Source organism: Streptomyces sp. NBC_00076 (assembly GCF_045041235.1).
In the GTDB taxonomy this organism is placed as follows: Bacteria; Actinomycetota; Actinomycetes; order Streptomycetales; family Streptomycetaceae; genus Streptomyces.
Window position 1 is genome coordinate 7,645,960 of record NZ_CP108242.1, and the last position, 115,343, is coordinate 7,761,302.

General features: G+C 70.1%; 77 protein-coding genes and 1 riboswitch (2 of these 78 only partly in view). Of the genes, 52 read left to right on the top strand and 25 right to left on the bottom strand.

Annotated features, from left to right (window positions below):
* Positions 1 to 2,350, top strand: the 3' portion of a protein-coding gene (locus OHA64_RS34805) for a vitamin B12-dependent ribonucleotide reductase (RefSeq protein ID WP_405619980.1). The gene continues 551 nt to the left of window position 1, outside the view; the window shows 2,350 of its 2,901 coding nt (coding positions 552-2,901); the start codon falls outside the window, past its left edge; the stop codon is at positions 2,348 to 2,350.
* Between the two features lie 507 nt (positions 2,351 to 2,857).
* Here OHA64_RS34805 and OHA64_RS34810 read toward each other — a convergent pair.
* Positions 2,858 to 3,391: a TerD family protein gene (locus OHA64_RS34810; RefSeq protein WP_405619982.1), complete on the bottom strand. Its 534-nt coding sequence runs from the start codon at positions 3,389 to 3,391 to the stop codon at positions 2,858 to 2,860.
* 149 nt (positions 3,392 to 3,540) lie between these two features.
* Here OHA64_RS34810 and OHA64_RS34815 point away from each other — a divergent pair, with 149 nt between their 5' ends.
* The 3 genes from OHA64_RS34815 (at position 3,541) to OHA64_RS34825 (ending at position 5,841) form a co-directional block, all read left to right on the top strand.
* The gene (locus OHA64_RS34815; protein ID WP_405619984.1) at positions 3,541 to 4,146 is read left to right on the top strand and encodes a YdbC family protein; all 606 of its coding nucleotides are present in this window, start codon (positions 3,541 to 3,543) and stop codon (positions 4,144 to 4,146) included.
* 118 nt (positions 4,147 to 4,264) lie between these two features.
* Positions 4,265 to 4,924 (top strand): histidine phosphatase family protein, encoded by a 660-nt coding sequence (locus OHA64_RS34820; protein WP_405619986.1) that lies wholly within the window; start codon positions 4,265 to 4,267, stop codon positions 4,922 to 4,924.
* Between the two features lie 11 nt (positions 4,925 to 4,935).
* Positions 4,936 to 5,841 carry an ADP-ribosylglycohydrolase family protein gene (locus OHA64_RS34825; protein ID WP_405619988.1) on the top strand — a complete coding sequence of 302 codons (906 nt, stop codon included), beginning with the start codon at positions 4,936 to 4,938 and terminating at the stop codon, positions 5,839 to 5,841.
* A 352-nt stretch (positions 5,842 to 6,193) separates the two neighbouring features.
* Here OHA64_RS34825 and OHA64_RS34830 read toward each other — a convergent pair whose 3' ends face one another.
* Positions 6,194 to 7,741: an MFS transporter gene (locus tag OHA64_RS34830; protein ID WP_405619990.1), complete on the bottom strand. Its 1,548-nt coding sequence runs from the start codon at positions 7,739 to 7,741 to the stop codon at positions 6,194 to 6,196.
* A gap of 183 nt (positions 7,742 to 7,924) precedes the next feature.
* Between OHA64_RS34830 and OHA64_RS34835 the strand changes: the two genes are divergently transcribed.
* The 3 genes from OHA64_RS34835 (at position 7,925) to OHA64_RS34845 (ending at position 10,039) form a co-directional block, all read left to right on the top strand.
* Positions 7,925 to 8,545, top strand: a complete 621-nt coding sequence (locus OHA64_RS34835; RefSeq protein ID WP_405619992.1) for a TetR/AcrR family transcriptional regulator — start codon at positions 7,925 to 7,927, stop codon at positions 8,543 to 8,545.
* Between the two features lie 82 nt (positions 8,546 to 8,627).
* Entirely contained in the window at positions 8,628 to 9,329 is a 702-nt protein-coding gene (locus OHA64_RS34840; RefSeq protein WP_405619994.1) for a ribonuclease HII, read from the top strand.
* Between the two features lie 68 nt (positions 9,330 to 9,397).
* Complete coding sequence (locus OHA64_RS34845; protein WP_405619996.1) at positions 9,398 to 10,039, top strand: hypothetical protein; 642 nt, start codon at positions 9,398 to 9,400, stop codon at positions 10,037 to 10,039.
* 420 nt (positions 10,040 to 10,459) lie between these two features.
* Here OHA64_RS34845 and OHA64_RS34850 read toward each other — a convergent pair whose 3' ends face one another.
* Together OHA64_RS34850 and OHA64_RS34855 are read right to left on the bottom strand one after the other, a co-directional pair.
* Positions 10,460 to 11,095, bottom strand: coding sequence for a hypothetical protein (locus tag OHA64_RS34850; RefSeq protein ID WP_405619998.1), 636 nt, complete (start codon positions 11,093 to 11,095; stop codon positions 10,460 to 10,462).
* A 311-nt stretch (positions 11,096 to 11,406) separates the two neighbouring features.
* The gene (locus tag OHA64_RS34855) at positions 11,407 to 13,578 is read right to left on the bottom strand and encodes a RecQ family ATP-dependent DNA helicase (RefSeq protein ID WP_405620000.1); all 2,172 of its coding nucleotides are present in this window, start codon (positions 13,576 to 13,578) and stop codon (positions 11,407 to 11,409) included.
* Positions 13,579 to 13,718: 140 nt separating this feature from the next.
* Here OHA64_RS34855 and OHA64_RS34860 point away from each other — a divergent pair, with 140 nt between their 5' ends.
* From OHA64_RS34860 to OHA64_RS34890, 7 genes are all read left to right on the top strand, one after another.
* Positions 13,719 to 15,425, top strand: coding sequence for a DUF4192 family protein (locus tag OHA64_RS34860; RefSeq protein WP_405620002.1), 1,707 nt, complete (start codon positions 13,719 to 13,721; stop codon positions 15,423 to 15,425).
* A 734-nt stretch (positions 15,426 to 16,159) separates the two neighbouring features.
* Positions 16,160 to 18,076, top strand: a complete 1,917-nt coding sequence (locus OHA64_RS34865) for a glycogen debranching N-terminal domain-containing protein (RefSeq protein ID WP_405624241.1) — start codon at positions 16,160 to 16,162, stop codon at positions 18,074 to 18,076.
* Positions 18,077 to 18,205: 129 nt separating this feature from the next.
* Positions 18,206 to 18,964, top strand: a complete 759-nt coding sequence (locus OHA64_RS34870; protein WP_405620004.1) for an NUDIX domain-containing protein — start codon at positions 18,206 to 18,208, stop codon at positions 18,962 to 18,964.
* A gap of 160 nt (positions 18,965 to 19,124) precedes the next feature.
* The gene (locus OHA64_RS34875) at positions 19,125 to 20,990 is read left to right on the top strand and encodes an ATP-binding cassette domain-containing protein (protein ID WP_405620006.1); all 1,866 of its coding nucleotides are present in this window, start codon (positions 19,125 to 19,127) and stop codon (positions 20,988 to 20,990) included.
* Between the two features lie 161 nt (positions 20,991 to 21,151).
* Positions 21,152 to 22,039, top strand: coding sequence for a FadR/GntR family transcriptional regulator (locus OHA64_RS34880; RefSeq protein WP_405620008.1), 888 nt, complete (start codon positions 21,152 to 21,154; stop codon positions 22,037 to 22,039).
* 428 nt (positions 22,040 to 22,467) lie between these two features.
* Positions 22,468 to 24,006, top strand: a complete 1,539-nt coding sequence (locus tag OHA64_RS34885) for an RNA polymerase sigma factor (protein ID WP_405620010.1) — start codon at positions 22,468 to 22,470, stop codon at positions 24,004 to 24,006.
* A 143-nt stretch (positions 24,007 to 24,149) separates the two neighbouring features.
* A complete protein-coding gene (locus OHA64_RS34890; RefSeq protein ID WP_405620012.1) occupies positions 24,150 to 25,016 on the top strand; it encodes a serine protease in 867 nt (288 codons plus the stop codon).
* Between the two features lie 104 nt (positions 25,017 to 25,120).
* Here OHA64_RS34890 and OHA64_RS34895 read toward each other — a convergent pair whose 3' ends face one another.
* Entirely contained in the window at positions 25,121 to 25,351 is a 231-nt protein-coding gene (locus OHA64_RS34895; RefSeq protein ID WP_405620014.1) for a hypothetical protein, read from the bottom strand.
* A gap of 440 nt (positions 25,352 to 25,791) precedes the next feature.
* Between OHA64_RS34895 and OHA64_RS34900 the strand changes: the two genes are divergently transcribed.
* From OHA64_RS34900 to OHA64_RS34925, 6 genes are all read left to right on the top strand, one after another.
* Positions 25,792 to 27,915, top strand: a complete 2,124-nt coding sequence (locus OHA64_RS34900; protein ID WP_405620016.1) for a type IIA DNA topoisomerase subunit B — start codon at positions 25,792 to 25,794, stop codon at positions 27,913 to 27,915.
* A 968-nt stretch (positions 27,916 to 28,883) separates the two neighbouring features.
* Positions 28,884 to 29,408 carry a DUF1453 domain-containing protein gene (locus OHA64_RS34905; RefSeq protein WP_405620018.1) on the top strand — a complete coding sequence of 175 codons (525 nt, stop codon included), beginning with the start codon at positions 28,884 to 28,886 and terminating at the stop codon, positions 29,406 to 29,408.
* Positions 29,405 to 30,556, top strand: a complete 1,152-nt coding sequence (locus OHA64_RS34910) for a sensor histidine kinase (protein WP_405620020.1) — start codon at positions 29,405 to 29,407, stop codon at positions 30,554 to 30,556. Before OHA64_RS34905 ends, OHA64_RS34910 begins: the two co-directional genes overlap by 4 nt.
* On the top strand, positions 30,553 to 31,233 hold the full coding sequence (locus OHA64_RS34915) for a response regulator (RefSeq protein WP_405620022.1): 681 nt from the start codon (positions 30,553 to 30,555) through the stop codon (positions 31,231 to 31,233). Before OHA64_RS34910 ends, OHA64_RS34915 begins: the two co-directional genes overlap by 4 nt.
* A 69-nt stretch (positions 31,234 to 31,302) precedes the next feature.
* Positions 31,303 to 31,863 (top strand): DUF485 domain-containing protein, encoded by a 561-nt coding sequence (locus OHA64_RS34920; RefSeq protein WP_405620024.1) that lies wholly within the window; start codon positions 31,303 to 31,305, stop codon positions 31,861 to 31,863.
* Positions 31,860 to 33,452 carry a cation acetate symporter gene (locus tag OHA64_RS34925; protein WP_405620026.1) on the top strand — a complete coding sequence of 531 codons (1,593 nt, stop codon included), beginning with the start codon at positions 31,860 to 31,862 and terminating at the stop codon, positions 33,450 to 33,452. The genes OHA64_RS34920 and OHA64_RS34925 overlap by 4 nt, the downstream gene beginning before the upstream one ends.
* A 68-nt stretch (positions 33,453 to 33,520) precedes the next feature.
* Here the strand turns inward: OHA64_RS34925 and OHA64_RS34930 are convergent, their stop codons facing one another.
* The 4 genes from OHA64_RS34930 to OHA64_RS34945 form a co-directional block, all read right to left on the bottom strand.
* Entirely contained in the window at positions 33,521 to 34,201 is a 681-nt protein-coding gene (locus OHA64_RS34930; protein WP_405624242.1) for a response regulator, read from the bottom strand.
* Positions 34,201 to 35,886, bottom strand: coding sequence for an ATP-binding protein (locus OHA64_RS34935; protein ID WP_405620028.1), 1,686 nt, complete (start codon positions 35,884 to 35,886; stop codon positions 34,201 to 34,203). The genes OHA64_RS34930 and OHA64_RS34935 overlap by 1 nt, the downstream gene beginning before the upstream one ends.
* A gap of 139 nt (positions 35,887 to 36,025) precedes the next feature.
* Positions 36,026 to 36,970, bottom strand: coding sequence for a sucrase ferredoxin (locus OHA64_RS34940; RefSeq protein ID WP_405620030.1), 945 nt, complete (start codon positions 36,968 to 36,970; stop codon positions 36,026 to 36,028).
* Between the two features lie 53 nt (positions 36,971 to 37,023).
* Positions 37,024 to 38,280 carry a citrate synthase gene (locus OHA64_RS34945; protein WP_405620032.1) on the bottom strand — a complete coding sequence of 419 codons (1,257 nt, stop codon included), beginning with the start codon at positions 38,278 to 38,280 and terminating at the stop codon, positions 37,024 to 37,026.
* A 112-nt stretch (positions 38,281 to 38,392) separates the two neighbouring features.
* On the opposite strand from OHA64_RS34945, the gene OHA64_RS34950 reads away from it, so the two are divergent.
* Positions 38,393 to 39,559, top strand: a complete 1,167-nt coding sequence (locus tag OHA64_RS34950; RefSeq protein WP_405620034.1) for a citrate synthase/methylcitrate synthase — start codon at positions 38,393 to 38,395, stop codon at positions 39,557 to 39,559.
* Between the two features lie 167 nt (positions 39,560 to 39,726).
* Here OHA64_RS34950 and OHA64_RS34955 read toward each other — a convergent pair whose 3' ends face one another.
* Together OHA64_RS34955 and OHA64_RS34960 are read right to left on the bottom strand one after the other, a co-directional pair.
* On the bottom strand, positions 39,727 to 39,963 hold the full coding sequence (locus OHA64_RS34955; RefSeq protein WP_356762644.1) for a hypothetical protein: 237 nt from the start codon (positions 39,961 to 39,963) through the stop codon (positions 39,727 to 39,729).
* Positions 39,964 to 40,164: 201 nt separating this feature from the next.
* A complete protein-coding gene (locus OHA64_RS34960; protein WP_405620036.1) occupies positions 40,165 to 40,716 on the bottom strand; it encodes a DUF6082 family protein in 552 nt (183 codons plus the stop codon).
* A gap of 320 nt (positions 40,717 to 41,036) precedes the next feature.
* Between OHA64_RS34960 and OHA64_RS34965 the strand changes: the two genes are divergently transcribed.
* On the top strand, positions 41,037 to 42,080 hold the full coding sequence (locus OHA64_RS34965; protein ID WP_405620038.1) for a CobW family GTP-binding protein: 1,044 nt from the start codon (positions 41,037 to 41,039) through the stop codon (positions 42,078 to 42,080).
* 56 nt (positions 42,081 to 42,136) lie between these two features.
* Here OHA64_RS34965 and OHA64_RS34970 read toward each other — a convergent pair whose 3' ends face one another.
* A complete protein-coding gene (locus tag OHA64_RS34970) occupies positions 42,137 to 44,593 on the bottom strand; it encodes a DNA topoisomerase (ATP-hydrolyzing) subunit A (protein ID WP_405620040.1) in 2,457 nt (818 codons plus the stop codon).
* A 311-nt stretch (positions 44,594 to 44,904) separates the two neighbouring features.
* Here OHA64_RS34970 and OHA64_RS34975 point away from each other — a divergent pair, with 311 nt between their 5' ends.
* The 4 genes from OHA64_RS34975 (at position 44,905) to OHA64_RS34990 (ending at position 49,742) form a co-directional block, all read left to right on the top strand.
* Positions 44,905 to 46,257, top strand: coding sequence for a M16 family metallopeptidase (locus tag OHA64_RS34975; protein ID WP_405624243.1), 1,353 nt, complete (start codon positions 44,905 to 44,907; stop codon positions 46,255 to 46,257).
* Positions 46,254 to 47,642, top strand: a complete 1,389-nt coding sequence (locus OHA64_RS34980) for a M16 family metallopeptidase (RefSeq protein ID WP_405620041.1) — start codon at positions 46,254 to 46,256, stop codon at positions 47,640 to 47,642. The genes OHA64_RS34975 and OHA64_RS34980 overlap by 4 nt, the downstream gene beginning before the upstream one ends.
* Before the next feature lie 262 nt (positions 47,643 to 47,904).
* Positions 47,905 to 48,071, top strand: a riboswitch (cyclic di-AMP (ydaO/yuaA leader).
* Between the two features lie 13 nt (positions 48,072 to 48,084).
* A complete protein-coding gene (locus tag OHA64_RS34985; protein ID WP_405620043.1) occupies positions 48,085 to 48,858 on the top strand; it encodes a M23 family metallopeptidase in 774 nt (257 codons plus the stop codon).
* Between the two features lie 188 nt (positions 48,859 to 49,046).
* Complete coding sequence (locus OHA64_RS34990; RefSeq protein WP_405620045.1) at positions 49,047 to 49,742, top strand: GntR family transcriptional regulator; 696 nt, start codon at positions 49,047 to 49,049, stop codon at positions 49,740 to 49,742.
* Between the two features lie 148 nt (positions 49,743 to 49,890).
* Here OHA64_RS34990 and OHA64_RS34995 read toward each other — a convergent pair whose 3' ends face one another.
* Positions 49,891 to 50,172: an HPr family phosphocarrier protein gene (locus tag OHA64_RS34995; RefSeq protein WP_405620047.1), complete on the bottom strand. Its 282-nt coding sequence runs from the start codon at positions 50,170 to 50,172 to the stop codon at positions 49,891 to 49,893.
* A gap of 175 nt (positions 50,173 to 50,347) precedes the next feature.
* On the opposite strand from OHA64_RS34995, the gene OHA64_RS35000 reads away from it, so the two are divergent.
* The 4 genes from OHA64_RS35000 to OHA64_RS35015 are packed head-to-tail and all read left to right on the top strand — an operon-like array spanning position 50,348 to position 55,724.
* Positions 50,348 to 53,185 (top strand): GNAT family N-acetyltransferase, encoded by a 2,838-nt coding sequence (locus OHA64_RS35000; protein WP_405620049.1) that lies wholly within the window; start codon positions 50,348 to 50,350, stop codon positions 53,183 to 53,185.
* A gap of 42 nt (positions 53,186 to 53,227) precedes the next feature.
* A complete protein-coding gene (locus tag OHA64_RS35005) occupies positions 53,228 to 53,824 on the top strand; it encodes a DUF5998 family protein (protein ID WP_405620051.1) in 597 nt (198 codons plus the stop codon).
* A complete protein-coding gene (locus OHA64_RS35010) occupies positions 53,824 to 55,026 on the top strand; it encodes an alkaline phosphatase family protein (protein WP_405620053.1) in 1,203 nt (400 codons plus the stop codon). Before OHA64_RS35005 ends, OHA64_RS35010 begins: the two co-directional genes overlap by 1 nt.
* Before the next feature lie 47 nt (positions 55,027 to 55,073).
* Positions 55,074 to 55,724 (top strand): thymidine kinase, encoded by a 651-nt coding sequence (locus OHA64_RS35015; RefSeq protein WP_405620055.1) that lies wholly within the window; start codon positions 55,074 to 55,076, stop codon positions 55,722 to 55,724.
* Here OHA64_RS35015 and OHA64_RS35020 read toward each other — a convergent pair.
* On the bottom strand, positions 55,716 to 56,552 hold the full coding sequence (locus OHA64_RS35020; RefSeq protein WP_405620057.1) for a VOC family protein: 837 nt from the start codon (positions 56,550 to 56,552) through the stop codon (positions 55,716 to 55,718). The two genes, OHA64_RS35015 and OHA64_RS35020, sit on opposite strands and share 9 nt — an antisense overlap.
* Positions 56,553 to 56,945: 393 nt before the next feature.
* Here OHA64_RS35020 and OHA64_RS35025 point away from each other — a divergent pair, with 393 nt between their 5' ends.
* Entirely contained in the window at positions 56,946 to 57,797 is an 852-nt protein-coding gene (locus OHA64_RS35025; protein WP_405620059.1) for a sulfurtransferase, read from the top strand.
* An 87-nt stretch (positions 57,798 to 57,884) separates the two neighbouring features.
* Here the strand turns inward: OHA64_RS35025 and sepH are convergent, their stop codons facing one another.
* The 3 genes from sepH to OHA64_RS35040 all read right to left on the bottom strand — a co-directional run bounded on the left by sepH (position 57,885) and on the right by OHA64_RS35040 (position 61,883).
* A complete protein-coding gene (sepH, locus tag OHA64_RS35030; RefSeq protein WP_405620061.1) occupies positions 57,885 to 58,931 on the bottom strand; it encodes a septation protein SepH in 1,047 nt (348 codons plus the stop codon).
* Between the two features lie 434 nt (positions 58,932 to 59,365).
* Positions 59,366 to 60,685, bottom strand: coding sequence for a D-arabinono-1,4-lactone oxidase (locus OHA64_RS35035; RefSeq protein ID WP_405620063.1), 1,320 nt, complete (start codon positions 60,683 to 60,685; stop codon positions 59,366 to 59,368).
* Complete coding sequence (locus OHA64_RS35040) at positions 60,645 to 61,883, bottom strand: MFS transporter (protein WP_405620065.1); 1,239 nt, start codon at positions 61,881 to 61,883, stop codon at positions 60,645 to 60,647. The genes OHA64_RS35035 and OHA64_RS35040 overlap by 41 nt, the downstream gene beginning before the upstream one ends.
* A 202-nt stretch (positions 61,884 to 62,085) precedes the next feature.
* Between OHA64_RS35040 and OHA64_RS35045 the strand changes: the two genes are divergently transcribed.
* Both OHA64_RS35045 and OHA64_RS35050 read left to right on the top strand, forming a co-directional pair.
* Complete coding sequence (locus tag OHA64_RS35045; protein ID WP_405620067.1) at positions 62,086 to 63,213, top strand: ferrochelatase; 1,128 nt, start codon at positions 62,086 to 62,088, stop codon at positions 63,211 to 63,213.
* An 8-nt stretch (positions 63,214 to 63,221) separates the two neighbouring features.
* A complete protein-coding gene (locus tag OHA64_RS35050) occupies positions 63,222 to 64,037 on the top strand; it encodes an inositol monophosphatase family protein (protein ID WP_405620069.1) in 816 nt (271 codons plus the stop codon).
* Positions 64,038 to 64,187: 150 nt separating this feature from the next.
* Here OHA64_RS35050 and OHA64_RS35055 read toward each other — a convergent pair whose 3' ends face one another.
* On the bottom strand, positions 64,188 to 64,361 hold the full coding sequence (locus OHA64_RS35055; RefSeq protein WP_166662679.1) for a hypothetical protein: 174 nt from the start codon (positions 64,359 to 64,361) through the stop codon (positions 64,188 to 64,190).
* A 416-nt stretch (positions 64,362 to 64,777) separates the two neighbouring features.
* Between OHA64_RS35055 and OHA64_RS35060 the strand changes: the two genes are divergently transcribed.
* The 4 genes from OHA64_RS35060 to OHA64_RS35075 all read left to right on the top strand — a co-directional run bounded on the left by OHA64_RS35060 (position 64,778) and on the right by OHA64_RS35075 (position 68,312).
* Positions 64,778 to 65,431, top strand: coding sequence for a response regulator transcription factor (locus OHA64_RS35060; protein ID WP_007385219.1), 654 nt, complete (start codon positions 64,778 to 64,780; stop codon positions 65,429 to 65,431).
* Positions 65,432 to 65,437: 6 nt separating this feature from the next.
* Positions 65,438 to 66,688, top strand: a complete 1,251-nt coding sequence (locus OHA64_RS35065; RefSeq protein ID WP_405620072.1) for a sensor histidine kinase — start codon at positions 65,438 to 65,440, stop codon at positions 66,686 to 66,688.
* A gap of 405 nt (positions 66,689 to 67,093) precedes the next feature.
* Positions 67,094 to 67,390 carry a DUF4193 domain-containing protein gene (locus OHA64_RS35070; RefSeq protein WP_005481602.1) on the top strand — a complete coding sequence of 99 codons (297 nt, stop codon included), beginning with the start codon at positions 67,094 to 67,096 and terminating at the stop codon, positions 67,388 to 67,390.
* A 13-nt stretch (positions 67,391 to 67,403) separates the two neighbouring features.
* The gene (locus OHA64_RS35075; protein WP_405620074.1) at positions 67,404 to 68,312 is read left to right on the top strand and encodes a hypothetical protein; all 909 of its coding nucleotides are present in this window, start codon (positions 67,404 to 67,406) and stop codon (positions 68,310 to 68,312) included.
* 17 nt (positions 68,313 to 68,329) lie between these two features.
* Here OHA64_RS35075 and OHA64_RS35080 read toward each other — a convergent pair whose 3' ends face one another.
* Entirely contained in the window at positions 68,330 to 68,791 is a 462-nt protein-coding gene (locus OHA64_RS35080) for a DUF3093 domain-containing protein (protein WP_405620076.1), read from the bottom strand.
* 58 nt (positions 68,792 to 68,849) lie between these two features.
* Between OHA64_RS35080 and OHA64_RS35085 the strand changes: the two genes are divergently transcribed.
* The 7 genes from OHA64_RS35085 to OHA64_RS35115 all read left to right on the top strand — a co-directional run bounded on the left by OHA64_RS35085 (position 68,850) and on the right by OHA64_RS35115 (position 75,916).
* Positions 68,850 to 69,434, top strand: coding sequence for a PaaI family thioesterase (locus tag OHA64_RS35085; RefSeq protein ID WP_405620078.1), 585 nt, complete (start codon positions 68,850 to 68,852; stop codon positions 69,432 to 69,434).
* Positions 69,431 to 69,991 (top strand): dUTP diphosphatase, encoded by a 561-nt coding sequence (gene dut, locus OHA64_RS35090; RefSeq protein ID WP_405620080.1) that lies wholly within the window; start codon positions 69,431 to 69,433, stop codon positions 69,989 to 69,991. The genes OHA64_RS35085 and dut overlap by 4 nt, the downstream gene beginning before the upstream one ends.
* A gap of 1 nt (position 69,992) precedes the next feature.
* Complete coding sequence (locus tag OHA64_RS35095) at positions 69,993 to 70,754, top strand: DUF3710 domain-containing protein (protein ID WP_405620082.1); 762 nt, start codon at positions 69,993 to 69,995, stop codon at positions 70,752 to 70,754.
* A gap of 609 nt (positions 70,755 to 71,363) precedes the next feature.
* Complete coding sequence (locus OHA64_RS35100) at positions 71,364 to 73,910, top strand: ATP-binding protein (protein ID WP_405620084.1); 2,547 nt, start codon at positions 71,364 to 71,366, stop codon at positions 73,908 to 73,910.
* The gene (locus OHA64_RS35105) at positions 73,904 to 74,620 is read left to right on the top strand and encodes a response regulator (protein ID WP_405620086.1); all 717 of its coding nucleotides are present in this window, start codon (positions 73,904 to 73,906) and stop codon (positions 74,618 to 74,620) included. Before OHA64_RS35100 ends, OHA64_RS35105 begins: the two co-directional genes overlap by 7 nt.
* Before the next feature lie 132 nt (positions 74,621 to 74,752).
* Positions 74,753 to 75,151: an OB-fold nucleic acid binding domain-containing protein gene (locus OHA64_RS35110; protein WP_405620088.1), complete on the top strand. Its 399-nt coding sequence runs from the start codon at positions 74,753 to 74,755 to the stop codon at positions 75,149 to 75,151.
* 3 nt (positions 75,152 to 75,154) lie between these two features.
* The gene (locus OHA64_RS35115; RefSeq protein ID WP_405620090.1) at positions 75,155 to 75,916 is read left to right on the top strand and encodes a DUF3159 domain-containing protein; all 762 of its coding nucleotides are present in this window, start codon (positions 75,155 to 75,157) and stop codon (positions 75,914 to 75,916) included.
* Between the two features lie 107 nt (positions 75,917 to 76,023).
* Here the strand turns inward: OHA64_RS35115 and OHA64_RS35120 are convergent, their stop codons facing one another.
* Together OHA64_RS35120 and OHA64_RS35125 are read right to left on the bottom strand one after the other, a co-directional pair.
* Entirely contained in the window at positions 76,024 to 76,701 is a 678-nt protein-coding gene (locus OHA64_RS35120; RefSeq protein ID WP_356762714.1) for a TrkA family potassium uptake protein, read from the bottom strand.
* Positions 76,701 to 77,372, bottom strand: coding sequence for a potassium channel family protein (locus tag OHA64_RS35125; RefSeq protein WP_405620092.1), 672 nt, complete (start codon positions 77,370 to 77,372; stop codon positions 76,701 to 76,703). The genes OHA64_RS35120 and OHA64_RS35125 overlap by 1 nt, the downstream gene beginning before the upstream one ends.
* A gap of 397 nt (positions 77,373 to 77,769) precedes the next feature.
* Here OHA64_RS35125 and OHA64_RS35130 point away from each other — a divergent pair, with 397 nt between their 5' ends.
* The 4 genes from OHA64_RS35130 (at position 77,770) to OHA64_RS35145 (ending at position 83,138) form a co-directional block, all read left to right on the top strand.
* On the top strand, positions 77,770 to 79,818 hold the full coding sequence (locus OHA64_RS35130) for an APC family permease (RefSeq protein ID WP_405620094.1): 2,049 nt from the start codon (positions 77,770 to 77,772) through the stop codon (positions 79,816 to 79,818).
* 75 nt (positions 79,819 to 79,893) lie between these two features.
* On the top strand, positions 79,894 to 81,246 hold the full coding sequence (locus OHA64_RS35135; RefSeq protein ID WP_405620096.1) for a class I SAM-dependent RNA methyltransferase: 1,353 nt from the start codon (positions 79,894 to 79,896) through the stop codon (positions 81,244 to 81,246).
* A 461-nt stretch (positions 81,247 to 81,707) separates the two neighbouring features.
* Complete coding sequence (locus OHA64_RS35140) at positions 81,708 to 82,127, top strand: cold-shock protein (RefSeq protein ID WP_405620098.1); 420 nt, start codon at positions 81,708 to 81,710, stop codon at positions 82,125 to 82,127.
* Between the two features lie 231 nt (positions 82,128 to 82,358).
* Complete coding sequence (locus tag OHA64_RS35145) at positions 82,359 to 83,138, top strand: hypothetical protein (protein WP_405620100.1); 780 nt, start codon at positions 82,359 to 82,361, stop codon at positions 83,136 to 83,138.
* A gap of 161 nt (positions 83,139 to 83,299) precedes the next feature.
* On the opposite strand, the gene OHA64_RS35150 is transcribed toward OHA64_RS35145, so the two are convergent.
* Complete coding sequence (locus tag OHA64_RS35150) at positions 83,300 to 84,520, bottom strand: glycosyltransferase (protein ID WP_405620102.1); 1,221 nt, start codon at positions 84,518 to 84,520, stop codon at positions 83,300 to 83,302.
* Positions 84,521 to 85,638: 1,118 nt separating this feature from the next.
* Here OHA64_RS35150 and OHA64_RS35155 point away from each other — a divergent pair.
* The gene (locus OHA64_RS35155) at positions 85,639 to 88,431 is read left to right on the top strand and encodes an AAA family ATPase (protein ID WP_405620104.1); all 2,793 of its coding nucleotides are present in this window, start codon (positions 85,639 to 85,641) and stop codon (positions 88,429 to 88,431) included.
* Between the two features lie 51 nt (positions 88,432 to 88,482).
* Here the strand turns inward: OHA64_RS35155 and OHA64_RS35160 are convergent, their stop codons facing one another.
* Entirely contained in the window at positions 88,483 to 89,214 is a 732-nt protein-coding gene (locus tag OHA64_RS35160) for a hypothetical protein (RefSeq protein ID WP_405620106.1), read from the bottom strand.
* Between the two features lie 479 nt (positions 89,215 to 89,693).
* Here OHA64_RS35160 and OHA64_RS35165 point away from each other — a divergent pair, with 479 nt between their 5' ends.
* On the top strand, positions 89,694 to 91,322 hold the full coding sequence (locus OHA64_RS35165) for a flavin monoamine oxidase family protein (RefSeq protein WP_405620108.1): 1,629 nt from the start codon (positions 89,694 to 89,696) through the stop codon (positions 91,320 to 91,322).
* 77 nt (positions 91,323 to 91,399) lie between these two features.
* On the opposite strand, the gene OHA64_RS35170 is transcribed toward OHA64_RS35165, so the two are convergent.
* Together OHA64_RS35170 and OHA64_RS35175 are read right to left on the bottom strand one after the other, a co-directional pair.
* Entirely contained in the window at positions 91,400 to 92,182 is a 783-nt protein-coding gene (locus OHA64_RS35170; RefSeq protein ID WP_405620110.1) for an ABC transporter permease, read from the bottom strand.
* Positions 92,179 to 93,099: an ABC transporter ATP-binding protein gene (locus OHA64_RS35175; protein ID WP_405620112.1), complete on the bottom strand. Its 921-nt coding sequence runs from the start codon at positions 93,097 to 93,099 to the stop codon at positions 92,179 to 92,181. The genes OHA64_RS35170 and OHA64_RS35175 overlap by 4 nt, the downstream gene beginning before the upstream one ends.
* Before the next feature lie 397 nt (positions 93,100 to 93,496).
* On the opposite strand from OHA64_RS35175, the gene OHA64_RS35180 reads away from it, so the two are divergent.
* Positions 93,497 to 108,610 (top strand): type I polyketide synthase, encoded by a 15,114-nt coding sequence (locus OHA64_RS35180; protein WP_405624244.1) that lies wholly within the window; start codon positions 93,497 to 93,499, stop codon positions 108,608 to 108,610.
* A 111-nt stretch (positions 108,611 to 108,721) separates the two neighbouring features.
* Positions 108,722 to 115,343 carry the 5' portion of a type I polyketide synthase gene (locus OHA64_RS35185; protein WP_405620114.1) on the top strand. The gene runs 2,933 nt beyond the window's last position, so the window shows 6,622 of its 9,555 coding nt (coding positions 1-6,622); it begins with the start codon at positions 108,722 to 108,724; its stop codon lies off the right edge, out of view.

A 115,343-nucleotide genomic window follows, 5' to 3' on the forward strand; every position in this document is an offset into this window, starting at 1 on the left:
GGGCGGCTCCGGTGCCGGCCTGAACCTCTCCCGCATCCGCTCCTCCAAGGAACTGCTGTCCTCCGGCGGCAACGCCTCCGGCCCGGTCTCCTTCATGCGCGGCGCCGACGCCTCGGCAGGCACCATCAAGTCGGGTGGCGCCACCCGCCGCGCCGCCAAGATGGTCATCCTCGACGTCGACCACCCCGACATCGAGGACTTCATCCAGACCAAGGTGAAGGAAGAGGAGAAGATCCGCGCCCTTCGTGACGCGGGCTTCGACATGGACCTGGGCGGCGACGACATCACGTCCGTCCAGTACCAGAACGCCAACAACTCGGTCCGCGTGAACGACACGTTCATGAAGGCCGTCGAGGCGGGCGGGAAGTTCGGCCTGACGTCCCGGATGACCGGCGAGGTCATCGAGGAGGTCGAAGCCAAGAGCCTCTTCCGCAAGATGGCCGAGGCCGCCTGGGCCTGCGCGGACCCCGGCATCCAGTACGACGACACCATCAACCACTGGCACACCTGCCCGGAGTCCGGCCGCATCAACGGCTCGAACCCCTGCAGCGAGTACATGCACCTGGACAACACGTCCTGCAACCTCGCCTCGCTGAACCTGATGAAGTTCCTGAAGGACGACGGCAAGGGCCACCAGTCCTTCGAGGTCGAGCGCTTCTCGAAGGTCGTCGAGCTCGTCATCACCGCGATGGACATCTCCATCTGCTTCGCGGACTTCCCGACTCAGAAGATCGGCGAGAACACGCGCGCGTTCCGCCAGCTCGGCATCGGCTACGCCAACCTCGGCGCCCTGCTGATGGCGACCGGCCACGCGTACGACTCCGACGGCGGCCGCGCCCTGGCCGGCGCCATCACCTCCCTGATGACCGGCACGTCGTACAAGCGTTCCGCCGAACTCGCCGCGGTCGTCGGTCCCTACGACGGCTACGCCCGCAACGCGCAGCCGCATCTGCGCGTCATGAAGCAGCACTCCGACGAGAACGCCAAGGCCGTCCGCGTGGACGACCTGGACACGCCGGTATGGGCCGCCGCCACGGAGGCCTGGCAGGACGTCCTGCGCGTCGGTGAGAAGAACGGTTTCCGTAACTCCCAGGCGTCCGTCATCGCACCGACCGGCACCATCGGTCTCGCGATGTCCTGCGACACCACCGGCCTTGAGCCCGACCTCGCGCTGGTCAAGTTCAAGAAGCTGGTCGGCGGCGGCTCGATGCAGATCGTCAACGGCACCGTCCCGCAGGCCCTGCGCCGCCTGGGCTACCAGGAGGAGCAGATCGAGGCGATCGTCGCCCACATCGCCGACCACGGCAACGTGATCGACGCCCCCGGCCTCCGGCACGAGCACTACGAGGTGTTCGACTGCGCGATGGGCGAGCGCTCCATCTCCGCGATGGGCCACGTCCGCATGATGGCCGCGATCCAGCCGTGGATCTCCGGCGCTCTCTCCAAGACGGTCAACCTGCCGGAATCGGCGACCATCGAGGACGTCGAAGAGGTCTACTTCGAGGCCTGGAAGATGGGCGTCAAGGCGCTCGCCATCTACCGCGACAACTGCAAGGTCGGCCAGCCCCTCTCCGCGAAGACCAAGGAGAAGGAGAAGGCCGAGGTCACGGAGAAGGCCGAGGAGACGATCCGCGCGGCGGTCGAGAAGGTCGTCGAGTACCGTCCCGTCCGCAGGCGCCTTCCCAAGGGACGTCCCGGCATCACGACATCCTTCACCGTCGGCGGCGCCGAGGGTTACATGACCGCCAACTCCTACCCGGACGACGGTCTCGGCGAGGTTTTCCTGAAGATGTCGAAGCAGGGCTCGACCCTTGCGGGCATGATGGACGCCTTTTCCATCGCGGTCTCCGTCGGTCTTCAGTACGGCGTGCCGCTGGAGACGTACGTCTCGAAGTTCACGAACATGCGCTTCGAGCCGGCCGGCATGACGGACGACCCTGACGTGCGGATGGCGCAGTCGATCGTCGACTACATCTTCCGCCGCCTGGCGCTGGACTTCCTGCCCTTCGAGACGCGTTCCGCGCTCGGCATCCACTCCGCCGAGGAGCGTCAGCGCCACCTGGAGACCGGTTCGTACGAGCCGTCCATCGACGAGGTCGAGGTCGACGTCGAAGGCCTGGCCCAGTCGGCGCCGCGCGCCCAGGAACTGAAGGCAGTCGCCACCCCGAAGGCCGAGGCCGAAGCGGCCAAGCCCGCCCCGCAGCAGGCCCACACCAGCGCCGAGCTCGTGGAGATGCAGCTGGGCATCCAGGCGGACGCCCCACTGTGCTTCTCCTGCGGCACGAAGATGCAGCGGGCCGGTTCCTGCTACATCTGCGAGGGCTGCGGCTCGACCAGCGGCTGCAGCTGATTCCGGGCACCTCCGGGTGCGACCTAAGGGTCAGGGCGGTGGCGCCGGTTTCTCGGCGCCACCGCCCTCGGCGTTTCGTGACGCCTGGCCGTCATGCCCGCTGCAACGTGGCCCCACACAAGCGGTCTGTCGCGGCGGGCGTGTGAGGGCACCCCCGTCAGCGCGGGGGCCGCACGAAGCCGGACGGGCAGACGAAGATGACCGCCAGCGAACCGAAGGTGATCAGCAGCACCATCGTGGCGATGCCAACGCCGATAAACCTCGCCCACTTTGGCCGCGGACTCGGTCTCCAGTACGGTCCCGCCAACCTCGGCTATCAGGCCCGCGTAACCCCGCCCGTCCGAGGTGATCACCACGTCGGCCACCTGGGGCCCGCCGGCCACTTCGCTCACCAAGTCCTCGATGGCCAAGCGGTCACGGCCGAGGTGACCTACTGCCCGTCTGCGGCTACGAGGACGATCCGGGCGCTCTCGCCAGCCGGCTAGGACTCGGGGAACCGCTCGTTGGTCAGGAGTTGTGCGCCCGGCCCATGGTCGTGGTGAAGGTCGCCGGGTCGTCCTCGAAGCCGTTGAGGCCGGGGTGGAAGTCCCACGTGCCGGATTCCTGGCGTACGAACTCGGCGACCGTCGACGCGGTCGCCCCGAGCACAGTGCCGAAGTCGTCCTCGGCCAGGACGGTGTACCCCTCGCGGATACGGAGAGCCGGATTGACGACGCTGACGAAGGTGCGGCGGTCCGGGCGCTGCTGTATGACGACGCCGACCACCACGCGCGCGTAGCGGGCGTCGAGCCGCTCGAGTTCGACTGTCATGACCTCGTCCCAGCCGAAGCCCTTGCCGTCCTTGCTGTCACGGTTGAGGTAGATGGTGCCGTCGGGGGAGCGGCTGTCGAAGTGCACCACGTTGGCGGGATCTTCGTAGGGATCACTCGCGAGATAGGTCGCGGCCACGATGTCCAGATCGGTCGGCGGTTGTCCCGCCGCACTCGGGTCCCATTTCAGGGCGATCTCGACCTTGCGGATCCCCTTGCTGAGGCCGTTCACCAGATTTCCCCTTCCCCCAGTGGCGCCGACCCGAAGTGCCGGGCAGGCAAGGCAGGTTGTCCATCCTGCCACGTGCGCGGGTGCGCTCGCGGGCCACCTCTCCTTACGAGAGTGACCAACGCCACGCTCCGTGGCCTTACCATGGCGCGGTGCTGGTCAAGTGGATTCGCTGCACCGTGGTGGACCGCCGCGGTTTCGAGCGGGGGCAGCGAAAGTGGGCGGGGCTTCTGGGGGAGCCGGGGTTTCGGGGACAGGGCGGTGGCTGGAGCCGGGGGCGGCAAGGTGTGGCGCACGTCTTCGCCTTCTGGGAGAGCCGCGCGTTCTACGACTCCTTCATGGCCCGGTCCCATGATCGGCTGGCGGCGGCCCAGTCAGGCACGTTCAAGGACATCCAGGTCAAACTCTTCGACTACCGCTTCGACGTGAAGACCGGCTTCGAACCCCGGTTCACGGACGCCGACCTGGTCCGGGTCGCCCACTGCCGCGTCCACGAGGAACGCGCCGAGCACTTCACCCTGATGCAGGAGAAGGTCTGGAACCCGGCGATGGCCGGTTCCCCCGGCATGATCCGCGGCCTTTTCGGCGAGGCGCCGGGCCATGAGTTCCTGGTGCTGTCGATGTGGCGGTCGGCCGCCGAACACGGCAAGTACCGGACTGAACGCGTGGAGCGACTCGCCCTGCGGGCCCAGACGGAGGCCGACATCGCCGCACTGGCGGGCGACATCGTGGAGCTCGAACCGACCTGGATCGTTTGAATCGCGTCCTGTCAGTCGTGTGCCCTGCCGCGGCCCGGGGGCCGGGAACTGTGTGACCTACGCCGTATGGGGCCCGTAGTGGTGCTCGACAGGGCCTCACCCGATCTAGGGTTTTGGCATGGCACGACCACGGCGCATCGTCCTTGTCCGGCACGGCGAGTCAACGGGCAATGTTGATGACACCGTTTACGAGCGTGAACCCGACCACGCCCTCGCCCTCACCGAGAGGGGATGGCAGCAGGCAGAGGAGACCGGTAAACGGCTGCGCGAGGTCTTCGGGCGGGAACGAGTCAGCGTGTACGTCTCCCCGTACCGTCGCACGCACGAGACGCTGCGGGCCTTCCACCTCGACCCCGGGGTCATACGGGTGCGTGAGGAGCCCCGGCTGCGGGAACAGGACTGGGGCAACTGGCAGGACCGCGACGAAGTCCGTCTCCAGAAGGCATACCGGGACGCGTACGGACACTTCTTCTACCGATTCGCCCAGGGCGAGTCCGGTGCCGATGTGTACGACCGGGTGGGCGGCTTCCTGGAGAGTCTGTATCGCAGCTTCGAGGCTCCTGACCACCCGTCGAACGTGTTGCTGGTCACTCATGGTCTGGCCATGCGTCTGTTCTGCATGCGTTGGTTCCACTGGACGGTCGCGGAGTTCGAGTCGCTGGCGAACCCGGGGAACGCGGAGATGCGGATGCTCGTTCTGGGGGGCGACGGCAAATACGCGCTGGACAGGCCCTTCGAGCGCTGGCGGGACCCGGAACCGTACGGAATCACCGGATAGAGTGACAGGCGATGACCGCTGACTTCTCTCCCGAAGGGCGCCCGGAGCGCGCTCTGGCCAGTCTGCGCGGACTGGCCGTGGGGGACGCGCTGGGCTCGCAGTTCTTTATGCCGGTCAACTACCCGCTGCTGAAGGACCGCGAGCTGCCGCCCGGACCTTGGCAGTGGACCGACGACACGGAAATGGCGTGTTCCGTGGTCGCGGTACTCGCCGGCCACCAGCGCATCGACCAGGACGCCCTGGCCCGCTCCTTCGCCGAGCACCACGACTTCGACCGCGGGTACGGCCCCGCTGTCAACCGATTGCTGCGGCTGGTCCGTGAGGGCGGTGACTGGCGCGAGCTCGCCGCCAGGCTCTTCAACGGACAGGGGTCGTGGGGCAACGGCGCCGCGATGCGCGTCGCGCCTTTGGGCGCCTGGTATGCGGCGGACCCCGAGCAGGCGGTCCACCAGGCGGAGATCTCGGCCTATCCGACGCATCAGCACCGTGAGGCCGTGGTCGGTGCGATGGCCGTCGCCGCGGCTGCCGCACTGGTCGCCGCCCCGGGCGGACCGCCGACTCCCGAGACGCTCCTCGACGGCGTCCTCGCGCTGGTTCCGAAGAGTGCCGTCGGCGCGGGTCTGCGACGGGCCCGAGACATGCTCGACTACGCGGACCCCGCCACCGTCGCGGCCGTCCTGGGCTGCGGGCGGCGCACCACGGCCCACGACACCGTGCCCTTCGCCCTCTGGTCGGCGGCACGTTCTGTCGGGGACTACGAGCAGGCGTTCTGGACGACCGCGCAAGTCGGCGGCGACGTGGACACGACCTGCGCCATCGTGGGCGGAGTGATCGCGTCCGGGAGCGCGGGGGCGCCGCCTGCCCATTGGGTGGCGCGAACGGAAGCCTTTCCGGATTGGGTTCAGCTCTCTGCCTGACGAGTCCTTCCGCCTCTCGCACCTGCCTGCGGTCGCTCGCCGGGTCGAAGATGGCGAACTTCATCGAAACACTCTGTGCGCGATGGGAACTCTGCGTGACCGTCTCGGCGTTCTCGTGACAAGCGCTGCGTGATGCGTTCTCACGCAGAGTGACTGAACGTGTGAGTAACGGGGGGGGGCGGTCATGCAGTTCGTAAAGGATCTTGTCGTGCTGGTGCTGGTGCTGGTGCTGGTGGCGATGAGGTGGGTGCCGACGGCAGTCCCCGGTGCGCGGATGACCGGACCGGAGTCCTGGCCGTCGGTCCTCTGGAGGCGATCCGGCCATCCGTGGCTGTTCGTGGGGCGAGCCAGGTCAGCCGAGGCCCGGTCCGGCCGTACCCGCGAGAGCCTCAAGGTCGCTCCTGCGGACCCTGATCACCAACCAGGCGGTCACGAGGGCGAGTACCGCCATCGCCGCGGCCGCGATGAAGCCCGTCGAAATGCCCTGGGCGAGCACCTCGTGACCCCAGGGGGCCGGCAGCTGCTGCGTCTTGGCGAACTCTGCCTTCTGCTCCGTGGTCCCGTCGGTGAGGAACTGTGGCAGTTGCTTTTCCGCCTCGTCCTTGCTGGCGGAGCCGAACACCGTGGTCAGGATGGACAGGCCCAGCGAACCTCCCACCTGCTGCATGGTGTTGAGCAGTCCGGATGCCGCTCCCGCCTCATGTTGGGCCACGCCGGAGACAGCGGTGAGTGTCAGAGTGACGAAGTTCAGGCCCATACCGAAACCGAACACCAACATCGGCCCAAGGACTCCGCCGACGTAGGAGCTGTCGGAACTGATGAGGGTCTGCCAGGCCAGTCCGATGGCCGCGAGCGTCGAGCCCACGAGCATGAACGGTTTGGGTCCGAGGACCGGCAGGAACCGCTGAGACAGGCCGGCGCCCAGCGCGATCACGACCGTCACCGGCAGGAAGGCGAGCCCGGCCTTGATCGGGCTGTACCCCAGCACGTTCTGTACGAAGAGAACGATGTAGAAGAACATGCCGAACATCGCCGCGGCGAGGCTCAGCATGATCACGTATGTGCCCGAGCGGTTGCGGTCGGCGAACATCCTGAGCGGCGTGATCGGTTCTTTGGCGCGGGATTCGATGAAGGCGAAGGCCAGCAGCAGAACCACGGCAGCCCCGAAGGAACCGATGGTCAGGCTGTCCCGCCACCCGCTGTCGGCCGCCCGGATGAACCCGTAGACGAGCAGGGCCATTCCCGCGGTCGAGGTGAATGCCCCAAAGATGTCGAAGCGGCCGGTGTGCCGCTCGGATTCGCTGATGTACAGCGGTGTGAGCACGGCGATCAGTACACCGATGGGCACGTTGACGAAGAGTACCCACCGCCAGTCGAGCCACTCCGTGAGCATGCCTCCGGCGAGCAGTCCGATCGCGCCACCGCCTGCGGAGACCGCGGCGAATACGCCGAAGGCCCGGTTCCGTTCGGGCCCTTCGGGGAACGTGGTGGTGATGAGGGCCAGGGAAGTGGGCGACGCGATCGCGCCGCCCACGCCCTGCAGGACTCGGGCTGCCAGCAACTGCCAGGGTTCCTGGGCCAGTCCGCCGAGCAGCGATGCGAAGGTGAACAGCAGGATTCCGGTCATGAAGACCCGGCGCCTGCCGAGGATGTCGCCGGCTCGACCGCCCAGGAGCAGCAGTCCGCCGAAGGTGAGCGTGTAGGAGCTGACGACCCAGGTGAGGTCGGTGGTACTGAACTTGAGCGCGTCTTGAATGTGCGGGAGTGCGATGTTCACAATCGTCGCGTCGAGTACCACCATGAGTTGGCAGGCCGCGATGACGGTGAGTGCGAGGCCGGGATGTCCCTCTCGGCGGGGCCCACCCGGTTTCTGATTTTGAATCAATTGAGAGGTTGTCACTATGGTTCCCCCACAAATGCCTTAGTGAACGGTCGCGTTCACTGTTGCAGCTACGGTAGTGAGTCCCCGCTAGTGAACGCAAGCGTTCACTCTCCTTGGCTCTGCGCGTCTCGTCCCCCTCTGTCGCCGCGCAGTGCTCCCCCGCCTCGGAATCCCCGCTTCCCGTTTACTGGAGACGCTCAGATGGTTACCTCGCGCTGGACGGCCGCCCCCGCTCAGGCTTCTCCACGTCGGCGTGGTGCCGTCCTTGAGCGGGCGATCCTCGATGCCGCCCTCGAGCAACTCAGCGCGGTCGGCTGGAAAGGGCTGACGATGGAGGGCGTCGCGGCGGGTGCTCAGACGGGCAAGGCTGCCGTCTATCGACGCTGGCCGTCCAAGGAGGATCTGGTCGCGGACGCGTTGCGAGCCGGACTGCCGCGGCTCGAGGAGGTCCCCGATCTGGGCGGCGTGCGTGAGGATCTTCTCGCGCTGTGCCGGCGAACTCGCGACGCGATGTTCTCCAGGCCGGGGTTCGCACTCCGCGCGGTGATTCACGAATGCGACTCAGTGCAGGCGGAGCGTCTCCACGACGTGATCATCAAGGGGGTCGTCGAGCCCACAGTCAAACTACTCCGCGAGGCCATCACCCGTGGAATTGAGCGGGGTGACGTGCGCTCCGACGCCGCGAACGGCTACGTCTTCGACGTCATCCCGGCGATGATGATGTATCGCTCCAAAGTGTGCGCAAGCGAATGGACTGACCAGGATCTTGAGGAGATGATCGACCAGTTGATGCTTCCGCTGCTGCGGCCGACGCGTGGATGAGTGAGGCGGGCGCTGGCGGTGAAGTCGTTCGGGGAAACCGGGGTGTCGGGTGGTGATCCGAGCGGCGTACGCTAAGGGCGCCATGCCGTACGAACCTCCTACTCACACCGTCGAGCGCTCCCTCCGCGCCACGACCGGAGCGAAGATCATTGTCGGTGTCGACGAGGTGGGACGCGGCGCCTGGGCCGGCCCCGTCACCGTCTGCGCGGCGGTCACCGGTCTGCGTCGACCTCCCGAAGGCCTCACCGACTCCAAGCTGCTCACGGTCAAGCGGCGCACCGTTCTCGCCGAGACGCTGCGGGGATGGGTGACGTCATACGCCCTGGGGCATGCCTCTCCGGAGGAGATCGACCAGATGGGTATGACGGCCGCCTTGCGCATAGCGGCCGTGCGCGCTCTGGTGACGCTGCCGGTCCGTCCCGACGCGGTGATCCTCGACGGCAAGCACAACTACCTCGGATCCCCGTGGAACGTCCGTACGGTGATCAAGGGTGACCGTTCGTGCGTGGCGGTCGCGGCGGCGTCCGTGATCGCCAAGGTTCAGCGCGACAAAATGATGGCCGAACTGGGTATCGACCATGCAGACTTCGACTTTGCGGCCAACGCCGGGTATCCGTCGCCCGTGCACAAGGCCGCACTGGAGGAGCGGGGCCCCACCCCGTACCACCGGTTGTCGTGGGCGTATCTTGATGCGCTGCCCCAGTGGCAGCACCTCAAGAAGGTCCGCAGTTGGGCGGACGGAAGCGTTCCGGAGATCGAGGGTCAGCTCGGCTTCGATTTCTGACGATTCCGCTCGCACTCATGTGCCACCCGCCGACGCGAGCCGTACCAACGTTTGATAAATATCAGCTCATGCCTCTCATTCCCGAGGAGCCTCAGATTCACGAGAGTGCCCAGGGTCCCCGCGTGACTCCGGCCAGTGGCCGTACCGCGCCGACCCCCCGTCCTGTACCTGGTCCCCGCCCCGCAGCGCATCCGCGCCCCGGCCGGCCCGGCCCGCCGCGGCCGGCGCCCCCGGTGCAACATGCGCCGCGTGACGTGGCCGCGGCCAAGCCCGGACCGTCGGGCCCCGCCGCCCCTGTCGCGGCCGCTCCTGTTGCGGCTGCCCCGCAGATCCAGCTGATCCCGGCCTCCGCCGATGGCGCGCTCGATGCTGCCGAAGAAGCCGTCGACCTGCTCCTGGACTCGGGACGAGCCCCCGGTGATGTGTTGGTGATCACCACCGGCGCACTGCACCCGTGGGCCGCCCATGAACTGTCCTTCGGTGAAGCCTCCTACTGGGCACAGCACGACGCGGGCGACGACGTCTTCTACACGGACGCCGCCGTCGCCTCCCGCGCCGTAACCCGCCCCGTGGTCGTGGTCGCCGTCAACGGTGGCCCCGAACCCGCTGCGGCCGATGCCCTGCCGCTGGCGCATGCCCGGGCCGGTGCCCTGCTGATCGTCTGCGGTGACCCGCAGCAGATCAACTCGGTCCTGGCCGCGGGCGTCTGATCCGCATCCGGCATGTCCGGGGGCGTCGGGGGAGACGCAGGTGCCGTCACGGCGGCACCTGCACGGCGGGTGTCTCGGCCTGCACGCAATCGCCCCTTCGGTGCCCTTGTGCGGGCTGGGGGGCGGAGGGCGGGTCCGGGTGCGCGTCGCCGGGCCCGGGGCCGAGTCCGTGAAGCCGCCGGCTGTTACGAGATTGACGTGGTCTGTGAGAGCGACGCTCTGCGCATAGTCGACTCCGTAGTCCGTGGCGGTGGGTGCCTGGAACTCGTTCGTCGTGCGGGTGAGCTCCTCGCGGTACCGCCGGCGTCGGCTCGATCTTTGCCGCTCAGCGTCCTGAGTCCGCGCAGGGCCCCGCCCAGGGCGTGCTCAGAACACGGCGGGGCCTGTGTGCGATACGGGCACGCACCCAGGAATCCGGCGTCAGCGGGCCGCCGCGCGACGCAGAACCTCCGAGGCGGCGCCACCCGTACGTGGTAGTGGAGGCGGCGCCTCGGACAGGCCGAAGGGCTCCGGCACGGAGTCCGTGTTCGGTCGCCGCCCGCCTCGGCCCTCGCCCAGCACCTGCCAACCGTCCCGGGTCAGCGTGATGTACGCGCCGCAGCGCAAGCCGTGCAAGGTGCAGGCGTCGCGCAGTCCCCACATCCACGCACCGTCCTCCTCCGTCCAACGCGCGTCGCCCTCACGGCAGTAGAGCAGCACGGCGGTGCGCACTGGTGTACGCCTCCGCAGATCGTGCGGGATCACCCGGCGCAGTTGGGCGAGCAGCACGTTGCGGAACATCCAGCCGTCCGCCGGCGCCGAGCGGCGGGTGAAGGATGCGCTCGCCGTCAGCCGCTCGTCGGGATCAAGGACCGCCACGATCGCGGTCGCCGGTTTGGGGCGGTGCCGTGTGTGCAGCCCGCTGACGACCTCGCGAGGATTGCGCAGCAGGGGAATTCCTGCGGCGGCCCACTCCGCGGGTTCGAGCATGCGGGCCAGAGGGTTGGCGGGTGCGGCGGACAGATCGGCAGATGACGACGTCGACGCCGCGGAGGACGGAGCGAATCCGAAGGTCACGGTCCTCCCTTCGGCTACGCGCCCACACTGCGGGCGGGGTCGGATTCGGGGGAGCGCGCACCGCAGCAAAGCCCTACCGGACCACGGTGAGGAGTGCGGGGAGCGGACCTCAATTCTTCCTGTCGAACTTGGTTGCGGCAACGAGCAATTGGGCCTACCGAACCTTATTTACCGGTTTGCGATGTATATCCCTACCCAATGCGTCTGAGGGCGACCCCTGGGAGGTTTTGAGTACGACACGGTCGTGCGGCGAAACGAGCTCCCGACGTGGGGCACGGTCTGTCGAGGATGGCGCGGGGGTTGGCGCCGGCTCAGCCCCGTACGGCCAGGACCAGTGGCAACACCCCCTGCGCGCCGGACCGCAGGAGCTGGCGGGCGGCCACGGCGACCGTCCAGCCGGTCTCGGTCATGTCGTCGACGAGCAGCACCGGGCCGTCCGCGGCTTGGAGCGCAGCGCGTAGCGACGGGGGGACGGTGAGCGCTCCACTCAGGGCTCGGAGGCGTTGCGCACTGTTGGAGCGGTGCAGCGGCAGATCCGCCGCGTCGTCCGTGTAGGCGAGTGACCCCAGCAGCGGCAGGCGCCCGATCGCGGAGATTCTGGCGCCGAGCGACTCGATCAACTGTGGCCGGGTGCGCGAGGGCATGGTCACCACCCCGGCAGGGCGCGGCTGGGCGTCCGACGATCCCGACGCCCAGCCGTCCGGCGCCTTCGCCCAGTCGGCCAGCACGCTCACGACGGCGGTCACCACGTCGTCGGGGGCGGGGGCATCCGGGGTCTGGGGGGCGAGCAGCGGACGGAGTCGATTGCCCCAGCCGATGTCGGAGAGCCGCCCGAGTGCCCGGCCCGGTGTGGCCTGCTCGCTCGGCGGGATCCGGCCCTTGAGATCGACGCCGATGGCGGGGAGGCCGGTGGGCCACATCCGGCGAGGCTCCACCATGATGCCGGCCCGGGCCAGCGAGCCGCCGGCCGTATCCAGGGCGGTGGGCGAGACCTCGGCCGTGAAACGGGGGCCGGCGCAGTTGTCGCAACGGCCGCAGGGGGTCGCTTCCTCGTCGTCCAGCTGCTGCCGCAGGAACTCCATCCGGCAGCCGGACGTCGTGGCGTAGTCGCGCATGGCCTGTTGCTCGGTGGCGCGCTGCTTGGCGACCCAGGCGTAGCGCTCCGTGTCGTACGACCAGGGGGTGCCTGTGGAGACCCAGCCACCCTTGACGCGGTGGACGGCGCCGTCCACGTCGAGGACCTTGAGCATGGTCTCCAGGCGGGTGCGGTTCAGCTCGACCAGCGGTTCCAGCGCGGGCAGCGAAAGCGGCCGGTCCGCGCGCGCGAGGACATCGAGGGTACGGCGGACGGTCTCCTCGGGCGGAAACGCCACTGAGGCGAAGTAGGCCCAGATCGCCTCGTCCTCGCGGCCGGGCAGAAGCAGAACTTCGGCATGCTCGACACCGCGTCCGGCCCGGCCGACCTGCTGGTAGTAGGCGATCGGCGAGGAGGGCGAGCCGAGGTGGACGACGAAGCCAAGGTCCGGCTTGTCGAACCCCATACCGAGTGCGGAGGTGGCCACCAGGGCCTTGACCTGGTTCGCGAGAAGGGCCTCCTCGGCCTGCTGCCGCTCGGCGTTCTCCGTCTTGCCCGTGTACGAGGACACTGTGTGGCCGCACTGGCGCAGGAAGGCAGTGATCTCCTCGGCGGCGGCCACGGTGAGGGTGTAGATGATCCCGGACCCCGGTAGATCGCTGAGGTGATCGGCAAGCCATGCCAACCGGTGGGTCGCGTCCGGCAGTTGGAGCACGCTGAGGCTCAGGCTCTCGCGGTCCAACGGGCCACGCAGCACCAGGGCGTCCGAACCGGTTCCTGTGCCGAGCTGCTCGGCCACGTCCGCGGTGACCCGGGCGTTGGCGGTGGCGGTGGTGGCGAGCACCGGAACTCCCTGCGGGAGATCGGTGAGCATCGTGCGCAGCCGACGGTAGTCGGGCCGGAAGTCGTGGCCCCAGTCGGAGATGCAGTGGGCCTCGTCCACGACGAGGAGCCCGGTGGCAGCAGAGAGTTCGGGCAGTACGTTGTCCCTGAAATCCGGGTTGTTCAGTCGCTCGGGGCTGACCAGAAGGACGTCGACCGTGCCCGCGGCGACTTCGGCCCGGACGGTCTCCCACTCTTCGGTGTTCGAGGAGTTGATGGTCCGGGCACGGATGCCGGCACGGGCAGCCGCCCCCACCTGGTTGCGCATGAGGGCGAGCAGCGGAGACACGATCACGGTCGGCCCAGCCCCGCGCTCCCGCAGCAGGGCGGTCGCCACGAAGTACACCGCGGACTTGCCCCAGCCCGTGCGCTGCACGACGAGAGCTCGGCGTTTGTCGGCGACCAGTGCCTCGATCGCCCGCCACTGGTCCTCGCGCAGTCGGGCCGAGCCGGTGCTGTCCCCAACGAGTCGGACGAGGACCGCATCGGCTGCTGCGCGCAATTCCGCGTTGCTCGTGTGCGTCATGAGTCCATACAACAGGACGGTTCTGACTAGCGGGCTTACGCATGTGGAAAGCCAGGGCCGTGAGCATCCATTGATGTGTCCCTGATCGAACTTATCCACAGGCTCAAGCGGAAGTTCGTGATCCGCGAGAAAGTCTGCGCATGACGAATCACAGCGAAACGACTGGATCCGCCGGTAACGGCGACATCGGCGGAGGAGACGGATACAAGGCGCACGGGGGCCGGGGCGCGGGCGGCGAAGACACCGGGCCCGACGAGCAGCACGTCGAGTGCGTCACGTACGACGCCCACGGAAGCGATCACCAGGTCACCCTGCGTACACCGGGCGAACTGGCCGACGCCCTGCCCTATCTCCTCGGGTACCGCCCCGAGGACAGCATCGTCCTGGTCGCCCTGCACGACCGAGAAGGACGCGGCCGGTTCGGAGGGCGGGCCCGGCTCGGCATTCCCACGAACGAGGACGACTGGGACTCCGCGGCGCGACAGCTGGCCCACGGCTTGATCACGGGCAGCGAGAGGAGGGGTGCCAAGCCGGAGCAAATGGTCGCCTACCTCTGTCAGGAACCGGCAAAGGGCGAGTCCGGGCAGCGAGTGATGCAGCGGCTGTCCCGACTCGCCGGCCTGCTGCGCACGGAGTGCGGCCGGCTCGACGTGCCCGTTATCGAGGCCCTGTGCATCTCCGACGGGCGCTTCTGGTCGTACTGCTGCCCGAGTGAAGGGTGCTGCCCGGTCGAGGGACTCCCGATGGGACTGCCCGGCACGTCCGTGCTGGCCGCCGCCGCGACCTACGCCGGCCTACAGGTGCGCGGCACACTGCGGGAACTGCGGGGCAGGCTGTTGCCGTGGGAGACCTCAGCGGCATTGGAACAGGAGATCATCCTGGACACCACGAGCATGGCGCAGGTCCCCAGGATGTTCGACGAAGCCGACCGCTTGACCGTGGCCGAGGAGACGGTGGAGCTCGCCGAGCGGATCATGACCCGGTTCACCGAGGCGCCACGCGTCTCCGGCACTCTCGACGCGGACTTGCGCGACGACGCACTGCTCGGACATGAGGAGGCGGCCACGCTGATCCTCGGCCTCCAGGACCGCTCGACCCGTGATCGGGTCGCCGAGTGGATGGAGGGCGACGAGGCCGAGTCGGCGCTACGCCTCTGGCGCGCCTTGGCCCGCCGCTGCGTCGGCCCGTACGGTGAACACGCGGCGGCGCCGCTCACCCTCGTCGGCTGGGTCGCATGGTCGACCGGCGACGAGATCGAGGCCAGGGAAGCCTTGGCCATGGCCCTGGGTGCCGATCCTGACTACCTCTTCGCCCGGCTTCTGCACCAAGCCTGCAATGAGGGCCTGGACCCGGAGTCCATCCGGCGCTGCCTCCGCGCGGAACGCGAGACACGCAGCGTGAGCGCGCGGTCCGGATCTGGAGGAACTTGGGCGGCGCAGGAGGCCGAGGCGCTCCCACAGTCGTCTGCCGAAGCACCGCCTCATCAGGAAGCCGACGAGACGGCGTCACAGGGCGTGCCCAACGGCTTCGGCGCGGAGCCCTCGTCTCCTTCACCCGAGGCGTCTCCCCGACGCCGACGACGGACACGTCGCGGAGCCCGCCCTGACAGTCACCCTCGTCCCTCGGAAACGGGAGGACGGCCATCCGAAACGGACGGGCCTCGCGACCGGACACGGCCTGCGGCAGGTACGCGTCCCGGTGCCTCCCGAAAGGGAGGAGTGGGCCCTCGAGCCCTGCGGAAGGAGAGCGCGCAGCCACGCCCCTCGGGGAGGGAGAACGCGCGAGGACACGGCGCACGCTCCGAAGGCGTGCGGCCGGGAGGTGACGCCACCGAGGGGACGCCATGAGGCACCGGCGGCCTCGGAACGGCGTCCTCCCACGGTTGTGCCACCGACTGCGGCGGAAGGCGGACGCACTCCGGTGGACAGGGGGCAGCTGCGGGATGCCTTCCCCCACCTGCCCGCCTCGCCGCCCTTCGGACGGCTTCCGCGACCGCGGGCGTGACTCCGAAGAGGCTCGTCCCGTTCACCTGAGTGGCGGCACGCCTGGACCGGCGGCACCGTCCTTGTCCCTCAGGACCCCGCACCAGGCGCCGAACACGCCAGAGGCACACAGAGTGCAGAGGAAGCACCCCTTGCATCAGCCGACTCCGCCCTCCGCCCCAGACGACGGTCGCCAGTCCCCCAGTACGCCCGCGCCGACGGGGAAAGGAGGCATCACACGGCCATCGGATGAGCTCTCCTGCGTAACCTCATCAGGGCAGGTGAGGCGACTGCAGGCCGAACAGCCCGTTGACGAGGAGCACTCCCCCTCGGGACAGGACCAGCACCCCTCCCCGTGGGATCGGCCTGGACGGCGCCCGACGGGACCCACGGGACAGGAGCTGCTCTCGCGCTCGAATCAGCCTCTCCGTCCCACCTCGCCGCCGTCTCAGGGCTGGTCGTCGGCGGCCCCGGGACGGGCTCCGACCCCCACCAGGGGCCGTCGCCCGCTTCCCTCGGCTTCACAAGGCCAACCGGCACCGGCGTCGGTCCCGGTTCCCCGGCGCCCGCCCGACCTGCCCCCGGCCCACACGGCCCTCATCTGCGTCGCGCTCCCCGGCCTCGCCATCTCCACGGAGCAGGGCCAGCTGACCGGTCAAGGACTGGAGGGGTTCTACCGCGCGGGCCGACGCACGCTCTCGCGCTGCCAGGTCCGCGTCGCCGGACGCGAACCGATCGCGGTCCAGGGTCGGACCATCGCGGCGGACCGTGCACGCTTTGTAGGCGCCCTTCGCGCGTCCCCCGGTAGCGGCCCGGACCCGGACGTCGTGGTCGAACGCATCCGCCATGCGGACGGCATGGAACGCATCACCCTCCACAGCGCGGCCTCGCGCCCACTGCGGCTGCCGGTGGAGGTCGCCCTGGGCACGGACCTGGCGGACCTGGGAACGATCGCCTCCGGCCGCGCAGGACCCGAACTGCCTGCCAGCGTCCACGACTCGGGCCTGCGATGGTCCGGCACCGGGGCCAGCGCCTCGGTCACGGCCGACCCGCCGCCCACCGACGCCCTGGCCTCCGCAGGGCTGCTGCGCTGGGAGTTCGAAGTATTACCAGGCAACACGGTGACCGTGGAACTGCGCGTACAGATGGGTGGCGCAGGGCCCGTTCGGGCTGTGGGACGCGCGGCGACGAGCCCCTTGGCACCAGCACGGGCGATCGGCGACCACCCCGGCGTCCAGGCGCTGCTGCACACGAGCATCGAGGACCTCCAGGCCCTGCTGCTGCGCGACCCGGCGCACCCGGCCGACACACATCTGGCGGCGGGCGTGCCCTGGCGCTGCGGCATGGCACCGGCCGAGGCACTCGCCGCCGCTCGGATGACGCTGCCCTTGGGGACCCGACTCGCGGTGGGCACACTGCGCACTCTCGCACGCACACAACTCCTGGCCCCCGGCCCAGGGGCGGGCATGATCCCCGGCCCTCGTCGGGATGCCGGGCCGCATCTGCCGCCGACCTGTACGGGGACGGAGGCGACCCTGCTCTTCCCGGTGTTGCTCGCGGAAGCCCGCTGCTGGGGTCTTTCGCAGCAGGAGACGGCGGAGCTGCTGCCGGCGGCCGAGCGCTGTCTTGCCTGGCTGCGCACCAGTCTGGGCGACGGAACGTATCTGAGCGATCCGTACTCCGCAGGCCCTGTCCGCTGCGAGACACAGGCCCACGCCCACCGTGCGGCACTCCTCGGCGCCGACCTGCTCGATGCGTGCGGCCGACCGGGCGGCGACGGGTTGCGGCAGTGGGCGAGGCAGCTGCGGGTGGCCTTCCGTGCGGAGTTCTGGCTCGAGGACCGCAGCGGCGGTCGGCCCGCGGCGGCCCGTGCCCCGGACGGGCGCTTCGTGACGCAGTTGGGTGCCGCGGCTGCTCAGCTTCTCGACACCGGACTGCTGGGGGGAGGCCGGTATGCGCCGGGGCTGCTCGACCGGGTGCAGACCGAACAGCTCGCCCGACTGCTCGGGAGCCCACCGCTGGACTCCGGCTGGGGTCTGCGAGGGCTTGGCGTGAAGGAAAGGGGTTATAACCCCTTCGGACACCGTGCCGGTGCCGTTCGGGTTCAGGAGACGGCGATCGCCGTGGCGGGCCTGGCCGCCGCAGGCTACGAGAAGGAGAGCACGTCGCTGTTGAAGGGGGTCTTGGCGGCAGCCGAGACCTTCGGCCACCGGCTGCCCGAGATGTACGCGGGGGAGCAGCGCACCGATGGCAGCACCCCGCTTCCCCATGTTGCGGCCTGCCGTCCCTCGGCCACGGCAGCGGCCGCCGGAGTTCTGTTGCTGACGACCCTCGCGGGCATCCGTCCCGACGTCCCGGCCAGTACGGTCACGCTGCGGCCGGTGCGCAGCGCCCCACTCGGCGAGCTCGGACTGACCGGACTGCGGGTCGCGGGCGCCCCCTTCTCGGTACGTGTCAGCCGACTCGGGCTCGCCATGGTCGAGGAGGCGGCCGAGGGATTGCAACTGGGCGTGTGACCTCGGACGACACGCACTCGGGTGACGGCCCGGAGAGAACTGTGAGCCTTGACCGACGGAAGTGGATCAACCCCCTGTACGACCGACGAAGGGAGTGTTTATCGTCAAGCAGACGACTATGATCGCCGCATGCCCTACGACCCGTCAGCCTTCCCGCCCTTTGCCGTCACCGTGGACCTGGTCGTGCTGACCGTGCGCCGTCACGCCCTGTGCGCGCTGGCGGTGCGTAGGGGCGAACCGCCGTTCCAGGGGCGTTGGGCGCTCCCCGGCGGCTTCGTACGGGCCGACGAGGACCTGGCACAGGCAGCGGCACGCGAACTGGCCGAGGAGACCGGACTGCGCGCCCATGACCCGTCCGTCCCCGCTCAGGACAACGGTGCCCATCTGGAACAACTCGCGACGTATGGCGACCCCAAGCGCGACCCCCGGATGCGCGTGGTCAGTGTCGCCCACCTCGCTCTCGCTCCCGACCTGCCCGCTCCCCGGGCGGGCGGCGACGCCAGCAACGCGCGCTGGGCACCCGTCGAAGAGCTGTTGCAGCAGAACGGTTACGGCCGCGACGGCGAACCGATCGCTCCGCTCGCCTTCGACCATGCCCAGATCCTGGCGGACGGCGTGGAACGGGCGCGCTCAAAGATCGAATACTCGTCGCTGGCCACCGCCTTCTGCACACCCGAGTTCACCGTCGGGGAGCTGCGCCGCGTCTACGAGGCGGTGTGGGGCGTGGCGCTCGACCCGCGCAATTTCCACCGCAAGGTGACTGGCACACCCGGCTTCCTCGTGCCCACCGGGGGTACGACCACCCGCCAGGGCGGACGCCCCGCCCAACTCTTCCGCGCCGGCGGAGCCACTCTGCTCAACCCTCCGATGCTGCGCCCCGAGGTGTGACACCGGCGCACGCGGGGCGGGAAGCCGACGGGTTCCCGCCCGACCGGTGAACTGCATCGTTCGTTGCGAACGACGAAACGGAGCCGAAGGCGCTGTTCTCGCTGCGGAGTGGGCCCTGCGGTGCCCGGAAAAACGGACATAGCGCGCTATCTTGATTCGGGTGATCCAGGCCTTCGGACTGACCAGCAACACCCGCAGGGACCTTCCGCCCGCTGTCGACGACCTCTCCCTCGAGGCGCGCGCAGGCCGTGTCACCGCACTCCTCGGAGCCCCTGGCTCGGGCAAGACGACCGCGCTCAGGCTGATGCTCGAACTGCAACAGGGCCGTGGCATCACCTACTTCAGAGGCCGTCCCCTGCACCGCATCGCCCACCCGTCGCTTGAAGTCGGTGTGTTGCTGGGCGATGTGCCAGGTCATCCCGACCGTACCGTACGGGGACATCTGCGCATGCTGTGCGCCGCGGCGGGCGTACCGGTGCGGCGCGCTGACGAAGTCCTCGAAGCAGTGGGCCTCGTCAGTCTGCGCGACGAACGCCTCGGCACCCTGTCGCGTGGCATGGACCGCCGCCTCGGTCTGGCCTGCGCGCTGCTTCCGGACCCCCACACGCTCCTGCTCGACGAGCCCGCCGACGGCCTTTCCAGCCGCGAGTGCCAGTGGCTCCACGGCATGCTGCGGGCCCACGCAGCCCAGGGCGGCACGGTCCTGCTCACCACTGCCGACCCCAAGGAAGCCGTGCGCGCCGCCGACCGCGTGGTCACCCTGGACAAGGGCAGGTTCGTCGCCGACCAGGACGTGCACGACTTTGCTCGCACGCGACTACGCCCCCGCGTCGCCGTCCGTACCCCGCACGCCGCCCGCCTCGCGGCGCTGATCGCCAAGGAGGCCCGTACCGCCCAGCGCTCCGTCGAGGTCGTTCGGGAGGAAGGCAATCGCCTCTCCGTGTACGGCAGTACCTGCGCCGACGTCGGCGAGACGGCGTTCCGCCACGGAGTGCTCGTTCATCAACTTGCCGACGAGGTCGGAGACATGGGTCCTGAAGCAGCGTGCCCATCGGAGACCGAGCAGGGGCCCGCAGAGGCGCAGCCACGTGCCGCGGCACCGGAATCCGCCGAAACTGACGTGCCCCACGACGTCGAGCTGTCCGTCGGCACGAGCGAGCGAGAGCGGCGGGTGAAGGGGAGCGCACCCTCTGCCGAGGCGCTCCGGTCCGTCGATCCACTGTCGCCCCTCCCACCCCCCATTTCGGTCCGCTCCGCACCCAGTCCACTTCGGCCGCTGCGCTATGAGCTGCGACGAGCGGCCGGAGTGGGAACTGGGTTCCTCACCGCGGCCGCCGTCCTCGTCGCCTCCGCCCTCACCGCCGTCTTCCTGGCCCGTGTGGGACACACGCCTCAACCACGCCTGCTGGCCGCGTGGCCGCGGGAACTGCCCCTGCCGCCCGCGGCCCTCGGGGCAGGTCTGCTCGGGTCACTCGCCTTCGGCGACGAGTTCCGCCACCCCGCCCTGGCGGCGGACCGCGGCACCGTGCCCCGCCGACTCGGGCTGCTCGCCGCCAAACTCGTCGTCAGCGCGGCCACCGCGCTCCTGCTGGCCTTCCTGACGGTGGGCTGCGACGTCGAGGTTCTCTATCTCGTCTACGGACGGGAACTGGCGGAGGTTCCCGCCGACTGGCCCGCCCTGAGCGCCAGTTGGATCGGGCTGGTGGTCGGCTGCGCCTGGGCGGGAGTGCTGGCCGCGGGAATCTTCCGGTCAACCACGGCCGGGCTCGCCGCCTTGGTGGCGGTACCCGTCGTCGTCGTGCCGCTCGTACAAAAGGTCTTCGAAGGAGCGTCCGTGCGGGCTGCGGCTGGGTTTCCCGTACGGCTGCGCGAGGTGTTCCTGCTGCAGTGGCCCTTCGGTGGAGAGCGCTATCTCGAGGTCGCCGCACGCGTGATCGTCCAACCCGTCGGCAGTGCAATGACGTTGTCGCTCACCGCCCTGCTCTGTGCATATCTGCTCACCAGCCTGCGCGGCAGGGTTCGCTGACGACCGTCCGTGCCTTCGCGGTTCCACCCTGCGCACAACTTCCCGGGAAGGCCCATTTCTTTCCGATAAGGCGTCAATTGCGACGGGGTGAGCGATCACCCTTTCGTGTGCTTTTCACCAAAGACCTCAAGGGAGTTGGAAGCGGCGCCGACAAAGGATCCGTGAGTACCCTTGCGCACACCATGATGACCGCCGCCCGCTCCGCAGACTCCGGCCTCGCCGGCCCGGGCGAACTCGACCGCTATCCCTACGCGGAGGCAGCCACCGCCGGCCGTGTCGGAATCCCCTCGTGGGACAGCGCGGACCCGGAGCTGGGCCGGGTGGGCCGACGTGCTGCCGGCAGCCGCGGACGCGGACTGCACGGCCAACTCGTCCAACAGCTCGGCCAGATGATCGTTTCCGGTGATCTGGGCGCCGACCGTCCGCTGGTGCCCGAGGAGATCGGCCAGCGTTTTGAGGTGTCCCGCACCGTCGTCCGTGAGTCGCTCCGCGTCCTGGAGGCCAAGGGCCTGGTCAGTGCGCGCCCGAACGTCGGCACGCGCGTGCGCCCCGTCAGTGACTGGAACCTCCTCGATCCGGACATCATCGAATGGCGGGCCTTCGGGCCGCAGCGCGACGACCAGCGCCGCGAGCTGAGCGAACTGCGCTGGACGATCGAACCGCTCGCCGCCCGGCTGGCCGCGGGGCACGGGCGTGAAGAGGTCCAGCAACGGCTCACCGACATGATCGAGATCATGGGCCACGCCATGGCGCAGGGCGACGCGCTCACGTTCTCCCGTGCGGACGCGGAGTTCCACTCCCTGCTCATCCAGATCGCCGGCAACCGCATGCTGGAGCACCTTTCAGGGATCGTGTCGGCCGCCCTTCAGGTCTCCGGCAATCCCGTCACCGGTTGTGACCGGCCGAACGAGGCCTCTCTGGCGCACCACGGACGGATCGTCGACGCGCTGGCCGCCGGCGACGGTGCGGCGGCCGAGACGGCCATGCGGCAACTGCTCACCGTCCACCCCGAAGTGGAGCGCGTGGTGCCCGCGCCGCGCGAGCACTGACCGCGCATCCCTCCCGGGCGGCCCGGACGGGACTATCTCTCCCCAACGGTGGCCCCTGCCCGCAAGCCGCCACCAGTCGGACCCCGCAGAACCCCCAGGGATTCTGCGGGGTCCGACGGTGCGACGAGGGGGCGAGCCCGCCGAGGCGATCCATTCCAGGCCGCGATTAGTCACATATGTCCATATATGAACATTTTTGAGCGTTTACGGGGTGTGACTCGGGCCACGCAGATTGGGCGTAACGCTCGTGGGAGCAGCGCGATGACCTAAGAGGTGACAGCCGCGGAGGGAATACGGACGCCGTTCAAGGCGCTGTGCATCTTCCCGGCCCCCGCCCGCGCCGTCGGCCCATCCCCAGGCCGGTGGTCGGCTCCTGTCCATCATGGACGGGGCCGGAAGCCGTTTTCCAACGTTCCGAGAGGTTGTTCGTGTCGGCCAGCACATCCCGTACGCTCCCGCCGGAGATCGCCGAGTCCGTCTCTGTCATGGCGCTCATTGAGCGGGGAAAGGCTGAGGGGCAGATCGCCGGCGATGACGTGCGTCGGGCCTTCGAAGCTGACCAGATTCCGGCCACTCAGTGGAAGAACGTACTGCGCAGCCTCAACCAGATCCTCGAGGAAGAGGGTGTGACGCTGATGGTCAGTGCCGCGGAGCCCAAGCGCACCCGAAAGAGCGTCGCAGCGAAGAGCCCGGCCAAGCGCACCGCCACCAAGACGGTCGCGGCGAAGACGGTGACCACCAAGAAGGCCACCGCCACCGCCACGCCGGCGGCGCCCGCCGCCGAGGTCTCCGTCGAGGACGACGCGCCCGCCAAGAAGGCAGCAGCCAAGAAGACGACGACCGCCAAGAAGGCGGCCGCGAAGAAGACCGTCGCCAAGAAGGCGACGACGGCCAAGAAGGCGACCGCCGGCAAGGACGACGCCGAGGCCGTCGAGGATGAGGTCCTCGAGGAAGTCAAGCCCGGCGAAGAGGAAGAGGAGGGGGCCGAGAACAAGGGCTTCGTCCTCTCCGACGACGACGAGGACGACGCGCCCGCCCAGCAGGTCGCCGTGGCCGGTGCCACCGCAGACCCCGTCAAGGACTACCTCAAGCAGATCGGCAAGGTCCCCCTGCTCAACGCCGAGCAGGAGGTCGAGCTCGCCAAGCGTATCGAGGCCGGACTGTTCGCCGAGGACAAGCTGGCCAACGCCGACAAGCTTGCGCCGAAGCTCAAGCGTGAGCTGGAGATCATCGCCGAGGACGGTCGCCGCGCCAAGAACCACCTTCTGGAGGCCAACCTCCGCCTGGTGGTCTCCCTGGCCAAGCGCTACACCGGTCGCGGCATGCTCTTCCTGGATCTCATCCAGGAGGGCAACCTCGGTCTGATCCGCGCGGTCGAGAAGTTCGACTACACCAAGGGCTACAAGTTCTCCACCTACGCCACCTGGTGGATCCGTCAGGCGATCACTCGCGCGATGGCAGACCAGGCCCGCACCATCCGTATCCCGGTGCACATGGTCGAGGTCATCAACAAGCTCGCGCGCGTGCAGCGCCAGATGCTCCAGGACCTGGGCCGCGAGCCCACCCCGGAGGAGCTGGCCAAGGAACTCGACATGACCCCCGAGAAGGTCATCGAGGTCCAGAAGTACGGTCGCGAGCCCATCTCGCTGCACACCCCCCTGGGCGAGGACGGCGACAGCGAGTTCGGTGACCTCATCGAGGACTCCGAGGCGGTCGTCCCGGCCGACGCAGTCAGCTTCACGCTTCTCCAGGAGCAACTGCATTCCGTCCTGGACACACTGTCCGAGCGCGAGGCCGGCGTCGTCTCCATGCGCTTCGGTCTCACTGACGGTCAGCCGAAGACTCTCGACGAGATCGGCAAGGTGTACGGCGTCACGCGCGAGCGCATCCGTCAGATCGAGTCCAAGACCATGTCGAAGCTGCGTCACCCGTCGCGTTCGCAGGTGTTGCGCGACTACCTCGACTAGGTTGCGGTCGTACGACGTCGAAGGCCCGGTCTCCGAGTGGTGCCGGGCCTTCGTGTTGCCCCGGCGGCGGGCTCTCGCGCTGCGACCGGCAGTGGTCTGCATACGCTGGGTGTCCGACCATCATCCCGGAGTGAGGAGCGTGCATGCGATCTCGCATTGCCCGGGCACTGGCCCGGCCGCTGGCTCTGGCGGCCGCCGCAGCTGCCATACCACTTCTGTCCGCCGCCCCTGTGTCCGCCGACAACATCGTCGTCGGGGGGTTCCCGGTCGACGTGTCCGAGAGCCCGTGGACGGTGGCACTGTCCAGCCGTGACCGGTTCGGGGGTACGCGCGCGGGGCAGTTCTGCGGCGGTGTGGCCGTCGGCCGGTCCACGGTGCTCACCGCGGCTCACTGTCTCGGCGAGGACGTCCTGGGTGGCCCACCGGACAGCGTGCGCGACCTCAAGGTCATCGCGGGTCGTACGGATCTCCTCACCGATCAGGGGCAGGAAATTCCCGTACGCGAAACCTGGGTGAATCCGCACCACGACGGTGTGACCAACTCCGGGGACTTCGCCGTTCTCACTCTCGCCGAGCCGTTGCCGCAAAGCTCAGTGATCGCCATGGCGCCTACCGGGGATCCGGCGTACGAGCCGGGGACGGAGGCCGCGGTGTACGGCTGGGGGGACATCACGGGCGGCGGGGACTATGTGCACACTCTGCGGGCCGCACGCGTGCGTGTGCTGCCCGACGCGCTGTGCGAGCAGGCGTATCCGGGAAATGCTGACGGGACGTACCTCGCCGACACGATGCTGTGCGCCGGGGAGGAAGAGGGCGGTCGCGATGCCTGCCAGGGAGACAGCGGCGGGCCGCTGGTCGCCCGGGGGAAGCTCGTAGGGCTGGTGTCCTGGGGGAGTGGCTGCGGTCGCGCGGGCAGTCCTGGCGTCTACACGCGGGTGTCCGAGGTTCTGCGGGCACCGGTCTGGGGTGCCGGAGCCAGGAGCCCTGTGGCGGCGCCTGGCGGAGACTGACGGCCTCTGTGCGGGTACGAAGCACGGGTGGGTGCCCCTGAGAGCAGGGGCGCCCACCCGTCATCCGGCCTCTGCCGGTGCTGGCTCGTCGTGGAACGCGAGTGTCAGCGCTCCTCTTCGGCGGCTGCTGCAGGAGCAGCCGTCAGGCGCTCGGACTCGTCCTGTATCTCAGCGGCGATCTTCTTGAGTTCCGGCTCGAACTTGCGGCCGTGGTGGGCGCAGAAGAGCAGTTCTCCGCCGCTCAGCAGGACGACGCGCAGATATGCCTGGGCGCCGCAGCGGTCGCAGCGGTCGGCGGCCGTCAGTGGGCTCGCGGGGGTCAGAACAGTAGTCACGTCGCCTCTTCTCTAGCTCGACGAGCTGTCGTACCAGTGTCAACATCCAACCAGCCCGAAAACGTTCCCGCTCGTGGCTTTTCCTGGAAAAAATCTCTCCGGGCGGCTGTCTGTTTGCCGGTTGGCGGCGAATGTGCCGTATTGCGTGTCTTTGTGTCTTACGGGTTCGCGCTGTCGGTCGGGGTCAGTCCTGCCGGCTGGGTTGCCGGTTGTTCATGAGGACGTGCCCGGAGCCTAAATGGTTCATGCCTGGAAGGGAACGTGATATGTACTTCACTCAATCGAGGGATCGAACATGCATGCGACTCTGGACTAGTGTGAGTTCAGACGAGGGTGGCGTTACATCGGCTCTACCAGGCCTCGGTACCCTCTGAGCGGCGACCGAAGCCGTGCCCTTACCCAGAAGGGCCTCACCTGAAATTCAGCGAGGAGCGAACCGCGTGACCGCCGAGACGTCCGTGCCGTCCACAGCACTGCTGGCAGGAGCAGACCGGGACGGTTCCAACTACACCGCGCGGCACCTGCTCGTCCTTGAAGGGCTCGAAGCCGTGCGCAAGCGCCCGGGCATGTACATCGGGTCCACGGACAGCCGCGGCCTGATGCACTGCCTGTGGGAGATCATCGACAATTCCGTCGATGAGGCCCTGGGCGGTTACTGTGACCACATCGAGGTGATCCTCCACGACGACAACTCTGTCGAGGTCCGGGACAACGGCCGTGGCATCCCGGTCGACGTCGAGCCCAAGACCGGACTCTCCGGCGTCGAGGTCGTCATGACCAAGCTGCACGCCGGCGGCAAGTTCGGCGGCGGCTCGTACGCGGCCTCCGGCGGCCTGCACGGCGTGGGCGCCTCCGTGGTGAATGCCCTGTCCGCACGGCTGGACATCGAGGTGGACCGCAGCGGGCACACGCACGCCATCAGTTTCCGCCGCGGCGTCCCCGGAGAGTTCGCCTCGCTGGGGCCCGACGCCAAGTTCGACGCCGCGGGTGGCTTGCGCAAGGCCAAGAGGATTCCCAAGACCCGCACCGGCACGCGGGTGCGGTACTGGGCCGACCGTCAGATCTTCCTGAAGGATGCCAAGCTCTCCCTGGAGAACCTGCACCAGCGCGCCCGACAGACCGCCTTCCTGGTCCCCGGCCTGACCATCGTCGTCCGCGACGAGTACGGCCTCGGCGAGGGCGGCAGCAAGGGCGAGGAGTCGTTCCGCTTCGACGGCGGCATCAGCGAGTTCTGTGAGTACCTCGCTACCGACAAGCCGGTCTGCGACGTCCTCCGCTTCTCAGGCCAGGGCTCCTTCAAGGAGACCGTCCCGGTCCTCGACGACCATGGCCAGATGACGCCCACCGAGGTCACCCGTGAGCTCGGTGTCGACGTCGCGATGCGCTGGGGAACCGGCTACGACACGACTCTCAGGTCGTTCGTCAACATCATCGCCACGCCCAAGGGCGGCACCCATGTCGCCGGTTTCGAGCAGGCGATCGCAAAGACCATGAACGAGGTGTTGCGCACCAAGAAGCTGTTGCGCGTCGCCGAGGACGACGTCGTCAAGGACGATGCCCTGGAGGGCCTCACCGCGGTCGTCACCGTCCGACTGGCCGAGCCGCAGTTCGAGGGGCAGACCAAGGAGGTCCTCGGCACGTCCGCGGCCCGTCGGATCGTGAACACCGTGATCTCCAAGGAACTCAAGGCGTTCCTGACATCCACGAAGCGCGATGCCGCCGCCCAGGCCCGAGTGGTCATGGAGAAGGCGGTTGCCGCCGCCCGGACACGCATCGCCGCCCGCCAGCACAAGGACGCCCAGCGCCGGAAGACGGCTCTGGAGTCTTCGTCGCTGCCCGCCAAGCTCGCGGACTGCCGCAGTGACGACGTGGACCGCAGCGAGCTGTTCATCGTCGAGGGAGATTCCGCGCTCGGCACAGCGAAGCTCGCCAGGAACTCCGAGTTCCAGGCGCTGCTGCCGATCCGCGGCAAGATCCTCAACGTTCAGAAGTCGTCCGTCACAGACATGCTGAAGAACGTCGAGTGCGGCGCGATCATCCAGGTCATAGGAGCCGGCTCAGGTCGCACCTTCGACATCGACACGGCTCGCTACGGCAAGATCATCATGATGACCGACGCCGACGTCGACGGGTCCCACATCCGATGCCTGCTTCTGACGCTGTTCCAGCGCTACATGCGGCCCATGGTCGAGGCGGGCCGAGTATTCGCCGCGGTGCCGCCGCTGCACCGCATCGAGCTGGTCCAGCCGAAGAAGGGTCAGGAAAAGTACGTCTACACGTACTCGGACCGTGAGTTGCGCGACAAACTCCTGGAGTTCCAGAGCAAGGGGGTCCGGTACAAGGACTCCATCCAGCGGTACAAGGGTCTCGGCGAGATGGATGCCGACCAGTTGGCCGAGACGACGATGGATCCGCGGCACCGCACTCTGCGCCGGATCAACCTCTCCGATCTGGAGGCCGCCGAGCAGGTCTTCGATCTGCTGATGGGCAACGACGTGGCACCCCGCAAGGAGTTCATCTCGGGCTCGGCGGCGACACTGGATCGGTCGCGTATCGACGCCTAGCCGCTGCGCTTGGCCTTGGCCGGGGCGGGGGCGAGTTGGACAGGGCAGCCCGGGCGGGGTGGAGCGAAACAACTGGTCGCTGCGGGCTCGGGTGCGGAAGCGGGTGCCGAGGCGTTTGGCTCAGGTCAGGCAGTGGCCCTGCGGGCGGCTGGGTGACTGGGCTGGTTCGGGCTGTTGCAGCATGGCCTGATTCGGCACGGAGTGCGTGGTGGCTCGGGCTGCCTGGAGGCAGTTCGGCCCGAGCTGGATCAGGTAGCGGCCCAGGTGAGGGACGTGGCTCGACTGGGCTTGTCGCCGGGCGGGCGGCTCTGGCTGGGGTGAGCCAGGGGCGGGGCGGGCCGGACAAGGTCAGAATGTGGCTCCGGCCGGAGTACGGACGCAAGCTTGACTCGGTACATGTGGCTCCCGCCGAGTGCGGACGCAAACGTGACTCGATCCCGGCCAGGTATTCGGTACGGCCTGGATTGCTCGGCTGCTACCGACTGAGCACGCTGCGCGTACGGCCTGGGGCGCGACCGATGTGTGTCTTGGTCGTGCCCGTGGGGGCGGAGATCGGTCTTGGGCCGCCCCCAGTGGCTCTGCTTTTATCGCGTTCTGGCTGTGGTGCTCCGGACGCGTGGCTCGGTTGATCGCGGCGGGCTGCGAGGGCCAGGGGAGCAAGGCCGGGTGGAGAAGCTGGGCGCCTGCTGGGAGGCTGCCGAGGTAGATCCCCTCGCTCGCTTCTGGGCGGCGTCGGGTGCAGCCCCGGCGCCGGGCGGGCCGGGCGGGCCGGGCACACAGTGGAGAAGCGATCGGGGTCGGTCCTGGCCGGTGTTCCGGGGCGTCTCCACCCATGGGTGGAGACGCCGGCGTGGGGGATCCACCCATGATCCACCCGGGCACCGATGTGCCGACCTGCGGATTTCCGTAGCGTCGAAGGCGTCGGCAGCGCTCGCTGTCGGTACCCCTTCCTCGCTACGGAGGCTCTGATGCCCGGGCTCGTCAACGCGATGGTGATCGGCGCCGTGGTTCTCCTGGTGGTCGTCCGACAGTTCCGCCCGAGCCGGATCGACACCGATAAGCGCTGGTGCCTGGTTCCGGTGATCCTGGCCGTCGTAGCGCTCCGCGAGCCGTACATAGTGGACGCCCGCCACCAGACGGCGTCGGTGGTCCTCCTCGCCGCTGAACTGCTCACCGGGCTCGCCACCGGAGCCGCTTGGGCCTGGACGACTCGGATATGGGTGGAGCCGGACGGAGGGGTGTGGAGCAGGAGTACCAAGATGAGCGGAGGAGTCTGGGCCGTCGGCATCGGACTGCGCGTCGGCCTCTTCGCGCTCGGCGCGGCAGTCGGGCTTCAGCAGGACTCGTCCGCGCTGCTGCTCGCCCTGGCGGCCACGCTCCTCGTACGCTCCGGGATCCTCGCCTGGCGAGCCCAGTCTCTGCGCCCGGCTGTCGCTGCGGGCCCGGCGTACGGTGACGGCATGCCCCGGCCCACGTGGAAGGAACATGTGTGACCGAGAACGCCTGGACACGGTGGCCCTCCCGGGAAGCGCTCGGGCGCGCGGACTCCTCCGGTGCGCGTCGGTCGCTCGGCTGGGTCGTGCGAGGCCTGGTGCTCGGCATGCTGCTCTGGGGTGCCTTCACCGACAGTCAGGTGCGGGGCTGGGGGGCGATCGGAGCCGGAGCGGGCGTCCTGCTGGCCGGGTTTCTCTCTTGGGCGCTCTACCGCACCACCCTCGCCCACCGACTCCTGCCCTCGCTGGCACTCATGACCGCACTGCTGGGTATCGCGGTCGCCGCCCAGACCCTGGGATTGAGGGTCCCCGCCCTCGTCATCTGGTGCGGGTGTGCGATCACTGCGCTGGAGCGGCTGCCGGTCGTAGCCGCCGTGCCGGTGGCGACAGTCGCCCTGGCGTCGTACGCGTCGGTCAACGATGACGACTGGCTCACCACAGCGGTGACCACGGCCGGACTTGCCCTAGCCGGTTACGTGCTGCGGCTGGACGCCGAGGCGCGTGGCAATTCCCAGCGGCTGCTCGCCCAGGAGCGAGCAGCCCGGGCGGCCGAGGCGGACTCGGCGGCGCTGGCGGAGCGAGCCCGCATCGCACGGGAGATCCACGACGTGCTGGCGCACAGCCTCTCGGCGCAGCTCGTGCACCTGGAGGCGGCTCGGCTGCTGATCGAGCGGGGCGCCGACCGGGAGCAGATCCTCGAACGAGTGGTGGCGGCGCGGGGAATGGCCCGAGACGGTCTCGCCGAGACCCGGCAGTCGTTGTCGGCTCTGCGCGGCGAGCTGACGCCGCTGGAGGACTTCCTGGCCCAGTTGGTCAGTACGACCGACAGCGCGGAGGCCACTATTGCGGGTGAGCGCAGACCTCTGCCGGCGGAGGCGTCCCAGGCCGTGCGCAGGGTCGCCCAGGAGGCTCTGACCAACGTCCGCAAGCACGCCCCGGGGGCCAAGGTACGGGTACGGCTGGAGTACGGCGAGCACCAAGTGACGCTGGTCGTACGGGACTCGGGTGGATCGCCGGGCGACCTCGCCGGGGCGGGCGCCGGGTACGGTCTTCTGGGCATGCGGGAGCGTGCCGAGCTGCTGGGCGGTTCGCTGGAAGCGGGGCCGGACGAGGAGGGGTTCGTGGTGTCGCTGAAGGTGCCCGCATGACGGATGAGGGGCAGCGGCCGGCGCGGGTGGTGGTCGTGGACGACCAGACCGTGGTCCGCGAGGGGATCGTGATGCTGCTGGGCCTGCTTCCCGGCATCGAGGTCGTCGGATCAGCGGGGGACGGCAACGAGGCGGTGCTGCTCGTCGAGGAACTCGCCCCGGACGTGGTGCTGATGGACCTGCGCATGCCCCGCTGCGACGGGGTGGAGGCGACCCGGCGTATCCGGGCGGAGCATCCAGGCACACAGGTCGTGGTCCTCACGACCTATGCGGACGACGAGTCGCTGTTCCTCGCGCTGAGAGCGGGTGCGCGGGGCTATCTCACCAAGGACGCGGGGGGTGACGAGATCGTGCGGGCAGTGCGGAGTGTGCTGTCCGGGGACGCGGGCCTGTCGCCGAGCATCCAACGGCGCCTGCTGGAACGCCTGTCGGCTCCTGAGCCGCACCCGGCGTCGCCCGCGGAGGCGCCGGACGGACTCACCACGCGCGAGACGGAAGTGCTGGTGCTGATCGCCGAGGGCCTCAGCAACCAGGAGATCGCCCACAAACTGCACGTCTCCACGGCGACCGTGAAAACCCACATCAACAATCTCTTCGCCAAGACGGGGCTCAAGGACCGTGCGCAGGCCGTGCGTTACGCATACGCGAAGGGCCTGGCGCGGCCACCGGTGAATTGAGTCACCTGATGGGGTGAAGAGCGCGGAGAAGAAGAGTCGGGGATCTACCCGTTCTGTCCATCCTTGGGCATGCAGTCAAGCAACGGTCGCCCCCGCGGAGTCGGCAGGGGTGACGAGAGTTCGGTCGACCACCACGATGTCCATGATCTCGCTTCCACGGAGGCGGCCGGAGGCGTGAGGTACGACGACCCCTGGTACGACGCCCTCGCATCCGGCTGGGGCGAGTCGGCCGGCGCCGCGGTGCCTGTGCCTGTGGACTCGTCGGGACGTCGGCAGTACGAGACCCCTGTTGCCGCCGCGGCAGATGTGTACCTGTTGGTGCAGCGCAGTGAAGCCTTCCAGGAGGTGCGCAGTCGCTACCGGAGGTTCGTTGTGCCGGCGGCGGCGGGGTTCTTCGTCTGGTATCTGGCCTACGTGGTGACCGCCACGACCGCGCCGGGACTGATGGCACGGCCCGTCGCGGGCGCCGTGAACGTGGCGATGGTGGCGGGACTCGGGCAGTTCCTCACGACCTTTCTGCTCACCTGGGCGTACGCCTGGCATGCGAGGCTGCGCCGGGACCGCACCGCGCTGGAACTGCGCTGGGACACCCAGGAACTGACACGAGGTTTGCGGGGAGGCTCATCGTGACGGTTGACCATCAGACGCTGGCGTTGCTGCTGTTCAGCGCGTTTGTCGCGGTCACTCTGGGGATCACGACGTGGGTGAGCAGGCATCGGCAGGGTTCGGCGGAGGAGTTCTACGCGGGCGGCCGTCTCTTCTCCCCGATGGAGAATGGTTTTGCCATCGCGGGCGACTACATGTCGGCCGCGTCCTTCCTCGGGATCTCCGGCCTGATCGCCCTCTTCGGGTACGACGGGCTGCTGTACTCGGTCGGATTCCTCGTGGCCTGGCTCGTGGTGTTGTTCCTGGTTGCCGAACTGGTCCGCAACTGTGGGCGGTTCACGCTCGCCGACGTGGTCGTGTCGCGGATGAGCGAGCGGCCCGTGCGGATCGCGGCGGGGACCTCCTCGGTCACCGTTTCCGTTCTGTATCTGGTGGCGCAGATGGTGGGCGCGGGCAGTCTGGTCGCGCTGCTGCTCGGAGGGACCAGCGCAGCGGCGCAGTCCTGGACGGTCATCGGGGTCGGCGCACTCATGGTGATCTATGTGTCGTTCGGAGGGATGCGGGCCACCACCTGGATCCAGATCGTCAAGGCGGTGCTGCTGCTCGGCGGAACCGTCACCCTGACCGTGCTCGTCCTTCTGCGATTCCGCGGCGACTTCGACCAGTTGCTGCTCACGGCGGCGGAGCGCAGTGGTCACGGCAAGGCGTTCCTGGCGCCCGGCCTGCGGTACGGCGGGGACTGGACGGCCCGCCTCGACTTCATCAGCCTGGGCCTCGCGTTGGTGCTGGGTACGGCCGGGCTGCCGCACATCCTGTCCCGCTTCTACACCGTGCCCACCGCGCGGGCCGCACGGCGTTCCGTCGTCTGGTCGATCGGGCTCATCGGCGGCTTCTATCTCATGACGATCGTCCTCGGTTTCGGCGCGGCGGCGATCGTGGGGCCGGACGCCGTCCGTGGATCGAACGCGGCCGGGAATACGGCCGTTCCACTTCTTGCCCTTGATCTGGGCGGAGGCGCGAACTCCACGGGAGGAACGGTTTTCTTCGCGATCGTCGCCGCGATCGCCTTCGCCACGATTCTCGCCGTGGTTGCCGGGATCACGCTGGCCTCTTCGGCGTCCGTGGCCCACGACCTGTACGCGTCGCTACGTCGTCGGCAAGCCAAGCCGCGCAGCGAGGTGGCAGTGGCACGGATCGCCGCGGTCGGTGTCGGAGTCGTAGCGATCGCTCTCGGCCTGCTGGCGCGGGATCTCAACGTGGCGTTCCTGGTGGGCCTCGCCTTCGCGGTCGCCGCGTCCGCCAACCTGCCGGTGCTGCTCTACTCGCTGTTCTGGCGCGGTTTCACCACACGCGGTGCCGTCTGGTCCGTCTACGGCGGCCTGATCCCGGCCGTGGTCCTCGTCGTGCTGTCACCGGTGGTGTCTGGCAGTCCTGAGTCACTGTTCCCTGGTGTCGACTTCCAGTACTTCCCGTTGCAGAACCCCGGACTCGTCTCGATCCCGCTCGGCTTCCTCGCCGGCTGGCTCGGCACGGTCACCTCGGCGGAACTGCCCGACGAGGCCAAGCACGCGGAGACCGAGGTGCGGTCGCTGACGGGGGCGGGGGCCGTGTAGAAGACGGCGCCTTCAGCGCCGTACGGGAACCGGCTGACGGGGGTCGGCGGGGCGGACCGGGCCGTACCTCAGGCGCGGGTCGCCCATACATAACGGTGTTCCGGGCGGCCGGCGTCGCCGTACTTGAGGGTGAGTCTGGCCCGCCCCGTACGCTCCAGGAGCTTCAGATAGCGCTGGGCGGTCTGGCGGCTCACTCCTGTGCGCTCGGCGATCTCCTGGGCCGACAGGGGCCCTTCGGCGTTCATCAGAGACTGCCTTACGAGCTCCGCGGTGGTGGGGGAGTGGCCTTTGGGCAGTCCGGGCTCGGACGGTGTCGACAGGGCGCCGAAGATGCGGTCCACCTCGGCCTGTTCCGCCTCTCCGCCACCGTCGAGGGTGCGTCTCAGCTGCGCGTAGGCCTCCAGCTTGGCGCGCAGTCCCGCGAAGGCGAACGGCTTGACCAGGTACTGCAGGGCGCCCTGCCGCATCGCCGCCTGCACGGTCGTCACGTCCCGGGCCGCCGTGACCATGATCACGTCGGTCTGATGACCGCGCCGACGCATCTCCTGGACGACCGCCAGCCCCGTCTCGTCCGGCAGATAGTGGTCCAGCAGAACCAGGTCCAGGCGGGTCGGCCCCTCCAACTGACGCAGCGCCTCCGCCGCGTTGTGCGCCACTCCGGCCACATGGAAGCCGGGAACCTTCTCCACGTAGGCGGCGTTGACCCGCGCCACCCGGGTGTCGTCGTCCACCACCAGGACCTCGATCATCACGACTCCTCCTCGGGGGCGGACTGGGGGGCGGACTGCTGTGCTGTCGGCGTACTGAGCGCCGGTTCCCGGTCCCGCACGGCCAGTGCCTCCGGCAGGACGACGGTGAACTCCGCGCCTCCGTCTTCCGCCTCACCGACGGTAGCGCTGCCACCCTGCCGTTCGGCGAGCTTGCGCACCAGGGACAGTCCGATTCCGCGCTTGCGATGTGCCGGAGGCGTCTTCGTGGACCATCCCTCCATGAAGATCAACTCACGCTGTTCCGCCGGGATTCCGGGCCCCGTGTCACGGACTCGGAGGATGACGGTACGTCCCTCCGCCCGCAGCTCGACCTCGACGCGCGCGTGGAGCGTGCCCGCGACGGCGTCCAGCGCGTTGTCCACCAGGTTGCCGACCACCGTGACCAGTCCGCGGGGGTCGACCAGCCGGTCCGGCAGCCGGGTCCGGTCCGAGACCCACAGGGCAACTCCCCGCTCGGCCGCCACAGTCGCCTTGCCGACCAACAGCGCGGCAAGCAGAGGATCATGGACCTTCTCGGTCACCTGTTCAGCGGTGACGCGGTGGTCACCGACGACCTCACCGACGAACTCCACGGCGTCCTCGTACATCTCCAGTTCCAGCAGCCCGAGCAGCGTATGCATGCGGTTGGCGTGCTCGTGGTCCTGGGCGCGCAGGGCGTCGATCAGGCCGCGCGTGGAGTCGAGTTCCCGGCCGAGCTGCTCCAGTTCGGTGCGGTCACGCAGGGTGGCCACGGCGCCACCGTCGTCGGTGGGCATGCGGTTGGCGACCAGTACCCGCTGACCGCGGACGGTGAGCAGGTCGGTGCCCGTCACCCGGCCCGCCAGGACATCCGCGGTACGGCCCTCGCCGAGCGCTTCGTCGGGAGAGCGGCCGACGGACTCGTCCCCGATGCCCAGCAGTCGCTGCGCCTCGTCGTTGAGTAGGCGGACGCGGCCCGCGCGGTCCAGGGCGATGACACCCTCCCGGATGCCGTGCAGCATCGCCTCGCGCTCCGCGAGCAGCCCCGAGATGTCCGAGAAGGCGAGGTCCCGGGTCTGCCGATGGACCCGGCGGGAAATGAGCCAGGCGGCCAGCGCGCCGACGGCCAGGGCACCTCCGGCGTACGCGAAGAGCCCCGGGATCGCGTGGATCAGACGGGCCCGCACGCTGTCGTACGCGATACCCACCGAGACCGCGCCGACGATGCCGCCGTGGCTGTCACGCAGAGGCACCTTGCCGCGTGCGGAGCGGCCCAGGGTGCCACTGTCTATCTCCATGACCTCCTTGCCGGCCAGGGCCAGGTGAGGGTCGGTCGAGACGGTTCTGCCGACCTCCCCGGGAGTCGGGTGGGACCAGCGCACGCCCCGTCGGTCCATCACCACGATGTACTCGGCGTGGGTGGCCTTGCGGATCCGTTCCGCGATCCTCTGGACGGGCCCGTCGGCTGTCGCAGGAGTGGTCCTGACCTCGTCGGCGATCCCCGGCTCGGCGGCCGTGGTCTGCGCGATGGCGAGCGCGCGGCGCATCGCCTGGTCGTCCAGCTGAGCGCTGAGCGGCGCGAGGAACAGTCCGGTCGCGAGCACCGCGACTCCCGCGGCGATCGCCAACTGCATCAGCAGGACCTGCGAGAACATGCGCCTCGGCAGTCCGAGGCGCAGGCGGCGGGCGGCGGGAGTGGGGCTCATACCCATGACGGTACGTGGAGGCGCCGGAGCTGCCGTAGGGGTGTGGCGTGGATTACTTGATCAATACGTGACGGGCTGCAAGGCCTGGTGCTGCCACTACAGGAACGCCGGTGCCGTCGGCCCGGAGCACCGGCGCCGGTCAGCTCGCGAGCGCCCTCGTGGTGGTCAGCTCGCGGACCTCCACCACGTCCATTCGCGCGGGTGAGCCGAGTACCGACGCTCCGCAGCTCTCCGGGCGGGTCGGCAACGAAGCGCCCTGGACCACGGCGACGCGCCACCGGCGTCCGTCGGTGTGCGCGACGGTCACCTCCCAGCGGGGCGCGGCCCCCTCCGTGCGGATCACGGCCAGAGTCTCGGCCGCGTACTCGCCCGCGGCCGTGCGAACGGCCAGCTCGGCCGCCTGGCCGGGACGGTCCCAGGCCGAGTTCCCACGGCACCCCTCCACCACGATCCGCCCCTCCCGCACGCTGTGCAGGGCCTCCTTGACGGCGTGGGCCTGGGCCCTGCCGTAGGCATAGCCGTACGGCAGGACGAGCAGGGTCGGGGAGAACCGATGACCGCCCAGATGGGTGACCTCCCAGACACCCTCGACGCCGGAGGCTGCCAGCTCGGCCGCGAGGGGGCGGCCGAGGAGGGCGCAACAGCGGTCACGCTTGCCGTTGGTGCACACGAGCGCGAGCGGATCGCCGGTGTGGGGCCGCCCGTCGAGGGCGGAGTCGAAGGTGCCGTAGTCCCCACGGCCGAGCGCCGCGAAGTCGATGTCGAGCAGTCGACGCGGGTCGTGGGTCGTGGCGGAGCGCAGCCACACAGCGCCGGGCACGGTGTGGGCCGTGTACACCTGGCGTGAGGCCGGCGGGCCGCTGTCGGCATGTCGCCCGGGGCGGCGGATGAGCGCGACGCGTACGCCGGTGCCCTTCGCGGCCGCCTCCAGGGCACGGCCCAGCACGGGGTCCAGGTGGCTCGAAACGAGCGCCTTGGCACCCCAGGGGCCGGCCTGTTCCAGGAGCAGCCAGGTCGTCGCCGTGGCCGCCGTTCCGGACATCGGCTCGTCGAGATCCTGGGAGACGGTTGAGCACGTACTCACAGAGGTGAGCCTAACCTGACGTGGAGCGGCGTGACTCCCGGGTGGCGTGTGCCCTACTCCGGCAGGGGCTGCGGCGGTCGTGGGCCCACATAGTGGCCGCTCGGGCGCATACGCAGCGGCCGTTCGCCGTACTCCTCCAGAGCGTGCGCGATCCAGCCCGCCGTACGGGCCACCGCGAAGATCGTCTCGCTGGCCGTGGCGGGCATGCCGGAGGAAGCGGTGAGCACGCCCAGGGCCAGGTCGACGTTGGCGTGCAGGGGCGAGTGGCGAGCGGAGGTGGCCACGATGTCGCGAGCCGCGGCGAGGGCCGGTGCGGCCCTGGGGATGTCCTCAAGGAGGCCGAAGAGGACACGCGCGCGGGGGTCCTCGCCGGGGTAGAGGCGATGGCCGAGTCCGGGAATGCGCCGCCCGGCCCGCAGCTCGTCGGCGATCACGGGTGCCGCGTCGCCCTGGTCGAGTACCTCGAGCAGCAGCTTGTGGGCGAGTCCGCCGGCCGCGCCGTGCAGCGGCCCCTCGATCACGCCGAGCCCGGCGGAGACGGCTGCGTAGGCGTGCGCGCGCGCCGACGCCGCGACGCGCACGGCGAGGGTGGAGGCGGCGAGGTCGTGGTCAACGAGCAGGGCGAGTGCCGTGTCCAGCGCACGCAGGGACGCCGCATCGGCCGTACGTACGCTGAGGCGGGCCCACAACCGGTGGGCGAGCGGGCCGTCGTCCCGATGATCGTGCCGGGCGAGGGGCAGGGCGGCGACCAGCGTCGGGATCAGGCTGCGCGCCGTACCGAGCACCGCTTCTTCGGACAGGTCGAAGCGCAGTGGGTCCGCGGCCGCGGCGGCGATCGCCGCGACCCGCAACCGGTCGGTCGGCGCGGTGTGTTCGGGCAGGGCGTCGACCGCGCGGCGGGCGGCGGTGACGGCTGCCTCAGGTGCCGTGAAGGTGGCGCCGGGGTGCAACTGCCCCGTCCACAGCCACTCGGCGACCTCTTCGTAGGAGTGGCGCGAAGCCAGTTCGGTCGCGTCCACGCCGCGGAAGTAGTAGCGGTCGGTGTCGATGAGCGTGATACGGGTGCGTACGGACAGCTCGCCCCCGGAGCCCGAAGTCCCGCTGCCCTCCCGTCGGTTGCGCCGGGCGAGCGCCTCCACCTCCTTGGCGTCGAAGGTGCTGCCCCGGCCACCGGGTACGCGCCTGCTGCTGAGCTGCCCACGGCTCACGTACGCGTACACGGTCTCGGGCTTCACGCCGAGCAGTTCGGCGGCCTCTTTGGTACTCAGCCGCTGTCCGGCGGGGCCGGGGTGGGGTTCGTGATCGTGCATAAGACATCACCGTATCTGCAGCCTGGTGTGTTGATTCGCATATATTGATTCAATCAATATTGACACAGATTCAATCAATCATGGACAGTCAAATCAAGTCCAGGGAGGAATCATGTCCGTCAACAGGTCAGCAGGCACCCTCGTCGAGGTACCGCGAGGGCTCGCGGGAGTCGTCGTCACCGACACCGAGATCGGGGACGTCAGGGGAGTCGAGGGCTTTTATCACTACCGTCAGTACTCGGCGGTCGAACTGGCGAAGGCCCGTGGCTTCGAGGACGTATGGCACCTCCTGGTCCACGGTGAACTGCCGGACGCCGCTCGTTCGGCCGCCTTCGCCGTGGAGACCGCCGCGCTGCGCCGGCTGCCCGCCGAGGTCTGGGCCGCCCTGCCCGCTGTCGCCGCAGCGGGCAGGGGCGCCGGACCGCTCGCCGGGATGCGCACCGCGTTGTCGCTGCTGGGCGCGGCGAAGGGCTTCCGTCCGGTGTACGACCTCGACGCGAACCGGCGCCGCGAGGACACCCTCGTCGCGACCGCGGCCGTGCCGACGCTTCTTGCCGCACTGCACCGACTGGGCCGGGGCCTCGATCCCGTGGAGCCGCGGGAGGACCTCTCGTACGCGGCCAACTACCTCTACATGGTGACGGGTTCGGAGCCGGAGCCGCAGCGGGCCCGTGCGGTCGAGCAGTACCTGATCTCAACCATTGACCATGGATTCAATGCATCAACGTTCACGGCTCGGGTCATCGCGTCCACAGGAGCGGACGTGTCGGCGTGCCTCGTGGGGGCGGTGGGGGCGTTGTCCGGTCCGCTGCACGGCGGTGCTCCCAGCCGTGCGCTGGACACGCTCGACGCGATCGGTACGCCGGACCGAGTCGACTCCTGGATCCGCGAGCGCGTCCTGGCCGGTGAGCGCATCATGGGCTTCGGTCATGCGATCTACCGCACGGAGGACCCCCGTTCGCGCATGCTCCGTGAGATCGCCCTGCGGTTCGGCGGTCCACGCGTCGACTTCGCCGTCGAGGTCGAGCGCCAGGTGGAGCGGATACTCGCCGAACTGAAGCCCGGCCGGGAACTCCACACCAACGTCGAGTTCTACGCCGGTGTGGTCATGGAGCTGTGCGATCTGCCGCGCGAGATGTTCACTCCCACCTTCGCGGCGGGGCGCGTGGTGGGCTGGAGCGCCAACATCCTGGAACAGGCGGCCGACTCGAAGATCATCAGGCCGGTGGCGCGGTATGTGGGGCCGGGGGCGCCGGTCGACGTGCCGCGGGGCGCCTGACACGCGTGTGGCCTGGTGCCGTTCTGGCGCCAGGCCTCATCGGTGGTGATCGAGCAGGGACGGGGTGACGAGCTGCTCGCCGGGTGGGTGCCCGGGTCGCTCAGCGGTTCTGTGCGGCCGGGGAAGCGGTACGGGACGAGTCTGGGGTGGACACGTGCTCGCTGGGGTCAGGCGTCGGGGATGTCCGCCTTGGCGCGAATCAGGGTTTCCCGGCTGACGATGACGATGCGCTCGTAGTCGGCGCGGGCGGCGTCGGCGGGGAGTTCGCGCTCAAGCGCCTCGGTGGCCTCGGTGCCGATGACGGCGAAGTTGCCGTCACTCAGCTCGAACACGTCCGGGCAGGTAGCTCCTGAGTTACTGCCTCGGGCGCTTGGGGGCACACCGATGCGGCGCACGATCTTCAAAGGTACCGGTCCTTACGAACAGAAAGCCTGGGCATAGTGGTGGTGAGCACGCTAGCGGTGTTCGTGAGGCCCTTGTGGCTGGATGGCCAAAAGTAACTCAGGCGTGTCTGTGTCGTTTTTGTGTTGACCGACTCGGCGGCGTCGGACGGCAGTCGGTCGACGCAAAAAACGGCGGGTCGGTCGGGGCAATCAGTCGGCGGGTCAGTCGGTCGGCGGGTCGCCGACGACCCACCACTCGTCGGTATCCGCTTCGTCGAGGTCCCTGACCAGACCGTCGACCATGTACCCCAACTGGGCTTCCACGGACGACTCGTTCAGGGTGGCTCGCATGTGCCTCGACGCCTCCCAGTACTCCCGGAACACGGGGCTCTGGAAGAACTCCCGCAGATGCCGGTACAACTCCTCCCGGTCCAGGCTTCCCGCCCGGTAAAGATGGTAGAGGTGGACATACCAGGCGTTGGCGTAGAAGAACTGGCGGCGCCTCTCCGCCGGGATGCTCTTGTCGTATGTGTCGATCACTTCCGCGAGAGAGGGATCGTCCATCGCCCTGAGCAGCAACTCCCACTGCATGCGCTGCTGATGGGCCAGAGCCTTGCGCCGAATCGCCAGCTCCTCGAGTTCCAGCTGCCTGTCGTGCAGACGTGCCTTCTCCAACTGCCATTGACGCACTGCCAGTGTCACAGTGGCGGTGGCAGCCAGGAGAGTGAGCGCGGCGGAACCCAACCTCCCCGCAGAGGACTTCTGTGTGGCCATGTCAACCCCCGAATCAGGCGGACGTCCGCCGGTCGTCGGGGTGCGGGTCGACTGAAGGGGACCGGCGAGCGGTGGGCGGCGCTTGCCGTCTCCCAGGGTGCCGAGCGGCTCTGATCGGCGGGGGAGGCGGAGAGGGGCGCACGGAGGGATGGGAGGGTCGCACGAACCGGCGCCTTGCCCAACGTCTGCCCCGCGAGCGCTGCTAACAATCGTTCACTCAGCGGTCATTCTTCCGGCTCGTATCCTGGGCGGGCATTCAATCCTCGTACGTGCGCAGGCGGACAATCCGGCGCACGCGGTGGCGTGAGAGAGGTAGCGCGTTGAGTCGGACCCCGCAGCAGATCCCGGTTGTCGTCCTGGCCGGATTCCTCGGCTCCGGCAAGACCACCCTCCTCAACCACCTCCTGCACCACAGTGGCGGCAGTCGGATCGGCGCCATCGTCAACGACTTCGGCGCCATCGAGATCGACGCGATGGCCGTGGCGGGCGCGCTCGGCGACTCCACCGTCTCCCTCGGCAACGGCTGTCTGTGCTGTGCCGTCGACGCGAGTGAACTCGACGTCTACCTGGAGCGGCTCGCCCGGCCCGCCGCCGGTGTCGACGTCATCGTGATCGAGGCCAGCGGGCTCGCCGAACCCCAGGAACTCGTACGCATGGTGCTCGCCAGCGACCATCCCGGGATCGTCTACGGGGGTCTCGTCGAGGTCGTCGACGCCGCCGAGTTCCACGACACCCGCGCCAGGCATCCCGAGATCGACCGGCACCTCGCCCTCGCCGACCTGGTCGTCGTCAACAAGCTCGACCGGGCCGACGACGGTGAGCGCGTTCTCGGACTGGTCCGGTCCCTCGTCGACGGGGCCGCTGTCGTGCCCGCCGTCCACGGCCGTGTCGACCCGGAGTTCCTCTTCGACTGCCGGCCGGGCGAGGAGCGCGTCGGGCAGCTGTCCTTCGACGATCTGCACGACCGTACCGAGGGCCACGATCACGGCTCTCACCTGCACTCCGGCTACGACAGCGTGTCCTTCGGCTCCGAGATTCCCCTCGACCCGCGCCGCTTGATGCAGTTCCTCGACAGCCGGCCCGAGGGGCTGTACCGGATCAAGGGGTACGTCGACTTCGGGCCCTTCGACTCCCGCAACCGCTACTCGCTGCACGCCGTCGGGCGGTTCCTCCGGTTCTACCCGGAGCCCTGGGCCGCTGCCGACGCCCGCCTCACCCAGCTCGTCCTCATCGGCTCCGACATCGACGCGGCCGCCCTCGGCAAGGAGCTGGAGGCGTGCAAGAGCGACGCCCCACACGCCGATGAGCACGGCATGTGGGGCGTTCTGCGCTACGTGGCCGATCCGGAGGAAGAAACGTCGTAGGAGGCCTGCTGATGAGGCACTGGCGACTTCCTGCTACCTGACCCGCCGGACAGGCCCTAGACCGGTCCCGCCACGACCGCCACCGTCTTCCCCAGCGAAACGCCCGAACCGTCCCGGCGCGGGTCCATCTCCGGCAGGTCGGCCGGCGTGCCGTTCTTCTGGGCCGCCTTGGCCGGAGTGGCGCCCGCCCAGGCCAGGGACAGGCAGTCCTCGCCCTTGAGGAACCGCTGGCAGCGGACACCGCCGGTGGCCCGGCCCTTGCGCGGGTACTGATCGAACGGGGTCAGCTTGGCCGTCGTCTGCACGGAGTCGTCGAGGGTGCCGCGCGAGCCGGCGACCGTGAAGACGACCGCGTCGACGGCCGGGTCGACGGCCGTGAAGGAGATGACCTTCGCGCCCTCCACCAGCTTGATGCCGGCCATACCGCCTGCCGGACGGCCCTGCGGGCGGACGTGCGCGGCCTGGAAACGCAGCAGTTGGGCGTCGTCCGTGATGAAGACCAGGTCCTCCTCACCGGTGCGCAGCTCGATCGCGCCGACGATCCGGTCGCCCTCCCTGAGGGTGATGACCTCCAGCTCCCCCCGGTTGGTCGGATAGTCCGGGACCACCCGCTTGACGACGCCCTGTTCGGTGCCGATCGCCAGACCGGGGGACGACTCGTCGAGCGTGCTCAGACAGATCACCGTCTCGTCGCCCTCCAGGGAGACGAACTCCGACAGCGGGGCGCCGCCGGAGAGGTTCGGCGCCGCCGCGGTGTCCGGGAGCTGGGGCAGGTCGACGACGTTCACCCGCAGCAGGCGCCCGGTGGACGTCACCACACCGATCTCTCCGCGCGCGGTGGCCGGCACCGCCGAGACGATCACGTCGTGCTTGGCCCGCGCGGCGTCGTCGTCCGACGGGAACGGCTCGCCGTTCGCCGTACGGGCCAGCAGCCCCGTCGAGGACAGCAGCACCCGGCACGGGTCGTCGGCCACCTGGAGCGGCACGGCGGCCGTCGGGGCCCCGGCCGACGACAGCAGGACCGTACGTCGCTCCGTGCCGAACTTCTTGGCCACCGCGGCCAGTTCGGCGGAGACCAGTTTGCGCAGCTCGGCGTCCGACTCCAGGATGCGGGTCAGCTCCGCGATCTCCTCGTTGAGCCGGTCCTTCTCCGCCTCCAGCTCGATGCGGTCGTACCTGGTGAGGCGGCGCAGGGGCGTGTCGAGGATGTACTGGGTCTGGATCTCCGACAGCGAGAAGGCCTCCATCAGGCGCTCCTTCGCCTGGGCGGAGTTGTCGCTGGAGCGGATGAGGCGGATCACCTCGTCGATGTCGATCAGCGCGGTGAGCAGACCCTCGACCAGGTGCAACCGGTCGCGCCGCTTGGTGCGGCGGAACTCGCTGCGGCGGCGCACGACCTCGAAGCGGTGGTCGAGATAGACCTCGAGGAGCTCCTTGAGACCCAGGGTGAGAGGCTGGCCGTCGACCAGGGCCACGTTGTTGACGCCGAAGGACTCCTCCATCGGCGTCAGCTTGTAGAGCTGCTCCAGTACGGCCTCGGGCACGAAGCCGTTCTTGATCTCGATGACCAGACGCAGACCGTGCGCGCGGTCGGTGAGGTCCTTGACGTCCGCGATGCCCTGCAGCTTCTTCGAGCCGACCAGGTCCTTGATCTTGGCGATGACCTTCTCCGGGCCGACCGCGAAGGGCAGCTCGGTGACGACGAGACCCTTACGACGCGCCGTCACGTTCTCCACGGAGACCGTCGCGCGGATCTTGAAGGTGCCGCGGCCCGTCTCGTACGCGTCACGGATGCCGGTCAGGCCCACGATGCGCCCGCCGGTGGGCAGATCGGGGCCCGGGACGTACTTCATCAGGGCGTCCAGATCCGCGTTCGGGTAGCGGATCAGGTGACGGGCGGCTGCGATCACCTCGGACAGGTTGTGCGGAGGCATGTTGGTGGCCATACCGACCGCGATGCCCGAGGCGCCGTTCACCAGGAGGTTCGGGAACGCGGCGGGCAGCGCCCCCGGTTCCTGCTCCTGGCCGTCGTAGTTGGGGGCGAAATCGACGGTGTCCTCGTCGATGGACTCCGTCATCAGGCTCGCGGCCTGGGCCATCCGGCACTCGGTGTACCGCATGGCGGCCGGCGGGTCGTCGTTGCCCAGTGAGCCGAAGTTGCCGTGTCCGTCGACGAGGGGGACGCGCATCGAGAAGGGCTGAGCCATGCGCACGAGAGCGTCGTAGATCGACGCGTCACCGTGCGGGTGCAACTTGCCCATGACCTCGCCGACGACCCGGGCGCACTTCACGTAGCCGCGGTCGGGGCGCAGGCCCATCTCGCTCATCTGGTACACGATGCGGCGATGCACCGGCTTCAACCCGTCCCGGGCGTCCGGCAGGGCGCGGGAGTAGATGACCGAGTACGCGTACTCGAGGTACGAGCCCTTCATCTCGTCCACGACGTCGATGTCGAGGATCCGCTCCTCGTACGAGTCGTCGGGCGGCGGGGTCTTCGTGCTGCGGCGGGCCATCGCTGCCGGCTCCTCCTGTTTACTGGTCGCTCGCGTACTGGGCGCTCGCTGGCTGAAGCGTGAACGGCATCTGACGCGGACCATTGTGGACCGTGGCACTGACAACGCGGACCAGGCCCCGGCGTCGGCTGCTCGGTCCGGCGCGGGGAGACGACTCCTCCACGACTGTCCGCAGGCTACGCGATCCGCTGTCGGCGTACGTCCCCCCGGGAACTTCGCGGTGGCCTCACGCGCTTGCATACAGTGGCAGGACCGGCAGGAAAACCGCGGTTTCCACGACCGCGACCGCGATCGAAGGGACGTACATGCCCATGGGTCACACGGCCACAGCCCAGGCAGGCTCCGGGGGCCTGACAGCGACCGAGCACCGCCTGGCCAACGGCCTGCGCGTGGTGCTCTCCGAGGACCACTTGACCCCGGTCGCGGCGGTGTGCCTCTGGTACGACGTCGGTTCGCGCCACGAGGTCAAGGGCCGTACCGGCCTGGCTCACCTTTTCGAGCACCTGATGTTCCAGGGCTCCGGACAGGTGAAGGGCAACGGTCACTTCGAGCTGGTCCAAGGCGCCGGCGGCTCGCTCAACGGCACCACCAGCTTCGAGCGCACCAACTACTTCGAGACCATGCCGACCCACCAGCTGGAGCTCGCCCTCTGGCTGGAAGCCGACCGGATGGGCTCCCTGCTGACCGCCCTCGACGACGAGTCGATGGAGAACCAGCGGGACGTCGTCAAGAACGAGCGACGGCAGCGCTACGACAACGTCCCCTACGGCACGGCGTTCGAGAAGCTCACCGCGCTCGCCTACCCGGAGGGCCACCCCTACCACCACACCCCGATCGGCTCGATGGCCGACCTGGACGCGGCCACCCTGGAGGACGCCCGCGCGTTCTTCCGCACGTACTACGCGCCCAACAACGCCGTCCTGTCGGTGGTCGGCGACATCGACCCGGAGCAGACGCTCGCCTGGGTCGAGAAGTACTTCGGGTCCATTCCGGGGCACGACGGCAAGCCCGCCCCGCGTGACGGCGCGCTGCCCGACGTCATGGGTGCGCAGCTGCGCGAGGTCGTCGAGGAGGAGGTCCCGGCCCGGGCCCTGATGGCCGCCTACCGGCTGCCGCACGACGGCACGCGCGCGTGCGACGCGGCCGACCTGGCGCTCACCGTCCTCGGCGGCGGCGAGTCCTCCCGCCTCTACAACCGGCTGGTACGGCGTGACCGTACGGCCGTCGCGGCCGGCTTCGGCCTGCTGCGGCTGGCCGGGGCGCCCTCCCTGGGCTGGCTGGACGTGAAGACCTCCGGCGACGTCGAGGTACCGGTCATCGAGACCGCCATCGACGAGGAGCTCGCCCGGTTCGCCGAGGAGGGCCCCACAGCCGAGGAAATGGAACGCGCTCAGGCCCAGTTGGAGCGCGAGTGGCTGGACCGGCTCGGTACGGTCGCGGGCCGCGCCGACGAACTGTGCCGGTACGCCGTCCTGTTCGGGGACCCGCAGCTCGCCCTCACCGCCGTCGGGCGCGTTCTCGAGGTGAGCGCCGAGGAAGTCCAGGAGGTCGCCAAGGCCTGCCTGCGCCCCGACAACCGCGCGGTGCTCGTCTACGAGCCGACCACCACCGAAGCAGAAGACGCCGAAGCCACCGACGAGAACGACGAGGAGGCGGCCCAGTGACCGAGCTCGCCGCGATGGAGTTCCACCCCCAGCCCCAGGCGGGCGACGCCAGGCCCTGGGCGTTCCCGGCCCCCGAGCGCGGGACGCTCGACAACGGCCTCACCGTCCTGCGCTGCCACCGCCCCGGCCAGCAGGTCGTCGCCGTCGAGGTGCTCCTGGACGCGCCCCTGGAGGCCGAACCGGCCGGTCTGGACGGCGTCGCCACCATCATGGCGCGGGCGTTCTCCGAGGGCACCGACAAGCACTCGGCCGAGGAGTTCGCCGCCGAGCTGGAGCGCTGCGGCGCCACCCTCGACGCGCACGCCGACCATCCCGGCGTACGGCTCTCCCTCGAAGTCCCCGCCTCCCGCCTGGCCAAGGCCCTGGGCCTGCTCGCGGACGCCCTCAGGGCACCCGCGTTCGCGGACAGCGAGGTCGAGCGGCTGGTCCGCAACCGCCTCGACGAGATCCCGCACGAGCTGGCCAACCCCTCCCGGCGTGCCGCCAAGGAGCTCTCCAAGGAGCTGTTCCCGGCGACCTCGCGGATGTCGCGCCCGCGCCAGGGCACCGAGGAGACGGTCGAGTCCATCGACTCGGCGGCCGTACGCGGCTTCTACGAGAAGCACGTCCGTCCGGCCACCGCCACCGCCGTGGTCGTCGGCGACCTCACCGGCCTCGAGCTCGACGAGCTGCTCGGCGACACCCTCGGCGCCTGGACCGGCTCCTCGGCCCAGCCGCGTCCGGTGCCACCGGTGACGGCCGACGACACCGGACGGGTCGTCATCGTGGACCGTCCCGGCGCCGTCCAGACCCAGCTGCTGATCGGCCGCATCGGCTCTGACCGGCACGCGCGTGTGTGGCCCGCCCAGGTGCTCGGCACGTACTGCCTGGGCGGCACCCTCACCTCCCGTCTGGACCGCGTCCTGCGGGAGGAGAAGGGCTACACCTACGGGGTGCGGGCGTTCGGGCAGGTCCTGCGCTCGACGCCGGACGGCTCGGGTGCCGCGATGCTCGCCATCAGCGGCTCCTTCGACACGCCGAACACCGGTCCCGCCCTGGACGACCTGTGGACGGTGCTGCGCACGCTCGCGGCCGAGGGGCTGACCGATGCCGAGCGGGATGTCGCCGTCCAGAACCTCGTCGGGGTGGCGCCGCTGAAGTACGAGACCGCGGCGGCGGTCGCGGGCACGCTGGCCGACCAGGTCGAGCAGCACCTGCCCGACGACTTCCAGGCGACGCTGTACCAGCAGCTCGCCTCCACCGGCACCGTGGAGGCCACCGCGGCGGCCGTGAGCGCCTTCCCGGTGGACCGCCTGGTGACCGTCCTCGTCGGTGACGCCGCACAGATCAAGGAGCCCGTCGAGGCTCTCGGCATCGGCGAAGTCTCCGTCGTCTCCGCGGAGTAGGGACGCGGACCAGGCACACACAGTAGCGACGCGGAGGAGCCACAGCGGAACGGCCACACCTCCGTGGAGTAGTCACAGCAGTGCCCGGGGCCCCGGTGACGTGAGAGTCACCGGGGCCCCTCGATGTCCGAATTGAGGGAGAGGTTGCCTGTCTGCCCTGTGGCATGCGCTACAAAAGGCGTGATCCGTTTGGGGATTGAAAGTTGCCCCGCTTAGCGTCGTCCGGGCTGTCCGTCAGGCACTGCGCCGCACCCGCGGCACCGGACAGTCATCGCCGAGTCCCCACATGGCGCGAGCCAGGGGAGCCGGGGACCCACACGTGAAGTCCCTGGGGTGAATCGGACGCCCGCGCACACCGCGAGGGGGTCCGTAGGAGACCTTCCTGCTCCGAACCCGTCAGCTAACCCGGTAGGCGAGAAGGAAGGAAAGGACCAGCCACCACATGGCGTTCATGTGCGCCGCCGGGAAGCACCGTCGTCCCAGCCGGATGAAGCGCGGCACCGCCCGCGCGGCGGGTGTCGCGGCACTCACCACCACCGGCGTCATCGGTACCCTGGCCGCCCCGGCGCTCGCCGCCGAGCCCGCGGCCGAGCAGACCGGCCTCACCCCCGTCATCACCATCGGTGACTCGATCGCGGACCAGATCGACGCCCAGGCCGTCGCCCAGAAGCAGGCCGCCGAGGAGGCCGAGGCGCAGCAGAAGGCCGAGGAGGCCGCGCGCAAGAAGGCGGTCGCGGAGGCCAAGAAGGCCCGCGAGGAGCGTGAGCAGAAGGAGCGCGCCGCCCGCGAGGCCGAGCGCAAGCGCCTCAACGCCTACGTCGCCCCGATCTCCGGCTCGTACGTCTCGACCGGTTACCAGTCCAGCAGCTCCCTGTGGTCCTCAGGCAGCCACACCGGCATCGACTTCCACGCCTCGACCGGCACCACCGTCCACGCGGTCGGCTCCGGCACCGTGGTCGAGGCCGGCTGGGGCGGGTCGTACGGCAACCAGATCGTGATCAAGATGAACGACGGCACGTACACCCAGTACGGCCACCTGTCGTCCATCGGTGTCTCGGTGGGCCAGGCCGTCACCCCGGGCGCGCAGATCGGTCTCTCCGGCGCGACCGGCAACGTCACCGGACCCCACCTGCACTTCGAGGCCCGCACGGGCGCGCAGTACGGCTCGGACATCGATCCCGTCTCCTACCTCCGTTCGCACGGCGTGAACGTCTGACGACGGTCGGCAAGACAACCTGAGGCCCCGGCTCCCCGAGCCGGGGCTTTCGGCGTTTCTGGTGCCCGACTGTCCAAAAAATATCCATGGATTCCGACCCGCCATCGGAAATTCCGGCTCATTGCAATAGAGTCACCGAACACACGTCAATCGTCGACGTTTCACGGGGATTAATGCGGAGGTCGGTCATGCGTATTCCGGCGCACTCGGTATGCACGGCGATCCGGGACGACATCGTCGCGGGTGTCTACGAGCGCGGGGGCCGGCTCACCGAGGAACTGCTCGCCCGCCGCTACGGCGTCTCGCGCGTCCCCGTCCGCGAGGCCCTGCGCACGCTGGAGGCGGAGGGCTTCGTGGTGACCCGGCGGCACGCGGGCGCGTGCGTCGCGGAACCCACCGAGCAGGAGGGCGCCGACCTCCTGGAGATGCGGGTGCTCCTGGAGCCGCTCGGCGCCTCCCGGGCCGCTCAGCGGCGCACCGAGGCCCACCTCAAGGTGCTGCGCGGACTGGTCCGGCTGGGCCAGGAGCGGGCCAGGAGAGGTACCAGCGACGACCTGCGCTCCCTGGGGAGCTGGTTCCACGAGACCCTCGCTCAGGCCTCCGGCAGTCCGGCGATGACCTCCATGCTGACCCAGCTGCGTCACAAGATCGCCTGGATGTACGCGGTGGACGCGCCCGCCAACCCGGTCGAGTCCTGGGCGGAGCACGGCGCGATCGTGGACGCGGTGGCGCGCGGGGACAGCGAGCGCGCGCGAGCGGTCACGGCACTGCACACCGAGCGCGCCACGGCCGCGCACCGGTTGCGCTTTCCGTCCCAGGGAGATCGCCCGGAGCGTGTGAGGAACTCGCAACATCCCGTAAACATGACGAGCCTGCGGCATTAACACGGCAGCCGTATACAAAGAGGGGATAATTCGCGGGGGATTAATTCTGCTGCCCGTAAACGGGAAAATCGGCCCGAGGCGGGGAAATGCGAAGGGCTCGCCCGATAATTCGGACGAGCCCTTCGGGGTTGCGCTGCGGCGTCTGTTCTCAGACGGTCTCGGGGAGCTCCTCGAGACCTTCGGAGACAAGCTTCGCGAGGCGGTCGAGGGCGGCATCCGCCCCTTCGGCGTCGGAGGCGAGGACGATCTCCTCACCGCCCTGTGCGCCCAGGCCGAGGACGGCCAGCATGGAGGCCGCGTTGACGGGGTTGCCGTCGGCCTTGGAGATCGTCACCGGGACACCTGCGGCCGTGGCGGCCCGGACGAAGATGGAAGCGGGGCGGGCGTGGAGACCCTCGGCCCAGCCGACGTTGACGCGGCGCTCAGCCATGTGATGCTGCCCTTCGATGTTCAGGGTTGTCTAGACCAGTTTCCCACACGTGAAGCTTGCCCGGAGCGGGCCTTCGTCCCGCCCCTTCGTGGCGTCGGACCGCGGCCTCGGTCCGACTCCGTCCCCCGCGGACTGCCTCGCGCCGTTGTCGTACGCGAGCCGTACTCTGGGGCCCATGCAGACCTCGTCGGACCGGCACGAGTACCCCGCCCACTGGGAGGCCGACGTGGTGTTGCGCGACGGTGGTACCGCGCGCATCCGGCCCATCACCGTCGATGACGCCGATCGCCTCGTCAGCTTCTATGAGCAGGTATCGGACGAGTCGAAGTACTACCGCTTCTTCGCGCCCTACCCTCGCCTGTCCGCCAAGGACGTCCACCGCTTCACGCACCACGACTTTGTGGACCGGGTGGGACTCGCGGCCACCATCGGCGGCGAGTTCATCGCCACCGTACGCTACGACCGCATCGGCACCGACGGCATGCCCGCTTCCTCCCCCGCCGACGAGGCCGAGGTCGCCTTCCTCGTCCAGGACGCCCACCAGGGGCGCGGGGTGGCCTCCGCCCTCCTCGAACACATCGGGGCCGTCGCCCGCGAGCGCGGTATCCGCCGCTTCGCCGCCGAGGTGCTGCCGGCCAACACCAAGATGATCAAGGTGTTCACGGACGCCGGGTACACCCAGAAGCGCAGCTTCGAGGACGGCGTCGTTCGCCTGGAGTTCGACCTGGAGCCGACGGACCGCTCGCTCGCCGTGCAGTACGCGCGCGAACAGCGCGCCGAAGGGCGCTCCGTGCAGCGGCTGCTCACGCCCGGCTCCGTAGCCGTCATCGGGACCGGCCGCACGCCCGGCGGGGTGGGCCGCAGCGTCCTCCACAACATCAGGGACGCCGGGTTCACGGGCCGGCTGCACGCCGTGAACAAATCCCTGCCCGAGGGGCAGAAGGACGTCGACGGGGTGCCCGCGCACCGGTCGGTGCGGGACATCGACGGGCCGGTGGACCTGGCGGTCGTCGCCGTGCCCGCGGAGCAGGTCCCCGAAGCCGTCGAGGAGTGCGGCCGGCACGGCGTGCAGGGGCTCGTCGTGCTCTCCGCCGGTTACGCCGAGAGCGGGCCCGAGGGCCGCGAGCGACAGCGGGAACTGGTCCGGCACGCGCGCGCGTACGGCATGCGCATCATCGGGCCGAACGCGTTCGGGATCATCAACACCTCGGCGGACGTACGGCTGAACGCCTCCCTCGCCCCTCAGATGCCCCGCCCGGGGCGGATCGGCCTGTTCGCCCAGTCCGGCGCCATCGGCATCGCCCTGCTGTCCCGACTCCACCGGCGCGGCGGCGGAGTCACCGGGGTGAGCGGCGTCTCGACCTTCGTGTCGTCCGGCAACCGCGCGGACGTGTCCGGCAACGACGTCCTTCAGTACTGGTACGACGACCCCGACACCGACGTGGCGCTGATGTACCTGGAGTCCATCGGCAACCCGCGCAAGTTCACGCGGCTCGCGCGCCGGACGGCGGCGGCGAAGCCCCTGGTCGTGGTCCAGGGCGCGGGTTCCGCGCCGCAGGGGCACGCGGTACGGGCCACGCGGCTGCCGCATGCCACGGTGTCCGCGCTGCTGCGCCAGGCCGGGGTGATCCGGGTGGAGACGATCACGGAACTGGTGGACACGGGACTGCTGCTCGCGCGGCAGCCGCTGCCGACCGGCGCCAGGGTGGCGATCCTCGGGAACTCCGAGTCACTGGGGTTGTTGACGTACGACGCATGCCTCTCCGAGGGACTGCGGCCGTTGCCGCCGCTGGACCTGACGACCGGGGCCTCGCCGGGGGACTTCCACGGGGCGTTGTCGCGGGCGTTGGCGGACGACGCGTGCGACGCGGTCGTGGTCACGGCCATACCGGCGGTGGGGGAGGGGTCCGTCGGGGACGCGGCGCTGGCCGAGGCCCTGAGCTCCGCCGCAGAGCGGGTCCCCGGCAAGCCGGTGCTGGTGGTCCACGTGGAACTCGGCGGACTCGCGGAAGCGTTGTCGGCCGCGGCGAGCACCGCACCGCAGGCGGGTTCCACGACACCGGGAGGCGTCGTACGCGCCCACCCGTTCCGTCCGCTGGACCGACTGGCCACGTCGTCGACGGAAGAGGTGCCGGCCCCCCGGACCGGCTCGCGCCTCATCCCCGCCTACCCCGCCGCCGAACGTGCCGTCCGGGCGCTCTCCGAAGTGGTCCGGTACGCGCAGTGGCGGCGGGACGCCGCCGAGCCCGGCAGGGTGCCCGAGTACGAGGACATCGACGAGAAGGGGGCCGCCGAACTGATCGGCGGGCTTCTCGCGCACGGGCAGGGGCTCACACTCGGCACCGACGAGACCTGCGACCTGCTCGGGAAGTACGGCGTGCGGGTGCACCGGGCCCTGCGCGCCTCCACCCCCGATGAAGCGGTCCGGTCCGCCGGCACCCTCGGCTACCCGGTGGCCCTCAAGGCGACCGCCCCGCACCTCAGGCACCGCGCCGACCTGGGCGGCGTACGGCTGGATCTCGCCGACGAGGAGCAACTGCGGCGCGCGTACGCCGAACTGACCGAGATCTTCGGGAAGCCGGAGGAACTGCGGCCGGTGGTGCAGGGCATGGCACCGCGGGGAGTCGACACCGTTGTCAGGGCCGTGATCGACCCGGCGGCGGGCGCCGTGCTGTCGTTCGGTCTCGCCGGCGCCGCCTCCCAGCTGCTCGGGGACATGGCGCACCGGCTGGTCCCGGTCACCGACCGGGAGGCCTCCTCGCTGGTCCGGTCCATCCGGACGGCGCCCCTCCTGTTCGGCTGGCGCGGTTCCACGCCCGTCGACACTCCCGCCCTGGAGGAACTGCTGCCGCGGGTGTCGCGGCTGGTCGACGACCACCCCGAGGTCGTCGCCATCACCCTTGAGCCCGTGGTCGTCGCCCAGCGCGGCCTGAGCGTTCTCGGAGCCTCCGTGCGACTGGCGCCACCGCCGGCCCGGGACGACCTCGGCCCGCGTACACTCCCCGCCTACTGAGACCGCCCGGAGCGTGCCTCGCAGTCAGTGGGCCACCGTAGGATGGACGTCATGGCCAAGACCAGTACGACGACCCAGGGGCTGCGAACGGCGATCGAGCGCAGCGGCTACTACCCGGCCCTCGTGGCCGAGGCGGTGGAGGCCGCTGTGGGCGGCGAGCCCATGCGGTCGTACCTGGTCCATCAGGAGACGACGTTCGACCAGAACGAGGTGCGGCGGCACGTGACCGTGCTGGTCCTCACCGGCAACCGCTTCATCGTCAGCCACACCGACGAGCAGGCCGCGGACAGCACCTCCCCGACGCCTTACGCCACCACCTCCACCGAGTCCGTGAAGCTCAACCGGATCTCGTCGGTCGTGGTCAGCCGCGTGGTCGCGAACCCCGAGCAGTACCAGCCCGGCTCTCTGCCCCGCGAGGTCGTACTGACCATCGGCTGGGGCGCTGTCTCCCGGATCGACCTGGAGCCCGCCGCCTGCGGCGACCCCAACTGCGAGGCCGACCACGGCTACACCGGAAGCTCCACGGCGGACGACCTGAGCCTGCGGGTCAGCGAGGCCGGGGACGGTCCGGAGACGGTGCGTCAGGCGCTCGTCTTCGCCCAGGCCATCTCCGAGGCGACCGCGGACGTCACCCGCTGATGGCGCATCCCGCCTCCGCCTGGGACCACCATCCGGAACCACTCGCCCTCGACTCCGCACCCGTCCCCGCGTACGGCAGCGGATCCCTGGCCGACCTGCTGCCCACCCTGGCCGCGGGCATGGCCGTACCCGGAACGACCGCGACCCTCCCCGAGTTGACCCCCGCCGACCGGAACTGCGTGTTCCTGATCGACGGGCTCGGCTGGGAGCAATTGAGGGCGCACCCGGACGAGGCGCCCTTCATGACCTCGCTCCTCGGCAGCTCGCGCGGCGGCACCGGCCGTCCGCTCACCACCGGCTTCCCGGCGACCACCGCCACCTCCCTCGCCTCCGTCGGCACCGGACTGCCGCCGGGCGCCCACGGTCTGCCCGGCTACACCGTGCGCAATCCGGCCACCGGCGAGCTGATGAACCAGTTGCGCTGGCAGCCGTGGACGGCGCCAGGGGCCTGGCAGCCGCACCCGACGGTCTTCCAGCTGGCCGACCGGGCGGGTGTGCACGCGGCCCAGGTCTCGGCCCCCACCTTCGAGAGCACCCCGCTGACCAAGGTCGCGCTCAGCGGCGGCACGTTCCACGGCCGGTCGACCGGTGAGGAGCGCATGGACCTCGCGGCCCAGCAACTGGCCGCGGGCGACCGCTCCCTGGTCTACACGTACTACGCCGAGGTCGACGGCGCCGGCCACCGCTTCGGCATCGACTCCGACACCTGGCGCGGCCGGCTGATGTACGTCGACCGGCTGGTCCAGCGGCTGGCCGAGCAACTGCCGCCGCGCACCGCGCTGTACGTCACCGCCGACCACGGCATGATCGACGTCCCCTTCGACGAGCAGCACCGCATCGACTTCGACGAGGACTGGGAACTGCGCGCCGGGGTCGCCCTGCTGGGCGGCGAGGGCCGCGCCCGCCATGTCTACGCGGTCCCGGGTGCCGAGAGCGACGTCCTGACCTGCTGGCGCGAGGTGCTCGGCGAGCAGTTCTGGGTGGCCTCGCGGGACGAGGCGATCGCTGCGGGCTGGTTCGGGCCGTCGGACCAGGTCGAGCGACGCGTGTACGACCGTCTCGGTGACGTGGTGGCCGCTGCCCGTGACGACGTCCTGATCATCGCCTCGGAGCGGGAGCCCAAGGAGTCGGCGATGGTCGGCAACCACGGTTCGATGACCCCTGCCGAGCAACTGGTTCCGCTGCTCGAAGTACGCTCCTGAGGGCTTCAGGCCCACCTCCTTCCCGAACGAAAGGTGTTCGACTCGCCATGCCCGAGCTGGTGTTCTTCTCCGGAACGATGGACTGCGGGAAGAGCACTCTGGCGCTCCAGATCGGACATAACCGCTCAGCCCGGGGACTTCAGGGCGTGATCTTCACCCGGGACGACCGGGCGGGTGAGGGGAAGCTGTCCTCGCGACTTGGCCTGGTCACCGAGGCTGTCGAGGTCACCGAGAGCATGGACCTGTACGGGTATCTGGTCGCCCAGTTGTCCAAGGGCGGCAGGGTCGACTATGTGATCGTCGACGAGGCGCAGTTCCTCGCGCCGGAGCAGATCGACCAGTTGGCGCGGGTCGTGGACGACCTCGGGCTCGATGTCTTCGCCTTCGGTATCACCACCGACTTCCGCACCAAGCTCTTTCCCGGCTCACAACGGCTGATGGAGCTGGCCGACCGGATCGAGGCCCTCCAGGTGGAGGCGCTGTGCTGGTGCGGTGCGCGGGCCACGCACAACGCCCGTACGGTGGGCGGGGAGATGGTGGTCGAGGGCGCCCAGGTGGTCGTGGGCGACGTCAACCGCCCGGTGGAGGAGATCGGTTACGAGGTCCTGTGCCGCCGACACCATCTCCGCCGGATGACCAGTGCTTCGGCCCAGGCCGGCGCGTTGTCCCCCGACGTGCTCCCGGTCACATCAGCTTGACGACGTGGTGTGGACGTCGGCTCCTCGGCGTGCGGTGCGGATGAGCGAGAACCGGGCGCCCTCCGGGTCCGCCACCGTCGCCGCGCGGCCGTGGGGGGTGTCGTGCGGCGGCTCCAGGAGGTGGCCGCCGAGGCCGACGAGCCGGGTGGCCGCCTCGTCCGTGTCGGAGACTTCGAAGTACGTCATCCAGTGCGGCCCCCGGTCGCGGAGCCGGGCCTGCCCCACGCCGTGGATGCCTGCTACGGGGCGGTCACCGAGGCGCAGGGTCACATAGTCGGAGTCGGCGGAACGCTCCGGCTCCTCCTCGTAACCGAACACCGTCTCGTAGAACTTGGCGACGCTCGCGGTCTCGAAGGTCAGCAGTTCGTGCCAGGCCGGTGTGCCGGGCACCCCGCCGAGGGACGTGCCGAGGTGCCCCGCCGCCTGCCACACGCCGAAGACCGCACCCGAGGGGTCCGAGCCGATCACCAGCCGCCCCGCCTCCCCCGCGTCCAACGGCCCCACCCCGACCGTGCCGCCGCAGAGCCGTACCGTTTCAGCAGTCAGGTCCACGTCGTCCGAGGCGAGGTAGGGCGTCCAGGCGAGGGGGAGGTGGCGGTCGGGCGGCAGCTGGCCGATGCCGGCCACCTCGTGTCCGTCGAGCAGGGCCCGGACGTAGGGACCGAGCTGCTGGGGCCCCGGTCGGAACTCCCAGCCGAACAGCGAACCGTAGAAGTCCTGGGTCGCCGCCATCCCGTGCACCACCAGGCTCACCCAGCAGGGTGTGCCGGGCACCGGTCGGGCGTGCGTCCCGTCGTGCGGGCCGGCCGACCCCCTTGGCTCGGTCATCGTCGCTCTCTCCTCGGCCTCTCGCGGCGGCCGTGCCGCGTCGCTTCCGCTCTGCCGGGCGCCGTGCCTGCATGCCCCGTGCGTACGGGCTCCCGCGTGCGGATTCGCGAGCGTACGGAGTCCGCGTCCACGGTTGCCATGCGTATGGCCCCCTGCCGATGCTCGCACCACCCGCGCGAACGCGCGCTCCGGGCGCGCCGCCGTGCGTCGGCTCCCCTGTCCGGAGAATGCCCGTCGTGCGCCGTCCCGTCCGTTACCGGGCGATGGCCGGCGAGTGGCGATCGGCTGTACAGCATGTGCCCGATCCCGTACGCCTCGTGATCGGGTCTGCCCGGCCGAGCAGAGTAGCCGGACATGGACGATGCGGCCACCCGATGCGCAAGGATGGTGGCCATGAACGCCATCATCTCCGCATCCGAACTCGCCGACGACCTGACGGGCGACAACCCGCCGAGTGTGCTCGACGTCCGCTGGCAGCTGAGCGTGGCCAAGGCCGCCGGGGAGCCGTCCTTCGACGGCCGGGCCGAGTACGCGGCCGGGCACATTCCCGGGGCTGTCTTCGTGGACCTGGACCGGGAGCTCGCCGCGACGCCCGGCACCGGCGGCCGGCACCCGCTTCCCGACCTCACGGAGTTCGGCGCCGCCATGCGCGGCGCGGGTGTCTCCTCCGGCACGCCGGTGGTCGTGTACGACGGCGGGCAGGGCTGGGCGGCCGCCCGTGCCTGGTGGATGCTGCGCTGGACGGGTCACCCGGACGTGCGAGTTCTCGACGGCGGGTTGCCGTCCTGGCCCGACGGACTGTCGACGGACACGCCGGAACCGGCCGAGGGTGACTTTCGGCCGAGGCCGGACGCGGTGGGCCTCCTCGACCCGGACGGGGCCGCGGCGCTGGCCCGCTCCGGAGTGCTGCTGGACGCACGGGCGGGGGAGCGCTACCGGGGCGAGGTCGAGCCGATCGACCGGGTCGGCGGCCACATCCCGGGCGCGGTCTCGGCGCCCACCACGGAGAACGTGGCGGCAGACGGCCGCTTCCTTCCGGCGGAGGAACTGGCCGCCCGCTTCAAGGCGCTGGGCGTGTCCGACGACTCGACGGTCGGCGTCTACTGCGGCTCAGGTGTCTCCGGCGCACACGAGGTACTCGCCCTGGCGGTCGCGGGCGTCCCGGCCGCTCTGTACGTCGGTTCCTGGTCGGAGTGGTCGTCGGACCCGTCGCGTCCGGTGGCCGTCGGGCCCGATCCCCAGTAGGCGGACGACCGGAGGGCCCGCGCCGACCGGCGCGGGCCCTCCCCATCGTTCTGTACGGCCCTCGTGCAGCGTGTGCTCCACGAGGAACTACTCCTGCTTCTTCCGCCGCGTGCCGAACACGATCTCGTCCCAGCTCGGGACCGCCGCCCGACGTCCCGGGCGGACGCCGTCCGCCTCGGCCTGGCGGTCGGTGGAGCCGACGAGGCGGTCGCGATGGCCGCCGACGGAGCGAGGCATGAGGACGTCCGCGTAGGCCGAACCTGCCGAGGCCGCGGGAGCCGGGGGCTCCTCGGCCTCGGGCTCCGAGGCGGGTTCCTCCGCCTCGGGTGCCTCCTCGGAAGGGCTTTCCGGGACCACCAGGTCGCCCCGGAAGCTCGGTACCGCCTCCAGCAGGCTGGTCAGCGAGTCCCGTTCGCTCGCACTCGCACTCGCGGTCTCGTCGGCGGGTTCGAGAGCCGGCGCCGGCAGGCTCCGGTCGAGGGCGCGGTCCAGCGGACGGTCGCGCGGCAGTCGTGCGATGCGCGGTACGAAGGGAAAGCTGGGCTCCGGCGTGGCCGCGAGGTCGTCGGACTCACCGATCAGCGAGCGCGCTTCCTCGTCGACGGCTTGGACGAGCCGCCGGGGCGGGTCGTACGTCCAGCTCGCCGAGTGCGGTTCGCCCGCGACCAGGTAGACCAGCAGGACCTCCCAGGTGCCGTCGTCGCGGCGCCACGAGTCCCACTGCACGGTGTCCTTCTCGGCGCCGCGCAGGGTCAGCCGCTCCTGGACGGCCTCGCCCAGCTGCGGTCCCGCGTTCTCGCCGGGTCGGCGCACCGGAGTCTTCCGAGCCCGCTCGGCCATGAACGCGCGCTCGGCCAGCACGGGACCCTCGAAGCGGCGTACCCGATCCACGGGAATTCCGGCCATCTGCGCGACCTCTTCCGCGGTCGCACCGGCGCGTATCCGCGCCTGGATGTCGCGGGGGCGGAGATGGCTCTCCACCTCGATCTCGATCTGGCCGAGGCGGGGACGGTCGCCGCGCACGGCAGCGCGCAGGCGTTCGTCGATCGGAAGCGTGTACTCCGTTGAGTCGGCAGCCTTCAGCACCAGCCGTGTGCCGTCATTGGAGACGGCCACGACACGCAGTTCGGGCATGGGGACCTCCCGGGTGGTGCCTGCCGACGTCACGTGCGTCGCTGCTTCCGCTAGTCGAGTGTGACCTGCCCGGGTGCAGCCTGCCACAACCTTGCCGAGTTGCCCGGCGTGTCGGGCACGGGCCCTGGATCGCCGTTATGGCACGGTTACCTATTCGCAACGCTAAGTGACGTAGTCCGTCACCCTGTGCAACTAGCCCCCTCCCGGCGGTCCTTGAAGGTCGCGGACGCCCTGGCGGGAGACCGAACCCAGGGCTCGCCACAGTACTCCATTCGAGCCACCTGCGTGGATTGGCACGCCGCCCAACTTCTTCCGACGGGCGGTGCTCGGGTGCCCCGCAGCGGTTTCGGGTTCGCGGAGACGGCGTACTTCACGCAATCATCAGAAACGGAACCAATGGCTTCGTCCGCACCGGAACCAATGGCTTCGTCTGCCTACGCCCCCAACACCCGCCGCAGGTAGTCGTTCTGGAACCGACGGTCCGGGTCGAGCCGGTCCCGCAGCGCCGTGAACTCGCCGAAGCGCGGGTAGACCCCGGCCAGGTACGCGGCGTCGCGCGTGTGCACCTTGCCCCAGTGCGGCCGGCCCTCGTGCGCCGTGAAGATGCGCTCGGCGGCGGTGAAGTACGCCTGGTAGGGCGCCCCCTTGACCAGGTGGACGGCGATGTACGCGCTGTCCCGGCCGGACGCCGTGGACAGCGTGATGTCGTCGGCCGGGGCGGTGCGCACCTCGACCGGGAAGCTGATCCGGAGGCCGGAGCGTTCGACCATCGTCCGCAGCTCGCGCAGCGCTTCGGTCACGGCCGCGCGCGGGAGGGCGTACTCCATCTCCACGAAGCGCACCCGGCGTGGCGAGGTGAAGACCTTGTACGGGATGTCGGTGTAGGTGCGGGAAGAGAGGGCCTTGCTGGAGACCCGGGCGATCGTCGGGATCGTGGCGGGCGCCGCCCGGCCGACCCACTGCGCCACCTGGAAGACGCCGTTGGAGAGGAACTCGTCCTCGAACCAGCCCGCCAGCTGCCCCACCGGCTGCTCCGGGCCCGCGCTGCGGTTGTTTCGCTTGGTGTTGGTGCTGCCGGTGTGCGGGAACCAGTAGAACTCGAAGTGTTCGTTCTCGGCCCACAGTTGGTCGAACTCGGCAACGACGCGGTCGAAGGGCATCGGCTCCTCGCGGGCCGTGAGCAGGAAGATCGGCTCCACCGCGAAGGTGATGGCGGTGACGATGCCGAGGGCGCCCAGTCCTGTTCGGGCGGCCGCGAACACCTCCGGATGCTCCTTCTCCGAGCAGGTGAGGAGCGAGCCGTCGGCCGTGACCAGTTCCAGGCCTTTGATCTGCGCGGCGATCGAGCCCGACTCGCGGCCCGTGCCGTGCGTGCCGGTGCTGGTGGCCCCGGAGACGGTCTGCTCCATGATGTCGCCCATGTTGGTCAGCGACAGACCTTCGCGGGCCAGGGCCATGTTGAGCCTCTTGAGCGGGGTGCCGGCCTCGACCGTGACCTCGCCGGCAGCACGGTCAATGTTGCGTATTCCGGTCAACAGTTGAGGGCGGATCAACACACCGTCGGTGGCGGCGATGGACGTGAAGGAGTGCCCGGTGCCGACGGCCTTCACCTTCAGCCCGTCCTCGGCGGCCTTGCGTACGGCATTCGCCAACTCGTCGACCGAGGCGGGAGTGACCTCCCGCGCGGGACGGGCTGTGACGTTGCCGCCCCAGTTACGCCACGTGCCGTTCTTCCCGCTCGCTGTGCTGCTCAACGGTGCCTCCCCGACGCGGATCCGGCCTGCTGAGCCGGCGGTATCCGAGGAAACCGACCGCGACCGCGACGGCCCCGGACACCGCCGGAACCCCGTACCCGGCCCGCGCGCCGGCGGCGTCGATCATCCAGCCGGACACGGAGGAGCCGAGCGCGACCCCGACCGCCAGGCCGGTGCTCACCCAGGTCATGCCCTCGGTCAGTTGCGCGCGTGGTACGTGCTGCTCGATCAGGGACATCGTCGTGATCATCGTGGGAGCGATGGACAGACCCGCAACGAACAGCGCCACGGCCAGAAACGGCAAGTTTCCGACCAGTAGGAGGGGGATCATACTCACGGCCATCGCACACACGCCCAGCAGCCAGCGAGGTTCGGCTGGCCCCTTGAAGCGCAGCAGCCCGAACACGATTCCCGCGGCACAGGAGCCCGCCGCGTAGAGCGCGAGGACCAGGCTCGCTGCGCTCTTGTGCCCCTGCTCCTCGGCGAAGGCGACGGTGACCACGTCGACCGCCCCGAAGATCGCGCCGGTCGCCGCGAAGGTCACCACGAGGACTTGGAGGCCGGGGGAGCGCAGGGCGGAACCGACGTCCTGTTGCGCGCGCGGATGCGGCGCGGGCTCGGTGGCCCGCTGGGCCGTCAGCCAGAAGACGCCGACCGCCAGGAATCCCGCGGCGAGCAGCGGACCGGCTTCCGGGAACCAGGCCGTGGACAGTCCGATGGAGATGATCGGGCCGAAGATGAAGCAGACCTCGTCGATCACCGACTCGAAGGAGTACGCCGTGTGCAACTGCGGGGTGCCCCGGTAGAGAGCCGCCCAGCGCGCCCGGATCATCGCGCCGACGCTTGGCACACAGCCGACGCCGGCGCTGCACACGAACAGGGTCCAGTCCGGCCACCCGTAGTGCGCGGCGAACAGCAGCCCGGCCGCCGAGACGAGCGATATCAGGGTCGCCGGGCGGAGCACCCGGCGCTGTCCGTACCGGTCGACCAGTCGTGAGACCTGCGGGCCAGCCACCGCGGCGGCCAGCGCGATGGTCGCCGACAGCGCGCCTGCCAGGCCGTACCGACCGGTGAGCTGGGAGATCATCGTGACCACGCCGATGCCCATCATCGACAGCGGCATCCGGCCGAGCAGCCCCGCGGCGGAGAAACCCCTGGAGCCTGGGGCGGCGAACAGGGCGCGGTAGGGGCTGGGCACGGGGTCTCCGGTCGGGCGGGAGCGGGGCTGCTCGGTGATCGGCTCGGCAGGGCGGGAACGCGATGGGCTCAGTAAGGCGTGAACACCGCTGATACAGCTTACGAGGCAGGGGAACCTGACGCAGCTCGGCGGACGCACCGGGAACCAGGGTGGTCACCCCGCCGTTTCCCGGCTGTCAGTACCTGATGACAGGATCGATCCCATGCCAGACGCGCTCGAAGCCACCCCCTACGACGCCCTGCTCCTGCTCTCGTTCGGCGGCCCGGAGGGGCCGGACGACGTCGTCCCGTTCCTGGAGAACGTGACGCGCGGGCGCGGAATCCCCAAGGAACGTCTGAAGGAAGTCGGTCAGCACTACTTCCTGTTCGGCGGGGTCAGCCCCATCAACGACCAGAACCGCGCCCTGCTGGACGCCCTCCGCAAGGACTTCGCGGGCCACGGCCTGGATCTGCCGATCTACTGGGGCAACCGCAACTGGGCGCCCTATCTGACGGACACCCTGCGTGAGATGGTCGCCGACGGCCGCCGCCGCATCCTGGTCCTCGCGACCAGTGCCTACGCCTCCTACTCGGGCTGCCGCCAGTACCGCGAGAACCTCGCCGAGTCGCTGGCCACCCTTCAGGCCGAGGGCCTGGAGCTGCCGAAAGTCGACAAGCTGCGGCACTACTTCAATCACCCGGGCTTCCTGGAGCCCATGATCGACGGTGTGCTCGAGTCTCTCGCCGACCTTCCCGAGGACGTCCGTGACGGCGCGCACATCGCCTTCACGACCCACTCGATCCCGATCGCCTCGGCGGACACCTCGGGCCCGGTCGAGGAGCACGGCGACGGCGGAGCGTACGTCCGGCAGCACCTGGACGTGGCCCAGCTCGTCGCCGACGCCGTCCGTGAGCGCACCGGCGTCGACCACCCCTGGCAGCTCGTCTACCAGTCCCGCTCCGGCGCCCCGCACATCCCGTGGCTGGACCCTGACATCTGCGACCACCTGGAGGAGCGGCACGCGGCCGGGGCCCCGGCGGTCGTCATGGCGCCCATCGGTTTCGTCTCCGACCACATGGAGGTCATGTACGACCTCGACACGGAAGCCAGGGCCAAAGCCGAGGAGCTGGGCCTGCCGGTCCGCCGCTCGGCCACTGTCGGCGCCGACCCGCGGTTCGCGGCCGCGATCCGTGACATGGTCCTGGAGCGCGCCGCCGTCGAGGGAGGGCAGGAGGTCACGCCGTGCGCACTGGGCGCGCTCGGCGCCGACCACAACCTGTGCCCGATCGGCTGCTGCCCGGCCCGCGCCCCCCGTCCCGCCGCCGCGGGCGCCGACAGCCCCTACGCGTGAGGAGCCCCGTGACCGACCTCCTGCACTCGGAACTGCTCGCCGTCGCCCAGGAGGCCGCCCGGCGTGCCGGGACCCTGCTGCGGGACGGCCGCCCGGCCGACCTCGCGGTCGCCGCGACCAAGTCGAGCCCGATCGACGTGGTCACCGAGATGGACATCGCGGCGGAGAAGCTGATCACCGACCTGATCTCCGAGCACCGCCGTGACGACGGGTTCCTCGGCGAGGAAGGCGCCTCCACCGAGGGCACCAGTGGGATCCGCTGGGTGATCGACCCGCTCGACGGCACGGTCAACTACCTGTACGGGCTGCCTACTTGGGCCGTCTCCATCGCCGCCGAGCAGGACGGCGAGACCGTCGTCGGCGTCGTCGTGGCACCGATGCGCGGCGAGACGTTCCACGCGGTACGGGGCGGGGGAGCCTGGGCCACCGGCGGCTGGGACGGCGAGCGCAGGCTGGCCTGCCGCCCGGCTCCGCCCCTGGAGCAGGCTCTGGTGTCGACCGGCTTCAACTACGTCACCGACGTCCGCGTCCACCAGGCCGAGGTCGCCCGGAAGCTGATCCCGCTGCTGCGTGACATCCGGCGCGGCGGCTCGGCGGCGGTCGACCTGTGCGATGTCGCCGCGGGGCGCCTCGACGGCTACTACGAACGCGGCCTCCACCCCTGGGACCTCGCAGCGGGCGACCTCATCGCCCGTGAGGCGGGCGCCCTGACCGGTGGACGCCCTGGAGAGGCTCCCGCAAACGCCCTCACCGTCGCGGGTACCCCCGGCGTCTTCGAGCCCCTCCAGCGCCTCCTGGAGGACTTCGGCGCCTGGCATGACTGAGGCGGCCTGGCACGACTGAGTCGACCGGGCACGCCTGAGACGGCCGGTGCCGCCTCGTGGGCGACCCGGCCCGTGATCAACGGTGCAGGCAATGAGCGGGGCCCCGGCGCTGGATTCGCCGGGGCCCCGCTGTTGTGCTGTGCGAGCTGATCAGACGCGCGACGCGCCGACCTCCACACCGTGGTCGGCGGCGAGGCGGCGCAGGTCGTCGAGCTCGGCCTGCTCAACCTCGACGAGGAAGTCGTCGCCCTCGTCGCGAGCCCGCGTCAGATCGGACTCGGTCGCCTTTATGCGCTGCAGAAGTCCTGCGGTGAATGCGTCCATGCTGCGCCCCCTCGTCCTGGGTCGTGGGTCGGTGGCACGGGGGTGTGCCGTTCGGAAGGGGCGATCACGTCTCCAGTAGATGCCCAGCGCCTTGCCCTGCTGGGCGGCGACGGTGCCGGACACCCACGCCCACTCTGCGGAAGCGGAACGCGGGGTGCCGCATGGTGGTACGGCACATGCAGAGCGTGATCGCGGGGTGTAAAGCCGTCCTCCCCCCGCTCCCATCCACGGAAACCTCAACCCGACGAGAAAATCTCCCATTCCCGAGCCTCACACCTGTCCTTCAGGTCGCGCTCACCCGCCTTACCGCCGACTTATGGCCGAAAAGGGCAGGATGGAGGTCAACACACTCACCGAAAACCCCTGCCCGCGCGGGCCGAGAAGCTACGCGGGTGGACAAAGGAAGGACAAGCGACGTGCGCGTACTCGTCGTCGAGGACGAGCAGCTGCTCGCCGATGCGGTGGCCACCGGACTGCGCCGGGAGGCCATGGCCGTCGACGTCGTGTACGACGGTGCGGCCGCCCTGGAGCGCATCGGCGTCAACGACTACGACGTGGTCGTTCTCGACCGGGACCTCCCGCTGGTGCACGGCGACGACGTCTGCCGCAAGATCGTCGAGCTCGGCATGCCCACCCGCGTGCTGATGCTCACGGCGTCCGGCGATGTCAGCGACCGCGTCGAGGGGCTGGAGATCGGCGCCGACGACTACCTTCCCAAGCCCTTCGCGTTCAGCGAGCTGACGGCGCGCGTGCGTGCCCTGGGCCGGCGCACCAGCGTGCCGCTGCCGCCGGTGCTGGAGCGCGCCGGGATCAAGCTCGACCCGAACCGTCGGGAGGTCTTCAGGGACGGCAAGGAGGTCCAGCTGGCGCCCAAGGAGTTCGCCGTGCTGGAGGTGCTGATGCGCAGCGAGGGCGCGGTGGTCTCCGCGGAGCAGCTCCTGGAGAAGGCCTGGGACGAGAACACGGACCCCTTCACCAACGTCGTGCGCGTCACCGTCATGACCCTGCGACGCAAGCTCGGCGAGCCGCCTGTCATCGTGACCGTCCCCGGCTCCGGCTACCGGATCTGATCGCCCGTGGCCGCGACCCCGGCGCCGCCCCAGGCGCCTCCGAAGCCCACCTGGGATCCCCGCAGGCCGGAGCCCCCCTTCCCGTGGCTGCGCCCGACCATCCGCATACGGCTCACGCTGCTGTACGGCGGGATGTTCCTGATCGCCGGCATCCTGCTGCTGTCGATCATCTACCTGCTGGCGGCGCAGGCCGTGAACACGGGCAACGCACCGCTGTTCAAGATCGTCGATGGTTCGAACATCGGCGTCACCAGTGAGGACTGCCGCGCGGTCAACGGTGTGAACAAGGTCCCGCTCGACAAGTTCAACGTCGCGATCGGCGAGTGCATCGACCACCAGCGCCAGGTCGCCCTGGACAACCTGCTCAGCCGTTCGCTCCTCGCCCTGCTCGGCCTCGCGATCATCGCCTTCGCCTTCGGCTACGCGATGGCCGGCCGGGTCCTGTCCCCGCTGGGCCGGATCACCCGCACCGCACGCGCGGTGGCGGGCTCGGACCTGTCCCGCCGCATCGAGCTGGACGGCCCGGACGACGAGCTCAAGGAACTCGCCGACACCTTCGACGACATGCTGGAGCGACTACAACGGGCGTTCACGGCCCAGCAACGCTTCGTCGGCAACGCCTCGCACGAGCTGAGAACCCCGCTCGCGATCAACCGCACCCTCCTTGAGGTGCACCTGTCCGATCCGGGCGCGCCGATGGAGCTCCAGCAGCTCGGCAAGACGTTGTTGGCCACCAATGAGCGCAGCGAGCAGCTCGTCGAGGGTCTGCTCTTGCTGGCCCGCAGCGACAACCAGATCGTCGAGCGCAAGCCCGTGGACCTCGCGGAGGTCGCCGAGCAGGCCGTCGACCAGGTGCACGGCGAGGCGGAGGCCAAGGGGGTGGCGATCCGCGGGGAGCAGAAGACCGCGGTCGTCCAGGGCAACGGCGTACTGCTGGAGCGGATCGCCCTGAACCTCGTGCAGAACGCCGTGCGGTACAACGTGGCCGAGGGCGGCTGGGTCGAGGTGACGACAGAGGTCCAGCACGGCCAGGCGCTGTTCGTGGTGTCCAACACGGGCCCGGTGGTGCCGGCGTACGAGATCGACAATCTCTTCGAGCCGTTCAGGCGATTGCGGACGGAACGGACGGGCAGCGACAAGGGGGTGGGCCTGGGGCTGTCCATCGTCCGATCCGTGACCCGGGCGCACGGCGGGCACATCTCGGCTCGGCCGCGCGAAGGAGGTGGGCTCGTGATGCGGGTGACCCTGCCCGTCTGAGATCATGACCCCCGCACCTGGACCGAGAGACGGGGATGTTCGCTTTGCGCGGAATTTTCAAGGCGCTGATCGAGTGTCCCCGTGTGTGATCGATCACAGAGGCGATTTTCTGGCCATCTACTCTCCGTGATCATGGATATGGCCGAAAAGCCGGGAAAATCCGGGTTTTCCGGGGTCTTGATCACGGGAAGTACACGGTGAGACGCCTTTGAAGTGCGGGATTCGGACCGTGTACGGTCCCGATCGCCATCCAACCCGATCACTCAACAGGAGTCCGGTTGGGTGTCGATTGAGTAACAGACCTTGATGTGAGGCAAAATCTCCGCCTCAGGTCGGGCACAAGTCCGGCCTCTCACGCGTTACGTGCGCTGGAGACACCGAAGACACCCAGAGGGGGAGAGCGACATGGCAACCGACTACGACACCCCACGCAAGACCGACGACGACGTCGACTCGGACAGCCTTGAAGAACTGAAGGCCCGCCGGAACGACAAGTCGACCTCCGCCGTGGACGTCGACGAATTCGAGGCCGCCGAAGGTCTCGAACTGCCCGGCGCGGACCTCTCGAACGAGGAGCTGGCCGTCCGGGTGCTGCCGAAGCAGCAGGACGAGTTCACCTGCATGAGCTGCTTCCTGGTACACCACCGCAGCCAGTTGGCCCGAGAGAAGAACGGTCAGCCGATCTGCCGCGACTGCGACTGAGGACGGGTCGGCCGTGACTGGCTCGACCCCTCCCCGGAAGCGCCGCTTCCTCCCGCGGGGAGCGGACTCGGTGCCGTCCGAGGGACGGCACGGTGCGCGTGACGACGAGCGGGGCTCATCCGGAAGGGGATCGGCCTCGCTCGAACCGGCTACCGGCAGGCCCGACCTCCCGGCGCCGGTCGAGACCCCGGCGCCCGTCGCACGGCGGCGGGGCGCGGAGATCCGGGACAAGGCCCGGGAAGGCATCCGCAAGAGCGGCAGCCGCGCCAAGGCGGCGGTGGGACACCTCGCCGACCGGATCATCGACATGGCCCCGCGGATCCCCGTACGCGACCTCGCGACGCTCCGCAGGCAGTTCCCCGGGCTCGGGCCCGAGCAGATCGCGGACAAGCTCGTGGCGGGCGCCTCGAGCGCGACCGCGACGGTAGGAGCCGGAATCGGCGCGGCGGCGATGCTGCCGGTGCCGCCCGCGATGCCCACGGAACTCGCCGCCGAGATCACCGGCGTCGCGGCGATCGAGCTGAAGCTGATCGCGGAACTCCACGAGGTCTACGGCCTTCGACCGCCGGGCAGCCTGAAGCAGCGCTCCACCGCGTATCTCAACTCCTGGTCGGGGGAGCGGGGAATCGACCTGACCAAGCCGTCGTCCGTCGGCACCGCGGTGAACAGCAGCATGAAGCAGCAGTTGCGGCAGCAGATCATGAAGCGGATGGTGCGCGACCTGCCGAACCTGATGCCGTTCATGGTGGGCGCGGCCGTCGGAGCGGTCATGAACCGCCGGGACACCAGAAAACTCGCGGAGCGCATCCGGGCCGACCTGCGCAGAACGCAGGTGCCGTGGGATGCCCTGCCGGATCTGCCGCCGCTGGAGAGCCCGGCGGATCCACTGTCCATGGGGGACGTGCCGAAAGAGCTCGGGTGACGCCTCGCCCGGGTGTGCTAGGCCGCCGCCCGCGCGGCCTCCAGCGCCTCCGCCAGCCGCTCCGGCTCACGCGTGGACAGGTACAGGTACGGCGTCGGATCCTCGGGGTCCGTGACCTCCACACGCAGCGCGGTGGGGATGTAGGAGCGCAGCAGCAGAAACGCCCGGGTGTCGGCCTTGTACGTGCGCCAGGCGCTCGCCTCCGCCGCGTCCAGGACCTCCGCGTCGCCCAGCGCCGACACCGGGATCTTCGCCTCGCCCGCGATCAGGAAGCCGCCCTGGACCCGGATGCGCAGCGAGCCGTACGCGCTGGCCACGACCGCCGCCGCGGCGGTGCCGCCGACCAGGCCGCCGAGCATCGGCAGGGTGCCGAAGGGCAGCAGGATCAGGGCCATCGAGACCCCGACCAGGAAGGAGATCAACCACCAGGTGCGGGGGGTGGCGAGGCGTTCTTCGTACGGGGCGGCGGAGAGCTGCATGAAGGCAAGCTTGGCACGGTGTCGGGATCGCGCCGACGCGCGGGTAAGGTCTGCGGCTGTGAGTCGTAGTTCCGCCGCTGTTGAGCCGCCCGCCGACGCCGTGAGGCCGGTGCGTCATCCTGACGCGCCCGCGCCCGGTGAGCTGCTGGGCGAGCACTACGGCCAGTGCTTCGGCTGCGGCGGCGAACAGCCCCACGGACTGCACCTCCAGGCGCGGGCCGGCGAGGGGGTGCGGGTGACCGCCGAGTTCACCGTGCGCCCCGCCCACCAGGGAGCACCGGGCCTCGCGCACGGCGGCGTGCTCGCGAGCGCCCTGGACGAGACCCTCGGATCGCTGAACTGGCTGCTGCGGACGATCGCCGTGACCGGGCGGCTGGAGACCGACTTCGTGCGGCCGGTCCCGGTGGACACCGTGCTGCACCTGGAGGCCGAGGTGACGGCCGTGGCCGGGCGGAAGATCTACTCCGCCGCCACCGGTCGGATCGGCGGCCCCGACGGCCCCGTCGCCATCCGGGCCGACGCCCTCTTCATCGAGGTGAAGGTCGACCACTTCGTCGACAACGGCCGCCCGGAGGAGATCCGGGCCGCCATGAACGACCCGGACCAGACCCGGCGTGCCCGGGCCTTCGAGGTGAACCCGTGAGCCGTGAGCCCCGTCAAGAACTCGCCGTGCTGATCCGGCGCGTGGACCCCGATGTACCGCTTCCGGCGTACGCACATCCTGGTGACGCGGGAGCCGATCTGCGCACCACCGAGAGCTGTGAACTGAAGCCGGGCGAGCGAGTCGTGCTGCCCACCGGAGTGTCTGTCGCGCTCCCGGAGGGGTACGCGGCGTTCGTGCACCCGCGTTCCGGTCTCGCCGCCCGCTGCGGTGTCGCTCTCGTGAATGCCCCGGGGACGGTTGATGCCGGGTACCGTGGGGAGATCAAGGTGATCGTGGTGAATCTCGACCCGCGCGAGTCCGTGCGGTTCGAGCGCTTCGACCGGATTGCCCAACTGGTCGTCCAGCAGGTCGAGAGGGTCCGCTTCCAGGAGGTCGCGGAGCTTCCCGGCTCGGCACGGGCCGAGGGGGGCTTCGGGTCCACCGGAGGCCATGCCGCGGTGGACGACGGGAGCGGCACAAGCGGTCATGCCGCCGTGGGCGGCGCGACGGGTGGGAATCGATACGCTTCGGTCGTATCCGACCGGGAAGGACAGTGACGTGTTCGGACGTCGCAAGAAGAAGGGTGCCGCCGAGGACGCGGCCGGCGAGGCCGAGCAGGTCGTCGACAGTGTCGACGCTGAGGCGGACGAGGCAGAGGACACGCGTGAGCGCGTGCGGCTCGAACCGGAACCGCGGCCGGACGGGCCGTGGGACAGCTCCGAGGTCCGTGACCCGGCCGAGGGCCGGGTGGACCTGGGCGGTCTGTTCGTGCCGGGCGTCGAAGGCATGGAGCTGCGGGTCGAGGTCGCGGGCGACGCGATCGTCGCGGCGACCGTCGTGCTGCGCGACAGCGCCATCCAGTTGCAGGCCTTTGCCGCGCCCAAGCGCGAGGGCATCTGGGGCGAGGTGCGCGAGGAGATCGGTTCCGGTATCACCCAGCAGGGCGGCATCGTCGACGAGGTCGAGGGTCCGCTGGGCTGGGAGCTGCGTGCGCAGGTGCCGGTGCAGCTGCCGGACGGCACGGGCGGTTACCAGGTGGTGCGGTTCGTCGGTGTGGACGGTGCCCGCTGGTTCCTGCGTGGGGTGATCTCGGGCCAGGGTGCGGTACAGCCGCAGGCGGCCGGTCTGCTGGAGCAGATCTTCCGGGACACGGTCGTGGTCCGCGGCGAGGGCCCGATGGCGCCCCGCGACCCGATCGTCCTGAAGCTGCCGAACGACGCCCAGATGGTTCCCGAAGGCGTCCAGCAGGAGGAGGGCTCCCGCTTCTCCGGTGGCATGGGTCAGCTGCAGCGCGGCCCGGAGATCACCGAGGTGCGCTGAGCCTCATAGCGCCATGCTGAGGGCCGGGTCGTCGGGTCCCTCGTAAAGCCAAGGAGGGCCGCATTCCCACGGGGGTGCGGCCCTTTTCGCGCGGGAACCGCGTGCTTCCCCGAAGCGTTGAAGTGCCGGGCGTCGCCCGTGATATCGGGACAAGGGATCGCCTCTCAGGGGCGGCCCGGTCCGGCAGGACCACGCTCCTGAACATCGTCGGCGGACTCGACAGGCCCGGCGCGGGCCGGGTCTCGGTCGACGGGCGACCTCGCGGAGCTGGGCGAGGACGGTCTCCTCGCGCTGCAGGGGGACCGCGTCGGCTTCGTCTTCCAGTCCTTCGGGCTCGTCCCGATCCTCGCAGCCGCCGAGAAGGTCGCCGTGCTGCTGAGGGCCGTCGTACGCAGTGAGCGGGGCACCGCACCGGTCGCGACGCACGACGCGAACCTGCTGGGCCTCGCCGACCGGGGAGATCGTCCAGGGCGACCGACTCCCCGCCGGTGCCGGCGTCAGGGTTGCGTCAAAGACGGCCTCCGGGCCAGTCCGGACCCCATTTGTTGCGATTATCGGCCGTAAGGTCGACGCTGCGCAGTCAGCGGGGACCCGGAAGACAATGAGGCCATGGGACGCGGCAAGCTTCGGATCTACCTCGGTGCGGCACCGGGCGTCGGCAAGACCTACGCGATGCTGTCCGAGGCGCACCGCCGTGTCGAACGCGGTACGGACTGCGTGATCGCTTTCGTGGAGCATCACGACCGGCCGCGCACCGAGGTGATGCTGCACGGGCTGGAACAGATCCCACGCAGGGAGCTGGAGTACCGCGGCGGGTCCTTCACCGAGATGGACGTCGACGCCGTCCTCACCAGACGGCCCGAGGTCGCCCTCGTGGACGAACTCGCCCACACCAACATCCCCGGTTCCCGCAACGCCAAGCGCTGGCAGGACGTGGCGGAGTTGCTGGCCGCGGGGATCGACGTGGTCAGCACCGTCAACATCCAGCACCTGGAGTCGCTGGGGGACGTCGTCGAGTCGATAACGGGCGTACGGCAGCAGGAGACCGTGCCGGACGAACTGGTGCGGCGGGCGGACCAGATCGAGCTGGTCGACATGTCGCCACAGGCGCTGCGCCGACGGATGGCGCACGGCAACATCTACCAGCCGGACAAGGTCGACGCGGCCCTGTCGAACTACTTCCGGCCCGGGAACCTCACCGCGCTGCGGGAACTGGCGCTGCTGTGGGTGGCCGACCGGGTCGACGAGTACCTCAAGCAGTACCGCAGCGAGCACCGGGTCTCGAAGATCTGGGGCTCGCGCGAGCGGATCGTGGTCGGGCTGACCGGCGGTCCCGAGGGGCGAACGCTGATCCGCCGTGCCGCGCGGCTCGCGGAGAAGGGCGCCGGCGGCGAGGTGCTGGCCGTCTACATAGCCCGCAGCGACGGCCTGACCTCGGCCTCGCCCAAGGAACTGGCCGTGCAGCGCACGCTCGTCGAGGACCTGGGCGGCACCTTCCACCACGTGGTGGGCGATGACATACCGGCCGCGCTGCTGGACTTCGCGCGCGGTGTGAACGCCACCCAGATCATCCTCGGCTCCTCACGGCGCAAGACCTGGCAGTACGTCTTCGGACCGGGCGTCGGCGCCACCGTGGCCCGGGAGTCGGGACCCGACCTCGACGTGCACATCGTCACCCACGAGGAGGTCGCCAAGGGGCGCGGACTGCCCGTGACCCGGGGCGCGCGACTGGGCCGGGCCCGGATCCTGTGGGGCTGGTTGGTCGGCGTTGGCGGCCCGGCGGCCATGGCGGTCCTGCTCTCCCGGGTGGACCTCGGCCTCGCCAACGACATGCTGCTGTTCCTCGCGGTGACGGTGGCGGCGGCCCTGCTCGGCGGGCTCCTCCCGGCGCTGGCGTCGGCCGCGGTCGGATCCCTGCTGCTCAACTACTTCTACACACCGCCCCTGCACCGCTGGACCATCGCCGACCCGAAGAACATCGTCGCCATCGTGATCTTCGTGGGCGTCGGCATCTCGGTGGCCTCCGTCGTCGACCTCGCCGCCCGCCGCACCCACCAGGCGGCCAGACTGCGGGCCGAGTCGGAGATCCTGTCCTTCCTCGCGGGCAACGTGCTGCGCGGCGAGACCGGCCTGGAGGAGCTCCTGGAGCGGGTCCGGGAGACCTTCGGCATGGAGTCGGCGGCCCTTCTGGAACGGGCGGGCGACGTCGACCCGTGGATCTGCGCGAGCCGGGTCGGCCCGGGGCGGCCCGTGGAGCGGCCCGAGGAGGCGGACGTCGACGTTCCGGTCGGGGACCACCTGGCGCTCGCGCTGACCGGCCGGGTATTGCCCGCCGAGGACCGCCGGGTGCTGGCCGCCTTCGCCGCCCAGGCGGCCGTCGTGCTCGACCGCAGCAGGCTCCAGGAGGAGGCCGGCCGGGCGCGGGCGCTCGCCGAGGGCAACCGGATCCGAACCGCGCTGCTGGCCGCCGTCAGCCATGACCTCCGTACACCGCTGGCCGGGATCAAGGCCGCGGTCTCGTCGCTGCGGTCCGACGACGTGGCGTGGTCCGAGGAGGACCGGGCCGAGCTGCTGGAGGGCATCGAGGACGGTGCCGACCGGCTCGACCACCTGGTGGGCAATCTGCTGGACATGTCCCGCCTGCAGACCGGCACGGTGGCCCCGCTGATCCGGGAGATAGACCTCGACGAGGTGGTGCCGATGGCGCTCGGCGGGGTGCCCGAGGGGAGCGCCGATCTGGACATCCCGGAGACGCTGCCCATGGTGGCGGTGGATCCCGGGCTGCTGGAGCGGTCGGTGGCCAACCTGGTGGAGAACGGCGTCAAGTACAGCCCGGCCGGGCGGCCCGTCCTGGTGTCCGCCAGCGCCATCGCCGACCGGGTCGAGGTCCGGGTGGTCGACCGCGGGCCGGGAGTCCCGGACGCGGCCAAAGAACGTATATTCGAACCCTTCCAGCGCTACGGCGACGCCCCGCGCGGGGCCGGCGTGGGACTGGGCCTCGCCGTGGCACGCGGGTTCGCGGAGGCCATGGGCGGCACGCTGGACGCCGAGGACACGCCCGGGGGCGGCCTCACCATGGTGCTCACGCTCCGGGCGGCCGGATCGCCCCCGGCGCAACTCCAGCCGGTGGAACCAGAAAGGCGGGTGACATGGTGAGCGTGACCGGGGGAACTCCCCAGACCCCCACGAGGGTGTTGGTCATCGACGACGAGCCGCAGATCGTGCGCGCCCTCGTGATCAACCTCAAGGCGCGTCGGTACGAGGTCGACGCGGCGTACGACGGAGCAACCGCCCTCCAGGTCGCCGCCGCCCGCCACCCGGACGTGGTGGTGCTCGACCTGGGCCTGCCCGACATGGACGGCGTCGAGGTGATCAAGGGGCTGCGCGGCTGGACCCGGGTGCCGATCCTGGTGCTGTCCGCACGGCACTCCTCCGACGAGAAGGTCGAGGCGCTGGACGCGGGCGCCGACGACTACGTCACCAAGCCCTTCGGCATGGACGAACTGCTGGCCAGGCTGCGGGCCGCGGTCCGGCGCGCCGAGCCCAACGGGGGCGGCGAGGGCGAGGCGCTGGTGGAGACCGACGAGTTCACCGTCGACCTGGCCGCGAAGAAGGTCCAGCGGCACGGCAGGGACGTCCGGCTGACGCCCACGGAGTGGCATCTGCTGGAGGTGCTGGTGCGCAACGACGGCCGGCTGGTCAGCCAGAAGCAGCTGCTGCAGGAGGTGTGGGGGCCGTCGTACGGGACGGAGACGAACTATCTGCGGGTGTACATGGCCCAACTGCGCAGAAAGCTGGAGGCGGACCCGTCGCACCCGAAGCACTTCATCACGGAGCCGGGGATGGGATACCGGTTCGAGAAGTGAGCCGCGCGTCGGCCGGGGGGCCGGGGGTTGTCCCCCGGGGGGTGCAGCATCACGGAGCCGGGGATGGGGTCCCGGTTCGAAGGGCGGGGTCGCGGGTACGTAGCTGTCGGTGGGCCCCGGTACGCTTCAGATATGAGTCCTGTTCCTCGTTCCGAGAAGCCGGTGGGCCGGTTCCGGCGCATGCTCGACCGGCTTTCCTCGTCGCAGGAGGACCTTGAGTCCGAGGAACTGCGGGAGGATGCCGCGACCGCCGGCTGCACCCGGATCGGTGACTGTCACGACCGTCAGGTCGTCACGGTTACTGGTACCTTGCGCACGGTCACCCTGCGGCCGCGCGCGGGAGTTCCTGCTCTGGAGGCCGAGCTGTTCGACGGCACCGCTGCCCTGGACGTGGTGTGGCTCGGCAGACGCTCCATAGTGGGCATAGAGCCGGGCCGCAAGCTGATCGCCTCCGGACGGGTCTCGATGAGCCGGGGCCGCCGGGTGCTATTCAATCCGAAGTACGAACTGAGACCCCTCGGTAGGGAGTAGCCGGTGACGTCGCTCGACAAGCCGACCCAGGACACGGAGCAGGACGCCCGGGCGGTGACGGAGGCCGCGCTGTTCGAGGCCTTCGGCGGCGTGCGGGGCATGGTCGAGACGGTGCTGCCCGGCCTGCTGTTCGTCACCATCTACACGATCAACAAGGACCTGCACCTGTCGGCGATCGCCGCGCTCGGTGTGTCCCTGCTGCTGGTCGTGGTCCGTCTGGTGATGCGGGACACCGTCAAGCACGCCTTCAGCGGTGTCTTCGGCGTGGCCTTCGGCGTCGTCTTCGCCATGATGACCGGCAACGCCAAGGACTTCTATCTGCCCGGCATGCTCTACACGCTGGGCCTCGGGCTGGCGTACATCATCACCACACTGTGTGGCGTCCCGCTGATCGGGCTCATCCTCGGGCCCGTCTTCAAGGAGAACCTCTCCTGGCGCACCCGCAACCCGGGGCGCAAGAAGGCCTACGCGAAGGCCAGTTGGGCCTGGGGACTGATCCTGCTCGCCAAGTGCGCGGTTCTCTTCCCGCTGTACTGGTGGGCCGACACGACGCAGCTGGGCTGGGTGCTGATCGCCCTGAAGATCCCGCCGTTCCTGTTGGCCGTCTGGCTGACCTGGGTCTTCCTGGCGAAGGCGCCGGCTCCCATCGACGTGTTCGCGGAGATGGAGGCGGAGGAGAAGGCCGCAGAGGAGCGGGCCGCGGAGGAGAGGGCCGCCGCCACGGGGAGCGAGTCGAGCGCGGGACGGCACCGTCGGGAGGCGTAGCTCCCGGCGTCGAGCCGGAACGAGTCGAGAAGGGGCGCCCTGGGATCTCTCAGGGCGCCCCTTCTCGTCGTGTCTCGTCGTGTCTCTTGTCGTCACCCACGAAGGGCTCAGCTCGGCGCTTCCTCCCGGCGGACCGACAGCAGGTCCTCCAGCTGTTCCTCGCGGGCCTGGGCGGCCACGAAGAGGAGTTCGTCACCCGCCTCCAGGGAGTCCTCCTGGGTCGGGGTGAGGACTCGGGTGCCGCGAATGATGGTGACCAGGGAGGTGTCCTCCGGCCACTCCACGTCGCCCACCTGCGTGCCGGCCAGGGCCGACTCCTCGGGCAGCGTCAGCTCGACGAGGTTCGCGTCGCCGTGGCTGAAGCGGAGCAGACGGACCAGATCGCCGACGCTGACCGCCTCCTCCACCAGGGCAGACATCAGGCGGGGGGTCGACACGGCGACGTCCACGCCCCAGGACTCGTTGAAGAGCCACTCGTTCTTCGGGTTGTTCACACGGGCGACGACGCGCGGGACGCCGTACTCCGTCTTCGCCAGCAGGGAGACGACCAGGTTGACCTTGTCGTCGCCGGTCGCGGCGATCACGACGTTGCAGCGCTGAAGCGCCGCCTCGTCCAGGGACGTGATCTCGCAGGCGTCGGCGAGCAGCCACTCAGCCTGCGGGACGCGCTCGACGGAGATGGCGGTCGGCGCCTTGTCGATGAGAAGGACCTCGTGGCCGTTCTCCAGCAGTTCGCCCGCGATCGAGCGGCCGACCGCGCCGGCACCGGCAATGGCGACCCTCATCAGTGACCGCCCTCCTCTTCGGGACCCTTGGCGAACGCCGCCTCGACCTTGTCGACCTCGTCGGTACGCATCATCACGTGCACCAGGTCCCCCTCCTGCAGCACCGTCTGCGAGGAGGGCAGCATCGCCTCGCCGAGCCGGGTCAGGAACGCCACGCGCACCCCGGTCTCCTCCTGGAGCCGGCTGATCCGCTGGCCCACCCAGGACGCGGAGGCGTGCACCTCGGCCAGCTGCACACCACCGGTGGGGTCACGCCACAGCGGCTCCGCGCCCGAGGGGAGCAGCCGGCGCAGCATCTGGTCGGCCGTCCAGCGGACGGTGGCCACGGTCGGGATGCCGAGGCGCTGGTAGACCTCGGCGCGCCGGGGGTCGTAGATCCGGGCCGCGACGTTCTCGATACTGAACATCTCGCGGGCCACTCGCGCGGCGATGATGTTCGAGTTGTCGCCGCTGGAGACCGCGGCGAACGCGCCGGCCTCCTCGATGCCCGCCTCGCGCAGGGTGTCCTGGTCGAAGCCGACGCCCGTGACGCGGCGGCCCCCGAACCCGGAGCCCAGTCGTCGGAAGGCGGTGGGGTCATGGTCGATCACTGCGACCGTGTGCCCCTGTTGCTCCAGGGTCTGGGCGAGAGCGGAACCCACTCTCCCGCAGCCCATGATGACGATGTGCACGACCGTCCTTCCGGTGTCAAGAGTTACTGCTCAGCCACATCAGGGTCTCAGACAGAGGCCAAAGCTACACACGCCCGGTAGGACGGCGGCACCCCCCTGCACGGTTGCCGCTGTCCTACCTTCCCGTGCCGGGGGCGGTTCAGCGGCGGCTGATGCTGCGGACGCTCGCCAGCGTCAGGAGGCCGAGGCCGACGAGGGTGGCTGCGGCGCCGATCAGCTCCGCGGTCGCGTGCATGGAACCTCCGAGGGGGCGGGGACAGGCGGGGTTTGTCATATAGACATGGGGACGGCCGCGGGTGCGGAATCCGCAGCGTGCGCCCACCTCCAATTCACCCGGGAGGCAGAAGAAGGGTGGCGGGTGGGCGACCTTGTGTTCGACGGCCTACGATCCTCTGTTGTGTCCAAACTGACCGACGTGCCCAAACGGATTCTGATCGGGCGCGCACTGCGCAGTGATCGGCTCGGGGAAACGCTCCTGCCGAAGCGCATCGCCCTTCCCGTGTTCGCCTCCGACCCGCTGTCCTCCGTGGCATACGCGCCGGGAGAGGTGCTGCTGGTCCTGTCCATCGCGGGCGTGTCGGCGTACCACTTCAGCCCCTGGATCGCCCTGGCGGTCGTGGTGCTGATGTTCACCGTGGTCGCCTCCTATCGACAGAACGTGCACGCCTACCCGAGCGGCGGCGGCGACTACGAGGTGGCCAACACCAACCTCGGCCCCAGGGCGGGCCTCACGGTCGCCAGCGCCCTGCTCGTCGACTACGTCCTGACCGTCGCGGTCTCCATCGCCTCCGGCATCGAGAACCTCGGCTCCGCGGTGCCCTTCGTGGTCGAGCACAAGGTGCTCTGCGCGGTCGCGGTGATCGTGCTGCTGACACTGATGAACCTGCGCGGCGTACGGGAGTCGGGCACGCTGTTCGCGATTCCGACGTACGTCTTCGTCACGGGCGTCTTCCTCATGATCGCGTGGGGTGCGTTCCGCGGGCTGGTGCTCGACGACACCATGCGGGCACCGACGGCCGACTACCAGATCAAGCCCGAGCACCAGGGCCTGGCCGGTTTCGCCCTGGTCTTCCTGCTGCTGCGGGCCTTCTCCTCCGGCTGTGCCGCGCTCACCGGCGTCGAGGCGATCTCCAACGGCGTTCCGGCGTTCCGCAAGCCCAAGTCGAAGAACGCGGCGACCACGCTCGCGATGATGGGCCTGCTCGCCGTCACCATGTTCTGCGGCATCATCGCGCTGGCCGCGGTGACCAAGGTCCGCATGGCTGAGAACCCGGCCACGGACCTCATCCACGACGGCAGCCCGATCGGTGCCGGCTATGTGCAGAACCCGGTGATCTCCCAGGTCGCCGAGGCGGTCTTCGGCAAGGGCAGCTTCCTGTTCATCGTCCTGGCCGCCGCCACCGCGCTGGTGCTGTTCCTGGCCGCGAACACCGCGTACAACGGTTTCCCGCTGCTCGGCTCGATCCTCGCCCAGGACCGTTACCTGCCCCGCCAGCTGCACACCCGGGGTGACCGCCTGGCCTTCTCCAACGGCATCGTGCTGCTGGCGGGCACGGCCATGCTCCTCGTCGTCATCTACGGCGCCGACTCGACCCGGCTCATCCAGCTCTACATCGTCGGCGTGTTCGTGTCGTTCACGCTCAGCCAGACCGGCATGGTCCGCCACTGGAACCGCCATCTGGCCACCGAGAAGGACCAGGCCAAACGCCGTCACATGGTCCGCTCCCGGGCGATCAACGCCTTCGGTGCCTTCTTCACCGGCCTGGTGCTGGTCGTCGTCCTCGGCACCAAGTTCACCCACGGCGCGTGGGTCGCGCTGCTCGGCATGGTGATCTTCTACGCGACGATGACGGCCATCCGTAAGCACTACGACCGGGTGGCCGAGGAGCTCGCCGCTCCCGAGGGGCCGAGCGACGACATGGTCCGGCCGTCCCGGGTGCACTCGGTCGTCCTGATCTCCAAGATCCACCGACCGGCGCTGCGGGCGCTGGCGTACGCCAAGCTGCTGCGCTCGGACACCCTGGAGGCGCTCAGCGTCAACGTCGACCCGGCCGAGACCAAGGCGCTGCGCGAGGAGTGGGAGCGGCGCGGGATCGACGTACCGCTGAAGGTGCTCGACTCGCCGTACCGCGAGATCACGCGGCCGATCATCGAGTACGTGAAGAGCCTGCGCAAGGAGTCGCCGCGGGACGCGGTGTCCGTGATCATCCCCGAGTACGTGGTCGGACACTGGTACGAGCATTTGCTGCACAACCAGAGCGCGCTCAGGCTCAAGGGCCGGCTGCTGTTCACGCCGGGGATCATGGTGACGTCGGTGCCCTACCAGCTGGTGTCGTCCGAGGCCGCCAGGAAGCGGGCGCGCAAGCGGCAGGAGTGGAGCGCGCCGGGTGCGGTGCGGCGCGGGCCGGCGCAGGAGCGGCCGAAGGAGCCGAGCGCGAAGAACTGACCTGTCCGCTCAGCACGTAGACTGGTCGGCTGTTGTCCGGCTGTATCTCTCTTGACGTTGTGGAGTCACCCCGCCATGCAGGCAGAACCGAACCAACCGCAGGCGGAAAAGTCGGCGGTGTCGCTGGTCGGGGAGGAGTACGAGGTCGAGGTCGGCCCCGTCGCCCACGGCGGTCACTGCATCGCCCGTACGGACGCGGGGCAGGTGCTGTTCGTCCGGCACGCGCTGCCCGGTGAGCGGGTCGTGGCGCGGGTGACCGAGGGCGAGGAGGGCGCGCGGTTCCTGCGGGCGGACGCGGTGTCGGTGGTCACGGCCTCCAAGGACCGGATCGAGGCGCCCTGCCCGTATGCCGGCCCCGGCCGCTGCGGAGGCTGCGACTGGCAGCATGCCAAGCCGGGTGCGCAGCGTCGGCTCAAGGGCGAGGTCGTCGCCGAGCAGCTGCAGCGCCTCGCCGGACTCACTCCCGAGGAGGCCGGCTGGGACGGCACCGTGATGCCGGCCGAGGGCGACAAGCTCCCGGCGGGCCAGGTGCCGCAGTGGCGGACCCGCGTGCAGTACGCGGTGACCGACGACGGACGCGCGGGCCTGCGCCGGCACCGCTCGCACGAGGTGGAACCGATCGACCACTGCATGATCGCCGCCGAGGGCGTCAGCGAACTGGGCGTCGAGAAGCGGGACTGGACGGGCATGGAGTCCGTCGAGGCGATCGCGGCGACGGGTTCGCAGGACCGCATGGTGATCCTGGAGCCGCGGCCCGGTGCCCGCCTGCCGCTGGTCGAGCTCGACAAGCCCGCCTCCGTCATGCGCGTCGAGGAGAAGGACGGTGGCATCCACCGCGTCCACGGCCGCGCGTTCGTGCGCGAGCGCGCGGACGGCCGTACGCATCGCGTCGGCAACGGCGGCTTCTGGCAGGTCCACCCGAAGGCGGCGGACACGCTGGTGACGGCGGTCATGCAGGGCCTGCTGCCGCGCAAGGGCGACATGGCGCTGGACCTGTACTGCGGCGCGGGCCTGTTCGCGGGCGCCCTCGCCGACCGCCTCGGCGCGCAGGGCGCGGTCCTCGGCATCGAGTCCGGCAAGCGCGCCGTCGAGGACGCCCGGCACAACCTGGCCGACTTCGACCGCGTACGCATCGAACAGGGCAAGGTCGAGTCGGTCCTCCCGCGCACCGGGATCACCGAGGTCGACCTGATCGTCCTGGACCCGCCGCGGGCGGGCGCGGGACGCAAGACGGTCGGGCACCTGGCGTCGCTGGGGGCGCGGCGGATCGCCTACGTCGCCTGCGATCCGGCGGCGCTGGCACGGGACTTGGGGTACTTCCGGGACGGGGGGTATCGGGTGCGGACTCTGCGGGTGTTCGATCTGTTTCCGATGACGCACCATGTGGAGTGTGTCGCCATCCTCGAACCGGCCGCGAAGGGCTCCTGACCTGCGGTTTTGTGTGTGCGTCTTATGTGCGGTGTGGGCGTTACGGGCGGTATCTTGACGCTGAAATGACGCTCGTGACGCTCATTTGACGCTCGTTCTGATGGGGTGTCAGGTGACCTGTTGGGCAGGTCAGGCCCTGAAGGAGCGGCGTATATCGATGAGGCGCCGAGGGTGGGTGACGCTCTACGCGGAGCTGCTGGTTGCTGGCCTGCCCCGCGGTGCCGCCGAGGACCTGGCCCGCTTCGTCGCGCGGCCCGGGCCGCTGTGCTGACCTGACAGCCGACCGTGGCGCTCCCCATCGCCCGGTGCCGGGGCGGGACCTGTGCCGCTTCGGTCCTCGGGGCGCGATGTGGGCACCCGATCTGATCGCACATCTTGCCGATGCTGGGTAGATTCGCCGTCGAGGTGGCCCGTGCGGGGCCGGCCTCGGCTGTGTACGTGTTGTTGTGGAGGTGTGGGCTGTGTTGATGACTGGCAAGGTTCTGCGTTTCGACGAGGTCCGTGGGTACGGATTCATCGCCCCGTCGGAGCCGGGCGAGGACGTCTTCATGCACGCGAACGACCTGCTCGACGAGAAGTACCTCTACAAAGAGGGAATCGAAGTCGAGTTCTTCATGGAGGCGGGTGAAAAGGGCTCGAAGGCCTCGCAGATCCGGTTGATCCACCAGCCGTCCGGGAACCGTATCGCTCACCGCCGCGACGCGGCGGGCGCGTCGGCGGGTTCGGTGGGTCCGGAGGAGAGCGAGAGCGCCGAGGAGTTCCGCGGTGAACTGACGGACACGCTGGTCGATTCGGTGGACACGCTGACCGCCGCGCAGATCAGGCAGGTCCGCAGCTGTGTGATGAAGCTGGTCACCTCAAGGGGCTGGCTGCCCTCCTGACGGTTCGTCAATTCCTGTTGTCCCCCCGGGATAAGGGATCGGTAGGGGTATTCGGGCGGTGTTCCCCGTCCTAGGCTGGTTCCCTGTACGGAGGCCGGTGCAGGGTCTTTCCCACGCCGGCCGTCTATTCCGGCAGTTGGTGTCCGGAACGGCGGACTCTCCTGGAGATTCCGTCGTTCCGGGCCGGGCATGCCGAACTGTTCCCCGGAATCAGGGAATGAGGAATGTGTTATGGGCGATCTCCGGTTCTGGGAGGAATTGCGTCCGGGGACCACCGGTGAACTGATTCTCGCGGTCGACATTCCGTCCGGCGAGAACGACGTGAACTTCCGCGAACTCGTCCCCCTCCTGGACACCCAGCACACCGTGTGGCGCGCTCTGGAGCAGACCGACGTCCCGTTGGCCGCCGACGGCCTCGCCGCCTACGTCGAGCCCTGGGCCGACGCCGTGCGCGACGCCGGGCTGCCGGTGGGGGCCGTGCTGGGGCACCGGGTGGGCTCCGTACTCGCCGGCGCGCTCGCCGAGGCGCTCGGCGCGGACGGGCGGCGGCCTCCGTGCATGCTGTTCGATCCGGAACTCGTCGACACGGAATGGGTGGTCGAACTCGCCGGAGTCTCGGACGGCTTCGCGCCGGAGGCGGACCGTACGGCCGGCAGTTGGCCGGACGACCCCGCAGCGCTCGCCGTACGTCTGCGGTCCGTCGTCCTGAGCGGCGTGGACCGGCCGGGAACGCGGAACCGGGCGGCGGCCGAGAACCTCCACCGGGCCGCGCACCGGCTGTCGGTGCTGGCCCTGGCCGAGACGTACGACGTCCTGCCGGTGTGGTCCCGCTGCACTGCACTGTCCTCGTCGGATCCGGGTAACGGGCTGAACCGGACGCGGGCCGCGCTGTTGCTGCCCGAGGCGGGGTTCGTGGCCCGGGAGATCGCCCTCCGGCACGACCACGTCGAGATGTTCACCAGCCCCGCCGTCGCCAGGACGGCGTCCGAACTGCTCGCCGTCCTGGAGTAGTCCCGCAACCACCACGCGCGGCGCCCCGGTCGGATTCCCAACCGACCGGGGCGCCGCGCGTCGGCCGCCGGGGCATGGACCCGCGCGTAGGGCCTGTCGTTCGCATCACGCCGGTGACGCGTCCGATTCCCCGTGACCCGCGCCGTGGTGTCGTGTGCCGCTCAGCGGACCGTCTCCCGGCGGCGTTCCGCGGTCGTTGCGTGTTGTGTGGTCGTACGGCGACGGACCGGGAGGTAGACCAGCGCTTCGGTCGCGATGAACCGCAGGACGAACGTGGCCAGGAGGGCGAGGGCGGTGGCGGGTACGACCGCCATGTGGACGCCGTCGATGAGCAGGGCCATCAGCGGAACGCGCAGGACCAGGTCCGCGTTGGCCAGCAGGGCGAAGCGGCCCAGACGGTCGGCCCAGTGCCGGTTGCCGCGGCGGTCGGGGAAGAGCAGCAGGTCGACCAGGGCGAAGTTCCACAGCACGCCGAACTGGTTGGCGATGATCTCCGCCGGTACGTAGTGCATGCCGAGCGCGGTCAGGACGGCCAGGCAGGTCAGGTTGGGCAGGAATCCGCTCAGGCCGATCAGCCCGAAGGCCAGGAGCCGCGCCGTGCGGGTCGCCGTACGCAGCGAGACCAGGTGGGAGAGGTAGCGCAGCCCTTCGCGCACGGTGGACTTCGACTCGCCGGCGAATCGTTCCTGGAAGGAGAACGGCACCTCGGCGACGACGCGCGGGCGGCACCGTACGGCGAGCTCCAGGAGGATCTTGTAGCCCAGGGGCCGCAGGATGTCGGCGTGGGAGTGCACCAACCCTCGGCGGATCATGAAGAAGCCGCTCATCGGATCGCTGATGCCGCGCAGTGCCGTGGGGAAGAGCGACTTGGCCAGCAGAGTGGAGCCGCGGGACACGGCGACGCGGTAGCCGCCGGACAAACCGGAATTGCTGCCGCCGCGGGCGTACCGGCTGGCGACCACGAGGTCAGCCCCGGCGCGGTTCCCGGTGCGGACCAGCTCGGGTACGAGGGAGGGCGGGTGCTGCAGATCGGCGTCCATGACGAGGATCCAGTCGGTGGTGGCGGCCTTCATGCCCTCCACGACCGCTCCGCCGAGGCCGCCGGTGGCCTCCTCGCGGTGGATGACCGAGACGGGGAACGGACAGTCGGCGGCGGCCTCTTCGACGATCCGTGGGGTGTCGTCGGTGCTGTCGTCGACGAACAGGATCTTGTAGGAGTCCTCTGGCGGGAGGGCCGCGGTGAGTCTGGCGAGCAACTCTCGTACGTTTCCGGCCTCGTTGAAGGTGGGGATGACGATGGTGGCGTCGCCGCTCGCGCCGTCAGGGGAGCCGGGGGTGGGCCGGGGCTCGGTGGGGGAGTCCGTTGTGGGTGGTATCGGCATGGTCGTCCTCCGGTCTGCGCGCGGGGATGACCGCGGACGGAAGTGGTTTCCCGCGAGTGCCGGCCGCCCGGAGAGGAAGGGGAGGCATTCCAGGAAGTACACGGATCGGTCGGTCCGCCGCCGCGCCAGGAAAGCGTCACGGTTCTTCAGAGAGTCGTCCGGGAATCCGCTGCGCGCCGGAGCGGCAGCGCTGTGTTCCACCCGCACGCTATCCACCGGCGACGTTCCGGATCCACCCCTAGCTCTCCCCTAAGGGAGCTTGTCGGACTTCACCGCGGCGTGCCTTCTTTCCGGGGTATCGCCGCTGACTGGCGTTTATGAGGATCTGCAACGGCATTGAATGAGAGTCAGTACATTGTGCGGTGGCTCTCCGGTGCAAGGATTTCGGCCATTCCGTCGTGGGGGATCCGGAGTCCGGATGCATTCGCCGTACAGGGCGTGCGCCACTGCGGCGAATCGCGACCGCACACTGCCGGATACGGCGCTGCCGGCCCAGGCGGGGCGCCGCGTGCGCCGACGGCTTCGTGCGGGGCTGTGTGATTTCCGTCGCCCACGGTGGTCACGGATGACCCGCGGCAGTCCGGAACGTCATCTTCCGCACTTGGCCGACTGTGGCTCTGCGTAATCAGCACGCGAGTTGGGCAAGATCGCCGAGGTGGGCGCGAAGGTGGCGTTGGCGGGGGCTTCGGGGCTGCGACGTGTCGGGCGGCCGAGCTCTTTCGGTCTCCTGGCCACAAGTTTCTCTCGGTAACCCCGCCCGCGCTCAGTTGGTCCAGACTTGAACTGACGATGGAGTAAGTTTTTGGCTGTAAACGGAAAGTGTTTACCGTGAGGCAGGTCGGCCATGCATAGCATATTCGTCCGCAGAACGGTAGGGTTGAACGGTGCATTGGTCGGTTGATTTGGTCGGGGCCGGGGGTTCTTTCGGGTCTACCTTGCCCTCTGGATTCGGTCATAGTTGATGTTGGCCCTTGCAGCTTGTGGGAGCCGTGTGGGGAAACTATTCAGCCGCCTCGGTGGGAGCAAGACTGGTTCCGGTTGCCTTCGGTTGAGCTAGTTTGCGCCATAGGAATACAGCGGACATTCGAGGCGGGTTCATACGGGGAGGTAATCGAGCGATGAGGTTGGTCGAGCGGGCTGATGAATTCGCTCTGCTGCAGGACGTACTGTCGGGAATGGACGGCGCAATGTCCCGTGTTGTCGCCGTCACGGGGCCGGTGGCCTCAGGGAAGAGCGAACTGCTCAACTTCGTCGTTGACCGGGCGGAGTTGGCGGGTTGGACGGTCCTGAAGGCGGCCGGACTGCGCGCGGAGCGGCGGACTCCGATGGGGGTGCTGGGCCAGCTGCTGCTGGACAGTCACCTGACGCCGGAGGAATCGGAGCGGGTGGACAAGCACCTCGACGACGCGCGTTTCACCGCGATGCTGCGCGATCCTGACTCGGAACAGGAGGAGCACGTCAGGCCCCGCACCATGCGGTCGCTGACCACGCCGTTGGTGAACCTGGCGCAGAAGCGTCCCCTGGTCGTCGTCGTGGACGACGTCCAGTACGCGGACAACGCGTCGCTGCAGATCCTGCAGCACGCCCTGCGTGAACTGCGCACCAAGCCGGTGGTGTTCGTACTGGCCCAGAGGACCGCACCGCACCGGCCGCCGCGGCCCCTGTTCGGCGCCGAGCTGCTGCGCCACCCGGGACTGATCCAGGTGCCGCTCGCCATGCTCGGCGGACAAGGGGTCGAGGAACTGCTCGCCCAGTCTCTCGACGGCCGCGACGCTCACGCTCTGGCCACGGAGGTCCACCGCCTCAGTGGCGGAAACCCCCTGCTGGTGCGCGCCCTCGTCCACGACCTCACCTCCGACGGCACGGTGCGCGCCGCGCCGGTGACCGGCGCCGCGTTCGAGCAGGCGGTGCTCAGCTGCCTGTACCGGGCGGAGCCGGCGGTGCAAGCCGTGGCCCGGGGCCTGGCCGTGCTGGAGGAGAGCGCCGACCTGAACACCCTGGCCGGACTGCTGGACCTCGACGCCGGCACGGTCGAGCCGTGCCTGCGCGAACTGGCAGCCATCGGCTTGGTGGACGGCGCGGCGTTCCGCAGCCCGGCGGCCCGGGACGCGGTCCTCGAGGACCTGCCCGGCGAGGAGCGTGCCGGGCTGCACCGCCGCTGCGCCGTGCTGCTGAGACAGGAGGGCACCGAGGCGGCCGTCGTGGCACGGCACCTCGTCGCCGCGGACGACGCCGTCGACGCCGAGTTCGTGGACGTGCTGTGGGAGGCCGCCGTGCGGGCCCGCACCGCCGACGAGGTGGCCCTCGGCATCGCCTGTCTCCAACTCGCCGGCCGCTCCTGCGGGAACGGGCCGCGGCGCAGCGCCATCCTGGCCGAACTGACCCGGCTGACCTGGCGGTTACGGCCGTCGGCGGTCTGCACGCCGCTGCGCGCGATGCACTCCGCGTTCGACGAGGGATGGCTCGCCCAGCAGGAAGTGGCCACGCTGGTGCACAGCTTGCTGTTGCAGGGCCGGCTCGGCCCGGCCGTGGACGTCATCCGCAAGGCGCAGGGCGCGTACGGGGGCCAGGCCGCCGTCGACGTGGGCGTCCAGGACGCGCTGCGCACCGTCTACCCCGCGCTGCTCGACCATCTCGACCTCGACATGGCAAAGCACCACCCCGTTCGACCCGACAGTAATGATGTCATGGCCATGTCGGATCAGAACGTGGTGGGCCGGGCCGGCGCCGCCCTGACCGCGATTCTGACCGGCAGCAGGGCCGCGAACTGCGCGGACACAGCCGAGCACATCCTGGAGGGCACGCGCCTGCGCGGCTGCACGGTCCAGGCGCTCCTCCAGGCACTGCAGGTCCTGCTCTACGCCGACCGGCTGGAGCAGGTCGCGCACTGGAGCGAGACCCTGCTGCGGGAGGCCGGCAAGCTCGGCATCCCAGGCTGGCAGGCGCCGCTGTCCGCGCTGGCGGCCCAGGCGGCGCTCCGGCAGGGCAACCCCGCGGACGCCGTGCGGCACGCCGGCAACGCGCTGATGTGGATGCCGCCGCACACCTGGGGCGTGGCCATCGGCTCCCTGCGGGCCATCCTGATCGCGGCGCACACCGCGATGGGGGAGTACGAGCAGGCGGCCGAGCACCTCGACCAGCACGTCCCGGACAATCTTGCGGAGACCCGCTTCGGCCTCGAACTGCGTTTCGCGCGCGCTCAGTTCTACGCGGCGGTGGGCCGCAGCCGGCCTGCCCTGGAGGACTTCCTCGCCTGCGGCGACCTCATGACGCACTGGGGCATCGACCAGCCCGGCTTCCTGCCGTGGCGGACGGCCGCCGCCGAGATGCATCTGCGGGCCGGCCGGCATGCCGAGGCCGAACAGCTCGCCAGGGAACAGCTCACCCGCTGTCGGCAGGGCCCGTCCCGCACCCGCGCCCTGACCCTGCGGGTGCTGGCCGAGGCGTCCGGGCTGCGCCGCCATCATCCCCTGCTGCGCGAGGCGGTGGAGGAACTGGAGGAATGTGAGGACCGGTTGGAGCTGGTCCGGGTGCTGGGCGCGCTGAGCCGGTCGTACCACGCGCTGGACGAGCTCGGGCAGGCCCGCATGATGGCCCGGCGCGCCTGGCACATCGCGCGGGACATCGGGGCGGAGGCGTTGTGCTCCCAGCAACTGCTGCCCTGCGGCGAGAAGGAGACGGGCGGTGAACCGGAGGCCCCATCCGACGGCGGCGTGGCCGACGAACTGACCTACGCCGAGCGGCGCGTGGCCTCGCTGGCGTCCTTCGGGCACAGCAATCGGGAGATCGCCAGGAAGCTCTACATCACGGTCTCCACCGTTGAACAGCACCTCACCCGGGTCTACCGCAAGCTCAACGTGTCGCGGCGCAAGGACCTGCCGCACGAGCTGTTCGCCGACATGGCCAGTTGACCGGTCGGAAGGGCACGGACCCGTCGCGGCGGTGGTATCCGTCCCGGACCATCACACGGAGTGGGAGGCGACAACCTCGCCGTCTCGTACCGTTACGACGTGGTCGGCCAGCCGGTCCGCGAGCTCGGGTGAGGCGGTGGAGAACAGCACGGTGCCGGTCGAGGCGGAGAAACACTTCAGCGTGCGGGAGATGATCGCTTCGGACGTCTCGTCCACGCCGTCGAAGGCATCGCGCAGCAGCAGCAGCCGGGGCAGGCGCACCAGGGCCTCGCCCAGCGCCACCCGGCTGCCCTCGCCGGGCGGCAGGGTGCCGGTCGCGGCGTGCTCGACGGCCCGCAACTCCAGCACGTCCAGTAGCTGCCCCGCGCGGTCGTACGCCGTTTCCTCGTCCAGGCCGTGTGTGACGCCGGCCTGCGCGAGGGTGTCGTGGACCGATGTCTCCGGCGGCGGCGCCGTGCCGGGCACGAGGCCCACCAGCCGCGCGCGCGCCTCCGGGTCCTCGGCCGGGTCCACGCCGTAGACCTTCACGGAGCCCGGCGGGCGGTCCCCCTCGAGCAGGCCGGACAGGAAGGCGGCCGCCGACCCGTCCTCGGACACGGCCGCGGCGCACACTCGGTGCGGAATCCGGAAGGTGTGCTGCTCGCTCGGCACCCCGTCGGCTCCGTCGTGCGCCCAGTGGTGCACCTCCAGGGCGGCCGTCGGTTCCCGGGCGTCCTGCCCGGACCCGCTGCCAGGGCGAGGGTCGTGCACCGGGAACCACCGGCCGTCCGCCCCTGAATGCATGGAATCTCCTGTCAATAGTAGTGGTTGACGTTGCCCGAGCGATGTTCGATTTTCAAGCAGATGGCCGGGTGTGTGCCTGTTTCGGGGGAAGTCGCGGCTGCGGATCCGATCTTCTCAGGTTTCACCTTGATTTCGTACAGTCTTCGGAACCGATAGGACGCAACTAAAGTAGCCGGTACACCCCGCAACATGTACCGCGCATCTTCCGGCTGTCTCAGTGTCAACGTTGCCTCGGACAGGTATACGGTTCGGGTTCGCGGAATCGTACACACTCGCTGATCGGGTCTACCGACGAGTTTCGGTCATGTCCATGTACGTGCTGGTGCCCGGGCGTAAGGGTTGGTCAGGGGTTTCCCCGCACCCTGGGGTGCGGACACAATCGAGGGACCTACTGCCGGACCGGCTCTCAACTCGGGCAGAGGAGAACCCCGTTGGTCGCCCTCAACAGCACTTTGCGCCCCGCGACGGATTGCGTCACCATGCTGGGCCCGGACTTTCCATTCCCCTACGACGACTGGCTGTCCCACCCCGACGGTCTGGGGCGAATACCCGATGAATACCGGGGAGTTCCAGTCGCGGTTATAGGCGCGGGAATATCGGGTCTGGTCACCGCCTACGAGCTGATGCGACTGGGAATGCGGCCCGTCCTCTACGAGGCGGGACCGATCGGTGGCCGTATGCGCTCACCGGCCTTCGACGGCCGCCCCGACGCCACCGCCGACCTGGGCGCAATGCGCTTCCCGTCCTCGGCCACGGCCTTCAACCACTACTTGGAGCTGGTCGGCCTCGAAACCCGCCCGTTCCCCAACCCGCTGTCCTCCGCCAGCGGCAGCACCGTCATCCACATGGGCGGCGAACGGCACTATGCCCGCTGCCCCGAGGAACTCCCCGACATCTACCAGGAGGTCGGGGCCGCATGGGACAAGGCCCTCCAGGAGAAGGCCGAGTTCTTCGCGATGAACGACGCGATCCGCCGCCGCGACACCGCCGCCATCAAAGCCATCTGGAACCCGCTGGTGCGCGACTTGGACAACGAGTCGTTCCACGGCTTCCTCGCCCAGGCCCCCACCTTCCAGTCCTTCCGGCACCGGGAAATCTTCGGCCAGGTCGGATTCGGTGCGGGCGGCTGGGACACCGACTACCCCAACTCCATCCTGGAGATCCTGCGAGTCGTCTACACCGGCGCCGAGGACGATCACCGCCTCATCGTCGGCGGCTCCCAGCAACTCCCGCTCGGCCTGTGGGCCCACCGGCCCGACGACCTCGCCCACTGGCCCGCCGGCACCTCCCTGGAGTCCCTGAACCACGGCGCTTCGCGCGGCCGGGTCCGCGGCATCGAGCGAACCGCCGACGGCATCCGCGTGCACGGCATGGACGGCACCGCCGCCGTCTATCCGGCGGTCGTCTACACGCCCCACAAACGCACGCTCGTCACCAACGTGCGCTGCGCCGCGTCCCTGCTTCCGCAGCCGGTGTGGACGGCCGTGGAACGCAGTCACTACATGGGCTCCTCCAAGCTCTTCGTCCTCGTCGACCGGCCCTTCTGGCGCGAACGCGACCCCCGGACCGGCCGCGAGGTGATGAGCACGACCCTCACCGACCGCATGCCGCGCGGCGTCTACCTTTTCGACGACGGCCCCGACCGGCCGGGCGTGATGTGCCTGTCGTACACCTGGAACGACGACTCGCTGAAGATGGCGCCCCTCACCGTCGAGGAGCGGCTGGTGAGCGTCCTGGACGTGCTGTCCGAGATCTACCCCGAGGTCGACATCCGCTCCCGCATCATCGCGCCCCCGCGCACGGTGACCTGGGAGACGGAACCGCACTTCATGGGCGCCTTCAAGGCGAACCTGCCCGGCCACTACCGCTACCAGCGGCGGCTGTTCACCCACTTCATGCAGGACGAGCTGCCCGGCCACCAGCGGGGCCTGTTCCTCGCCGGCGACGACGTCTCCTGGACCGCGGGATTCGCCGAGGGCGCGGTGACGACCGGACTCAACGCCGTCTGGGGCGTCATGAACCACCTGCGGGGCGTGACCCGGCCGTCCAACCCCGGCCCCGGCGACCTCTTCCACGCCCTCGCGCCGGTCGACCTGCCCGACGACTGAACCCCGCACACCCCCCACATGCCTCGGTCCCGGGAGTCTCCTCCCGGGACCGAGGCATGTGGTGTCCGGCAGGACCGTCAGCTCTGCGCGCGGCGCAGGAAGCCGCGGATGCCCAGCGTGCCGAAGAGCGCGATCGAGCCGACCAGCACCAGCAGCGACACCGTCAGCGGCATGTGCTCCCCGTCCGCGGCCGTGACCGCGCGGATGCCCTCACTGGCGTACGACAGCGGATTGGCGCCGCAGATCACCTGGAACCAGCGCACCTCGTTCAGCGCGCTCAGCGGGAACTGGGTGGAGCCGGTGAACAGCAGCGGCATCAGCACCAGCGTGAACATCACGTCCACCTTGTCGCTCGGCACCGACGTGCCGAGCACCAGCCCGATCGCCGATCCGGCCAGCGCGCCGAGCGTGGCGATCATCAGCGCGCCCGCGATCTGGGTGGCCGACCACGACAGCCCGAGCAGCGCCAGCCCCACCGGCGTCATGATCGCCGAGGCGACGAAGCCGTAGGCGGCGCCGAAGACCATCTTCTCCGCCGCCACCAGTCGCAGCGAGATCGGCGACAGCAGCCGGTCCTCGATCTCCCGCGTGTACGAGAAGTCGACCACGAGCGGCAGGGCCGTATTCTGCATTCCGCCCAGGAATCCGTTGAGGGCGAGAATTCCCGGGAGCAGTACGGAACTGTAGTCGCCCTTCACATAACCGGCGTTGCTCAGCAGCACACCGAACACGAACAGCGTGGAGAGCGGCTGGATGACGGCCTGGCCGACAAACGTGGGGAACTCGCGCAGGGTGACGAAGACATCGCGCCACATGATGGCGCCGAACGTCTGGGCCTGCCGTACGCCCGTAGAGTTCATCGCAGGCTCTTTCCGGTGAGATGGAGAAAGACGTCCTCCAGGGACGCCCTTCCGATGCCGATGTCGATCACACTGTGGTCCTGCCCGGTCAGCACCGCGAGCGCCGACGGCAGCACCCGCACAGGGTCGGACTCGGTGTGGACGCGGAACCGGTACGGGCCCGGGGAACCGTGCGCGGCGGAGCCGTCCTCGGTCTCGACCCGCCCCACGTCCGGCAGTTCCGACAGGAGCTTGACCACCTGCTCCGGGCCCTGCGGCGACTCGACGGTCAGCGACAGCGGCGCGTGCTCGGGCAGCAGCCGGCCCAAACCCCGCGGGGTGTCCAGGGCCAGCATGCTGCCCCGGTCCACGATGCCGATCCGGTCACAGAGCTTGGCCGCCTCGTCCATGTCGTGCGTGGTGAGGACCACCGTCACGCCCTGCTCGCTGAGTTCGGCGACCCGTTCGTGCATGAACAGCCGCGCCTGCGGATCCAGACCGGTGGCCGGTTCGTCCAGGAACAGCACGCTCGGCCGGTGGATCAGCGCCCGGGCGATCATCACCCGCTGCACCTGACCGCCCGACAGGTCGTCGACCTTCGCCTTCCGGTAGTCGGACAGCCCCATCCGCTCCAGCAGTTCGTCGGCCCGCAGCCGGCGCTCCGCCCGCGGCACCCCGTGATAGCAGGCGTGGAACACCAAGTTCTGGCGGATCGACAGCGACCGGTCCAGATTGTTGCGCTGCGGTACGACCGCGAGCACCCGCTTGGCCTGGCGGGGCCGGGCCACCACATCCACCCCGTCGATCTCGATCCGACCCGAGGTCGGCAGAACGCGGGTGGTCATCATGCCCACGGTGGTGCTCTTTCCGGCGCCGTTCGGCCCGAGCAGGCCGAACACCTCACCCCGGTGCACATCGAAACTGAGACCGTCCACCACGCGCCGCGAATTCGGCGAATACTGTTTTACCAGCTCTGCAACCCGGATAGTCTTATCCACTCTCATAACTTTAAAGGCGATCCGAGAACGGCAGAACCCCTGTCTGTGGGCGGGCATAGGGGGTTCATAGGGGTGCGCCCCCGGTGATTCCGGCTGTTAGCCTGCGTAGGCATTTTGGGGAGCCCTGCCCGGAAAGCGGGCAGGTGCGGCCTTTTTTCAGAGGTTATTCGGTCCCGTGCTACGGAGTGAAGCAATGAGCGACTTCGAGGAATTCGCAGACCGTTCCGGGGACGGCGACGCCACCACGGACGGCAGCGCCGCACACGTGCGGGCGGAACTCGCAGGGCGGCTCGGCGGACGCTCCGTGGCCCAGCAGGAACGCATCCTCCGCGCCATTGTGGCCGAACAGGTCACCGCCGTCCTCGGCGACCGCATGACCGGCGACGCGACCCGCCCCTTCCTCGACCTCGGACTCGACTCGCTGACCGCCGTGGACCTGCATGGCCGGCTCCAGCGGGCCACCGGTCTCGCCCTGCCCGTCACCGTCGTCTTCGACCACCCCAGCACCGGCACCCTCGCCCGCCACCTCCGCGCCCTCCTCCTCGACGACACCGACGACGCCCAGGGCCTCACGGCCGCTCGCCCCGCCGACGACGACCCGATCGCGATCGTCGCTATGAGCTGCCGCTTCCCCGGCGACGTACGCTCACCCGAAGACCTCTGGCGCCTGGTCGCCGACGGCGTGGACGCCGTCACCGACTTCCCCGCGAACCGCGGCTGGGACACCGACGCCTTCTACGACGAAGACCCCGACCGCCCCGGCACCAGCTACGTCCGTCAGGGCGGATTCCTGCACGACGCCGACGAGTTCGACGCCGCGTTCTTCGGCCTCTCGCCACGCGAGGCGCTGGCGATGGAACCCCAGCAGCGACTGCTCTTGGAGAGCGCCTGGGAGGCGTTCGAACGGGCGGGCATCGACCCCGCCACGCTGCGCGACTCGGACACCGGCGTCTTCGTCGGCGCCGAGACCCAGGAGTACGGCCCTCGGCTGAACGACGCCTCCGACGGTCTGGAGGGCTACCTCGTCACCGGCACCGCCGCCAGTGTCGCCTCCGGCCGCATCGCCTACACCCTGGGCCTGCAGGGCCCCGCCATGACCGTCGACACGGCCTGCTCCTCGTCCCTGGTCGCCCTGCACCTGGCGGTACGGGCCCTGCGCCAGGGTGAGTGCTCCCTGGCCCTGGCCGGCGGCGTCGTGGTGATGGCCTCTCCCGGCTCCTTCCTGGCCTTCAGCCGGCAGCGGGGGCTGGCGGTGGACGGGCGGTGCAAGGCGTTCGCCGCGGCTGCGGACGGCACCGGGTGGGGTGAGGGTGTCGGGCTGCTGCTTTTGGAGCGGTTGTCCGACGCGCGGCGGAACGGGCATCGGGTGCTGGCGGTGGTGCGGGGTTCGGCCGTCAATCAGGACGGGGCGAGCAATGGGCTGACGGCTCCCAACGGGCCGTCGCAGCGCCGGGTGGTCCGAGCCGCTCTGGCTGACGCCGGGCTGACGCCGGGTGACGTGGACGCGGTGGAGGCGCACGGCACGGGGACCAGGCTCGGCGACCCGATCGAGGCGCAGGCTCTCATCGCGACGTATGGGAAGGAGCGGGCTGAGGGGCGTCCGCTGTGGCTGGGGTCGTTGAAGTCGAACATCGGGCACACGCAGGCCGCCGCCGGTGTCGCCGGTGTCATCAAGATGGTGATGGCGATGCGGCACGGGGTGCTGCCGCAGACGTTGCACGTGGACGCGCCGAGCTCGGTCGTGGACTGGTCGGCCGGGGCCGTTGAGCTGCTGACCGAGGCCCGTGAGTGGCCGGAGGATGACCGGCCACGCCGGGCCGGCGTGTCGTCGTTCGGCATGAGCGGGACCAACGCGCACGTGATCGTGGAGCAGGCGCCGGCCGAGGAGCAGGACGAGCGTGACGTGACCACCGAACCGGTGGTGCCCGGTGTGGTGCCGCTGGTGCTGTCGGGGAAGTCGCAGGAGGCCCTGCGGGACCAGGCGGGGCGGCTGCGAGCCCGCCTGCGGGCCGAGGCCGATGTCGAGCCGGCCGATGTGGCCCGGTCGTTGGGGGTCGCGCGGTCGCGGTTCGGGCATCGGGGCGTGGTGCTGGGCCGGGGACGCGACGAGCTGGTGGCCGGACTGGAGCGGCTGGCCGAGGGGGAGCCCGTCGCGGGCTCGGTGGTGACGGGGTGGGCCGTCGGCGATGCTGTACGACCTGTCTTCGTGTTCCCCGGGCAGGGGTCGCAGTGGGCGGGCATGGCGACCGAGCTGCTGGATGCGAGTCCGGTGTTCGCGGCCCGGATGCGGGAGTGCGCCGAGGCGCTGGGCCCGTTCGTGGAGTGGGACTTGTTCGAGGAGCTGGGCGGGGAGAACTTCGATCGGGTGGACGTGGTCCAGCCGGTGCTGTTCTCCGTGATGGTGTCCCTGGCGGCGCTGTGGCGGGCGGCCGGCGTGGAACCCGCCGCCGTGATCGGGCACAGCCAGGGCGAGATCGCAGCCGCGTGCGTCGCGGGCGCGCTGTCGCTCGAGGACGCCGCCTGGGTCGTCGCCCTGCGCAGCCAGGCCATTGTCGAACTGTCCGGCCGGGGCGGGATGGTGTCGGTGCCGCTGCCGGTCGCGGACGTGCGGGAGCTGCTGGCGACGTGGGGCGACCGGGTGGAGGTCGCCGCCGTGAACGGGCCCGCGCAGGTCGTGGTGTCCGGTGAGCCGGAGGCGTTGCGGGAACTGGTCGCGCACTGCGAGGAGCGGGACATCCGGGCGCGCACCATTCCGGTCGACTACGCCTCGCACTCCGCCCAGGTGGAGACGATTGAGGAGCACCTCGCGCGGGTGCTGGCACCGATCGCGCCGAGGACGCCCGATGTGCCGCTGTTCTCGACGCTGACCGGGGCGTGGCTGGACGAGCCGATGGACGCGAACTACTGGTACCGCAACCTGCGGCACACGGTGCGGTTCGAGGAGGCCACGCGCGGTCTGCTGGCCGAGGAACACGACCTGTTCCTGGAGATGAGCCCGCACCCGGTGCTTACCGTCCCGGTGCAGGCCACCATCGACGAAACCGACGCCGGTGCCGCCGCTCTGGGCACGCTGCGGCGTGGTGACGGCGGGCCGGAGCGCTTCGTGAACTCGCTCGCCGAGGCGCACGTGCGCGGCGCCGAGCTGGACTGGGAGGCGCTGTTCCCGGGGGCCCGGACGGTCGATCTGCCGACGTACGCGTTCCAGCGGGAGCGTTACTGGCTCTCGGAGCCGTCACCCGGTGCGGGCGCCGGGTCCGGTGCCGGGACCGGCGTCGACGAGGTCGAGGCGCGGTTCTGGGAAGCCGTGGAGCGGGAGGATCTGGAGGAGCTCACCTCGACGCTCCGGGAGGTCGACGAGGGCTCGCTGGGTGCCGTGTTGCCGGGACTGTCGGCTTGGCGGCGGCAGCGGCGGGAGCGGGCCGTGGTGGACGGCTGGCGGTACCGGGTGGCCTGGAAGCCGCTGAGCGGCGGGCTGCCGACGGTCGCCTCGCCGGGGCGCTGGCTGGTCGTGGTGCCCGAGGCGGTGGCCGGTCATGGCTGGGCCGCCGGGGTCGGTGAGGCGCTGCGGGACGCGAGATCCGAGACGTGTGAAGTGCGGTTGACCCGTGGTGAGTTGACGCGGGCGGTGGTGGCTGAACGGCTGAGGGGGTTGGTGGAGGAAGCAGGGGCGGAGTTCGCGGGTGTGGTGTCGCTGCTGGCCCTCGACGGGGCTTCGCCGGACAGGGTGTCCGCCGGGCTGGCCGGCACCCTGGCGTTGATCCAGGGGCTCGACGACGCCGGGATCGAAGCCCGGCTGTGGGCGGTGTCGTGCGGTGCCGTGTCGACGGGGCGCAGTGATCGGCTGCGGGAGCCGGTGCAGGCGCAGGTGTGGGGGATCGGCCGGGCGGTGGCGCTGGAGCGACCGGATCGGTGGGGCGGGCTGATCGATCTGCCGGAGGCCTTTGACGGGCGTGCGGGGGCCCGGCTGGCCGGGGTTCTCACGGGTGCGGGCGATGAGGATCAGCTCGCGGTTCGTGGCTCCGGGGTTTACGTCCGGAGGTTGGTGCGGGATACGGCATCGGGTGGCGCCCTGCCCGTGGACGGTGGCGCGACGGGGTGGTCGCCGCGCGGGACCGTGCTCGTGACCGGAGGTACGGGGGCGCTGGGTGGGCATGTGGCCCGGCGGCTGGCGCGTGAGGGGGCCGAGCATCTGGTCCTGGTGAGCCGTCGGGGCGCAGAGGCGCCTGGAGCGGATGAACTCCGGGCCGAGCTGGAGGGGCTGGGGACGCGGGTCAGTGTCGTGGCCTGCGATCTGGCCGACCGGGGGGCGGTTGCCGGGCTGCTCGAGTCTCTTGGAGTCGGTGAGAAGAGCGGCGGTGACGCCGGCGGCCCGGCCGCGCTGACGGCTGTCGTGCACACCGCGGGCATTCTGGACGACGGCATCGTCGACGCGCTCACGCCCGAGCGGCTGGATGCCGTACTGCGGCCCAAGGCCCAGGCGGCGGCCATACTGCACGAGCTGACACGCGAGCTGGACCTCGACGCGTTCGTCCTGTTCTCCTCGGCCTCCGGTGCCTTCGGCAGCGCGGGACAGGCGAACTACGCCGCGGCCAACACCTACCTCGACGCGCTGGCCGAACAGCGTCGCGCCGACGGCCTGCCCGCCACCTCCATCGCCTGGGGAACCTGGGACGGCGGCGGTCTGGCCGACACCGCCGTACGCGCCGATCGTGCCCGGCGCGACGGCATGCCGCCGATGGACCCCGAACTCGCGGTGTCCGCGATGTGGAGAGCGGTGGCCTCGGGAGCGGCCACGGAGGTCGTGGCGGCCGTCGACTGGGACACGTTCCTGCCCGGATTCGTCGCGGCGCGTCCCAGCGCCCTCTTCTCCGAGCTGCCCGAAGTGCGCCGGCAGACCGAGGCCGCCCGCGACGACCAGCGGGGCCGCCCGGAACACCCGGCCCCCGGCTCCGACTGGGCCGGCCGGCTGGCGGCGCTGGACCCGGCCGAGCGCCGCACCGCCCTGCTCGCGTTCGTCCGCTCGCACGCCGCGGCCGTACTCGGCCACGCCTCACCCGAGCGCGTCGAACCGGAGCGCGCCTTTCGTGAATTGGGTTTCGACTCCCTGACGGCGGTGGAGCTGCGCAACCGTGTCCAGGCCACGACGGGGCTGCGACTGCCCGCCTCGCTCGTCTTCGACTACCCGAACTCCGTCGCGCTCGCCGACCACTTGGAACGAGAGGCCTTCGGAGAGCGGGCCGGGACCGGTCAGACGCGCGGCAGCCTGGCCGTCCGGGACGTCTCGGACATGCCCGGAACGAGCGGTCCCGGCGACTCCGACGCGATCGCCATCGTGGCGATGAGCTGCCGGTTCCCCGGTGACGTACGGTCGCCCGAGGACCTGTGGCGCCTGGTCGCCGAGGGCCGGGACGCCATGGGCGACCTCCCGGCCGACCGGGGCTGGAACATCGACACCCTGTACCACCCGGACCCCGACCACCCCGGCACGACGTACGTCCGCGAGGGCGGCTTCCTCTACGACGCGGGCGACTTCGACGCGGACTTCTTCGGGATCTCGCCGCGTGAGGCGCTGGCGATGGATCCGCAGCAGAGGTTGCTGCTGGAGACGGGCTGGGAGCTGTTCGAGCGGGCCGGCATCGCCCCCCTGAGCCTGCGCGGCAGCCGTGGCGGAGTCTTCGTCGGCTCCAACGGGGAGGACTACGTCTCCCGCCTGAACTCCGTCCCGCAGGACATCGAGGGCCACGTACTGACCGGCAACGCGGTCAGCGTGATGTCCGGGCGGCTGTCGTATGCGTTCGGGCTGGAGGGGCCGGCGGTGACGGTGGACACGGCGTGCTCGTCGTCGCTGGTCGCGTTGCATCTGGCGGCGCAGGCGTTGCGGCAGGGAGAGTGTGAACTCGCGGTTGCCGGTGGGGTGACGGTGATGTCGTCCCCGGAGACGTTCGTGGAGTTCAGTCGTCAGCGGGGGCTGGCGGTGGACGGGCGGTGCAAGGCGTTCGCGGAGGCTGCGGACGGCACGGGGTGGGGTGAGGGTGTCGGCCTGTTGCTCCTGGAGCGGCTCTCCGACGCCCGGCGCCATGGGCATCCGGTGCTGGCGGTCGTCCGCGGCTCGGCCGTGAACCAGGACGGCGCCAGCAACGGCCTCACAGCGCCCAACGGCCCCTCCCAGCAGCGGGTGATCCGGGCTGCGCTGGCGAACGCGGGGCTGGCGTCGGGTGATGTGGACGTGGTGGAGGCGCACGGGACTGGTACGACGTTGGGTGACCCGATCGAGGCGCAGGCGCTCATTGCGACCTATGGGCGGGAGCGGTCGGAGGATCGGCCGTTGTGGCTGGGGTCGGTGAAGTCGAACATCGGGCATACGCAGGCTGCCGCGGGTGTGGCCGGTGTGATCAAGATGGTGATGGCGATGCGGCAGGGTGTGTTGCCGCGGACGCTGCATGTGGATGCGCCGAGTTCGCATGTGGACTGGTCGGCTGGTGCGGTTGAGCTGCTGGCCGAGGCTCGGGAGTGGTCTGAGCGGGCGGACGTGCCGCGTCGGGCGGGTGTGTCGTCGTTCGGTGTGAGCGGGACGAACGCGCATGTGATCGTCGAGCAGGCGCCGGCCGAGGAAGAGGCGCCCGTGCAGGCTGTCTCGGCCCCGCTGCCGACGGACTTCGTGCCGTGGGTGGTGTCCGCGCGTGATGCGCAGGCGTTGTCGGCTCAGGTGGAGCGGCTGCGGGTTTACGTCGGCTCGCGTGACGACCTCGATGTCGGTGACGTGGGGTGGTCGTTGTTGTCCGGGCGGGCGGTGCTGGAGCACCGGGCCGTAATTCTCGGGCGCGGTCGCGAGGACCTGCTGGGCGGTCCGGTGATCTCCGGGTCGGTGGTCGAGGGTCGGCTCGGGGTGTTGTTCACCGGGCAGGGCAGTCAGCGGCTGGGGATGGGGCGGGAGTTGTACGACGCTTTCCCGGTGTTCGCGGATGCGCTGGATGAGGTGTGTGCGCACTTCGATCTGTTGCTGGAGCGGCCGTTGGCCGAGGTGTTGTTCGGCGAGGACGCCGATGCACTGGAGCAGACCGGGTACGCGCAGCCGGCGTTGTTCGCGGTCGAGGTGGCGCTGTTTCGGCTTGCGGAGTCGTTCGGGTTGCGGCCGGAGGTTCTTGGTGGGCACTCGGTGGGTGAGCTGGTGGCGGCTTATGTGGCGGGGTTGTGGTCGCTTCAGGATGCGGTGCGGCTGGTGGCGGCCCGGGGCCGGTTGATGCAGGCGTTGCCTGAGGGTGGCGCCATGCTCGCGGTGCAGGCTGCTGAGGAGGATGTAGCGCCTTTGCTGGAAGGTGCGGTGGGTGTGGCGGCGGTGAACGGGCCGTCGCAGGTGGTCCTGTCCGGTGACCGTGCCGCCCTGGAGGCTCTCGCGGAAACCTTCAAGGCTGAGGGTCGTAAGACGCGGTGGCTGCGGGTCTCGCATGCGTTCCACTCGCCGTTGATGGAGCCGATGCTGGATGACTTCCGGCAGGTGGCCGAGGGGCTCGCCTACGAGGCGCCGAGTCTGCCGGTCGTGTCGAATCTGACGGGTCGTATGGCCACGGCGGAGGAGCTTCAGGACCCGGGGTACTGGGTGCGGCACGTCCGTGAGGCGGTCCGCTTTCACGACGGTCTGACCACCCTGGCGGCCGACGGTGTCACGACCGTCGTCGAGCTGGGCCCGGACGCGGTGCTGACCGCGATGGCCCACGACACCCTCACCACCCCCGAAGCCCAGGCGGGTCTGATCGCCGCCCTGCGCAAGGACCGTCCCGAGGCCGACACCTTCCTCAGGGCTCTGGCGCAGGCGTTCGTGCGAGGTTCGACCGTCGACTGGGCGCCCCTCTTCACGCCCACCGACACCCGGCGCCGAGTCGACCTCCCCACCTACCCCTTCCAGCACCACCGCTACTGGCTGGAGGACACTCCCTCGGCCCCGGTGTCGCTCACCTCGGCCGACGAAGGGGAGGCGCGGTTCTGGAAGGCGGTCGAGGAAGGGGATCTGGCGGGCCTGGCGGCCGAGTTGGGCGCGGAGGGGAGTGACACGGCGCTGGACGAGCTCGTGCCGGTGCTGTCCTCCTGGCGTCGGCAGCGGCGGCAGGATGCGGCCGTCGAGCGGTGGCTGTACCAGGAGTCGTGGAAGCCGTGGACGGAGCTCGCTCCGGCGGCGTTCACGGGCACGTGGTGGGTGGTCGTATCGGAGGACGGGGAGCGTCACCCGTGGGCCGCGGCGGCGGTCGCCGCGCTTGAGGAACGGGGCGCTCGGGTGCGCCGGATACCGGTCGCCGGCGAGGAGCTGGAGCGGGGGGCGCTGGCTCGGCGCGTACGGGAGCTGATCAGGGAGGGGGGCGGTGAGGCGAGCCCTCGGGGCGTGCTGGCGCTGCTCGCCCTCGACGACTTCGCGAGTGCCGCGCATCCGGCCGTGGCGGTCGGTCTGGAAGGCGTGCTCGCTCTCGTCCAGGCGCTGGTGGACGTCGATGTCGAGGTTCCCTTGTGGGTCGCCACGAGCGGTGCGGTGTCCACGGGCCGCTCGGATCGGCTGACCGCGCCGTCGCAGGCTGCCGTGTGGGGCATGGGTCGGGTGGCGGCTCTGGAGCAGCCCCGGCTGTGGGGCGGCCTCGTCGATCTGCCGGCCGAGCCGGACGAGCGTGCCCGAAAGCGGCTGGCGGACGTGCTCGGCGCGGCGGCCGGTGAGGATCAGGTGGCGGTGCGTGGGTCGGGGGTGTTCGTGCGGCGTCTGGTGCGTGCGCCGCTCGGTGCCGTGTCGGGTGATGAGGTGTGGTCGCCGCGGGGCAGTGTGCTGGTGACGGGTGGTACGGGTGCTCTGGGAGCGCATGTCGCGCGGTGGCTGGTGCGTGAGGGTGCCGAGCACGTCGTACTGACGAGCCGTCGGGGTCCGGAGGCGCCCGGTGCTGGGGAACTCACCGCGGAGTTGGAGGAGTTGGGTGCCCGCGTCACTGTGGCGGCCTGTGATGTGGCCGATCGGGAGGCACTGGCCGAACTTTTGGCGGCGATCCCCGCGGACGTCCCGCTCACCGGTGTGTATCACACGGCCGGTGTTCTCGACGACGGCGTACTGGACGGAATGACGGCCGAGCGGTTCGCCACCGTGTTCCGGCCCAAGGTGCAGGCGGCCCAGAACCTGCACGAGGTGACGCGTGAGAACGAGAACCTGTCGGCGTTCGTGCTCTTCTCCTCCGTCGCGGGCTCGCTCGGTGTCGCGGGACAGGGCAACTACTCGGCGGCGAACGCGTACCTGGACGCCTTCGCGGCCCACCGGCAGTCACTCGGTCTGCCCGCCGTGTCGCTGGCCTGGGGGCCGTGGGCGGAGGGCGGTATGGCCGTGGACGGCGGGGTGGTGGAGCGCAGGGCGCGGGAGAGCGGTATGCCCCTGATGGCCCCCGAGCCGGCCGTCGCCGCGATGGCGAGGGCCGTGACCGTGGGCGCGCCGGCCGTGACGGTCGCCGACGTGGAGTGGGAGCGCTGCGCGCCGGGCTACGGCACGGCCCGGCCGTGCCACCTGTTCGACGAACTTCCCGAGGCCCGCCGCCCCGCCGCCGAACGCACCGGCACGGACGCGGCCACCTCCCCGTCGTCCTTCGCCGACCGCCTGGCGGCCCTTCCGGCGGCGGAGCGCGCAAGGGAACTCCTCACCCTCGTGCGCACCCGCACGGCCACGGCGCTGGGCTATCCGCAGTCCAGGACCCTGGACGTCACCCGGCCCTTCAAGGACCTCGGCTTCGACTCGCTCACCGCGGTCGAGCTGCGCAACCTCCTCGAGGCAGCCACCGGGCTGCGCCTGCCCGCCACCCTCGTCTTCGACCACCCGACACCGGCCGCGCTCGCAGACCACCTGCGCGACGAGTTGCTCGGTACCCAGCACGACGACGACCCGTCCGCCGCTTCGCACGGCTCGCCCGCGGCCGACGACGACCCGATCGCGATCGTGTCGATGAGCTGCCGGTTCCCGGGCGACGTGCGCTCCCCGGACGACTTGTGGCGGCTCCTGAGCGAGGGCTGGGACGCGATCGGCGACATGCCCGAGGACCGGGGCTGGAACGTCGACACGCTCTACCATCCGGACCCCGACCACCCCGGCACCAGCTATGTTCGGCAGGGCGCATTCCTCTACGACGCCGACGAGTTCGACGCCGGGTTCTTCGGGATCTCGCCGCGTGAGGCGCTGGCGATGGATCCGCAGCAGAGGTTGCTGCTGGAGACGGGCTGGGAGCTGTTCGAGCGGGCCGGCATCGACCCCACAACGTTGCGCGGCAGCCGCACCGGCGTCTTCTCCGGGACCAACGGCCAGGATTACGAGGACGTACTGCGCAACGCCGCCGACCGTGGCGAGGGCTACTCCGGTACCGGCAACGCGGCGAGTGTCGTGTCCGGGCGGCTGTCGTACGTGTTCGGTTTCGAGGGGCCGGCGGTGACGGTGGACACGGCGTGCTCGTCGTCGCTGGTCGCGTTGCATCTGGCGGCGCAGGCGTTGCGGCAGGGCGAGTGTGAACTCGCGGTTGCCGGTGGGGTGACGGTGATGTCGTCCCCGGAGACGTTCGTGGAGTTCAGTCGTCAGCGGGGGCTGGCGGTGGACGGGCGGTGCAAGGCGTTCGCGGAGGCTGCGGACGGCACGGGGTGGGGTGAGGGTGTCGGTCTGCTGCTTTTGGAGCGGCTCTCGGATGCGCGGAAGAAGGGCCACACGGTCCTGGCGGTGGTGCGGGGTTCGGCCGTCAATCAGGACGGGGCGAGCAATGGTCTGACGGCTCCCAATGGGCCGTCGCAGCAGCGGGTGATCCGGGCTGCGCTCGCCAACGCCCGGCTCGCACCCGAGCAGGTCGACGTGGTGGAAGGACACGGGACTGGTACGACGTTGGGTGACCCGATCGAGGCGCAGGCGTTGCTGGCCACGTACGGGCGGGGTCGGTCGGAGGATCGGCCGTTGTGGCTGGGGTCGGTGAAGTCGAACATCGGGCATACGCAGGCTGCCGCGGGTGTGGCCGGTGTGATCAAGATGGTGATGGCGATGCGGCAGGGTGTGTTGCCGCGGACGCTGCATGTGGATGCGCCGAGTTCGCATGTGGACTGGTCGGCGGGTGCGGTTGAGCTGCTGACGGAGGCTCGGGAGTGGTCTGAGCGGGCGGACGTGCCGCGTCGGGCTGGTGTGTCGTCGTTCGGTGTGAGCGGGACGAACGCGCATGTGGTTCTGGAGCAGGCGCCGGCCGTGGAGGAGCCTGCTTCGGCGCCCGCTCCGACGGGCGTGGTGCCGTGGGTGGTGTCCGCGCGTGATGCGCAGGCGTTGTCGGCTCAGGTGGAGCGGCTGCGGGTTTACGTCGGCTCGCGTGACGACCTCGATGTCGGTGACGTGGGGTGGTCGTTGTTGTCCGGGCGGGCGGTGCTGGAGCACCGGGCCGTAATTCTCGGGCGCGGTCGCGAGGACCTGCTGGGCGGTCCGGTGATCTCCGGGTCGGTGGTCGAGGGTCGGCTCGGGGTGTTGTTCACCGGGCAGGGCAGTCAGCGGCCGGGCATGGGGCGGGAGCTGTACCAGACGTTTCCCGTTTTCGCGGATGCGCTGGATGAGGTGTGTGCGCACTTCGATCCGTTGCTGGAGCGGCCGTTGGCCGAGGTGTTGTTCGGCTCTGAGGCTGAGGCGTTGGAGCAGACCGGGTACGCGCAGCCGGCGTTGTTCGCGGTCGAGGTGGCGCTGTTTCGGCTTGCGGAGTCGTTCGGGTTGCGGCCGGAGGTTCTTGGTGGGCACTCGGTGGGTGAGCTGGTGGCGGCTTATGTGGCGGGGTTGTGGTCGCTTCAGGATGCGGTGCGGCTGGTGGCGGCCCGGGGCCGGTTGATGCAGGCGTTGCCTGAGGGTGGCGCCATGCTCGCGGTGCAGGCTGCCGAGGAGGATGTAGCGCCTTTGCTGGAAGGTGCGGTGGGTGTGGCGGCGGTGAACGGGCCGTCGCAGGTGGTCCTGTCCGGTGACCGTGCCGCCCTGGAGGCTCTCGCGGAAACCTTCGCGTCTGAGGGTCGTAAGACGCGGTGGCTGCGGGTCTCGCACGCGTTCCACTCGCCGTTGATGGAGCCGATGCTGGATGACTTCCGGCAGGTGGCCGAGGGGCTCGCCTACGAGGCGCCGAGTCTGTCGGTCGTGTCGAATCTGACGGGTCGTATGGCCACGGCGGAGGAGCTTCAGGACCCGGGGTACTGGGTGCGGCACGTCCGTGAGGCGGTCCGCTTCCACGACGGTCTGACCACATTGGTGGGAGAGAACGTCACGACCGTCGTCGAGCTGGGTCCGGACGCGGTGCTGACTGCGATGGCTCACGACACCCTCACCACCCCCGAAGCCCAGGCGGGTCTGATCGCCTCGCTGCGCAAGGACCGTCCGGAACCGGACGCTTTCCTGGCCGCCCTGGCCCAGGCCCACGTCCGAGGCGCGACCGTCGACTGGACCCCGCTCCTCGCCCCCACCGAGGCCCGCCGCCGCATCGATCTGCCCACCTACCCCTTCCAACGCGACCGCTTCTGGCCCCGCCCCGCCCTGGCCGTCGCAGGCGACGTGACCGCGACCGGTCTGGAGGCCGCCGGGCACCCGCTGCTGGGGGCCGCTGTCGCGTTGGCCGACGCGGACGGGTTCCTGTTCACGGGGCGGCTGTCGGTGCAGACGCACCCGTGGCTGGCGGATCACGCGGTGGCCGGGCGGGTCGTGCTGCCGGGGACGGCGTTCGTCGAGCTCGCGGTGCGGGCCGGGGACGAGGTCGGGTGTGGGCTGGTGGAGGAGCTGACGTTGCAGGCTCCGCTGGTACTGCCGGACCAGGGCGGGGTGCGGGTGCAGGTCACCGTCGGGGCCCGGGACGAGACCGGGCGGCACGCGGTGAGTATTCACTCGCGGGACGAGAAGGCGATCGGGGGGGCGTGGACGCGTCATGCGACGGGTTTCCTGGCCGCCGCGGGCGCCGAGCCGGTGGTGTCTTGGGCACAGGCCGAATGGCCGCCGGCCGGGGCGGAACCGGTCGTCGAGGGCGCGGCGCTGTACGAGCGGCTGGCGGAGACGGGGTACGGCTACGGGCCGGTCTTCCAGGGGCTGCGGTCGGCGTGGCGGCGCGGTGAGGAGCTGTTCGCCGAGGTCGTACTGCCCGAGGAGTTCCGGGAGGAGGCCGGCGCCTTCGGTCTGCACCCGGCCGTCCTGGACGCGGCCCTGCACACGACGGTCCTGCTGCCGGGCCGTGGGGACGGTGACGGGGCGGGGCTGGGGCTGCCGTTCTCGTGGTCCGGGATCGCGCTGCACGCCGTGGGTGCCGCGGAGGTCAGGGTGCGGATGGTCGCCGCCGGGGCGGATGCCGTGTCGCTGAGCCTGGCCGACAGGGCCGGGCGACCGATCGCGTCCGTGGAGTCGCTGGTGTCCCGGCCGGTGTCGGCGGAGCAGCTGGGCGGCGGCTCGGTCGGTGACTCGCTGTTCCAGGTGGAGTGGCGGGAGCCGGCTGAGGGTGTGGCCCAGGCGTCGACGCGAGGCTGGGCCCGGGGCGACCTGGCGGTCGTAGGGGCGGGGGCTGCCGTGCCCGGTTCCGTCGTTGCGGCCGGTGCGGAGCACTACCCCGATCTCGCGTCGCTGGCCGCGGCCGTGGCGGAGGGGGCCGAAGTGCCCGGGACGGTGCTGTGGGCGCCGGACGAGGGCGCCCCCGGGATCGGTGAGGTGCTGCGGGTCGTCCAGGCGTGGCTGGCGGACGAGCGGTTCGGCTCCGCCCGGCTCGCGGTCGTGACGTCGGGCGCGGTGGCGGCCGGGACCACGGTGCCCGATCCGGCGGCCGCGGCGGTCTGGGGTCTGGTGCGGTCGGCGCAGGCCGAGCATCCGGGCCGCTTCGTCCTCCTCGACGTCGAGGAGCCAGGGGCGGCGATGGAGCCACCGGTGGCGGTGGCGCTGGCGTCCGGTGAACCGGAGGCGGCCGTGCGCGGCGGAGTCGTACGGGTGCCCAGGCTGGCACGGGTCGGCGTATCGACGTCGGAAAGCGGTGCGCCGGACCTGGTGGGTGGTGCGGACGGCAGCGCACCGGATTCCGCCGGTGCCGGAGCATGGGGTGCGGGCACCGTCCTGGTGACCGGCGCATTCGGCGGGCTCGGCCGACTGGTGGTGCGGCATCTGGTCGAGCGGCACGGCGTACGCGATCTACTGCTCGTGTCGCGCAGGGGTGAGGACGCCCCGGGCGCCGACGATGTCCGCGCGGAGCTGGTGGAGCGCGGTGCGCGCGTGACGGTCGCCGCCTGTGACGTGGCCGATCGCGCCGCGCTGGCCGGCCTGCTCGACGGTGTCGGCGACCTGTCGGCGGTCGTCCATGTTGCCGGTGTCCTCGACGACGGCGTGGTCACCTCGCTGACCCCCGAGCGCCTGGACACCGTATGGCAGCCGAAGGCACGCGCGGCGCTCCATCTGCACGAACTGACGGCCGACCGTGACCTGTCCGCGTTCGTCCTCTTCTCCTCGGCGGCCGGCGTCCTCGGCAGCCCGGGGCAGGGCAACTACGCGGCGGCCAACGCCTTCCTGGACGCCCTCGCCGCGCACCGCCGTGCGCGGGGCCTGCCGGCGGTGTCCCTGGCCTGGGGCCTGTGGGCGCAGAGCAGCGAGATGACGGGGAAGTTGAGTGGCGGGGACCTGAGCCGCATGGAGCGCGGCGGGGTGGCCGCGCTCACCTCCGAGGAAGGGCTCGCCCTGCTGGACGCGGTCATGACCCTGCCGCCGTCCGGGGACACCCCCGCCGTCCTCGTCCCCATGCGCCTGGCCGCGGCGTCCCTGCGCGCCGCGGCCGGAACGGGCGGACTCCAGCCCGTGTTCGCGGACCTGGTGCGGGTGCCCGTACGGCGGGCCGCCGTACGGCACGGGGACGCGGCGACGACGGCCGGTGAGAGCGGCGTTCCCGTCCTCGTCAGGAAGGTCGCCGGGCTCGACGCGGAGGAACGCAGGCGGGCACTGCTGGAAGAAGTCCGCGAGAATGTCGCCGCAGTACTCGGGCATTCCGGAATCGTGGCGGTCGGCGCCACCCGGGGATTCCTGGAACTCGGCTTCGACTCGCTCACCGCCGTGGAACTGAGGAACCGGATGAATTCCCTCTCCGGAATGCGCCTCCCGGCTACTCTCATATTCGACTATCCGTCCCCTGCGGCACTCGCCGACTATCTCGACGAAAACCTCCCCCGGGGCGGTGGCGAATCGGAAGCAGGGGTGGTGACGGCCGCCGGACCGCGGCCCGGTGGCGTGGTCGCGGAGCTGGACGGCCTAGAAGCGGCCTTGGCGGCGGGGGCGTTGGGTGACGATCACCGTACGGCCGTACGGGGCCGGCTGCGGGCGCTCCTCCTCCGGCTGGACGGCGAGGGCGAGCTCGCCGCGGCATCCATCGCGGTGAAACTGGAAGAAGCCGATGACGACGATATGTTCGACTTCATCGACAATGAACTCGGCGTTTAATGACTGGAATTTATCTGGAATTAATAGGGGTACCTAGGGGGAGGGTAGGGGTTGTTCGCCCTGCTCTCTCCTCACGAAAATAGGTGTCAAGGTCCGGGTCGACTGTTTGCGTTGAAGGGGTCGCACCGAATGGCGAACGAGCAGAAACTCCGTGAGTACCTGAAGCGGGTCACCGCGGATCTGCACCAGACCCGGCAGCGCCTGCAGGAGGCCGAGTCCGCGAACCACGAATCCGTCGCGATCGTCGCGATGAGCTGCCGCTACCCCGGCGGCGTCGCCGGCCCGGAGGACCTGTGGCAGCTCGTCGCCGAGGGCGCCGACGCGATCTCCCCCTTCCCCCAGGACCGTGGCTGGGACACCGCCTCCCTCTACGACCCGGACCCGGACCGCCCCGGCACGAGCTACGCCCGTGAGGGCGGCTTCCTGCACGACGCCGCGGACTTCGACCCGGACTTCTTCGAAATCTCGCCCCGTGAGGCGCTGGCCATCGACCCCCAGCAGCGGTTGCTCCTGGAGACCTCGTGGGAGGCGTTCGAGCGGGCCGGCATCGACCCGACCACGCTGCGCGGCAGCCGCACGGGCGTCTACGTCGGCGTCATGTACGGCGACTACGGCAACCGCATCCTCAGCAACCCCGAGGGACTGGAGGAGTTCGAGGGCTACCTCGGCAACGGCAGCGCCGGAAGCATCGCCTCCGGCCGCGTCGCCTACACCTTCGGCCTCGAAGGCCCGGCGGTGACGATCGACACGGCCTGCTCGTCCTCCCTCGTCGCTCTCCACCTGGCGGCCCACGCACTGCGACGCGGCGAATGCGAGCTGGCGCTCGCGGGCGGTGTGACCGTGATGTCCACGCCGGACACCTTCGTGGAGTTCAGCCGGCAGCGGGGGCTGGCGGCGGACGGCCGTTGCAAGCCGTTCGCGGAGGCTGCGGACGGCACGGGGTGGGGTGAGGGTGTCGGTCTGCTGCTCCTGGAGCGGCTGTCGGATGCCAGGCGCAACGGACATCAGGTCCTGGCGGTGGTGCGGGGTTCGGCCGTCAATCAGGACGGGGCCAGTAGTGGTCTGACGGCTCCCAATGGGCCGTCGCAGCAGCGGGTGATCCGGGCTGCGCTGGCGAACGCGGGGCTGGCGTCGGGTGATGTGGACGTGGTGGAGGCGCACGGCACCGGGACCACGTTGGGTGACCCGATCGAGGCGCAGGCGCTCATCGCGACCTATGGGCGGGAGCGGTCGGAGGAGCGGCCGTTGTGGCTGGGGTCGGTGAAGTCGAACATCGGGCATACGCAGGCTGCCGCGGGTGTGGCCGGTGTGATCAAGATGGTGATGGCGATGCGGCAGGGTGTGTTGCCGCGGACGCTGCATGTGGATGCGCCGAGTTCGCATGTGGACTGGTCGGCTGGTGCGGTTGAGCTGCTGACGGAGGCTCGGGAGTGGTCTGAGCGGGCGGACGTGCCGCGTCGGGCGGGTGTGTCGTCGTTCGGTGTGAGCGGGACGAACGCGCATGTGGTTCTGGAGCAGGCGCCGGCCGTGGAGGAGCCTGCTTCGGCGCCCGCTCCGACGGGCGTGGTGCCGTGGCTGGTGTCCGCGCGTGATGCGCAGGCGTTGCAGGCTCAGGTGGAGCGGCTGCGGGACTACGTCGGCTCGCGTGACGACCTCGATGTCGGTGACGTGGGGTGGTCGTTGTTGTCCGGGCGGGCGGTGCTGGAGCACCGGGCGGTGATGCTCGGGCGCGGTCGTGAGGACCTGCTGGGCGGTCCGGTGATCTCCGGCGCGGTGGCTGAGGGTCGGCTCGGGGTGTTGTTCACCGGGCAGGGCAGTCAGCGGCCGGGCATGGGGCGGGAGCTGTACGACGCCTTCCCGGTGTTCGCGGATGCGCTGGATGAGGTCTGCGCCCACTTCGATTCGTTGCTGGAGCGGCCGTTGGCCGAGGTGTTGTTCGGCGAGGACGCCGATGCACTGGAGCAGACCGGGTACGCGCAGCCGGCGTTGTTCGCGGTCGAGGTGGCGCTGTTTCGGCTTGCGGAGTCGTTCGGGTTGCGGCCGGAGGTTCTCGGTGGGCACTCGGTCGGTGAGCTGGTGGCGGCTTATGTGGCGGGGCTGTGGTCGCTTCAGGATGCGGTGCGGCTGGTGGCGGCCCGGGGCCGGTTGATGCAGGCGTTGCCTGAGGGTGGCGCCATGCTCGCGGTGCAGGCCGCTGAGGAGGATGTAGCGCCTTTGCTGGAAGGCGCGGTGGGTGTGGCGGCGGTGAACGGGCCGTCGCAGGTGGTCCTGTCCGGTGACCGTGCCGCCCTGGAGGCCCTCGCGGAAACCTTCAAGGCTGAGGGCCGTAAGACGCGGTGGCTGCGGGTCTCGCACGCGTTCCACTCGCCGTTGATGGAGCCGATGCTGGATGACTTCCGGAAGGTCGCCGAGAGGCTCACCTACGAGGCGCCGAGTCTGCCGGTCGTGTCGAACCTGACCGGCCGTATGGCCACGGCGGAGGAGCTTCAGGACCCGGGGTACTGGGTGCGGCACGTCCGTGAGGCGGTCCGCTTCCACGACGGCATCGGGGCTTTGACCGAGTACGGCGTCACGACCGTCGTCGAGCTGGGCCCGGACGCGGTCCTGACCGCGATGGCCCACGAGACCCTGACGACGCCTGAGGCGCAGGCGGGCCTGATCCCCACCCTGCGCAAGGACCGTCCGGAACCCGGCACGTTCCTGACCGCCCTGGCCCAGGCGTATGTCCGTGGGATCACGGTCGACTGGGCCCCGCTGTTCACCCCGGCCGAGGCCCGCCGCCAGGTGGACCTGCCCACCTACGCCTTCCAGCACCGGAGCTACTGGCTCAACCCGCTGAAGCAGACCGCCGTGGGCGGTGGGGCCGAGCCGATCGACGAGGGATTCTGGAAGGCGGTGGAGAGCGCGGACCTGGACGCGCTCACCAACGCGCTGGGGGTCGACGAGGAGGCCCCGTTCCGGTCCGTGATGCCGGCCCTGAACGCATGGCGGCAGCGGCGGCACGACCAGTCCGTGCTGGACTCGTGGCGGTACCGCGCCACGTGGCAGCCGCTCGGCAGGCAGGCTCCCGTACGCCACACCGGCACCTGGCTGGTCGTCGCACCCGCCGAGGAGGCCGCCCTGCCGTGGACCGACGCGTGCGTGCGAGCCCTGCGGGACAGCGGAGCACAGACCGAAGTGCTGCACGTCGACGCCGTGCACGCCGACCGCGACGAACTACGGAACCTCCTGGCCGCCACCGTGGCCGACGCGCCGGTCTCCGGAGTGCTGGCCCTGCTGGCAGCCGCACCCTTCGGCCCGTCCGCATCCGTTCCGGAGGGCATTTCACGCACGCTCGCCCTGATCCAGGCGCTCGGCGATGCCGGGATCGGCGCGCCGCTGTGGGTGTCGACGCGCGGTGCGGTGTCCGTGGACCGGTCCGACGGGCCGGTCGATGTGACGGGCGCGGGCGTGTGGGGTCTGGGCCGGGTGGCCGCGCTGGAGTGCCCGGAGCGGTGGGGCGGTCTCGTCGACCTGCCCGAGGTGCCGGACGGCAGGGCGATGGCCCGGCTGGGCCAGGTCCTGGTGTCGCCGTCGGGTGAGGACCAGGTCGCGGTACGTGGGTCGGGGGTGTTCGTACGGCGCTTGGTGCGGGTGTCTCCCGGTGTCGGGGAGTCGGTCTGGTCGCCGCGGGGGAGTGTGCTGGTCACGGGTGGTACGGGTGCTCTGGGTGGGCATGTGGCGCGGTGGCTTGCGCGTGAGGGTGCCGAGCACGTCGTACTGACGAGTCGTCGTGGTCCGGACGCTCCTGGTGCTGCGGAACTTGTGGCGGAGTTGGAGGAGTTGGGGGCGCGGGTCACCGTGGCGGCCTGTGATGTGGCCGATCGGGAGGCGCTGGCTGAAGTCCTGGCGGTGATTGCTGAGGACGCTCCGCTGACGGGTGTGTTCCACACGGCCGGTGTTCTCGACGACGGTGTGCTGGACGCCATGAGTGCCGAGCGGTTCGCCACCGTCTTCCGGGCCAAGGTGCGGGCGGCGCTGAACCTGCACGAGCTGACGAAGGACGACGAGAACCTGTCGGCGTTCGTGCTGTTCTCGTCGCTCACCGGCACCGTCGGAGCGCCTGGGCAGGCCAACTACGCCGCCGCGAACGCCTGTCTGGACGCGCTCGCCGAGCAGCGGCAGGCGCTGGGACTGCCCGCTGTGTCGCTGGCCTGGGGGCCATGGGCGGGCAGCGGAATGGCGGCGACGCAGGCCGATGACGACGCCGAGGCACGCATGCGCCAGGCGGGCTTGCCGGCCATGGACGCCTCACGGGCCGTGGCGGCCCTGCGGCATGCCGTGGGGCGAGGCCGAGCAGAACAGGAAGGGCAGGACCGGGACGCCACACTCGTCATCGCGGACGTGATGTGGGACCGGTTCCTGAAGGGTTTCACGGCTGCCCGGCCGAGCACGCTGTTCGACGAACTGCCGGAGTCCGAGGCCGCCCTTCACATGAGGTCGGCCGCCGCCACCGACCATCCCGACGGCCCCGAACTGAGCCGCCGGCTGTCCGCCATGTCACGCGAGGAGGCCGAGCGCACCCTGCGCGACCTCGTACGCACGCAGGCCGCCGCGGTACTCGGCCACAGCGGGCCCGAGGCCGTGGGCGCCGAGCGCGCCTTCAAGGAGCTGGGCTTCGACTCCCTGACCTCGGTGGAGTTCCGCAACCGCCTGGGCGCCGCCACCGGCCTCACCCTGCCGGCGACCCTGGTCTTCGACCACCCCTCGCCGCTGGCGACCGCCGAGTATCTGTACGGCGAACTCGTCGGCGACGTACGGGACGCCCAGGCCGGGACCGACGCACCGAGCGGGGCGCCGGCCGACGACGAGCCCATCGCGATCGTGGCGATGAGCTGCCGCTTTCCGGGCGGTGTCCGAACCCCTGAGGACCTGTGGCAGCTCGTCGCGGACGGCGTCGACGGGCTCGGGGAGTTCCCGGCCGACCGTGGCTGGGACACGGACGCGCTGTACGACTCCGACCCGGACCGCGCCGGTTCGACGTACACCCGGCAGGGCGGCTTCCTCTACGACGCCGCTGAGTTCGACGCCGGGTTCTTCGGGATCTCGCCGCGTGAGGCGCTGGCGATGGATCCGCAGCAGAGGTTGCTGCTGGAGACGGGCTGGGAGCTGTTCGAGCGGGCCGGCATCGATCCCCTGAGCCTGCGCGGCAGCCGCACCGGCGTCTTCGCCGGCACGAACGGCCAGGACTACCTCGACCTCCTGAAGGACGCCCCGGACGACGTCGAGGGCTACATCGGCACCGGCAACGCCGCGAGTGTCGTGTCCGGGCGACTGTCGTACGCCTTCGGCCTGGAAGGGCCCGCCATGACCGTCGACACGGCCTGCTCCTCGGCGCTCGTGGCCCTGCATCTGGCCGTGCAGGCGCTGCGGCGGGGCGAATGCGAGCTGGCGCTCGCGGGTGGCGTGACGGTGATGTCGACGCCCGGCGCGTTCGTTGAGTTCAGTCGTCAGCGGGGGCTGGCGGTGGACGGGCGGTGCAAGGCGTTCGCGGAGGCGGCGGACGGCACGGGGTGGGGTGAGGGTGTCGGTCTGCTGCTTTTGGAGCGGCTCTCGGATGCGCGGAGGAAGGACCACCGGGTGCTGGCCGTGGTACGGGGGGCCGCGGTCAATCAGGACGGGGCCAGTAACGGGCTGACGGCTCCCAATGGGCCGTCGCAGCAGCGGGTGATCCGGGCTGCGCTGGCGAGTGCCGGGCTGGCGCCCGGTGACGTGGATGCCGTGGAGGCTCATGGCACCGGGACCACGTTGGGTGACCCGATCGAGGCGCAGGCGCTCATCGCGACCTATGGGCGGGAGCGGTCGGAGGACCGGCCGCTTCTGATCGGGTCGGTGAAGTCGAACATCGGGCATACGCAGGCTGCCGCGGGTGTGGCCGGTGTGATCAAGATGGTGATGGCGATGCGGCAGGGTGTGTTGCCGCGGACGCTGCATGTGGATGCGCCGAGTTCGCATGTGGACTGGTCGGCTGGTGCGGTTGAGCTGCTGACGGAGGCTCGGGAGTGGTCTGAGCGGGAGGACGTGCCGCGTCGGGCGGGTGTGTCGTCGTTCGGTGTGAGCGGGACGAACGCGCATGTCATCGTCGAGCAGGCGCCGGTCGAGGAGGAGCCTGCCACCGCGGCACCTGCGCCGTTCGGTGTGGTGCCGTGGGTGGTGTCCGCGCGTGATGCGCAGGCGTTGCAGGCTCAGGTGGAGCGGCTGCGGGACTACGTCGGCTCGCGCGGCGACCTGGATGCTGGCGATGTGGGCTGGTCGTTGCTGTCGGGCCGGGCGGTGCTGGAGCACCGGGCGGTGATGCTCGGCAAGAGCAGTGAGGACCTGCTGGGCGGTCCGGTGATCTCCGGGTCGGTGGTCGAGGGTCGGCTCGGGGTGTTGTTCACCGGGCAGGGCAGTCAGCGGCCGGGGATGGGGCGGGAGTTGTACGACGCCTTCCCGGTGTTCGCGGATGCGCTGGATGAGGTCTGCGCCCACTTCGATTCGTTGCTGGAGCGGCCGTTGGCCGAGGTGTTGTTCGGCGAGGACGCCGGCCTCCTGGGACAGACCGGGTACGCGCAGCCGGCGTTGTTCGCGGTCGAGGTGGCGCTGTTTCGGCTTGCGGAGTCGTTCGGGTTGCGGCCGGAGGTTCTTGGTGGGCACTCGGTCGGTGAGCTGGTGGCGGCTTATGTGGCGGGGCTGTGGTCGCTTCAGGATGCGG

Coding starts and splice junctions, on each gene's coding strand:
- OHA64_RS35165 (WP_405620108.1), top strand. CDS start 89,694: ATGCTGGGCCCGGACTTTCCATTCCCCTACGACGACTGGCTGTCCCAC.
- OHA64_RS35020 (WP_405620057.1), bottom strand. CDS start 56,552: ATGACCGAGCCAAGGGGGTCGGCCGGCCCGCACGACGGGACGCACGCC.
- OHA64_RS34835 (WP_405619992.1), top strand. CDS start 7,925: ATGGTTACCTCGCGCTGGACGGCCGCCCCCGCTCAGGCTTCTCCACGT.
- OHA64_RS34985 (WP_405620043.1), top strand. CDS start 48,085: ATGGCGTTCATGTGCGCCGCCGGGAAGCACCGTCGTCCCAGCCGGATG.
- OHA64_RS35145 (WP_405620100.1), top strand. CDS start 82,359: ATGGGCGATCTCCGGTTCTGGGAGGAATTGCGTCCGGGGACCACCGGT.
- sepH (WP_405620061.1), bottom strand. CDS start 58,931: ATGCCCGAACTGCGTGTCGTGGCCGTCTCCAATGACGGCACACGGCTG.
- OHA64_RS35110 (WP_405620088.1), top strand. CDS start 74,753: ATGAGTCCTGTTCCTCGTTCCGAGAAGCCGGTGGGCCGGTTCCGGCGC.
- OHA64_RS34970 (WP_405620040.1), bottom strand. CDS start 44,593: ATGGCCCGCCGCAGCACGAAGACCCCGCCGCCCGACGACTCGTACGAG.
- OHA64_RS34975 (WP_405624243.1), top strand. CDS start 44,905: ATGGGTCACACGGCCACAGCCCAGGCAGGCTCCGGGGGCCTGACAGCG.
- OHA64_RS34840 (WP_405619994.1), top strand. CDS start 8,628: ATGCCGTACGAACCTCCTACTCACACCGTCGAGCGCTCCCTCCGCGCC.
- OHA64_RS35000 (WP_405620049.1), top strand. CDS start 50,348: ATGCAGACCTCGTCGGACCGGCACGAGTACCCCGCCCACTGGGAGGCC.
- OHA64_RS35135 (WP_405620096.1), top strand. CDS start 79,894: ATGCAGGCAGAACCGAACCAACCGCAGGCGGAAAAGTCGGCGGTGTCG.
- OHA64_RS34870 (WP_405620004.1), top strand. CDS start 18,206: ATGCCCTACGACCCGTCAGCCTTCCCGCCCTTTGCCGTCACCGTGGAC.
- OHA64_RS34995 (WP_405620047.1), bottom strand. CDS start 50,172: ATGGCTGAGCGCCGCGTCAACGTCGGCTGGGCCGAGGGTCTCCACGCC.
- OHA64_RS35080 (WP_405620076.1), bottom strand. CDS start 68,791: ATGCAGCTCTCCGCCGCCCCGTACGAAGAACGCCTCGCCACCCCCCGC.
- OHA64_RS35055 (WP_166662679.1), bottom strand. CDS start 64,361: ATGGACGCATTCACCGCAGGACTTCTGCAGCGCATAAAGGCGACCGAG.
- OHA64_RS35170 (WP_405620110.1), bottom strand. CDS start 92,182: ATGAACTCTACGGGCGTACGGCAGGCCCAGACGTTCGGCGCCATCATG.
- OHA64_RS34945 (WP_405620032.1), bottom strand. CDS start 38,280: ATGCACGATCACGAACCCCACCCCGGCCCCGCCGGACAGCGGCTGAGT.
- OHA64_RS34915 (WP_405620022.1), top strand. CDS start 30,553: ATGACGGATGAGGGGCAGCGGCCGGCGCGGGTGGTGGTCGTGGACGAC.
- OHA64_RS35100 (WP_405620084.1), top strand. CDS start 71,364: ATGGGACGCGGCAAGCTTCGGATCTACCTCGGTGCGGCACCGGGCGTC.
- OHA64_RS34860 (WP_405620002.1), top strand. CDS start 13,719: ATGACGAATCACAGCGAAACGACTGGATCCGCCGGTAACGGCGACATC.
- OHA64_RS34930 (WP_405624242.1), bottom strand. CDS start 34,201: ATGATCGAGGTCCTGGTGGTGGACGACGACACCCGGGTGGCGCGGGTC.
- OHA64_RS34935 (WP_405620028.1), bottom strand. CDS start 35,886: ATGAGCCCCACTCCCGCCGCCCGCCGCCTGCGCCTCGGACTGCCGAGG.
- OHA64_RS35005 (WP_405620051.1), top strand. CDS start 53,228: ATGGACGTCATGGCCAAGACCAGTACGACGACCCAGGGGCTGCGAACG.
- OHA64_RS35025 (WP_405620059.1), top strand. CDS start 56,946: ATGAACGCCATCATCTCCGCATCCGAACTCGCCGACGACCTGACGGGC.
- OHA64_RS35150 (WP_405620102.1), bottom strand. CDS start 84,520: ATGCCGATACCACCCACAACGGACTCCCCCACCGAGCCCCGGCCCACC.
- OHA64_RS35015 (WP_405620055.1), top strand. CDS start 55,074: ATGCCCGAGCTGGTGTTCTTCTCCGGAACGATGGACTGCGGGAAGAGC.
- OHA64_RS35010 (WP_405620053.1), top strand. CDS start 53,824: ATGGCGCATCCCGCCTCCGCCTGGGACCACCATCCGGAACCACTCGCC.
- OHA64_RS34855 (WP_405620000.1), bottom strand. CDS start 13,578: ATGACGCACACGAGCAACGCGGAATTGCGCGCAGCAGCCGATGCGGTC.
- OHA64_RS35160 (WP_405620106.1), bottom strand. CDS start 89,214: ATGCATTCAGGGGCGGACGGCCGGTGGTTCCCGGTGCACGACCCTCGC.
- OHA64_RS34845 (WP_405619996.1), top strand. CDS start 9,398: ATGCCTCTCATTCCCGAGGAGCCTCAGATTCACGAGAGTGCCCAGGGT.
- OHA64_RS34950 (WP_405620034.1), top strand. CDS start 38,393: ATGTCCGTCAACAGGTCAGCAGGCACCCTCGTCGAGGTACCGCGAGGG.
- OHA64_RS34890 (WP_405620012.1), top strand. CDS start 24,150: ATGCGATCTCGCATTGCCCGGGCACTGGCCCGGCCGCTGGCTCTGGCG.
- OHA64_RS35070 (WP_005481602.1), top strand. CDS start 67,094: ATGGCAACCGACTACGACACCCCACGCAAGACCGACGACGACGTCGAC.
- OHA64_RS35120 (WP_356762714.1), bottom strand. CDS start 76,701: ATGAGGGTCGCCATTGCCGGTGCCGGCGCGGTCGGCCGCTCGATCGCG.
- OHA64_RS34820 (WP_405619986.1), top strand. CDS start 4,265: ATGGCACGACCACGGCGCATCGTCCTTGTCCGGCACGGCGAGTCAACG.
- OHA64_RS34960 (WP_405620036.1), bottom strand. CDS start 40,716: ATGGCCACACAGAAGTCCTCTGCGGGGAGGTTGGGTTCCGCCGCGCTC.
- OHA64_RS34920 (WP_405620024.1), top strand. CDS start 31,303: ATGCAGTCAAGCAACGGTCGCCCCCGCGGAGTCGGCAGGGGTGACGAG.
- OHA64_RS34990 (WP_405620045.1), top strand. CDS start 49,047: ATGCGTATTCCGGCGCACTCGGTATGCACGGCGATCCGGGACGACATC.
- OHA64_RS34825 (WP_405619988.1), top strand. CDS start 4,936: ATGACCGCTGACTTCTCTCCCGAAGGGCGCCCGGAGCGCGCTCTGGCC.
- OHA64_RS35155 (WP_405620104.1), top strand. CDS start 85,639: ATGAGGTTGGTCGAGCGGGCTGATGAATTCGCTCTGCTGCAGGACGTA.
- OHA64_RS34905 (WP_405620018.1), top strand. CDS start 28,884: ATGCCCGGGCTCGTCAACGCGATGGTGATCGGCGCCGTGGTTCTCCTG.
- OHA64_RS35045 (WP_405620067.1), top strand. CDS start 62,086: ATGCCAGACGCGCTCGAAGCCACCCCCTACGACGCCCTGCTCCTGCTC.
- OHA64_RS35105 (WP_405620086.1), top strand. CDS start 73,904: ATGGTGAGCGTGACCGGGGGAACTCCCCAGACCCCCACGAGGGTGTTG.